At 60.7% G+C, this 86,206-nt stretch carries 66 protein-coding genes (1 of these 66 running past the window's edge); 34 read left to right on the forward strand and 32 right to left on the reverse strand.

Annotated elements, in window-relative coordinates; all coding sequences use genetic code 11:
- The 5 genes from AC0GUR_RS16755 to AC0GUR_RS16775 form a co-directional block, all read right to left on the reverse strand.
- A protein-coding gene (locus tag AC0GUR_RS16755) for an NADP-dependent oxidoreductase (RefSeq protein ID WP_472878643.1) crosses the window boundary here: on the reverse strand, nucleotides 1–771 show its 5' portion. Its footprint begins 264 nt before the window's first position; only the first 771 of its 1,035 coding nucleotides appear in the window; it begins with the start codon at nucleotides 769–771; the stop codon falls past the left edge of the window.
- 26 nt (nucleotides 772–797) lie between these two features.
- Nucleotides 798–1,601: an SDR family oxidoreductase gene (locus AC0GUR_RS16760; protein WP_472878644.1), complete on the reverse strand. Its 804-nt coding sequence runs from the start codon at nucleotides 1,599–1,601 to the stop codon at nucleotides 798–800.
- Nucleotides 1,559–2,947, reverse strand: coding sequence for an efflux transporter outer membrane subunit (locus AC0GUR_RS16765; RefSeq protein WP_472878708.1), 1,389 nt, complete (start codon nucleotides 2,945–2,947; stop codon nucleotides 1,559–1,561). Before AC0GUR_RS16765 ends, AC0GUR_RS16760 begins: the two co-directional genes overlap by 43 nt.
- A 199-nt stretch (nucleotides 2,948–3,146) precedes the next feature.
- Nucleotides 3,147–6,347 carry an efflux RND transporter permease subunit gene (locus AC0GUR_RS16770; protein ID WP_472878645.1) on the reverse strand — a complete coding sequence of 1,067 codons (3,201 nt, stop codon included), beginning with the start codon at nucleotides 6,345–6,347 and terminating at the stop codon, nucleotides 3,147–3,149.
- A gap of 243 nt (nucleotides 6,348–6,590) precedes the next feature.
- Nucleotides 6,591–7,787, reverse strand: a complete 1,197-nt coding sequence (locus AC0GUR_RS16775; protein WP_472878646.1) for an efflux RND transporter periplasmic adaptor subunit — start codon at nucleotides 7,785–7,787, stop codon at nucleotides 6,591–6,593.
- Between the two features lie 146 nt (nucleotides 7,788–7,933).
- On the opposite strand from AC0GUR_RS16775, the gene AC0GUR_RS16780 reads away from it, so the two are divergent.
- Nucleotides 7,934–8,884, forward strand: a complete 951-nt coding sequence (locus AC0GUR_RS16780) for a LysR family transcriptional regulator (RefSeq protein WP_472878647.1) — start codon at nucleotides 7,934–7,936, stop codon at nucleotides 8,882–8,884.
- Between the two features lie 95 nt (nucleotides 8,885–8,979).
- Here AC0GUR_RS16780 and AC0GUR_RS16785 read toward each other — a convergent pair whose 3' ends face one another.
- The gene (locus AC0GUR_RS16785) at nucleotides 8,980–9,777 is read right to left on the reverse strand and encodes an undecaprenyl-diphosphate phosphatase (RefSeq protein WP_472878648.1); all 798 of its coding nucleotides are present in this window, start codon (nucleotides 9,775–9,777) and stop codon (nucleotides 8,980–8,982) included.
- 394 nt (nucleotides 9,778–10,171) lie between these two features.
- Between AC0GUR_RS16785 and glnA the strand changes: the two genes are divergently transcribed.
- The 3 genes from glnA to AC0GUR_RS16800 all read left to right on the forward strand — a co-directional run bounded on the left by glnA (nucleotide 10,172) and on the right by AC0GUR_RS16800 (nucleotide 16,607).
- Entirely contained in the window at nucleotides 10,172–11,587 is a 1,416-nt protein-coding gene (gene glnA / locus AC0GUR_RS16790) for a type I glutamate--ammonia ligase (protein ID WP_472878649.1), read from the forward strand.
- A gap of 559 nt (nucleotides 11,588–12,146) precedes the next feature.
- The gene (locus AC0GUR_RS16795; protein ID WP_472878650.1) at nucleotides 12,147–13,010 is read left to right on the forward strand and encodes a hypothetical protein; all 864 of its coding nucleotides are present in this window, start codon (nucleotides 12,147–12,149) and stop codon (nucleotides 13,008–13,010) included.
- Between the two features lie 504 nt (nucleotides 13,011–13,514).
- Nucleotides 13,515–16,607, forward strand: coding sequence for an autotransporter family protein (locus AC0GUR_RS16800; RefSeq protein WP_472878651.1), 3,093 nt, complete (start codon nucleotides 13,515–13,517; stop codon nucleotides 16,605–16,607).
- Between the two features lie 11 nt (nucleotides 16,608–16,618).
- Here the strand turns inward: AC0GUR_RS16800 and AC0GUR_RS16805 are convergent, their stop codons facing one another.
- Nucleotides 16,619–17,779, reverse strand: coding sequence for a M23 family metallopeptidase (locus AC0GUR_RS16805; RefSeq protein ID WP_472878652.1), 1,161 nt, complete (start codon nucleotides 17,777–17,779; stop codon nucleotides 16,619–16,621).
- Between the two features lie 214 nt (nucleotides 17,780–17,993).
- Here AC0GUR_RS16805 and AC0GUR_RS16810 point away from each other — a divergent pair, with 214 nt between their 5' ends.
- From AC0GUR_RS16810 to AC0GUR_RS16845, 8 genes are all read left to right on the forward strand, one after another.
- Nucleotides 17,994–19,256, forward strand: coding sequence for a ferredoxin reductase family protein (locus AC0GUR_RS16810; protein WP_472878653.1), 1,263 nt, complete (start codon nucleotides 17,994–17,996; stop codon nucleotides 19,254–19,256).
- A 759-nt stretch (nucleotides 19,257–20,015) separates the two neighbouring features.
- Nucleotides 20,016–22,844, forward strand: a complete 2,829-nt coding sequence (locus AC0GUR_RS16815) for a TonB-dependent receptor plug domain-containing protein (RefSeq protein ID WP_472878709.1) — start codon at nucleotides 20,016–20,018, stop codon at nucleotides 22,842–22,844.
- A 238-nt stretch (nucleotides 22,845–23,082) separates the two neighbouring features.
- Nucleotides 23,083–23,325, forward strand: coding sequence for a hypothetical protein (locus AC0GUR_RS16820; protein ID WP_472878654.1), 243 nt, complete (start codon nucleotides 23,083–23,085; stop codon nucleotides 23,323–23,325).
- A complete protein-coding gene (locus tag AC0GUR_RS16825) occupies nucleotides 23,312–23,584 on the forward strand; it encodes a type II toxin-antitoxin system mRNA interferase toxin, RelE/StbE family (RefSeq protein WP_472878655.1) in 273 nt (90 codons plus the stop codon). Before AC0GUR_RS16820 ends, AC0GUR_RS16825 begins: the two co-directional genes overlap by 14 nt.
- Nucleotides 23,585–23,909: 325 nt before the next feature.
- On the forward strand, nucleotides 23,910–24,833 hold the full coding sequence (locus tag AC0GUR_RS16830) for a hypothetical protein (RefSeq protein ID WP_472878656.1): 924 nt from the start codon (nucleotides 23,910–23,912) through the stop codon (nucleotides 24,831–24,833).
- 1,117 nt (nucleotides 24,834–25,950) lie between these two features.
- The gene (locus AC0GUR_RS16835; protein WP_472878657.1) at nucleotides 25,951–28,416 is read left to right on the forward strand and encodes an integrase catalytic domain-containing protein; all 2,466 of its coding nucleotides are present in this window, start codon (nucleotides 25,951–25,953) and stop codon (nucleotides 28,414–28,416) included.
- A gap of 5 nt (nucleotides 28,417–28,421) precedes the next feature.
- Nucleotides 28,422–29,480: an AAA family ATPase gene (locus tag AC0GUR_RS16840; protein ID WP_472878658.1), complete on the forward strand. Its 1,059-nt coding sequence runs from the start codon at nucleotides 28,422–28,424 to the stop codon at nucleotides 29,478–29,480.
- Between the two features lie 101 nt (nucleotides 29,481–29,581).
- Nucleotides 29,582–30,841 carry a TniQ family protein gene (locus AC0GUR_RS16845; RefSeq protein WP_472878710.1) on the forward strand — a complete coding sequence of 420 codons (1,260 nt, stop codon included), beginning with the start codon at nucleotides 29,582–29,584 and terminating at the stop codon, nucleotides 30,839–30,841.
- 153 nt (nucleotides 30,842–30,994) lie between these two features.
- Here the strand turns inward: AC0GUR_RS16845 and AC0GUR_RS16850 are convergent, their stop codons facing one another.
- From AC0GUR_RS16850 to AC0GUR_RS16880, 7 genes are all read right to left on the reverse strand, one after another.
- Nucleotides 30,995–32,659, reverse strand: coding sequence for a DUF262 domain-containing protein (locus AC0GUR_RS16850; protein ID WP_472878659.1), 1,665 nt, complete (start codon nucleotides 32,657–32,659; stop codon nucleotides 30,995–30,997).
- Between the two features lie 146 nt (nucleotides 32,660–32,805).
- Entirely contained in the window at nucleotides 32,806–33,033 is a 228-nt protein-coding gene (locus tag AC0GUR_RS16855) for a hypothetical protein (RefSeq protein WP_472878660.1), read from the reverse strand.
- A gap of 174 nt (nucleotides 33,034–33,207) precedes the next feature.
- Entirely contained in the window at nucleotides 33,208–34,119 is a 912-nt protein-coding gene (locus AC0GUR_RS16860) for a plasmid partitioning protein RepB C-terminal domain-containing protein (protein WP_472878661.1), read from the reverse strand.
- Entirely contained in the window at nucleotides 34,116–35,000 is an 885-nt protein-coding gene (locus AC0GUR_RS16865) for a plasmid partitioning protein RepB C-terminal domain-containing protein (RefSeq protein ID WP_472878662.1), read from the reverse strand. The genes AC0GUR_RS16860 and AC0GUR_RS16865 overlap by 4 nt, the downstream gene beginning before the upstream one ends.
- 13 nt (nucleotides 35,001–35,013) lie before the next feature.
- Nucleotides 35,014–36,597, reverse strand: coding sequence for a recombinase family protein (locus AC0GUR_RS16870; RefSeq protein WP_472878663.1), 1,584 nt, complete (start codon nucleotides 36,595–36,597; stop codon nucleotides 35,014–35,016).
- Nucleotides 36,598–36,688: 91 nt separating this feature from the next.
- Nucleotides 36,689–36,982 (reverse strand): helix-turn-helix domain-containing protein, encoded by a 294-nt coding sequence (locus AC0GUR_RS16875; protein ID WP_472878664.1) that lies wholly within the window; start codon nucleotides 36,980–36,982, stop codon nucleotides 36,689–36,691.
- Nucleotides 36,983–37,072: 90 nt separating this feature from the next.
- Complete coding sequence (locus AC0GUR_RS16880) at nucleotides 37,073–38,182, reverse strand: DNA cytosine methyltransferase (RefSeq protein ID WP_472878665.1); 1,110 nt, start codon at nucleotides 38,180–38,182, stop codon at nucleotides 37,073–37,075.
- A 362-nt stretch (nucleotides 38,183–38,544) separates the two neighbouring features.
- Here AC0GUR_RS16880 and AC0GUR_RS16885 point away from each other — a divergent pair, with 362 nt between their 5' ends.
- The 6 genes from AC0GUR_RS16885 (at nucleotide 38,545) to AC0GUR_RS16910 (ending at nucleotide 45,650) form a co-directional block, all read left to right on the forward strand.
- The gene (locus AC0GUR_RS16885; protein WP_472878666.1) at nucleotides 38,545–39,579 is read left to right on the forward strand and encodes a hypothetical protein; all 1,035 of its coding nucleotides are present in this window, start codon (nucleotides 38,545–38,547) and stop codon (nucleotides 39,577–39,579) included.
- A 177-nt stretch (nucleotides 39,580–39,756) separates the two neighbouring features.
- Entirely contained in the window at nucleotides 39,757–41,868 is a 2,112-nt protein-coding gene (locus AC0GUR_RS16890; protein WP_472878667.1) for an ATP-binding protein, read from the forward strand.
- A gap of 50 nt (nucleotides 41,869–41,918) precedes the next feature.
- Nucleotides 41,919–42,356: a very short patch repair endonuclease gene (locus AC0GUR_RS16895; protein ID WP_472878668.1), complete on the forward strand. Its 438-nt coding sequence runs from the start codon at nucleotides 41,919–41,921 to the stop codon at nucleotides 42,354–42,356.
- Nucleotides 42,357–42,774: 418 nt separating this feature from the next.
- Nucleotides 42,775–43,788 (forward strand): two-component system sensor histidine kinase NtrB, encoded by a 1,014-nt coding sequence (locus AC0GUR_RS16900; RefSeq protein WP_472878669.1) that lies wholly within the window; start codon nucleotides 42,775–42,777, stop codon nucleotides 43,786–43,788.
- Nucleotides 43,781–45,178, forward strand: coding sequence for a nitrogen regulation protein NR(I) (gene ntrC, locus AC0GUR_RS16905; RefSeq protein WP_472878670.1), 1,398 nt, complete (start codon nucleotides 43,781–43,783; stop codon nucleotides 45,176–45,178). Before AC0GUR_RS16900 ends, ntrC begins: the two co-directional genes overlap by 8 nt.
- Before the next feature lie 10 nt (nucleotides 45,179–45,188).
- Nucleotides 45,189–45,650, forward strand: coding sequence for a GNAT family N-acetyltransferase (locus tag AC0GUR_RS16910; protein WP_472878671.1), 462 nt, complete (start codon nucleotides 45,189–45,191; stop codon nucleotides 45,648–45,650).
- Between the two features lie 113 nt (nucleotides 45,651–45,763).
- Here AC0GUR_RS16910 and AC0GUR_RS16915 read toward each other — a convergent pair whose 3' ends face one another.
- Together AC0GUR_RS16915 and AC0GUR_RS16920 are read right to left on the reverse strand one after the other, a co-directional pair.
- The gene (locus AC0GUR_RS16915; protein WP_472878672.1) at nucleotides 45,764–48,277 is read right to left on the reverse strand and encodes a sensor domain-containing protein; all 2,514 of its coding nucleotides are present in this window, start codon (nucleotides 48,275–48,277) and stop codon (nucleotides 45,764–45,766) included.
- 64 nt (nucleotides 48,278–48,341) lie between these two features.
- Nucleotides 48,342–49,469, reverse strand: a complete 1,128-nt coding sequence (locus AC0GUR_RS16920) for a hypothetical protein (protein ID WP_472878673.1) — start codon at nucleotides 49,467–49,469, stop codon at nucleotides 48,342–48,344.
- 117 nt (nucleotides 49,470–49,586) lie between these two features.
- On the opposite strand from AC0GUR_RS16920, the gene AC0GUR_RS16925 reads away from it, so the two are divergent.
- Nucleotides 49,587–50,870, forward strand: coding sequence for an acetyl-CoA C-acetyltransferase (locus AC0GUR_RS16925; protein ID WP_472878674.1), 1,284 nt, complete (start codon nucleotides 49,587–49,589; stop codon nucleotides 50,868–50,870).
- A 63-nt stretch (nucleotides 50,871–50,933) separates the two neighbouring features.
- On the forward strand, nucleotides 50,934–51,458 hold the full coding sequence (locus tag AC0GUR_RS16930; RefSeq protein ID WP_472878675.1) for an energy transducer TonB: 525 nt from the start codon (nucleotides 50,934–50,936) through the stop codon (nucleotides 51,456–51,458).
- Nucleotides 51,459–51,558: 100 nt separating this feature from the next.
- On the opposite strand, the gene AC0GUR_RS16935 is transcribed toward AC0GUR_RS16930, so the two are convergent.
- The 7 genes from AC0GUR_RS16935 to AC0GUR_RS16965 all read right to left on the reverse strand — a co-directional run bounded on the left by AC0GUR_RS16935 (nucleotide 51,559) and on the right by AC0GUR_RS16965 (nucleotide 57,827).
- On the reverse strand, nucleotides 51,559–52,047 hold the full coding sequence (locus tag AC0GUR_RS16935) for a hypothetical protein (protein ID WP_472878676.1): 489 nt from the start codon (nucleotides 52,045–52,047) through the stop codon (nucleotides 51,559–51,561).
- Nucleotides 52,048–52,068: 21 nt separating this feature from the next.
- The gene (locus AC0GUR_RS16940; RefSeq protein WP_472878677.1) at nucleotides 52,069–52,839 is read right to left on the reverse strand and encodes a DUF2092 domain-containing protein; all 771 of its coding nucleotides are present in this window, start codon (nucleotides 52,837–52,839) and stop codon (nucleotides 52,069–52,071) included.
- Nucleotides 52,840–53,080: 241 nt separating this feature from the next.
- Nucleotides 53,081–54,946: a phospholipase D-like domain-containing protein gene (locus tag AC0GUR_RS16945; RefSeq protein ID WP_472878678.1), complete on the reverse strand. Its 1,866-nt coding sequence runs from the start codon at nucleotides 54,944–54,946 to the stop codon at nucleotides 53,081–53,083.
- Between the two features lie 23 nt (nucleotides 54,947–54,969).
- Entirely contained in the window at nucleotides 54,970–55,533 is a 564-nt protein-coding gene (locus AC0GUR_RS16950) for a YceI family protein (protein WP_472878679.1), read from the reverse strand.
- On the reverse strand, nucleotides 55,530–56,003 hold the full coding sequence (locus AC0GUR_RS16955) for a SixA phosphatase family protein (protein WP_472878680.1): 474 nt from the start codon (nucleotides 56,001–56,003) through the stop codon (nucleotides 55,530–55,532). Before AC0GUR_RS16955 ends, AC0GUR_RS16950 begins: the two co-directional genes overlap by 4 nt.
- A gap of 40 nt (nucleotides 56,004–56,043) precedes the next feature.
- A complete protein-coding gene (locus AC0GUR_RS16960) occupies nucleotides 56,044–56,676 on the reverse strand; it encodes a nucleotide-binding protein (protein WP_472878681.1) in 633 nt (210 codons plus the stop codon).
- A gap of 116 nt (nucleotides 56,677–56,792) precedes the next feature.
- Nucleotides 56,793–57,827, reverse strand: coding sequence for a hypothetical protein (locus AC0GUR_RS16965; protein ID WP_472878682.1), 1,035 nt, complete (start codon nucleotides 57,825–57,827; stop codon nucleotides 56,793–56,795).
- A gap of 167 nt (nucleotides 57,828–57,994) precedes the next feature.
- Between AC0GUR_RS16965 and AC0GUR_RS16970 the strand changes: the two genes are divergently transcribed.
- A complete protein-coding gene (locus tag AC0GUR_RS16970; protein ID WP_472878683.1) occupies nucleotides 57,995–58,192 on the forward strand; it encodes an antitermination protein NusB in 198 nt (65 codons plus the stop codon).
- 182 nt (nucleotides 58,193–58,374) lie between these two features.
- Here AC0GUR_RS16970 and speE read toward each other — a convergent pair whose 3' ends face one another.
- Nucleotides 58,375–59,229 carry a polyamine aminopropyltransferase gene (speE, locus tag AC0GUR_RS16975; RefSeq protein ID WP_472878684.1) on the reverse strand — a complete coding sequence of 285 codons (855 nt, stop codon included), beginning with the start codon at nucleotides 59,227–59,229 and terminating at the stop codon, nucleotides 58,375–58,377.
- Nucleotides 59,230–59,498: 269 nt separating this feature from the next.
- Here speE and speA point away from each other — a divergent pair, with 269 nt between their 5' ends.
- From speA to AC0GUR_RS17005, 6 genes are all read left to right on the forward strand, one after another.
- A complete protein-coding gene (speA, locus tag AC0GUR_RS16980) occupies nucleotides 59,499–61,388 on the forward strand; it encodes a biosynthetic arginine decarboxylase (RefSeq protein ID WP_472878685.1) in 1,890 nt (629 codons plus the stop codon).
- 256 nt (nucleotides 61,389–61,644) lie between these two features.
- On the forward strand, nucleotides 61,645–62,430 hold the full coding sequence (locus AC0GUR_RS16985) for a 3-hydroxybutyrate dehydrogenase (protein WP_472878686.1): 786 nt from the start codon (nucleotides 61,645–61,647) through the stop codon (nucleotides 62,428–62,430).
- A 117-nt stretch (nucleotides 62,431–62,547) separates the two neighbouring features.
- Complete coding sequence (locus AC0GUR_RS16990; protein ID WP_472878687.1) at nucleotides 62,548–63,288, forward strand: acetoacetate decarboxylase; 741 nt, start codon at nucleotides 62,548–62,550, stop codon at nucleotides 63,286–63,288.
- A 16-nt stretch (nucleotides 63,289–63,304) separates the two neighbouring features.
- Entirely contained in the window at nucleotides 63,305–64,495 is a 1,191-nt protein-coding gene (locus AC0GUR_RS16995; RefSeq protein WP_472878688.1) for a DUF3734 domain-containing protein, read from the forward strand.
- A gap of 16 nt (nucleotides 64,496–64,511) precedes the next feature.
- Nucleotides 64,512–65,372, forward strand: a complete 861-nt coding sequence (locus AC0GUR_RS17000; protein WP_472878689.1) for an NAD(P)-dependent oxidoreductase — start codon at nucleotides 64,512–64,514, stop codon at nucleotides 65,370–65,372.
- Between the two features lie 705 nt (nucleotides 65,373–66,077).
- Nucleotides 66,078–69,395 (forward strand): autotransporter family protein, encoded by a 3,318-nt coding sequence (locus tag AC0GUR_RS17005; protein ID WP_472878690.1) that lies wholly within the window; start codon nucleotides 66,078–66,080, stop codon nucleotides 69,393–69,395.
- A gap of 132 nt (nucleotides 69,396–69,527) precedes the next feature.
- Here AC0GUR_RS17005 and AC0GUR_RS17010 read toward each other — a convergent pair whose 3' ends face one another.
- The 3 genes from AC0GUR_RS17010 to radC form a co-directional block, all read right to left on the reverse strand.
- A complete protein-coding gene (locus AC0GUR_RS17010) occupies nucleotides 69,528–70,277 on the reverse strand; it encodes an SPOR domain-containing protein (RefSeq protein WP_472878691.1) in 750 nt (249 codons plus the stop codon).
- Complete coding sequence (argS, locus tag AC0GUR_RS17015; RefSeq protein ID WP_472878692.1) at nucleotides 70,278–71,969, reverse strand: arginine--tRNA ligase; 1,692 nt, start codon at nucleotides 71,967–71,969, stop codon at nucleotides 70,278–70,280.
- A gap of 488 nt (nucleotides 71,970–72,457) precedes the next feature.
- The gene (radC, locus tag AC0GUR_RS17020; RefSeq protein ID WP_472878693.1) at nucleotides 72,458–73,129 is read right to left on the reverse strand and encodes a RadC family protein; all 672 of its coding nucleotides are present in this window, start codon (nucleotides 73,127–73,129) and stop codon (nucleotides 72,458–72,460) included.
- A gap of 197 nt (nucleotides 73,130–73,326) precedes the next feature.
- On the opposite strand from radC, the gene coaBC reads away from it, so the two are divergent.
- From coaBC to AC0GUR_RS17035, 3 genes are read left to right on the forward strand one after another with little or no spacing between them, the layout of a single operon-like run.
- Nucleotides 73,327–74,532, forward strand: a complete 1,206-nt coding sequence (gene coaBC / locus AC0GUR_RS17025) for a bifunctional phosphopantothenoylcysteine decarboxylase/phosphopantothenate--cysteine ligase CoaBC (protein WP_472878694.1) — start codon at nucleotides 73,327–73,329, stop codon at nucleotides 74,530–74,532.
- Nucleotides 74,529–74,984, forward strand: coding sequence for a dUTP diphosphatase (dut, locus tag AC0GUR_RS17030; protein WP_472878695.1), 456 nt, complete (start codon nucleotides 74,529–74,531; stop codon nucleotides 74,982–74,984). The genes coaBC and dut overlap by 4 nt, the downstream gene beginning before the upstream one ends.
- Nucleotides 74,985–75,039: 55 nt before the next feature.
- Nucleotides 75,040–77,376 (forward strand): phosphomannomutase/phosphoglucomutase, encoded by a 2,337-nt coding sequence (locus tag AC0GUR_RS17035; RefSeq protein WP_472878696.1) that lies wholly within the window; start codon nucleotides 75,040–75,042, stop codon nucleotides 77,374–77,376.
- A gap of 94 nt (nucleotides 77,377–77,470) precedes the next feature.
- Here the strand turns inward: AC0GUR_RS17035 and AC0GUR_RS17040 are convergent, their stop codons facing one another.
- The 3 genes from AC0GUR_RS17040 to AC0GUR_RS17050 all read right to left on the reverse strand — a co-directional run bounded on the left by AC0GUR_RS17040 (nucleotide 77,471) and on the right by AC0GUR_RS17050 (nucleotide 79,403).
- Entirely contained in the window at nucleotides 77,471–78,124 is a 654-nt protein-coding gene (locus AC0GUR_RS17040; protein WP_472878697.1) for a DUF4124 domain-containing protein, read from the reverse strand.
- Between the two features lie 110 nt (nucleotides 78,125–78,234).
- Complete coding sequence (pyrE, locus tag AC0GUR_RS17045) at nucleotides 78,235–78,882, reverse strand: orotate phosphoribosyltransferase (protein WP_472878698.1); 648 nt, start codon at nucleotides 78,880–78,882, stop codon at nucleotides 78,235–78,237.
- Between the two features lie 23 nt (nucleotides 78,883–78,905).
- Complete coding sequence (locus tag AC0GUR_RS17050; RefSeq protein ID WP_472878699.1) at nucleotides 78,906–79,403, reverse strand: GNAT family N-acetyltransferase; 498 nt, start codon at nucleotides 79,401–79,403, stop codon at nucleotides 78,906–78,908.
- A gap of 34 nt (nucleotides 79,404–79,437) precedes the next feature.
- On the opposite strand from AC0GUR_RS17050, the gene AC0GUR_RS17055 reads away from it, so the two are divergent.
- The 3 genes from AC0GUR_RS17055 to AC0GUR_RS17065 all read left to right on the forward strand — a co-directional run bounded on the left by AC0GUR_RS17055 (nucleotide 79,438) and on the right by AC0GUR_RS17065 (nucleotide 81,911).
- Nucleotides 79,438–80,208 carry an exodeoxyribonuclease III gene (locus tag AC0GUR_RS17055; protein WP_472878700.1) on the forward strand — a complete coding sequence of 257 codons (771 nt, stop codon included), beginning with the start codon at nucleotides 79,438–79,440 and terminating at the stop codon, nucleotides 80,206–80,208.
- Nucleotides 80,198–81,505 (forward strand): AmpG family muropeptide MFS transporter, encoded by a 1,308-nt coding sequence (locus AC0GUR_RS17060; RefSeq protein ID WP_472878701.1) that lies wholly within the window; start codon nucleotides 80,198–80,200, stop codon nucleotides 81,503–81,505. Before AC0GUR_RS17055 ends, AC0GUR_RS17060 begins: the two co-directional genes overlap by 11 nt.
- Before the next feature lie 100 nt (nucleotides 81,506–81,605).
- The gene (locus tag AC0GUR_RS17065) at nucleotides 81,606–81,911 is read left to right on the forward strand and encodes a hypothetical protein (protein ID WP_472878702.1); all 306 of its coding nucleotides are present in this window, start codon (nucleotides 81,606–81,608) and stop codon (nucleotides 81,909–81,911) included.
- A gap of 13 nt (nucleotides 81,912–81,924) precedes the next feature.
- Here the strand turns inward: AC0GUR_RS17065 and AC0GUR_RS17070 are convergent, their stop codons facing one another.
- On the reverse strand, nucleotides 81,925–83,043 hold the full coding sequence (locus AC0GUR_RS17070) for an anhydro-N-acetylmuramic acid kinase (protein ID WP_472878703.1): 1,119 nt from the start codon (nucleotides 83,041–83,043) through the stop codon (nucleotides 81,925–81,927).
- Between the two features lie 5 nt (nucleotides 83,044–83,048).
- Entirely contained in the window at nucleotides 83,049–84,488 is a 1,440-nt protein-coding gene (locus AC0GUR_RS17075; protein WP_472878704.1) for an OapA family protein, read from the reverse strand.
- A gap of 183 nt (nucleotides 84,489–84,671) precedes the next feature.
- Here AC0GUR_RS17075 and tyrS point away from each other — a divergent pair, with 183 nt between their 5' ends.
- Nucleotides 84,672–85,883, forward strand: coding sequence for a tyrosine--tRNA ligase (gene tyrS / locus AC0GUR_RS17080; RefSeq protein WP_472878705.1), 1,212 nt, complete (start codon nucleotides 84,672–84,674; stop codon nucleotides 85,881–85,883).
- Nucleotides 85,884–86,206 lie beyond the last annotated feature (323 nt).

Here is an 86,206-nt window from a genome sequence, read left to right on the forward strand (position 1 = left end):
CGCGTGGTCGTTGTAGTGTGCGATGAAACCGCACACCGGAACGCGCGCGTGGAGATTCAACAGCGGCAGCACGGCATTGAACACCTCGCCACCGACGTTCTCGAAATACACGTCAATACCCGAGGGGCAGGCCGCGGCCAAGTGTGCAGCAAGCTGCGGATCGTAGCGGTCGACGCAGGCATCAAAGCCCAGCGTCTCCACGGCGTGGCGGCACTTGTCCGCGCCGCCGGCGATGCCGACCACGCGGGCGCCCTTGATCTTGGCGATCTGGCCAACCATGGCACCCACCGCACCGGTGGCTGCGGCGACCACCACGGTTTCGCCCGGCTTGGGCTGACCGATATCGAGCAGGCCTACGTACGCCGTGAATGCCGGCATGCCGAGCGCACCCAACGCAAGCGAGGGCTGCGGCATATCGCCAAGCGGGGACAGGTCCTTGCCATCCGAAATGATGTGCTCCTGCCAACCCGCGTTGCCCAGCACCAGATCGCCAGCGCGGAACTGTGGATGATTCGAAGCCGCCACGCGACTCACTGTGCCACCGACAATGGGTTGGCCCACGGGGATGGCCGACGCGTAACTCGTGCCGGCTTCATCCATCAGGTTGCGCATGTAGGGGTCGAGGGAGAGATAGAGCGTGCGCAGCAGCACTTCGCCATCGGCAAGGGCGGGCAGGCTGCTCTCTTCCAGCCGGAAGTCCTGCAGCGCGGGGCGGCCCTTGGGTCGGGCAGCGAGGACGATGCGACGATTGGCGAGTTCATTCGTAGACATAGCGATTCCCTTCAGGAAAGAGGTGATTACCAATCGATACGTACGCGGTCGCGGAAAAAACCGCCAGTGACGGAAGGCTGTGTGGGCAACATGGCTGCCCACACAATACCGGCGGCGCCTTCGGCAACGGGCCGGCCGCCGTGGCCGCCCATGTCGGTGGCGACCCAACCGGGACACACGGCATTCACCAGGATGCCGCTGCCGGCGAGTTCCTCCGCAAGCATGCGCGTGTGGCTGTTGAGTGCCGCCTTGGAGACGCGGTAAGCGGGGCAGCAGGTCCCTTCGCTTTCCTTCGCGCCGCACCCGCTGGAAACATTGACGATGCGGCCGTAACCGTGGCGCTGCATCAGCGGCAGCATGGCCTCGGTAAGTTGCCAGGCGCCGAGCAGATTGGTCTCGAGTGCTTGCCGCACCACATCCAGGTTGGCGGAAGATGCCTGACTGTCGATGTCGAAGTACGCGCCGGCGTTGTTCACCAGAATATCCAGGCGCCCGTACTCGGCTTCGATGCGGGTGGCGAGTTCACGCACGTCGCGCGCTGACGTCACATCCAGCGGCACGGCGATCACCTTGCCGCCCTCGCGACGCAGCTGCCGTGCCGCCTTTTCTCCAGCGAGCACGTTGCGTGCGCCGAGCAGCACCGTGACGCCGCTGGTGGCAAGTTGCCGTGACACCTCAAGACCGAGGCCTCGATTGGCACCGCTCACCAGCGCGACACGTTGTGAGGGCTCCGGCTCAGCCGCCGTCGTGCGACGGCGGGGGGACTTTACCGGTAGCGCCACCGCGTTCATGGCGTCGTGGCCAGTTGATCGCAACGCTCGTTCGCGCATGCCTGCCAACCACCGCCCAGCGCCTTGTACACGGACACGGCGCGCAGGTTGATTGCAGCCTGCGCATCAGCCAGTGCATCTTCGGCTTCCAGCTGGGTGCGTTCGGCATCCAGCAGTTGCAGGAAGTCGGCGGCACCTTCGTTGTAGCGGATGCGTGCCAGATCCGCCGCGCGGCGGCTGTTGGTCACCTGGTCCTGAAGTTTCAGCACGCGATCGCGTTGCAGGTTGTAGCCGACGATGGCGTTGTCGACGTCTTCCACCGCCTGCAGCACCGTGCGCTGATAGTTCGCCAGCGCTGCATCAGCACGGGCTTCACTGGCTTTCACGTTGGAACGCACGCGCTGCACATTGAGGCCGGACCAGGTGATGCTCGGAGCAATGGACCAAGCCCGCGTCTGCGCACCGCCAAAGTCGTTGCTGCGACCCGCGAGGAAACCGATGAAGCCACCCAGCGAAATGTGCGGGTAGTAGTCGGCCTTGGCCACACCGATGCGTGCGTTGGTCGCGGCGTATTCGCGCTCGGCCACGCGAACGTCGGGACGGCGTTGCAGTACGTCGCCTGCATTGCCGATGTCCAACGCCACGTCGATGGGCTTGAAGCCCTGCGGGGACAGGTCGACATCCAGCTCGCCAGGGCGTTCGCCCAACAGCACGGCGAGGCGCGATGTATCGTTCTGCGCCAGCGTCTGCAGCGTGGGCAGCTGGGCTTCAACGAACTTCAGGCGAGCGGTGGCGCTGGCCACGTCCTGTTCCGAGACCGTACCGATGTCGTTACGGGCATGGATAAGGCGCAGCGTTTCGCGTTGGTTTTCGATATCGCGATTGGCCACGTCGATGCGCAGCTGCACGCCACGCAAGTCGAAGTAGTAACGAGCGACTTCGGCAAACAAGGTCACCTGCGCATCCTGCAGAGACGCCTCAGTGGCGCCGGCATCGGCGCGGGCAGCTTCCACCGAACGGCGGATACCGCCGAACAAGTCGATTTCCCAGCTCGCGTCGAAGCCCGCCTGATAAGTGGTGGAGGTCACACGGTGGTCGGTGACACCGGGCACCTGACCCCGGGCGCGCGAATAGTCTGCGATCCCTTCCACGTCCGGAATCTGCTGTGACTTGGCGACGCCAAGCAACGCACGCGATTCACGCAGGCGCGCATAGGCAATCTTCAGGTCCGGGCTGTTCGCGGCCGCGCGCTGGATAAGTGCATCCAGCGTCGGATCGTTGAACTGCTTCCACCATTGCGCCTGGAAGGTCTGCATGGACTCTTGCGCACTGACACCCTGGAGTGCCACGGGCTTTTCCTGCGGGGCGTGGTAGTTCGGGCCGACGCTGACGCAGCCACTAAGCATGATGGCGGCGGCAATGGCGGAGACCTTTTTGGCCGCCGAGCGGCGGGAGACGGAGCGGCAGGCCGAGCCGTTGCTGGCGGCGAGATCCATAAAGCCGACGCCAGTGGAAAGTTCGTCGCCAGAGTGGCCCCTCACCCCGGCCCTCTCCCCGGTGGGGAGAGGGTGAAGTGCGTTACTGAGGTTCTTGAAGAACGACATATCAATGCTCCTCGATGAGGTTGCTGGCCTGCGCGAGGCGCGCGGCCTTGCGGGCGCGGCGGCGTTCGCTCATGCGCTCGCCCCAGCCGCGCACCAACACATAGAACAGCGGCGTAAAGATCAGACCGAAGAAGGTGACGCCCAGCATGCCGGCGAACACCGCCACACCCATCGCGTGACGCATCTCTGCACCCGCGCCGTGTGAGGTCACCAGCGGCACCACGCCCATGATGAAAGCGAACGACGTCATCAGGATCGGGCGCAGTCGCAGGCGGGCCGCTTCGAGCACGGCCTGCGTGCGGTCCATGCCTTCGATGATCTGGGCTTCGCGGGCAAACTCCACGATCAGGATCGCGTTCTTGCACGCCAGGCCCACCAGCACGATCAAACCGATCTGAGTGAAGATGTTGTTGTCACCACCGGAGAGCCACACGCCAGAGATGGCGGACAGCAGCACCATCGGCACGATCAGGATCACCGCCAGCGGCAGCAGCAGGCTTTCGTACAGCGAAGCCAGCACCAGGAACACCAGCAGCACGCACAAGGGGAACACAAGCACGGCGGTGTTGCCGGCGAGGATCTGCTGATAGGTCAGCTCGGTCCATTCGAACGACATGCCGTTCGGCAGGTTGTCCTTGGCAAGCTTCTCAATTGCCGCCTGCGCCTGGCCACTGCTGAAGCCCGGTGCCGGACCGCCGTTGATTTCCGCGGTCGGATAACCGTTGTAGTGCTGCACGCGATCCGGACCCACACCCTGGCGCACGGTAAGGAAGGAGCCCAGTGGCACCATCTCGCCGTTTGCACTGCGCGTTTTCAGCTGCAGGATGTCTTTCGCCTCGTGACGGAAGCCCGGCTCGGCGGACACGTTCACCTGGTAGGTGCGGCCAAAGCGGTTGAAGTCGTTGACGTAGAGCGAGCCGAGGTAGGCGGTCATGGTCTGGTACACATCGGCCAGATCCACGCCTTCCGCCTTCGCCTTCTCGCGATCCACGTCCGCGTCCACCTGCGGCACACTCACCTGATAGCTGGAGAACAGGCCAGCCAGTGCCGGCACCTTGGTGCTGGCGCCAATCAGGTTCTGCGTCTGCTTGTACATCTCCTCGAAACCAGCGTCGGAACGATCCTCGATCTGCAAGCGGAAACCGCCGATGGTGCCCAGGCCCATCACGGGCGGCGGCGGGAACACGGCGATGTACGCATCCTGGATACCGGCAAACTTTTGGTTGAGCGCACCAGTGATGGCGCCGGCCGACAGCGAGGCGTCGCGACGTTCCTCGAACGGCTTGAGCGTCACAAACACGATGCCGGAGTTGGTGCTGTTGGTGAAACCGTTGATCGAAAGACCCGGGAACGCAACGGCGCTTTCTACCCCCGGCTGCTTGAGTGCGATATCGCTCATGCGGCGGATCACATCTTCCGTGCGGTCAAGCGATGCTGCATCCGGCAGCTGCGCAAACGACACCAGGTACTGTTTGTCCTGCGCCGGCACGAAACCGGAGGGTACGTGCACGAAGCCGAACACACCCATCAGCACCAGGCCGCCATAGATGATCAACGCGATACTGCTCGAACGCAGGATGCGCTTTACGCCGCCCACGTAACGATTTGCACTGCTGACAAACAGACGGTTGAACGGGCGGAACAGCCAGCCGAACGCACGATCGATGACGATGCTCAGCTTGTCCTTCGGCGCACCGTGTTCCTGCAGCAGCAGGGCGGCGAGCGCGGGGCTCAAGGTAAGCGAGTTGAACGCGGAGATCACCGTCGAGATGGCGATGGTTAGCGCGAACTGGCGATAGAACTGACCGGTCAGGCCGCTGATGAACGCTGCCGGCACGAACACCGCACACAGCACTAGCGCCGTGGCTACGATGGGGCCAGTTACTTCGTTCATGGCCTTGCGCGTCGCTTCCTTCGGCGACAGGCCGTGCTCGATATGTCGTTCGACGTTTTCCACCACCACGATGGCGTCATCCACCACGATGCCGATGGCGAGCACCAGACCAAACAGCGACAGCGCGTTGAGCGAGAAGCCGGCGAGCAACATCACGGCGAACGTACCGATCAACGACACCGGCACGGCCACCAGCGGGATGATCGAGGCACGCCACGTCTGCAGGAACAGGATCACCACCAGCACCACCAGCAGGATCGCTTCGAACAGCGTATGCACCACAGCCTCGATCGAGCCACGCACGAAGATGGTCGGGTCGTAGACGATCTGGTAATCCACGCCCTGAGGGAAATCCTTCTTCAGGTCCGCCATCAGCGCGCGTACTTCATCCGAAATCTGGATGGCGTTGGAACCAGGGCGCTGGAAGATCGGCAATGCCACCGCCGGCTGATTGTTGAGCAGGCTGCGCAGCGCGTAGTTGTTGGAGCCCAGCTCCACGCGAGCCACGTCACGCAGGTGCGTAACCGCACCAGCCGCGTCCTTGCGCACGATGATGTTGAGGAAGTCTTCCTCGTTGATCAGGCGACCCTGCGTGTTGATGTTGAGCTGGAACGCGGAGTTGTTCGGGCCCGGCGGTGCATTAAGCGCACCGGCGGCCACCGCCACGTTCTGCTCCTGGATCGCATGCACCACATCACCCGTGGTGAGCTGGCGCACGGCAAGGCGCTCCGGGTCGAGCCATACGCGCATGCTGTATTCGCCGGCACCAAAGATCTGAACGTCGCCAACGCCATTGAGGCGGGCGAGCTGATCCTTGATGTGCAGGCGCGCGTAGTTGGACAGGTACAGCATGTCGTAGCGCTGATCCGGCGAGATCAGATGCACCACCATGGTGAGGTCGGGCGAGCTCTTCTGCGTGGTCACGCCGAGTCGCTGCACTTCCTCCGGCAGGCGTGGCAGCGCCTGCGACACGCGGTTCTGCACCTGCACCTGCGCGTTGTCCAGGTCGGTGCCCAGCGCGAAGGTGACGGTGAGCGTCATCGCGCCGTCACTGGTGGACTGCGAGCTGGTGTAGAGCATGCCTTCCACGCCGTTGATCTGTTCTTCCAGCGGCGTAGCGACGGTTTCGGCGATCACCTTGGGGTTGGCGCCGGGGTAGGAAGCGCGCACCACCACGGTGGGCGGCACCACTTCGGGGTATTCGCTGATCGGCAATTTGAACAGCGCAATACTGCCCGCGATCAGGATCAGTACGGAGAGGACGCCGGCCAGAATTGGCCTGTCCACGAAATATTGGGCGAGTTTCATTGCATTCGTCCTGGTTGCTCTTTGGCACCATTCCCGCGCGAGGCGGGGACTTTGGGTGCTCTGTTCGCGTAGTGCGGAGACAAAGCGACCCTGGCCCTCTGCTCAAATGAGAGAGGGCGTCCATGAGTTACTTGTTACCTTCCTAGTGCGTCATCCCTGCGAAAGCAGGGATCCAGCGCCTTTCGCGTGGGGGTGGAAAAGTCACTGGATTCCTGCCTTCGCAGGAATGACGAGCTAAGGTGCTTACTGCTGCTGCGCCGCGTTCTTTCCGCTGTTGCTGCCAGCCATCGCCACCTGCTTATCCGGATCCATGCTGCGCGTCTCCATGGCCACCTTGGTCGGATTCACTTCCACACCCGGACGCACATGCTGGATACCAGCAACGATCACCGTGTCCTTGGCGTTCAGGCCATCGCTCACCACGCGCAAGCCGTCGAGCAGCTGGCCGGTGGTCACGCGGCGGTATTCCACCTTGCGATCCTTGTCGACCACGTACACGAACTTGTTGCCAAGGTCGGTACCGATAGCGCGGTCATCCACCAGTGCACGCGGCTCACGGCTGTCGCTACGAAGCTGGATGCGAACGTAGAGACCCGGCGTGTAACGGGCATCCGCGTTGTCGAACACCGCACGAAGACGGATGGTGCCGCTGCCGGCGCGCAGCTGGTTGTCGACAAAGTCGACGCGACCGGCGTGCGGAAAGCCGTTCTCGTCTGCCAGCGCCATCGAAATCTGCGGCGAGCCGCCGTGCTCGCGACGCTGACGGTCGAACTTCAGGTAGCTGTGTTCGTCCACATCGAAGTAGGCGTAGATCGGGTTCGTACTTACCACGCTGGTCAGCACGTCACTGCTGGTGACCAGGTTGCCCGGCGTCACCAGGGCGTTGCTCACGCGACCGTCGATGGGCGCGCGTATTTCAGTGAAACCCAGGTTGAGTTTGGCGGCATCGAGTGCGGCGGTAGTGGAAGCCACCTGCGCCTTGGCGCTTTGTGCGGCGGTCTGCTGGCGGTCGGCCTCTTCCTTGGCGATGGCGTGCTGCTCAAGCAGTCGCTGGGCGCGTTCGGCGTTGGCCTGTGCCAGGCCCTGTTCCGCCTTGGCCTGACCAAGGTTAGCGTTCAAGCGGTCCACTTCGGCCTGATAAGGGCGCGGGTCGATGCGGAAGAGCAGGTCGCCCTTGCGAACGATCGCCCCTTCCTTGAAGTGGATCGAGTCCACATATCCACTAACGCGGGGGCGCAGTTGAATGGTGTCGACCGCCTGCAGGCGGCCGGTGAATTCGTCGGCGTCGTCCACTGGGCGCACCAGCACCTGGGCAACGGTGACGGTGGGCGCTGGCGGCGGGCCCGCCTGGGCATGGGTGTCGCTGCTATGGCCCAGCAGGGCCCAGCTGCCGCCAACGGCGGCGAGGGCGAGAGTGGTAAGGATCCATCGTTTTTTCATGTCGGCCTCCCAGAATGATCTCGTCGGCGTCGGGGAAGGGCCGGCGAGCAGGGCCGAGAGATTAGGTGTACGATCTAGTTCAATAAATCCCCTTTGATGCAATGCAATAGTGACTGCCAGTCACGAATGAGACGGGAAACCAGCCTATGGAAGACTTTGCAGCAATCTCTGCATTCGTCCGCGTGGTGGAAGCCAAGAGCTTTGCCGCCGCCGCCGCCCAGCTGGGTATGACCCCCTCCGGCGTCAGCCGAGCCGTGTCGCGCCTGGAAGAGAGCCTAGGCGCCCGGCTGCTCTACCGCTCTACGCGTTCGCTGCGATTGACCGATGATGGGGCATCATTCCATGCACGTTGCAAGGAGATACTTGCCGATCTGGCCGATGCCACCGAGGCCCTGGGCTACGCCAGCCGCAAGCCGACCGGCAAGTTGCGCATCGGCGCGCCGGCCGCGGTAGGGCGCACCGTGATCATCCCCAGGTTGGCGGAATTCGAGCAGCGCTATCCGGATATCCGGCTGGAGCTGTCGATGTGCGACTACCCTTACGACCTCAACGAGGAAGGCATCGATTGCGCGGTACGCGTCGGGCCGCTAGAGGATTCCAGCCTGATCGCGCGCAAAATCGGCTATCTGCGCAACGTGATCATCGCCTCACCCGAATATCTGGCCAGGCACGGCGCTCCGCAAAGCATCGACGACCTGAAGAACCACCGCTGCATCAACTACATCCAGCCCAACGGTCGCCCGCGCCAGTGGCAGTTCGACACGCCGAGCGGCCAGGTTTCCGTCGACATCGATGCGCACCTGCTGATCAATGACGCGGAGTCAGTGATTCAGGCAGTGGTTTCGGGGCTGGGCATCACCCAGGCACCGCACGTCATCGCCGCCTGCATGCTGGACTTCGGCAAACTCGAGCTGGTGATGACCGACACCATTTCCGCCGGCAAGCCGGTGTGGATCGTCTACCCGCAGAAGAAGCACCTGTCCGCCCGCGTTCAGGCCTTCATTGAGTGGGTGCGTGAAGTGTTCGAGCAGACCAACGAGCCCGGCAAGCACAAGAAGCCGGTGATGGCGGCGGTGCCGGAGCGGCTCAGCGCCTGAGCACCTTCAATACTTCGTTCGGCTTCTTTATTGCCTCACCGTCATCCCCGCCTTCGCGGGGATGACGGTGAGGTAGCGAAGAGGCTTACGGGCGATCAGGCGCCTGCAGGAATCAGCAGCAGCAACGCCACGCCCAGCGCAATGCGATAAATCGCAAACGGCGTAAAGCGATGACTGCGGATGTAGCCAAGCAGCCACTTCACCGCGACAAAGGCCACGATGGCGGATACCACGAAGCCAACGCCGAGAGCCGTCCAGTCCTCATGGTGCTGGCCGCCTTCCTTCAGCACCTTCAGCAGCTCGTAACCGCTTGCGGCGTACATGGTGGGAATACCCACGAGGAAGGCGAACTCCGTGGCCGCGGCGCGGTTGCTGGTGCCGGCAAGCATGGCGGTGAAGATGGTGGCTGCCGAACGCGAGGTGCCCGGGAAAATGCCGGCCACCATCTGTGCGATGCCAACCAGAATTGCCACGCGCCAGGTTACCTGGGTGCGGTCGGGCTGGCGGGCCGCTAGTCGCTCCGCCGCGATCATCCAGAAACCGCCGATCACCAGCGCCCAGGCCACCGGCGTCACCGCCTCGGGCAGCTTGAAGCCCATCTTCACGGCAATGAAGCCGAGCACGGCGGTGATCAGGAAGGCCACGATCAGCTTGGCGAGATAGTCGCGGTTGGCCGGGTCGCGCCACTGGGTGAACAGCTGCCAGATGCGGTTCCAGTAGATAAAGGTCACCGCGAGGATGGCACCGGCCTGGATGCCGACGTTGAACAGGTCCGAGCGCTGGCCAAGGCCGAACTTCTCCGCGATCAACAGGTGACCTGTGCTGGAAATAGGGAGGAACTCGGTGATGCCCTCGATGATGCCGAGCAGGATGACGTTGATGAGATCGCTCACGGAAACTCCGACGAGTGGAGGGGCACCGGTTCCATACCGGCGTAAAGCGGCATAGCTTAAGGGACTTGGGTGGCGTTTTCGGGGCACGATAGCGAGGCGCTTCATACTTGCCTTACCGTTTACCGAGCCTCACCGTCATTCCGGCGAAAGCCGGAATCCAGTGCCTTTTGGGGTCAGAGCAAAGGCGCTGGATTCCGGCTTTCGCCGGAATGACGGTGAGGAGGTTGGGTATGCACCAATGCAGTGCATACTCCGGTTTCATTTTAGTGCAACAAGTCTGTATCAATCTGGCCGCATCACGCGTAACTCATTGATACGGCAAGAACCAACCGCTTGGCACGCGCCTTGCTCAGAAGCAGTCGTTTCCTCACTTTCTAACCCGTCGAGGTTGTCCATGTCGTCCGCCGTCCAGCAAGTGCTCGATCTGATCCAGGAACACGAAGTCGAATTCGTCGACTTCCGCTTTGCCGACATGCTCGGCAAGCACCATCACGTCACGTTCCCGGCCCATGCCATCGACGAAGGCACCTTCGAGGACGGCAAGATGTTCGACGGTTCGTCGATTGCCGGTTGGAAGGGCATCAACGAGTCGGACATGGTGCTGATGCCGGATCCGGACACCGCCTACATCGACCCGTTCAGCCAGCACACGCAGATGGTGCTGCATTGCGACGTGCTCGAGCCGTCGACCATGCAGGCCTACGGCCGCGACCCGCGCTCCATCGCCAAGCGCGGTGAGGCCTTCCTCAAGTCCACCGGCATTGCCGACACCGCCTTCTTCGGTCCGGAGCCGGAGTTCTTCATTTTCGATTCCGTGCGCTGGCAGAACGACATGGGCCGCGTGTTCTACGAAATCGGCTCCGAAGAAGCCGCGTGGAGCTCGCGCTACAAGTACGAAGACAACAACACCGGCCACCGTCCGGGCGTGAAGGGCGGCTACTTCCCGGTCAGCCCGGTCGACTCGCTGGGCGACCTGCGCGCTGACATGTGCAAGGTGCTGGAGTCGCTGGGCCAGGTGGTGGAAGTGCATCACCACGAAGTGGCCAATGCCGGCCAGTGCGAGATCGGCGTGAAGTTCAACACGCTGGTGAAGAAGGCCGACGAACTGATGACCATGAAGTACGTCATCAAGAACGTCGCCCATCAGAACGGCAAGACCGTCACCTTCATGCCCAAGCCGATCGTCGGCGACAACGGCAGCGGCATGCACGTGCACCAGTCGCTGTCGCGTGACGGCAACAACCTGTTCGCCGGTGATCTGTACGGCGGCCTGTCGCAGACCGCGCTGTGGTACATCGGCGGCATCTTCAAGCACGCTCGCGCCATCAACGCGTTCGCCAACTCCACCACCAACAGCTACAAGCGTCTGGTGCCGGGCTTCGAAGCGCCGGTGATGCTCGCCTACTCGGCCCGCAACCGCTCGGCCAGCTGTCGCATTCCGTTCGTGTCGAGCCCGAAGGGTCGCCGCATCGAAGTGCGCTTCCCCGACCCGATGAACTCCGGCTACCTGGTGTTCACCGCGCTGATGATGGCCGGCCTCGACGGCATCATCAACAAGATCGACCCGGGCGCACCGAGCGACAAGGATCTGTACGACCTGCCGCCGGAAGAAGAGAAGAACATCCCGCAGGTGTGCGCGAGCCTGGACGAAGCGCTGCATGCGCTCGACAAGGACCGCGAGTTCCTCAAGGCAGGCGGCGTGTTCACCGACGACTTCATCGATGCCTACATCGAATTGAAGATGCAGGAAGTGACCCGCTACCGCGCCAGCACGCATCCGCTGGAATTCCAGATGTATTACGCGCTCTGATCGCGAGTCTCTGACAGGGTTGAAAAGGACAACGGGCGCTACGGCGCCCGTTGTTCTTTTTGTGGCTAGAATCCCCTCGGGACAAAGGGGGGCGTGTATGGGGCGGGTGCTCAAGGGATTGGCGTATTTGGTGGTATGCGTACTTGTGGCATTGCTTGCCGCCTTTGCATGGGGGAGGCTACGGCCGCCGACGAGCGAGCAGGCCGCCGCCTTGTCGGCACTGAACGCGAACCTGAAACCCGCTAAAGGCCGTAACGCTTACCCACGGCTCTGGTTCACCGATTTCGACATACCGGCTGACCAGCTCGATACGGCGTACGCCAAAGAGCGGCAGCGCGCGCAAGCGTGGGATGCCTCCCACGGCTTAGCCAGCGCGGATATCAAGCCGATGCCAGACCCGCAAGTGAATTACCCCGCGTTGCCTCGTCCCTCCCCTAGCGACAAAGAAGCGTTGTGCAAACTGCGCGAGTCCGACTGCCTTCGCAAGGCGCGTGCGCATCCTGATGAAATGCGTGCCGTGCTCGCGCGGCACGCGCAGCGGCTGGCGGGCGAGAAGGCCTTGAGCGGCTACGACTATGTTTGGAGCGACATGCCGCCCAGTCCAATCATCCCCATGCCACCGTTTGGCATGGGGTTTGGACTTTGGTCAAGTGACGCAGCACTCACGTTTGCCGACGGTCGACAGACTGAAGCGCTGCAAAGCGTATGCACGCAGGTATCGACCATGCGTCGCTTGCACGCTCACAGCAACACACTAGTGACCACGATGTTGTTCGCAGCGTCATTGCGCGGAAGTGCGCATCTGTTTGTGCAATTGCTGAGCCAGCTGCCGGTGGATTCACCACTGCCTGCGTCCTGTTCCGAAGCTTTCGCTCCTGTGACCATTGATGACATCAACCTGTGCGCAAGCATGCAGACGGAATACGCCTTCCTACTCCATACCATTCAAATCGGCGATGGAGAGCCCTGGTACAAGAACTCGACGTTTTCACCCAAGGGCGCCAGAAGATTGTTTGCTGCCAACGATGGCGTCTTGTGTCAGTCGGCTGTATCCACGCAGCTCCTTGCCGATATGCGGATGACGCTGTCCGAAACGGTACCAAGCGTCGACGTTTTCGACATCGTTTCCAACTCGGCAGGTGCCATCCTGACGCGCATTGCCTTGCCGACTTTCGACAACTACCTGGCAAGCCAACAAGATGCCGCGGCCAGTATCCGTATGGGTGCGCTTGCGATGTGGTTGAGAGAAACACGAGGAAATGGCTTGTCGCTGCAGCAACGCCTGACACAGCGTCCCTCATGGATGCGCTTTGGAGACAAACGTAAGCTACAGCTTGCGGCGAACGGCCAAAGCCTTTCGATGGACTTCTATAACGGCCAGAAGGAATGGCCTACCGAATGGCCACTGCCTGCGGGCCTTTGAGGCAAGCATGAAGGGTCATCGGCGTCGCTGACATCAAAGCGCATATGCACACCTGACCGCTGCCGATCGAGCAACGACGCTGCGTAGTTCTACGGAGCCGATCGTTCAACACATCCATGAATAGCGCCATCGCTCGCCAGCGCCGCGCCTGCCTATCGCGGTGTGAGTATTCCTCGCCGCGCGCAAATCTCCATAGTTCTACGGACCGCTCGTAAGTATTTATGCGGTTGTCGCGGTGCAACGCCGCGTCTGATCATGCGCTCGTAGCCCGCAAGACCCTTTCCCCAAGATCAGCAAGACAGCGTGAATGACGACAAGGCTCGCAACAGACGTGGCTCGGTGCGTCATGCATGTGAGTTGTTTCCAGAGAACGTCAGTGGAGTGGATGGATCAAGTAAACAGGCGTAGCCGAAGGGCAACGCGTTGACTGGTTTTTCCCCGAGGTATCTCGCTACGGCGGGCAGGCACTGGCAGACGTTTGGCCATTACAAAGGAGTGTGTGTCATGACCCGCATCACGCTACGCCGGGCATTGCTTCCTTGCTCCTTGTATCTCGCCATGGCGGCAGTACCGGCATTTGCTGCAACCTACAGTTGGAATGCAGCCACCGGTAACTGGAACGTTGCTGCCAACTGGGCACCCAACGGCATACCCGGCAATACCGATACCATCAACATCAACAATGGCGGGATGGCGCAGATCAGCGGTCAGGCCGCAACTTTCCAGGGTGGGACGCTGGGTTCCAACGCCACACTCACCGTAAGCGGCAGCGGGAGTCTGCTCACTGCAAGTAGCGGCTTTTTGCTGGGCAATGGTTCATCGGGCCAAGGCACCTTCAGTGTCACCCATGGCGGCGTGGCGAAACTGTTCAATATCCAGATCGGCCAGGATGCCGGCACCAAGGGCGTGGTGACGGTAGACGGTCAAGGCACGATGTTGACGCTCGCCAATGCGTTCATTGTGGGTAACTACGGGCAAGGCTCATTGACCGTTTCCGGTGGAGCCACGGTTACCGGCAATCTCATCAGTATTGCCAACAACACGGGTAGCGGCGGAAGCTCAATTAACGTGACCGGTGCAGGCTCAACGCTGAATACCGGCACTCTGGTGGTGGGACAGAGAGATTCGGCGACATTAACCATTGCCAATGGCGGCGTGGTGAACTCCACCGGTGCAACACTAACCCAGGGTGGTGGTGGGAGTCCCAGCGCGAACGTCACCATCACCGGAGCAAACTCCGCGTGGAATGTCACCTCTTCGGCGACTTACCCGTTCTTCCTTCTGCTGGGTAATGCAGGCGCCACCACTGTCACCGTTGCAGATCACGGGGCATTCAATCTCTCAAGCACCACATCGGCCACCCGTACCATCGTGATCGGAAGCGCTGGAGCAGGAACATTGCAGATTGGCAATGGTGGTGCAGCAGGCACTGTCAGCACGGATGCCATCACCAGCTATTCAACCGGCTCGCTGATTTTCGATCATAGTGATCCGTCTTACGTGTTTGCCCCAACCATCACTCGCAACGTCGCGCTGTCGCAAATCGGCAGCGGCACGACCATCCTGACCGCCAACGACACCTATACCGGCGGCACGACCATCAACGCGGGTGTGCTGCAGTTGGGCAACGGTGGCGCTACGGGCAGCATCACCGGCAACGTCACCGATAACGCGGGCGGCATGCTCGCCTTCGCGCGCTCGGATGTGTATGCATTCAATGGCACCATTTCCGGTGCTGGCGGCGTCACTGAACTCGGACCAGGCACCACCGTCTTCGACGTGAGCCAGCCTTATACCGGCCAGACCACGGTGCAGTCAGGCACGCTCGTGGTCGGTTCAAGCGCCGGCTCTGCTGGAAGCCTCGCCGGTGGCGGCGCGGTAAGCATCCATGCGGGTGCCACCCTGGGCGGTTACGGAAGCGTGGCCGGCAGCATAGACAACGCGGGCACGCTGGCGGTGGCCAATGCGTTGCCACTCGCCGCTGGCGGCCCCGTCGGATCGTTTACCGTGCAGGGCGGCCTGACCAACAGCGGCGCCATCAACCTGAGCTCAGGTTCACCATCATCCATCGGCAATGTGTTGAACGTGGGCGGCAACTACGTCGGCAACAACGGCGCACTCACCCTGCAAACCTTACTCAACCATGGCGGTGCGTTGTCTAACCAGACCACGGATCGCTTGTTGATCGAAGGATCGGCATCCGGGCAAACCATCGTCCATGTGGTCGGCTCGGGGGCTGGCGCGTCCACGTCATCGTCGCTTTCGGGCGTGCCCAAAGCGGACGAGGGCATTTCCATCATCCAGGTGGCGGCCGATCCTTCATCCCAGGTATTCAAACTGGGAGGGCCGGGTTACGTCGCCGTTGGCCCGTGGCGCTACGACCTATATGCGTACGCACCGGGCAACTCGGATCCCGCGCAGCGCGTGGTGGGCGGAACCACGCCAGGATTCTGGGACTATCGTCTGCAAAACGCCGTTGCCTGCGAATCCGGCCATTGCGACGACGAAGACGACCACAACGCCAATGGCCCCAACGGCGAAGACACCGGCAACAACGAGCCCGAAGGCGAATCCAGCGATACCGATGACAATGGGCATGAACCCCCGCGCCCCGCGGTGGTGCCTCAAATGGCCGCCTATCTCGTCGCCCCGACCGCGCTGTATTCCTACGGCGCCGCCATGCTCGACAACCTGCATAACCGTTTGGGCGAAGTGCGCCACGATCTGCTGGCGAACGATTTGGAATCGAACCATGGCGAGGTGTTCGCCCGTGTCACCGTGCTGAACCAGAACTATCGCAGCGATGTCGGCTTCAGCAACTTCGGCTATGGCTTTCACGAGCACATGTCGATGCTGCAAGTGGGTGGCAACTGGCTGGGCTTGGATACCCATCGCGGCACGCTGCGCGCGGGCCTGGCCTTCAGCAGCGGCACAGATCGCATCGAGCCGCGTGCGCCCGATGGCAGCAGCCGGCTCAACTACTCCATCAATAATCTCGCCGCCACGTTCACTTACGTCGGCTACAGCGGCTTCTACGCCGATGGCGTCGTCTCGCGCGACATCTATATCGGGCGTGCCTACACGCAGTCCTATAGTGATGCCGTGTCTAGGCCCAGCACGCACGGCTGGTCGGCTTCGATGGAAGGCGGTTACAGCTATCTGGGCTCGCACGAGATTCTGTGGGAGCCGCAGGCGCAGGTGATGTGGCAAACGCTATCGAGCATGCGCTTTACCGATCTCGATGGCGTGGCCATACAAACCAGGAATCCGGATCAGTGGACAGGCCGACTGGGTTTGCGCGTCTCGCGCACCTGGCAGGGCGACAAACCCAACGAAGCCACCACACCCTATCTGCGATTCAATTACTACCTGCATAGCGGTGGGCGCTCCACCGTGGCGGCAGGCAGTGACTTCTCCACTACGCCCGTCGTGTTTCGCAGCGGCGCCGCGGGGCAGGCCTGGGAGCTTCAGCTAGGGGCCTCGCGCACCGTCGCCGACGGCATCTCGGTGTATCTGGACGCTCGCTATCTGCAGCACACGCAGAGTTACGGCTTTCGCGGCTGGGTCGGCGATCTCGGCTTTCGCTGGCGCTTCTGAGCCAGGCTGTTTCAGTGGCCGGATGCGTCATCAAAGTTCACCACGGACAACGGAGCGGGAAATTCGTCCTGGCGAACATCGATTACGGAGAGCGGTTGCCACGGATGGCCTTCTGCAAACGCTTCAATCGAAGCGTAGGCGCCGAGCACGCGAACGTGATCCAGGCCATAGGGCAAACCTTCGGCCGCCAGGGGCGCGTTGGCATCGCTGACATGAAAGTGCAGATGCGGTCCCGTTGACTCACCGGTGAAGCCGAGCTTGCCGATCACGTCGCCGCGCCGTACGCGTGCACCCGCTTTGACGGTGATGCTGCCGGGCTTGAGGTGTTCGTAGAACGCGTACCGGCCATCGCCGAGATCCAGCGCCACGTAATTCCCGGCGGCGTTCTCCAGCGGCACCTTGTGTGCAGCACCATCCGCGAGCGAACCCGGCTCGGCGATACCTTCACCCGTCGAAGCCACCACCGCGTCCGCCACTGCCAGCACATCCGCGCCATAGCCCAACCATTGCGAAGGCAGCTTGCCGTCGCCGCGTGCAAAGCCTCCGTGAGGGCCAACGCGGATCCAGTCGATGGCGAAGCGACCCGGTACATGCACCGCGCCATTCACCGCATACAGCACGCGGCGATGACCACGCTCCCAGCCGGCATCGTAGATGGCTACCCATGGGCCGCCGCGTAGCGGTGGACCGAGCTGTGGCGCGGCGGAGGGCAGCACTATCATTGCCGCGCCATCCACGGTTGAGACGGGTGAGGACTCCACTGCAGTGAATGCAACGCGGTGGGTCAGGTGCAGCGGCTGGACCACTCGGCTCTTGAGCGGTACGGACAGATACACCACAGCATCCACGCCGGGTGCTACCTGCGTGCGATCCCCACCAGCAGGTTTACCCACGCGCCCGATGGCGTGACTCAGTGCTTCGCCGTCAAGATCGCTCAATGCCTGCCCCTGATCGTCCATCACGCTGATGCGCTGTAGCGTCAGGGTTTGTGATGCGAAGTTGGTGAGGTGAAGCTCATACAGCAGGGAGGTCCTGCCATCGACAAACACCGGCTCCGGCGTCCATGGCACGCGCATGTCGAACGACTGTTGCACAGGCCCGCGTTGCGCCATGGCGGCACTGGCGAGCAGCATGCCGAGCACGGCGCACAAGGTTCTGGACGATGAAGACATGACAGCTACTCCGGCCGGTGACGTGCGGAGCTTCAGCTGTCCTGGTAAGCCATACCAATGCCAGATGTCACTCAGGGTGCCCATGCACGGGCGCTGCACGGCAGGCGTAGGACGCTGTGACATGCCATGATGTCGTGCTCGGTCGACTGAAACGTGGCATGACCGTTACTTTCGAATGGAGCGATGGACAGATCGTGGATGCAGGAATAACTGGATGATCAAGAGCTGGCAGGCCGTTACGTTTACCATCGCGCTGAGCGCGGTGCTGGTGGCATTTGATGTGCCATCGAGTACCTGGTGGTCGACAGGTTTCCTCAGTTTCGTCGCCGGCGTGGCAGCGCTTTCCATGATGGGCATCGCGGCGCTGCTGAGCGCGCGGCTGCCATGGGTGGAGTCGCTGTTTGGCGGGCTCGATCGCCTCTACCTCGTGCACAAATGGCTCGCCGTCTGGGCGCTTGGCCTCGCCTCGTTCCATCTGGTGATCCATGCCGGTGTACAGGGTTGGGAGACAGCGCCGATCACCGCGATGCCACGCGGGTTCACGCGCTTCGTCCGGCAATTCTCGTTTGTGGGCGTGATGTTTATCGTGCTGCTGGCTTTGAACCGCAACATTCCCTATCGGGTGTGGCGGCAGTGGCACAAGCTTTCGGGGCCGCTGTTCATCGTGGTCATCCTGCACTGGCTCAGCATCAAGTCGCCGGTACCGTTGACCAGCCCCGCAGGTCTGTGGATGGCGTTGACCGCCGGTGGTGGTGTGCTTGCCGCGTTGTACAAGCTGCTGTTGTATCGCTTCGTTTCCGGACAGGCCGAATACCGTGTCGTGGCGGTATCGCCAGGCAAGGCAGCGATTCATCTGGAACTGGAGCCGGTGAGCAAGCCGATTGCGTTCACGCCGGGACAGTTTGGTTTTCTGCGCATGAAGCACGAGGGCCTGCGCGAACCGCACCCCTTCACCATCGCCAGTGGACAGCGCCCTGATGGGCGGGTGGATTTCGTGATCCGCGCGTTGGGTGACTTCACCAGCCAACTGATTGCCAATGTGCGCGTCGGCATGCTCGCCGATATCTATGCACCCCACGGCCGCTTCATGCGCGACACGCAGGCGCCGCGTGAAGTGTGGATCGGTGGCGGCGTAGGTATCTCGCCTTTCATCGCCTGGCTCAAGGACAACGAGGCCACCGACTTCGATCGTGTCACCCTGTTCTATTTCTACACGCCGGGCCGGGAATTCCCGGAGGTGCCCGTGCTGCAGAGCATGGCTGATGCGCGTGGCGTGACCCTGGTGCCGGTGCCGGATGGCCCCATCAGTCCCGCTTTCCAGCAACGTTTCAGTGCAATCGTGCGTGAAGTCGGCGGCGCTTCAGTGGATGTTTCCTTCTGTGGACCCTCCGGATTGCTGCATGTCATTCGTGCACAGATGCATGCCGATGGCGTGCCCAAGACCCATCTGCATTTCGAGCACTTCAACTTTCGCTGAGGCGAGCGTTGTGTTGTGCCACGCATGGTGACGCCAGATGAGTTTTGCGGCTTCAGGTAGGGAGCTGCCGGTAAGCCTGCTTCAGCGCAGTTCGACGACCGCCAGCCCATTTGGCGGAACGCTGATGCTCATTTGGCCTCGGTTGAGCTTCGCGTCGCTGTTTGTTCTGCACGAGACTTTTGGGAAGGCCGGGCAACCCGTACGGTCGAAAGCCGCGACACCTTCTCCGGCACACCACGGTCCATGCCGATAGGTGCCCCAAAGGCAGTGCACTCTGGCGCTTCTGCACCACCTTGCGTGTCCGCACCGGGTCCCACAGCTCGTCGAATTCGTTGATGCCAAGACCATTGGCTGCTAGGGCATCAGCATGTTCTTGCGACACCAATTGGCCATCTGAGCGGCGCAAATGGTCCTAAAGAATGCGATTTCCCCCTATGGAGACCGCCTTCGATCGATCTAAAACCTGCGTAAGCAGTTGTTTCACATGTAGCTTACACATGTCTGACAAAATTCGTTGACTTATTGTGAAATTGCTGCGTAAGTTTGATGACGGGCGGCAGGGGAATTCGCAATTTCTTGCTTGTTTCAACGGGTTACGGAGCTTTCCTTACGGACAGCGCCGCGGGGACCTGTGCGCCTGAAAAGCCAGGACGACACCTGGCTCCTCACCTTTCAGTCGAACACGTGGTTTAGGGGAGTTAAAACGTGAAGCAATTCGGAAACAGTAAGCTGTCGACGGCCATTCGTCTGGGCCTGGCGATGGGCGCTTTTGCCATCGCGGGTTCGGTGTATGCACAAGATGCCGCTGACACTCAGGCCAATATGGATTCGGCCAAGAAGCTCGAAACGATCACCGTGACCGGTTCGCGCATTCGTAGCGTGGACGTGGAAACCGCTCAGCCCGTCATCACGATGACGCAGGCGGACATCCAGAAGACCGGCCTCACTAACGTCGGTGACATCCTGCAGAACCTGACCATCACCGGCCAGCCCACCTTCAGCAAGGCGGCCGTGCTGACCAGCAACACCGAGGAAGGCGGCCAGTACGTCAACCTCTACAACCTTGGCGAAAACCGCACGCTGGTGCTGGTGAACGGCAAGCGCTGGATGACCAGCCTCAACGGTTACACCGACGTTTCCACCATTCCGGCCGCCCTGATCGACCGTATCGAAGTCCTGAAGGACGGTGCTTCTTCGATCTACGGCTCCGACGCTGTTGCTGGCGTGGTGAACATCATCCTCAAGGACCGTTTCAACGGTGCTGCCGTGAGCGCCAACGTCGGTCAGAACGACCAGAACGACGGCACGCAGCAGGCGTACTCGTTCACGCTTGGCTCAACGACTGACAAGTCTTCGCTGGTGTTCGCCGCGACGTACAACAAGACTGAGGCGGTGTGGGCAAAGGATCGCGACTTCACCAAGTACACCTACGGCGATTTTGATCAGACGGCCGGCTACAGCGGCACGGGTCCCTGGGGCCGCATCACGTACAACGGTAAGAAGTACGTGCTGAACCATACGGGCGATCCGAACAACATTGGCGTGGGCACGGATGCGACCAACTTCGCGAACTACCACGCCGGCGTGCAGCCGAACGACTACTTCAACTCCACCAATCAGATGATGGAGCAGCTGCCGACCGAGCTGAAGTCCATCTTCACTGAAGGCAGCTACAACTTCAGCGACAACGTGACGTTCAAGGCGACCGGCATGTATGCCGAGCGCAACTCGTCGACGCAGGTCGCCGGCTATCCGCTCACCAGCACCAGCCAGCCGAACTTCCCGGTGTATGTGAGCGGCGCCAGCTACTACAACCCGATTCCGGGCACGAACCTGTCGTTCGCGCGCCGCATTGTCGAAATGCCGCGCCAGACCAGCGAAAGCGCCAAGTCGCTGCACTTCGACGCTGGCTTTGAAGGCAACTTCGAGTTCCTCAATCATTCGTGGAACTGGGACGCCGGCTTCAACTACAACAAGTACGACGTGGACACCACGGGCATCGGCAACATCAACCTGCTGAACCTCAAGCAGGCGCTGGGCCCGTCGTTCCTCAACGGCCAGGGTGTCGTGCAGTGCGGTACCGCTGCCAACCCCATCGCGCTGAACCAGTGCGTACCGTTCAACATCCTGGGCGGCCCGACGGCATCGACCCCGCAGGCGCTGAACTACATCGTGGCGCGTGAGCAATCCACGGCGCAGAGCGTGCAGAAGGACTTCACCGCCAACATCACGGGTGGCCTGTTCGAACTGCCGGCCGGTACCTTCAGCTTTGCTGCGGGCATCGAGCATCGCAACAGCAGCGGCTACGACACGCCGGACGAACTGGCCAGCTCTGGCTACACCACCGACCTCGCCGCCGGTCCGACCACGGGTTCGTACACCACCAACGAAGCCTACGTCGAACTCAACGCGCCGATCCTGAAGGACCTGCCGGGCGCCCAGTCGCTGAACGTGGACGTGGCCAGCCGCTACTCGCACTACAGCAACTTCGGCAGCACCACCAACAACAAGTACAGCTTCACCTATTCGCCGTTCCATGACCTGTTGGTTCGCGGCACGTTCGCCAAGGGCTTCCGCGCACCGACGCTGGGCGACCTGTTCGGCGGCGGTTCGCAGACGTTTGACCAGTACACCGATCCCTGCGATGCCAAGTACGGCAGCCTGAGCAACCCGAAGGTGGCCGCCAACTGTGCGGCTGCAGGTCTGCCGGCGAACTTCAGGCAGCTTGATACTGCTGGCGCGCCGGTCAACGGTCCCAACCAGCAGGGCACCACGCCGTTCGTCACCGGCGCCGGCAACCAGTACCTGCAGCCGGAACACAGCACGACCCGTACGCTGGGCCTGGTGTACAGCCCGCACTACGTGGACGGTCTGGACATGACGCTGGACTACTACGACATCAAGATCACCAACGTCATCACGGCGATCGATGCCAACTACGTGCTCGACCAGTGCTACCAGTACTCGGTGCAGGAGTTCTGTTCGGCGTTCCAGCGTGATGCCAATGGTCAGGTGATCAACCTGCACCGCGGCAACGCCAACCTGGGCTGGATTGAAACCTCCGGCTACAACATGGGCGTGAACTATCGCCTGCCTGCGTTCTCGTTCGGCAAGTTCGTGTTCAACATGAACGTGAACTACCTCGACGACTGGAACCAGGCCAGCACCAACAATGGTCCGGTCGTGAACTACGCCGGCCAGTACGGTTACGCGCATTGGCGCGCCAACATGGGCCTGGACTGGAGCCTGGGCAACTGGGGCGCCACCTGGGGCATCCGTTACTACGGCTCGTTCCTGGACCAGTGCTGGAGCGACACCGTTCACTGCAACAAGCCCAACTACACCAGTGTGAACTGGGGCTATGGCACGGGCGCGAACCGCATGGGTGCCGTGGTGTTCAACGACGCGCAGGTCCGCTACCAGTTGCCGTGGAAGGCTCAGATCGCTTTCGGCATGCGTGACATCTTCGACAAGAAGCCGCCGAACACGATCAACGCTTACGTGCTGGGCTACAACTCGTCGGGTTCGATCGATCCGACCCTCGATCTGGGTCGCTACATCTACCTGCAATACAACCAGCAGTTCTAAGCAACGCCTGTAACACCCACCCCGCTGTACCTTGCCGGGGCTCTGCAAAGTGCCCCGGCTTTTTTACGTCCAGAGTGGCGAAGCGATGAGATGCGTCGCTGCAGTGGATGGTGGAGCGCAACGTCCAGCCAAATGACACGTCGCCCAAGGAGTCTTCTTCATGGGGTACATGCTGTCTTGACCCACTTCCACACCCTTGAGGACCCGGAGAACGACCATGGCTAGCCCCGCAATCCAGGTGCGTGTCGACCCCGACATCCGCGCAAAAGCGGAAGAGAACCTCGAAGCCATGATTGGCATGAGGCTAAATGCGGCAATCAAGATCCTGGTGAAGCGCCTCGCGAACGACCCGGAAGCGTCGCTTGATCTCCTTCGCCCCAGCAAGCCCACTCAGAAAGCGCTGCGAGAACTGGAGGAAGGTCGTGGAAAGCGCTTCGCGCACCTCGGCGATTTCATGACCGACCTGCATGCGAACCATTGAAAGCAGCGCGCAGTTCAAAGAGGACTACCGGCGCGAGAAAAGTGGCCCCCATGGGAAGCAAATTGATGCGGATCTCGCCGTCGTTTTCGGCTTCCTGGTGACCGATAAGCCCATGCCAACGCGCTACCCGATCAGGGCTCCACAAGAGCAAATGCCCGATTACCGGGACTGCTATATCTATGAGGACCTGGTCCTGACCTACGGCAAGACCAAGGACGGCGTACTGCGGGTGCTCAGGCTGGTTCGCCAAGGCCTTTAGACCATGTTTCTAGTGGCGAAGTTGGTACGAGTTTGCCACCCAAAGTCCGTACGCCTGAGCCTCAGCGCGGACTGACTTTGCCCAAGGGGTGTGGGCAAAGCTTGGCAGGCCACGGGCAATCAGATACTTAACTTGAGGCTTATGGGTCAGTCTGGAAACGTGATTGGGCAAAGCTTGTACTCAAAATCTGACAGCCGGCCTTCTATCTACGCTTACAACGGAGTCGGCAGCAGAGTCCCAGCAGGACGATGGTGAATAACGAGCGTCGCAACCAAGGAGACGAACTAGTTGTTGAATAAGTCGTGTGCGCGGGAGGGCAACGACCATGGGCCAAGTAACCAACGATCAAGTTCTACACGACCGTCTCCTCGGTGGCCTGTGGGGCCTTCTATTCGGAAGCGCATTTGGCGAAGTTCGGCTGAAGTGGTTCCGTGAGCATCCCAAGTCTGGGAGCATTCGAGACCGCATTGCTGGTGCATCTTGGAGCATAGAGGCAGCTCAAATCCTCTGCCTGCTGTTTGCATTAGGGCAAACCGACGTTCAATTGGAAGGGCTGGCAGAGCGCACCGTCGATTGGGCTCGTCTAGGTGTCTATTTCCCAGACAGTGAGTACCTCTTCGCGCAGTTGGATGGCCCGTTAACAGCTCCAGTGCTGTTCGGAGCGACCCAAACGGCCCTCGAGGACTACCATCGTGATGCCATTGAGCAGAGTGCTCTCCTATTTGTCATTCCGCTCCTTTGGTGCCGTGAGGGTAATGACGCTGCCCTTGCCCGCGAGATGCTGACTCTCGGACGAATGGCGGTGAAGGACGAAGTCGATCGGGCAACGTTGGTCATGACCCTGCTATGGGCGAGTTCTTTGATTGTTGCCCCTTCAAATGCCTGGCAGCAGGCTATTCAACGCGTTCAATCGATAGCGGCAGAATTGCGCCTGACTAGCGCTAGTCTCGAGACCGTCACCAACATACAGCCGGGCGATGGTTCTCATGCAGAAGCGCATCGTATGCTTTATCTGCTGGCCTATCTCCGCGAAGTTTTCGCCTTCACCAAGAGTTTTGATCAGGCTGTTGATTTTGCGATGCCACCTGAGCCGACGCTTCGCATTCCCATGATGCTTACAGGTGCCCTGGCCGGTCTTTACTACGGCATTTCCGATGTGCCTAGCCAATGGATTGCTGGTCTCCGAGGGAGGGAGCTCGTCAGGAGCAGTCTGGCAAAACTTTCGGTCTGTCTTGCGGCCCGAAGGTGATTGGATCCGTCCCCTCTCAGAGTTAGGTCCAGCCAGTCAGCGACTGCCTTAGTGGGATAGGTCTCCTTTGGAGCGCCATCGAACGCGTCAGCTACCAAGTCGCAACTCTTTTTTCCACGGCCGAAGCGCGGTGGGTCACCGGTTGGCACATTTAGGCGGTGATGTGTCCTGACGCGCATTCGGCGCGCCCATTCAGCCAAGGTCGGCAGCCATCAGGCGAATGCCCTGGCGTGAGTAGCTCAGCACAGTTAGATGTCAGCGGGTAAGGCAGTCGTGACGGACATGGCCGTTGCTGCTCTCATCCGAGGGCACACGCGTCTGCAATGTGTGAAAAATCTCCACTCTGACCGCGATTTGGTTATAGGCCTGGTAACGCATTCGCCAAAATTGTCAGCGTGAACGAGAGCTTAGATCACCTCCGGATTATAAGTTCGCGCAACGCATTACGTCGTTTCGCATTATAAGTCTGCGCAACGAAAAACCTCTTAAAAACATGCACTTGCATGATGCCTGGCGTCGGGGTAGGTTCGCCCGATCTGACCTGAAATTTTCTGGCCTGTTCGCGGAGGAAACATGCAGGAATCGCCAACGCTCGTCATGCTGGTGAAGGCACATGGATTGGTCCTTACTGCTGCAACGACGGCAAAGTTCCTGGGCTTTCCCAGCACAGATGCCCTGCGCATGGCACGCCGACGCGGCCGACTTCCCATTGAGATGTTCGCGATTGAAGGGCGACGGGGATGGTTCTCGTCAGCGCGGGATATAGCGCAGTGGCTCGACCACACCACGCCTGAAACACGGAAAGGGCAGCCAGAGAGCCCCAAGAACAAAGCCACCGCTCGCTAGCGGTGGCTTTTTACGTTTCGGCAAAGAGGCGATTGGCGTCTCAGGAGGACTGAAGACAGAAAGCCAAAAACCATGCCAGGAAAATAGAAAGGGCCACAAGAGTTGGCCCTCTTGTAGCCCTTCAAAGTGCAGACACAGACCGCGTCAGCACATCTAGGTTCCTGCGCGCCCTATCCAATGTCAATAGGCCCTTGCTGGGCCTACTAGCACGCTGCGTCTCAGGGTGGCCCGTTCGGGTCCGCCGAAGAGAGGCGCGGCCTGGAGAGATCGCATGGCAAACACAGCATCAAGAATTGAACTACCTATCGTTGACGAAGAGCGACTTGGCGGACTGGCCGAAGCTAGGCGGAAGCAAATCTACGCCAACGGCGGATACACGAAACATCAGATCGCGCACTACGAAGCCATGATCGCGGCAAGCGGTCAGCGCGATGTCGGCAAAGGGGCTCTGCAGAATCTAGTGACCCATTTCGTATCGCTCAAGAACAACGGCGCATTGAGGGTGGTGGAAAGTCACACGTGCGAGCGAATGTTTGCCTACCTGTGCGAACTGGACCCAACCGTAGAGGGTTACTACGTGCAGGTTCCGTGCCGCGGCATTGTTCGCATGATGGAGGGTGATAGGAAGCACGTATCTCATGCCACGCTCGACTTCCTGGTGTTTCGCAGCAACGGTCTCGAACTTGTCGAATGCAAGGACGAAAGCTGGCTTCAAGGTGAGAAAGACGGCGGCGAATGGGAGTGCAATGCCGAGGGCTGGACGTGCCATCCCTATAAGCAATGGGCCGAGGAACGTGGTCTGACATTCCGAGTGTTTGCTCTCGGTGCTCCGTTTGCCAATCAACTTCGCATCTTGGAGGCGATGTACGCCACGCTGGATCTTCCTCTGACCCCGGAAGAAACGCGAATCGCTGAACGATCGCTGGCGTTGCTGGCCAAGAAGCCCTTCTCGATCGAAGGGATGGAAGAAACGCTCCCGGGATTCAATGAGCGCATTGCTTTGGCAATGCTTGCGCGTCAGCAGTGCTATGGCCTTGTGACCAGCACGCCGATCAGCCTTCCGCAGCACTTCTACTTATATTCCGATAAGGACCAAGCGCGACGGGCTGATGAATACGCGTTTGCCTCGCGCAACGAGACAATCAACCAACCGGCGGATCTCGACGCCTTGGCACTAGCCAGCACTACGGATTTTCAGGCCGCACTAGCCCGCCTCGCCCGCGTCCAGCGCATGCAGGTGGGCCAGGAAAAAAGCACGGTTCGCATGCGCCAACTTGCAGCAAAGATTCGAGAGGCCGAGGCGCAGGGTAAGCCAGCTCTATCTGCCTGCCTTACCCAGTACGGGAAATCCGGTAATCGCCAAACGCGCCTCGATCCCATCCAGCAGGAACTTTTGTTCTGGGCCATACGAGCGCTGTGGAACACGGGCAAGGCACGGACGCGAAAGAACCTATGGTTCGCACTGGAAAAGGAATGTCAGCGCTATCAGGTCGCCACGCCATCCATTGAAACGCTTCGGCACCATGTGCGACAAGAAGAGGCAGTGAAACGGGCGCTGGCCACGGGAGGCATGCGAGCCTACCAAGCCGCCAGGCCTATCTCAGACCCAACAGTACGGTCCGGTAAAGCACTGGCCTTTGGGCACACTCTCCATATTGACTCTTCGCAACTTGACAGCCGCTGCATGCGACTTGTTGCGCAAGCGCTCTTCGGAAACAAGCCTTGGTTCTACGTGGGCATCGACGAGGCAACGGACTATCCGATGGCTAGTTCGATGTACTTCGGCCACGCCTGCACCAATGGTGTCGCACTTCTGATTCGAGACTTCGTAAGGCGGCATGGCTTCTTACCATTCGTGATCGTTCTGGACCGTGGCTCTGAGAACGACTCGAAGTGGCTCAAGGCCTTCTGCTTGGAGAAGGGAATCACACTGATCCATACGCCCACGGGCGGAAGTCGTTACAACAGTCAGGCGGAGATAGCGATCCGCCGCATCAACATCAACGTGGCTCACGACCTACCTGGTTCCACGGAACCGGACCAAAAAGGCCGCAAGGTCGATGGCAAGTACAAAAGCGTGAAGACGGCGCGTTTGATGTTCACGGCGGTCCACGGCGCGTTCGTAGAATATTTCCACGAAGACCTTCCTAACACACCAAATGACGACAATCGCACTCCGATGGAGCGCAAAGACGAATTGATTGCCCGCTTTGGCGTGATGGGGCGTCCGCAGACGATGGACGACGATCTTCTGATCAAGACCTCCATTGATATCGAATTCCAAGGTAAAGCCACCGAGAAGCGCGGCATCAAGCTTCCCTGCGGCATCTTCACCAGTGACCGTCTGAGCAAGCTCTTGCGTACTTCGCGTCCAGATGAAGTGCGGCAAGATTGTGAGAACAGGGCCCAGGTTGTGGTCAAGATCGCCCAACAGTGGGTCAAGGCGTTCCTGAGCACCATACTGACTGAGGCCGCAAAGACGCCCGAAGAAAGGCTCTTCGACTTATTGGCAGCACCGTTTGCTAGGCGCGGATCGCGCAACCGCAAGCGCGATGTAGACCGCGCGGTGTATGAGCGCAACCAGGCCGCCGCGGCATCGCCTTCAGCACAATCCGACGAGCCGGAGTCATCTCGCGAGTTGCCCGTTGAGCCGAATGCCGAGGCGACGGAACCGGTCGCAGAGCACGACGACCTTGAGGAGCTGTGGGACAAGCTCGAACCTTTGGCTGCGGAGTAACGATCATGACCATGATCTATCCACATTCGAACTTTGCCGACTCTCGTGATGAGCTCATGCTCGCCCTTAGTAACCCGGAGTTGGGGCGATTCATCTTCGTTATCGGCCCGTCGGGCGTAGGCAAGACCACGCTACGCCGAATGCTCGTGAGAGCCATATGCGGAAACCCCGCCAACTGGGGCGCCGGACGCATTCCATATATCGAGTTGTTCGCGCTCCTCGACCAGAACGCCTACTTCAATTCGAAATCGTTCGTTGATTCCTGGCTGCACCAACTAATGAATCCGAACGTGAAGTGGTTGCGAGATGCCGATGATCTGCACAACCCAACATACTTGGAAGTTGAGGCCGCGGTGAGGAGGGCTTGTGCTGAACTTCGCAATGCACCTTCGCCGAACAGTTCGGAGCCAAAGCTGTGGGGTCTGATCCGGAAACTAGGGGAGGAGAGAGATCTTTGGCTGGCCGCAATTGATCAAGCACATGCGATGTGCACGAATCATCGCGACAAGAGCCCTGCAGACCACATCCTGAATTTGTTGTCCATTGTTGAGGAGGACCGGATGAATATTCTTCTTTCAGGTGTTCATAGCGCGGCCAACCTTTGGATAGATCGTCCGGAAGTGCGAATTCGTTCGACAGTGATATGGATGCCTCCCTACAGTCACGATCGCAAGCAGGATCGCGACCCATTTCTTCATCTGCTTCGCACACTCGGCGATGGCTACACATTCTCGAAGCCAAGACTCCTTTTGGCGATGGCCCCCGAACTGATGGCAGCGTCGGGAGGAATCTTCGGCGTTCTGAAAAAGATACTGTTTGAAGCCAAGAGCCGCGCCGACCTGGCGGGACGTCACGCCATCACCAAAGCGGACATCACTAACTCGTACTACGGCGAAAGGGACTTCAAGAAGATGTGGGACGATGTCACGTTCTTCGAGGAGGTCATGCAGTCCGCAAATACCAAGGACATCCGTGTAGCTGTATCCAAAAGTTGGGATTTTGATAAAAAGACGAAGGCTGAAAAGCCCTCTACACCCAAAGATCCAACCGCAAAGGAGGCCTGATCATGGAACAGTGCGCCTTTGCTTGGACCGCTCTTCCCCCCTTGCCCATGCGCGGGTTGGGCACCGAATTCGTTGAGCCACTCGACTACTATGCTTTGCGGATGTCATGGACCACAGGATGGTCCGTTGGTCAGCTATCCGCGCTCCTGGAGGCGGAAAACTCCGGAAGTGCATTACGCCCAAGTTACTACCTCTTCGGCGAACGCAGAGAAGCGAACATCTCAGCGCTGGAACGCCTGACGGGCAACCCGGACCTACGATATGGAACATTGTGGATCCTCAAGGAGGTTCTCAATACCAAAGGGTTGTATCGCCAACGGGGGGCGGCGCGCCGTTGGTGCCCCCTTTGCTACAAGCATTGGGATCCGGCGGCGAGCTGGGAGCCACTGATCTGGTCCATACCGTATGTCAGCCGATGTCCGGTTCATCGATGCGATTTGATCGAGGAGTGTTCCTCGTGCGGTGCCACGCAACGCCGGGATACACCCATAGATTTGCGACATCGCTGTCGATCATGCGGGGCTTCTTTAGCGAGTGATGGGGCGGTAACGGATCACCCGAAGTTCTACGATTGGGTAGACAACGAGATATGCAAGCTTGTTGCCTTTTGTGCGACGCCTGGCCGAGAACAAGTACCCAGTGACACTCTTTCCCAAATCGCCAATGGTTTCGAGTCGTATGCAAGAAACAGGCGTGAGCTTCAAAGGATAAGAAGATGTCTCGCGCTACAACGTAGTGATTCCCTCAACAGCCGCCTGTCACTCACTGGTCTGATCAATCTGAGCGCTTTGCTCGCCACATCTGTTGTCGATGTTCTAACGCGACCCAATGAGGCGATGAGTTCGCCCTTGTTGGAGATCTGGAGTGGATTTCACTGGTTGTGTGACCCATTCGCAAAGAAGGATGACCGCATACGGGCAGCGCGTTGGTTGGTAAGGAAGGTACTAAAGACATGCGGTGCGTGGTATCTCCCATCCATGCGCGTTCTCGTGAAGGATTGTGGTGTTTCGGCCTCGCGGCTTAAAGAGTTCGACCCGGAGACCTACCAGTCGTATTTGGACGCCTACGCAAAGCAATCCGGGCCTTCCGTTCGATACACAAGAGGGATCGCGTTTGCAGCGGCACGAGTACATCTTCGAGGTTCACATCCAAACAGCTGGAATCATCACAGGATGTGGCGTCTCCCTCGCGATGTCGAGAAACAAGCTCGCGTCAGATTTGAAGATGCTTACTACGCCACCTGTGGCGCTCTTTTCTATTCCCGACTTCTTGCAAAGACGACAAGCCACACCGAAGGTGCTATAGCAGTCAGGGATGACGATCGGTGGATGGAGTCTGCTCCAAAGAGTGCATGCGCATAAATGTTGAAGCGGCCCGAAAGGTGCCGGCGCACCGGCATCTTTCGGGCATGCGATTCTTCCGGCAATTGGGATTGCAACGGCAGCTGGGGGCGTATACCCACCGTGCTACCGCCTTCAAGAAAATCCTACGACCTTACAAAGCTACAACCTTGCCTATAGCGCCCACTCTTGCCGGACGAAATCCAAAATATCACTGGACCTAGCCTTAACCTTCTGGAGCGTCCAGTTATTTTCACGAATAGTCTTAGCGACCTCTCTCGTGCATCGAATCCCCGAAGACTCGTAGGCTTCCACCTTCTCAGCCGGAACTTTGTCCTTAAGAGACGAGTTCACCCCAGGCGGAAGCATAGTCAGGTTCCCTAAGTGGTGAACGTAATCCACGCCACTACTTTGAGGCTTAATGTGCTCTATGGACTTTGACGGCTCGTGCATCCAAATCTTGTTCCACTCGCCCGCATTTATCTTCTGACCACTCTTTCGAGAAAGATGTTCTTCGTAGCGAAACAAAATGTAACGAAGCGGCTCTTCCCACCCATTATATGAGTCTGACCAGTCTGCTTTATCAACCGCTTTATCAACACGCATTTCCGCATCAGGAATAGCACGCAATCTCTGACATATCACGTCTGCGTCGAGATCTTTCTTGATAATGTCGAAACCCAATTTGGTGTAGTCACCAACCTTGCGCCGCTTATCGAGACCGTTGAGTACGTAGGTCAGAAATGTGACCTTTTCCCAAACACCCATCGCTTTAAGGAGGTCTTCCTTTGAAAAGCCGCGCATTGTCAGGCAAACCGCCACGAAGCGGGCCTGCATGACACTCATGACAGCCTTGATTCTGTGATCTTTGTCGAGCTGATCTATTGTTTTAACAACGGTCTCTAGATAACGCGCGACCTTTATGATGGATGACACTTCCGTGCCCGCTGCGCGCGCCATCTCAGCAGAAGCATCACCTTGAGATAGAACTTTTCCCGGCGCCTTATCAAGATGAAGTGTGCCTGCAAACCTCATAGCTTCATCAGCGAGAGCGCTTCGCAACCCCACAACCCCATAAATGCGTCGCCAAATTTCACGCATCTCGTTAAGAGCGTCATTCAGCGCACCTTTCTCTGCATGCGCGAAGAGCAGTCCCATCAGCTGACTTTTAAGCTTATCAACCCATTTGACGTCCAATCCTCGGCTATTGAGGACCTCAAACACACGATACACAGAAGCCTCATCAACCAACTCATGATAGATCATGGAGAGGCGATTCTTAAGAATGGCTACTAATTCGATGAGGCCCCTATCCTCACGCCAACTCGCCACAAATTTTTGGCATTCCATGCATGCGTCAACGAGATTCTTTTCGGCCTCAGTCGCACCTGGATGTGGAGCGCAGCTGCCGTCACGAAGATAGTCCGCGAAGACATTGCTACTATCGTGATTTGTCTGCAGCAAAAGCAACGAGTAATCGTCCGTCTTTATAAGCAGATCCTTTATTTCCTCTTTAATTCGGAACTGTGATTTATCCGAGTCATTCAGGGATAGCTCAATTGCTTTTAGCAAGATGATCAATGTAGTAAGGCGCTGTTGACCATCAACCAAATCGACTGAAACGTATTCATCCGCCACGATGACACGTTTATCTTTGGCCAGAGCGACAACAGTTGCCATGAAATGATCTTGTTTCGTCTCATAGACCTGGTTGATGTCGAAGAAGAGCTCATCTCGCTGCTTCTTGCCCCATGCATATGGTCGCTGATAGTCGGGAATTCGAAACAATCTTCCCTGGAGAAGCTGCCCCAACGTGTAGTGCTTCGGGTCTAAACGCATTCGTGCCCCCAATTTTTAATTAGAACGACGCCGCCCTCAGGCTTATGCCGTGATCAAGAGTCCGGCGACCGCTTTCAGCTACCGATGAAGGAGCTGATCGCAGCCGGACTATCCAAATTTCGACTTACTTAGAGGTCGACCGCCGCCTAATTTAATCGCTCGTCCACCAGCTCACGAATGCCAGGCGTTAGATTGATCACTGCGAGTTCTGCACCCAGAAAACCCATCTTCTTCTCGAACAGATTCGCCAGTCGCTCATCCGCAGTCGCAAAGAAGATTTGACGGGTTCCTTTTTCGGCGATGTCCGTCAGATAGTCAAGGAAGGCTAGTGCCTTCAAATCGTCGATGTGCGCGACCGGATCGTCAATCAGCATGATAGGTGGCCCAGCCTGCAGCGACAGGTTGACGAACTGTCCGACCCAAGCTCTTTATAGACCAGCGCAGGCTGGCGTTGGTGTGCAGTTGGTGTGACGCCGCTGTGCGATTGGCAGGTGTTTTTCCAGTTGTGCTCCCACCTGAACTTCCCAGCCTAATGTTGAACGGCGAGCCTAGTTAGCAGGCGGAGGGTTGGCGGAGGAGGTCAGCGACGTCATTTCGGCTACTTCCTGAAATTCAGCCAGATATTCGGGTTGGTTCTCTTCCAGCCATCGCATAATGCTTGGTCTCTTAAGCCACTTGGATAGGTAGGCTTTGGCGATGGTCAGCTCCAGGACGTCCTCGCCATAGCTTTCCTCTATGTACTTGGTCCGTTTCTGTGCCGCCGATAGTTCGCGTTCGAGGCGAGCGATCTGCTCGCGCGAGATGTCCTGAGGCCGGTCTTTTGCTCGTTTGATTACAAGTTGATCATCTGGTGTGGCAGCCAGAATGGTCTTGATGAAGCTGGATGAATAGTTCTTCTGCCCGATCATGAGTTCGGTGGCCTCGATCTGGCGCATCGGCTTCATTCGCTTCAGTACTTCGAACACGTTCTTCGGGCACGGGCCATCAGCGAGAAGCTCGGCTACTTCGTCACATATGCCGTCCAGCATTCGAAAGCGGCGCCGTACGGTTGAAACGTCCAACCGTAGCGCACGTGCAAGCCGGTCTTCGTGAGCTCCTTTCTCAATGGCGCGTACGACCATCTTGTGTTCCTGGACAGCGGAGAGGCGACTTATGCGTTTGTTATAGGTATAGGCTTCATCGTCGGTCGCGACTAGGCACTCCACCTCCGTCCAACCAAGCTCCCTAGCTATTTCGATGCGAAGAAGCCCATCGAGCAGGTAGTACGTGTCTTCTTTTTGTGGGTTTGGCACCACAACAGGGCACTCGACCATGCCTATCTCGTGGATGGACGCAGCGATCTGGGTGTACTTGTGACTCTGTTTGAGGGCAGCTCGTAGCGGCTTGAGAGGGACGATCGCGTTGAGCGGGATAACACGCGTCTGGTTCTCAAAGCCTGGCGGCGGCATTTTGTTCGTCATGGCGTGCCTCCCTTTGCCATTCTGCGCTCCAGTGGACTTGGGATGCTATCGAGCCCCTCCTTTCGGAGAATGGCCACGAAGGAGGCCTCTTGGCGAAGATGTTTGAGAGCCTGCACGACGAAGAAAAGACGCTTCTGAGTGAAATCCGCTGTTCGCGCCAGGAGCTGCTGTTTGCCCACCTCCCGCTCAAAGATCCGCCGGAGATTCTCTGCGGTCAGCTTTCTGCTTCCCTTGCGGTTGACTCCGGATGAATGGCGCTCGTTCTTCCCACGTAATGAGCGCTGATCCAAGAGCTTTCGCAGCAAGGCGAGTTTCTTACCTTTGACGACACCGTGCGTATAGGCGTCGGCTAGTGCTTCCTGTATCCCGGCATCATCGCTTCTAGCAATGGTCACCGCGAGACTCACGGGGACAATACCTTTCTCCACGGCAGCGAGGAGTCGTTCTTCGCCTCGTTCCAGCAAGCCGAGGATCATATTGACCCAGGAAGCGGTTACGCCGAGCTTGTCGGCAACCTCGGTGTCGTTGTAGCCGCGCTGATGCAGGCTCTCGATTTCCCGCATGAGTTCCACGGCCTGATGTTGGCGTCGTGCGATATTCTCGACGAGGCTCATGATCATGCAATCCTCTTCATCGGCGGTGATCACGATGCAGGGGATGCGGTCCATTCCAATGATTTGGTATGCCTCAAGGCGACCCTGTCCACAGACCAGGTCGAACGCTTCCTTTCCATCGCCGTTTGCACGCCTGGTGACTGTAATCGGACGTTTGAGACCGATCTTCTCTATGTTCTCTACAATAGCCCGGTACTGACGCTGATTGCGGGCTCTTGGGTTGAGCACATGGATTTGAGATACAGGTACAAGCTCAATGGTTCGCATACCAGTCCTCCATTCAAGCGGCTCTGGCGAAGGCTGATCTCCTTGTCAGAGCGATCAACGGCTCAAGGGAATCGAAGCGATAGGCATCCAAAGTGACCGCGTTGTTGTCTTCCGACAGACGCAGCGGGTGAATTGGCAGATCAATGCGGGGAAAGAAGTAATAGTCGAGGATGGTGCGCTGATCAGCCGCAAGGCGGGCGACCAAGGTGATGTCCGGGGCGAGGCTGGTATCGAAGCGGATTCGCCAACGGAAGGTCCCGCTAGGAAGCTGAAGGCAGCGCGTGAGGACCACTGACAGAGTGAATTCGTCATTGATCCACATGACGTTCGATTGGGTGGGATCGGCGGCGACGCTACCGCAAACCTCCTTGAGGTCGGTCACAATGCTGTCGACGACGTCCGGAAGCATTTGCCGCAGGGATCGATTGATCTCGATGTATCGGTAATCCCGTTGGGCACGAAAGCCAATCAACGAGTACGCCCGAACGAGTCCGCCAAAGCGACTGGCGTAGGAGTGACTTGAGGGCATGCCTTCCTGCTCGTCGATGAGCAGGCCTGATAGGGTGCCTGTTCTCTCGTAGAGGCCTCGAAGCATCGCGAGCATCGTGTCGCTGTCCAGATGCTCGGATCGCGCGGCGACAATGGTCTGAACCCGCTCAAACAGTTCCGGCGCGATGATGGAGTCGAACGCACCGTTGTGCCGAATCCACATGTCTTCGGCGTTCCGCACCCGCTTCTGCTTCAGCTTGAAGGAGGTGCGGTTATAGACGTTGTTGCCGATGTATTTCTCGTTGGTCAGGATCTGGTGGATCGTGCCGCGGGTCCATGGGCGGCCCTGGTCGCTTGTCAGTCCCAAGGAGTTCAGCTCATCGGCGATGGCCCGCTCGTTCTTCTTCGCGTTTAGGAAGGAGTGGTAGATCTCACGGATGACCGCGATCTCTTCGTCAGGACCCGGCACAAGTACCACCCGATCGGTCTGGAGGCTCTTTTGCTCTCCGCGGCCAAGTTGCCCTTTGGGCAGGCGCTGTTCGTCGAGAAGCATCCTGCGAAGGCCGTAACCAGGCGCGCCGCCCTGCCGGAAGCCGAGCTCAATGAGACGGCATTGGCCTTGAAATACCTTGTTGGAAAGCTCCCGGCTGTACTCCCCGGCCATGGCGCGCTTGACGCTCTTCATGATGGTCGCCATGGGGCTGCCATCGTTCTCGAAGGGTTCCGTGCAGTAGAAGACCTTTATTCCTGAGCGTCGGCACAAGTATTCGTAGTAGGCGCTTTCGTCCGCGTCCTGAAACCGGCCCCACCGGCTGATGTCGTAAACAAGAACAGCCCCGAAATCCGGGGATCCAGACTGGACATCGTGGATCAGCCGCTTAAGGGCGTCTCTGCCTTCAAGACGTAGACCGCTCTTGCCCTCGTCCGCATACGTACGAACGATGTCCATCCCGTGCTGGGAGGCGTACTTCGCAATGGCGGCCTGTTGATTCTCAGTGGAGTAGCGCTGGTGGTCGGTGGACATGCGCACGTACTGGGCGGCCCTGATAGGCAGCCCAAGACCACCGTCCGACGGCGCTTCCGCCTTCCAGCCCACTGCCGCACCCATCCCCACGGCCCTGAGGCTTGGGATAATTAGGCAAAATATTGGAGTTTGTCAAGAAAATCCAACATTTGCGACTTTGGCTATCGGGGCTTAACTAGGGACCCGCAGTCGGCTCAACGATGGCGTCCATCAGCCGCAAAAGGGCACTTTGCTGGCCACGAGAAAGAGCCTGATACCGCTCAATCAGGAGAATTTCCTCGGCCAAAGGCGGGCGTGGGAGATTGGACGCTACTAGTTCCCAAGGATGGCATTTCAGCGGTTCTGCCAGTCGCAGGAGCCAATCGACCGTTAGGCGGCGCTTTCCGGTTTCCAGGAGGCTAACTTGCTGATTTGTGGTGCCTGCCTCGGAGGCAAGAGCCTCAAGTGATATCCCTCGAGCTTCACGCATGACCCTGATCCGATTTTCCACGGAGCTATTAGCCTTTGATGGCGAGGTTGCCCTTAGTTTGTATATCAGTCCGGTGCTTAGGGCTACGCACTAACCAGTGCTGGCTAGTGCGAGGGTTTCCTGAGTACTCGTGTGCAGATGGCGAGAGGTACATTCGACCCAAGACGAGTCGGAAATAAGTGCTGTACCCATAACTCTCGCAAGTATGGGACTAACCGCATTCGCGATCTGCAGTCTCTGGCTCGTTATCCCGGCCCTGAAGTGAAAGGTATCGGGAAAGCCCTGAAGTCTCGCGCCTTCACGCGCAGTAAGTCCTCTGTTCTGGAACGGATGGATACATCGAGTTCCGCTCGGCTTGCCCATGTTCTGCGTCACCGCAACAGCAGGCGACGCGCTGTGCAGCCGGGAGTAGCTGTTGTGAAATCCGCTGCTTGGCTGATATCTGTCTGGAATATGCTGCCTATTTCCACCATCCGGGATGAAGGAAATCGCCTTGACGAGATGTGCTGGATGAGCACTGGCAACGTGCCCCTGAAGTATCTTTGATCCTCTTCTCATCTCGCGCTGGAACTTGGTGCGAGGAGCACTTGTGTACACGTCAGCGCCTTCGCCCGGAAGAAGCGAGGGCAGATCCCCAATGGCATCCCAAACGGATGTGAAGCTGTTTGCGTTGGTCGGTTCGGGCCTCGTGAATTCCAGGCCTTCGATGTTGCCAACGAAAAAGATTCGATGGCGTAGCTGAGGCACCCCGTAGTCCGCAGACCTAACCACAAGTGACGTAACGGTATAGCCAAGCTTGGAAAATAGTTTGGAGACCTCAGAAACAAAGTCCATGTCCCTCAGGCCGACGACATTCTCGACCAGAAAGCCCCTAGGGCGAAGAATGCTGACGATCCGCGCGAAATCCCGCACGAGCCGATTACGGGGATCGTCACGCTCGCGCTTGCCAACGGTACTAAACCCTTGGCACGGAGGGCCGCCAACCACCCAATCTGGCGAATTAGATAGGACGTCTCGCAGTGAGCGCTCGGTTACGTTCTTGATGTCCTGAAGAACAACCGGATGATCTGGGAAGTTGGTGCTGTAGGTTTCAACTGCGTCTTTCCAGTTATCTATGGCTAGCAGTGGCCTCCAGCCTGCCTGCGACAGGCCCAGCGAAAGCCCACCCGCACCACTAAACAGCTCAACAAAGCTTGTCATTTCTTTCGCTGCTTTTGTTCTTTCGAAAATTCAAGGTAGAGCTCGCCAGCTCGTTTTAGCTGTGAGCGGACGCTCATTGTCATCGCGGCATAAGCTCTGCTTCGAATCAACAGAGCCGCCAAGTCTGTTGCATCTCCTGCGGCTTCAAAGTTCACCGTTGAGCAGAGGCGGCGCAGGCGAGAGCAGGTATTGCTGACGACCCGAGACGTGAAGCTGTGCTTATGTGCAAGCCACTCGCGAAACTCCGGCTCCCTCTCCAGTTCAGATTTTGCTTGAGGCATAAGAAGGCGACCATATAGTCTCGGCGGTGGCAGCCTAACAATTCACATGGATGACGTCAATAAATTGACGTCAGGATCAGGATGAGTACTACATCGCACGGGCTCCTCGGCGAGCTACACAAGCAGTTCAAAGGTCGCAAGTTTTCGGCCGGCCTGTTAGTCGCTTTGATCGACTTCCTCGGGGCATTGGCTGTGTTCGACGACTCGGCCGTTAATACGTATGAGCAGTTGCTGGCGAAGTACGAGCGACAAACCTCCATAAAAGGAGGGCGTCCTGCAAATACTCTGATTTTGAATGTTGGCGAGGGGCAGTCTCTTAGCTTGAGATGGTTCTATGACCGGGTGGAGACTTTCTTTCGGAGTGACCAGAAGCGGTTCGACTATCCGAGTTGCGCGCCACATGCCACGCAAGCATGGCCAGATTACGTTGCTTGGATAGATGCACTGTGTGGCCTGTCTGCTGAAGATGCCAGCCGTCTGCGAGCCGAGGTTGTTGATTTCGTGCTGGCTGAATTGCCAAATCAGGCGTTCGTTCCGGGTTCGGTTGTGCGCGAGCCGCCGCTATTTAGGATCCTTCTTCAGGAATTTGATTTCGAGAAGCAGCACAAGGGAGAGCTGACCGGCGCCGCCTATCAGGGATTTGTGTTCGGTTTCATTCGTGCCGATAACCCTCACCTGCAAGTAGAGATCGATAAAGTTAGGACTGGGAGCAAGCGTCTTCAGCGCATCGGGGACATCGATGCATGGGAAGGCGAGAGACTGGCTGTGTCTGCTGAGGTCAAGCAATTCGTCGTCGGAACCGAGGACCTTCCGCAGTTGGCTGCGTTTGAGAATGCGACGGATCAGCGAGGGGCTATCGGCATAGTCGCAGCGCTTAGGTTCACCTCCGAGGCGCAAGAGCGGCTGGCCGAGGGAGGGCTTAATGCCATGTCGAAAGCCGACTTGCTTCGAATAGTGCGCCTATGGGACCCGATGAAGCAGCGGACTGCTTTGGCCTCCCTCCTTTACTATGTGAAGCACGTCGAGAAGAGTTCTGCGCTAGGCAAGCGACTCGATGTTCACATCGAGCAGATCCGTAGCTTGTTTGATCGACCTGGTAATGGAAGCGACGACTGATTGGTGCTGCTGATTAGAGCGTTAGTGTTTCCACCGGGACTCGGCTCAGCGCGGTCCTATCAGATCATTGACGTGACGAGCCGGCTCGCTTGGGGATATCGTTCAAACACACTCGGGAAGAGGTGGTGAGTCGATAATTGAATCGACGTTGCCGACACGAAACGGGGGAGGGATTACGTGAATCAACCAGCTTCCAGCGCACAACAATTGACTCTCAGGTTTGCGCACAACGTCATTGAACATTTGGGTCTAAAGCTATACCAGAACAAGCCAACGAACGTGTTGGCGGAGCTCGTGTCCAACTCTTGGGATGCGATGGCTACTAACGTATTTGTAGATCTCGGCACGTCCGATCAAGGTGTGCCCACGGCCATCAACGTGTTCGATGATGGTCGTGGGATGAGCAAAAATGACCTGGTTACCAGCTATCTCGTGGTAGGTCAGCCAAAGCCCAGGCCATCGATGGCGGCCAAGAATCCCAATGACCGATATCCCATGGGTAGAAAGGGGATTGGCAAGCTCGCCCCATTTGGGATCGCGCGCATTGTCCATGTGGTGACGGTTCAGGGCGGCGTTGCAATGTGGTTGCGATTTGACTATTCGGCGATGCTGGCGGCCGAAACTCAAGATGCTTCAGCCACGGCGATATATGCGCCGCAAGTTCTCGCCGACGAAGTTCCCATTGAAGAACTCTCCGCCAACGCTGAGTCTGAAATGCAGGAAGCACTGAATAAGTTCCGCACCGCGATTGCGGAATCAGGTTCGGGGACGCTTATTCATGCCACTGCACTTACTATCAGAAAGCCAATATCAACGATCCGGCTGCGCGAATCCCTGGGTAGAAGGTTTACGGTCACACTGGCCAGGCCCGATTTCAAGGTACATGTCAACGGCGCCGCTCTTGCCGAAACAGATGTTTTCCCAGAGTGGGAGCTGCGCATTCCATCAAAGGGCGTTACAGAGCACGTACTGAATACATCGGTTGGCAATAGGTCGGTCAAATTCTGGGTTGGATTCGTGAAGTCTGCGAGTTGGTCTCAAGAGGAGGCCGGTGTTGGTGTCTATGCGCATGGGAAAATCGCTCAGGACCGGCCGTTCTTCTTTGGAGTGAAAGGGCGCGAGATATTCTCTCGGTATATGTACGCCGTGGTCGAAGCAGATTGGATTGACGAGCTGCATCAGGACACGATCTCTACTGATCGTACGAGCGTCAATTGGGAAGACCCCGATCTGGAGTCGCTGCACAGTTGGGGAGCCCAATCAGTCGTTTCGTGGATCAACGCCTACGAACAGCGAAGAAAGGAAGTTGCTAAGGCTGAGGACACAGCGTTGGTTGACGGATTCCTGAATCAATCATCAGATATCAAGCTAAGAGACTCGGAGAAAAACCACCTGGTCGAACTCATCACGGATGTCACGCCTCGCCTTGGTAAAGATCAAGATGCGAAAATTCGTCTTGTAGAAGCGGCCGCGAAGGCATGGGTTCATGAGCCTGCCCGAAAGCTAATCAAACAACTGTGGTCTCAAGTGACAACCTTTGAACCCTCGGCGTTTGTGACGTCCGTGAATAGGTTGAACGACGAACTGGTGCCAGAGAGCTTGTCGCTGGCTGTGGCATTCTCCCTCCGCGTTTTTGCGTTGACCCAGCTTCATGGGCACATCCTTAAAGGACAAGAAACGCAGCTGCAGCAGCTCATTGAGAACTTCCCTTGGATCCTGCACACAAAATATGAGCGGTTTGTCTATCGCAAATCACTGGCCAACATCGTCAAGGATGAGGCCGCACTGATAGAGAAACGGAATCCATTTCCTCCGATACCGGCCGATCGGACGCTACCTGACTTCGTGTTCTTTGGTACGGCAGAAGACCGGGAAATACTGGTGGTCGAACTCAAGGGGCCGGGCGATGTCGCGGAGCTTGAGGAATACCAGCAATTAAACGCTTATGTAATGTACTTGGCTTCGCGCTTCCAGAGCGCAAAAGTATCGGGTTTGCTGGTGTCTGGAGGCCACGCCTCATATCTCTCGAGTCACCGTTCACTAGCGATCGAGTTTGAGACCTGGGACGCTGTGTTACTTCGGTCTAGGCGGGGCCACATGGATCTTCTAACGGCGCTCCTGGTTGGAACCGATCCGGTCGGTGACGACGCTCGTGTACAACAGGTTTGCGAATTGGGCGGCCAGGCTGTGCAAGATTTCCTCACGCAGATGAGCGCCAAGGAACCGCTACTTCGAGATTTGGTGAACAGATTGAAGCCAGTTCCCGGATCACCGATACCCAACCCTTAAACGGTTTTCCAAGCTATCGGGCGAATCATTCGAGGCATAGATCGCTGATCATGTCCAATAGGCCCAAAAAAGACGACCACTACGCAAATGTGGAGTCCGCCACTCGCCACCGGATGCGAGCGGTGCGTCGGTACAATACAGCACCCGAAATGCTAGTACGGTGCTTGTTGCATTCCATGGGCTACCGATTTCGCCTGCATCGGAGAGACTTGCCCGGCTCGCCCGATGTCGTGCTCCCGCGACATCGCAAGGTCATTTTGGTCCATGGTTGTTTTTGGCATGGCCATGAGGGGTGCGAAAGGGCTGGCCTGCCAAACAACAATAGAGACACTTGGCGGGCCAAGATAAAAAGTAATCAATCTCGTGATCAAAGAAACATCAAAGCACTTCACGAGCTTGGATGGGACGTGATTGTGATCTGGGAGTGTGAGCTTCGAGAGTCTGAGCGCGTAGCTTGCCGCCTACGGGAATTCATTTCCAACGGCTAACCCATACGGTCGACGACATCACTTGCCTAGGCACTTTGCGGCTGCCAGCTGGCAGGCGACAGCCGGCTCATTGACTTCACATGCTCAGAATACGCGATCCTCCGACAGCCAGGTCGCCGACGAAGTCCTGAGCGTGGGCCGACCGCTCAGTCGCATAGATTCCCTAGGGCGCGGATTTCTTGGCACAGCAAGGGGCTGGTGGCCCGTTTTTGGCCCCAAATCCACGCAGGATGACGGCAATTAACAGATTTTCATGTATTTCAGGCAACAAGCGAACGGCATAGTTTGTCCAAGGGTCAAACGCCAAAGTTTGTGCACCCAGCACAAGGTATGCCCTTGGGAACAACCACGTACCCGTTCTACGGGATCGACCAGAAAATCAATTGCACCACGGCGGCGCATTGTCCATGATGGTGCAATGAGCGAAACGGCAGGCCGTGCGTGGGCTGAGCCTCTGGCGACCGGTGTGGCGCTGGCGGATGCGCAGCTGCGTCTGTTGTGGGTCAATCCGGCCTTGGCGGAGTTGCTGGATATCGGGCCGCGCAGCGCAGTGGGTCAATCGCTGGCGGTATTGCTGCACCAGCCGGCGTGGATGGCCTTGGCGGAACGTGCATTGCGGGAACCATCGCCGCTGCAGTTGCGCGGCGTGGAGATACCGTCCGCCCGTGGCGAGACCGCGCATATGGACGTGTCGATGCAAGGCCTGCCCAGCGGTGAGCTGCTGGTGGAAGTGCACGCATTGGCACCCGCTGTTGCAGCGGAGACGCCGCTCTCGGCGACCCTGCGTGGCTTTGCCCACGAAGTGAAGAACCCGCTGGCTGGTCTGCGCGGTGCGGCGCAGCTGCTGCACCGGCGCGTGGAAAATGAGCAGTTGCGTGCGTTGGCGGGGCTGGTGATCGCCGAAGCGGATCGACTCACCACCTTGGCCAATCGTCTGTTGCGTCAGGACGGCGCGGCGCCAAAGCTCGGCCCGGTGAATATCCACGAGCGCCTGGAACGACTGGGCGACCTGCTGCTGGCGGAAGCAACGCCGCCATCGTTGCGCCACGACTACGACCCCAGTCTTCCCGACGTGTTTGGCGATGCAGATCGTTTACTCCAACTGTTGCTCAATCTCGCACGCAATGCCATCGAAGCCGGTGCGCGCACACTGACTTTTCGCACCAGGGCAGAACCCGGCGTGCGGCTGGGTGATGGCATGGCACGCATGGCCTTGCGCGTTGACGTAATGGACGACGGCCCCGGTGTGCCTGCCCATCTGCGCGACACCTTGTTTGAACCGTTGGTATCGGGTCGCGCCGACGGCAGTGGGTTGGGGTTGGCGTTGGCGCGCGAGATCGCGCGCGAGCATGGCGGTGAACTGCGCCACGCGAGCCGACCGGGCGAAACCGTGTTCTCCCTCTATCTGCCAATGGGGCACGCCCATGACTGAGCAAGACTCTGCGATCTGGATCGCCGACGACGACCGCGGCGTGCGTTTCGTACTGGCGGAAGCACTGCGCGATGCCGGCCTCGACGTGCGCGAGTTCAGCGATGCCGAGGAAGTGCGCGCAGCTCTGGGTAAAGCATCTCCCGCGCTGCTGCTCACCGATGTGCGCATGCCCGGCGAAGGCGGGCTGGCGCTGGTGGCGGCATTGAAAGCGCAGGGCATTGGGCCGGTGATCGTGATGAGTGCGTTTACCGACGTCGCCACCACGGCGGCTGCCTATCGAGCAGGTGCAGTGGACTACCTGGCCAAGCCGTTTGATCTCGACCAGGCCGTGGCCGCCGTGCAGCGGGCACTTGCCGATGTGCCGTCGGCTGCTGCGGCACCGACACCGCAGCCTGCACCCACGCATGCGCTGTTGGGCGAGAGCCCGGCAATGCGCGAAGTGTTTCGCCTGATCGGTCGCGTCGCAGCCAGTGATCTCAATGTGCTGATCACTGGCGAAACCGGCACCGGCAAGGAGCTGGTGGCGCGTGCGCTGCACGAGGAAAGCAGCCGCCGCGACAAGCCGTTTGTGGCGCTCAACACCGCCGCCATTCCCAGCGAATTGCTGGAAAGTGAGCTGTTCGGCCACGAAGCGGGTGCCTTCACCGGTGCCACGCGCCGTCATGCAGGGCGCTTTGAGCAGGCGGAAGGCGGCACGCTGTTTCTCGATGAAATCGGCGACATGCCGCTCGCCTTGCAAACGCGATTGCTGCGCGTGCTGGCGGGTGGCGAGTTTTATCGCGTGGGTGGGCGCCAGCTCATTCGCGGCGACGTGCGCATCATCGCGGCCACCCATCAGGATCTGGATACACGCGTCGCCGCCGGACAATTCCGTGCCGACCTCAAGCATCGTCTCGACGTCGTGCGCATCGACCTGCCGCCGCTGCGGCAGCGCCGCACCGACATACCGTTGCTGGCGCAGCATTTCCTCGCCGCTGCCGCGCAGGAGTTGAAGGTACCTCCCAAGCGCTTTTCCAAGGCCGCGTTGAAGGCCATCGCGCAGCGCGAATTTTCGGGCAATGTGCGCGAACTGGAAAACCTCTGTCGACGCCTGGCAGTGATCGCACCAGGTGTGGAAATCTTGCCGGCCGATCTCGGCGCATTCACTGCCAGCAGCAGCGCCGGGGGCTGGACCGAGGCGCTGCGCGAGTGGGCTACGCAGGCGTTGGCGGATGGCGAGCTCGACATTCATACGCGCGCTCGCAATGCGCTGGACCAGACCTTGCTGCAGGTATCGCTCGAAGCGCACGAAGGCCACCGCCAGCATGCAGCGGCGGCACTTGGCGTAGGCCGCAATACTCTGACCCGCAAGCTTGGCGCGTCGCGCACGCGTCGACCTTCCAAACCCTGAGCAACGCATCATGACGATCACCGTCCGCATCGCCACCCGCGCCGACATGGCCAATATCGCGCAATGGAACAGCGCCATGGCCTGGGAAACGGAACGAAAGGAGCTTGATTCAGCGACCATCGAACGTGGCGTAGCCGCCGTCTTCGACGAACCTCGGCGCGGCTTCTATCTCGTTGCCGAACGTGACGGTACGCCCTGCGGTTGCCTGCTGGTGACCTACGAATGGAGTGATTGGCGCGCTGGTGATTTCTGGTGGATCCAGAGCGTGTACGTGGTGGAGGCCATGCGGCGCGAAGGTGTATTTCGCCGTCTTTACGAAGATGTGCAGCAGCGCGCGAAGGATGCTGGCGCCGTGGGCCTGCGCCTGTATGTGGAGACGGAGAACGAACGCGCCCAACGCACCTATGCCGGGCTGGGCATGGAGCGTTGCCACTATTTCATGTACGAGACGGAGTTTGCTGCTGAGGCGTGAAGGTCCGCCGTGCTCGTTGTAGGAGCGCACTTGTGCGCGACCGGGGCGTCAAGGAGCGCACGCGCTGTCGGTTTGTCGCGCACCAGTGCGCTCCTACAGAAAGCGGCTATCGCTCACGCCGGCAACAATCGCCGGCTGAATTCCTCCGGCGGCTGCGCCGTGCCGTACAGAAAGCCTTGCAGTAGCGAGCATCCGGCGCGACGCAGGTGCTCGGCCTGCGCCTGCGTTTCCACACCCTCGGCCACCACGGTCATGTCCAATCCGTGCGCCATCGCGATGATCGCGTCGGTGATGGCGGCGTTGTCGGCATCGGTGGCGATGTCGCGCACGAAAGTGCGGTCGATCTTCAACGCATCAATGGGGAAGTACTTCAGGTACGACAAGCTGCAATAGCCCGTACCGAAGTCGTCCAGCGCCAGGCTGACGCCAAGCGCCTTGATGTGCTGCATCAGTGCACGGCTCTGGTCGCCAGCGGACATCACCATGCGTTCGGTAAGTTCCAGCTCGATCAGTGAAGGCGGCAACTGGGCCTCCTGCAGTGCAGATTCCAGTACGGCGTGGAAATTCGGATGCTGGAACTGCGGCGCTGCCACATTCACTGCTACCACGATGGCCCGCCCCGCGCGATACCACTCACCCGCCTGTCGACAGGCCTCCCGGATCACCCACTCGCCGATGGGCACGATCAGGCCGCTTTCCTCGGCGACGGGAATGAACTGGTCGGGCTGGTACACATCATGTCCGTCGACCTGCCAGCGCAACAGCGCTTCGGCACCCACGATGAGCCCGGTGCGAGCGTCGACCTTGGGTTGGTAGTGCAGGTGCAGGTCACCCCGGCGCAGCGCCTTGCGCAGATCCTGCTCGATGCGCAGACGTGCCGTGGAGCGCTCGCTCATCGATGGCGTAAAGAAGCGGTACTCATTGCGTCCCTGCATCTTCACCTCGTACGTGGCGATGTCGGCGTTGCGCAGCATGGACTCGGCATCGTGCGCGTCATCCGGGTACATGCTGATGCCCACGCTGAACGTGACGACGAAATCTCCGATGCGGCTGGCGCTGGAAATCGACCACACGCGCATCAGCTTCTCGCACAGCTGGCTGGCGCTGATGCGCCCATCCACTCGCGATAGCAGCACCACGAACTCATCACCGCCCACCCGGCTCACGGTGTCTTCATTGCGCAGATTGAGACGCAGGTATTCGGCAAAGGCGCGCAGCAGCCCGTCACCGACCGCGTGGCCCAGCGATTCGTTGATCTGCTTGAACTGATCCAGATCGATGTGCAGCAGGGCAGCCTGGTCGTGACGGCGCGCCGCAGCGCTCACCACCTGCTCCAGGCGCGACTGCAACAGGCTGCGATTGGGCAGGCCGGTAAGTGTGTCGTGCTGGGCGAGGTGGGCCATCTTTAGTGCCAGCGCACGCGTTTCGCTGACATCATGGAACACCAGCACGCCGCCGATCACGCTGCCGGCGTGGTCGTGAATGGACGCGGCAGAATCTTCGATAGGCGTTTCGAAACCATTGCGATGGAGCAGCACGGCGTCACCCTTCAGCTCCACGATGGCATCGCGCGCGATGGCGTCAAGCAGCGGGTTGTGCAGTGGGGCGCGAGTCCGGCTGTCGATCAGCTTGAACACCTCGTTCATTGGCTTGCCGACCGCTTCGGCATGACCCCAGCCGGTCATCGCCTCGGCGATGGGGTTGAGCGAGGTCACGCGATGCTGCAGGTCGGTGGTGATCACCGCATCACCGATGGAGCGCAAGGTCACTTCGGCCAGCTCGCGTTCGCGGAACAGGGCTTCCTCGTATGCCTTGCGCTGGCTGATATCCATGATCTGCGCCACCGCGTGATACGGCTGGCCGTCTGTGCCACGCACGACCGACACGCTGAGCAGCACGTGCACCGGATGGCCATCGCGATGGATGTAGCGTTTCTCCAGCTGATACGTCTCGTGGCTGCCTTCCCTGAGTGCGCGGGAGAGTTCAAGCGAAGCAGGCAAGTCGTCGACATGGGTCATCTCGGGCAGCGAGCGCGCCAGGAGTTCCTGTTCGGTGTAACCCAGCATCTGGCACAGCGCGTCGTTGACCCGCAGCATCTGCCCTGTGGTGGTCACCAGCGCCATGCCGATCGGTGCGTGCTGGAATGCGCCGTAGAAGCGCTGTTCGCTTTCGCGAAGCTGAGTTTCCAGCACGTGTCGTGCGGTGATGTCGATGAACACGGTGAACACACCGCGCACGCGGCCCTCTTCATCGAAGTCGGGCTGGAAGTTGCCATGCACGTAGCAACGCGCAGTGCCGGTGAAGAGGTCGCCCTCGTAGACCGCCGGTTCGCCGGCCAACGCCTGGTCCAGGCACGCGCCCGCTTGCTGCAGGCTCCACGCATCCATCACCTCATCTACCGTGCGGCCCACCATCCGCTGAGGGTCGGCGCCGATCCACGCCTGATGGGTTCCGTTGACGAAGCGAAAGCGACGGTTGACGTCGATGTAGGTGATGAGTGCGGGTGCGCCCTGCAACACGTGGGCGGGCCATTGCGCCTGGCCGCCGGCAGGTACGAACTCGTTGTCGGATGGATGCATCTGGGTTACGGCCCGCTGGCGCACCATCCGCGCCCATCGGCGCATCATGCGCCAAGTGGGCGCCGCTGTGCAGATGGGCGGTGCGTGTTGGCCGAACCCGTGTTGCTACCGTTTAGTGCAGCGGTTCGGCCGGTGCGCCCAGTTGGCCGTCCGAATCCAGCAGGATGCGGCCTAGAGCATGCAGGTCGGGCGTGATGCCATAGTGCTCGGCCAGCGACGCCACCAGCGGTCCCAGCGCTTTCGGGTGCAAGGGATAACCATGCGCCAGTACGCGGGCGCGGCCACCTTCGCCACGCTGAGCCAAGGTTACCGCCACCACGCCGAGGCCGGGGGCTTCATGGGCGTACAGCGCAGGTGCGTCGTAGCGGTGATCCGTCGAGGCCAAAGTCTCCAACAGATAGCCGGTGGTCGGCGCGCTATTGGCCAATACCAGCGGCAGGTGATGGGCATCGAGCAGGGCGGCGTACTGGCGCATTTCAAACACCACGCCCGCGAAATCGTGCGCGCGTTGGTTTGCGTCGCCAGCGTGGCCGCCCAACCAGGCGGCAGGCGACTGCGCTTCCACCTTGCCCTCGTGATAGCGCAGCGCGAGGCCGCGGGCGCTCAGGGTGGTTTCGTCGCGATAAGGGGTGAGCAGCGCCGCTTCCAGCAAGGTCCACAACGGGGCCAGGTTCACGTGCTCGTACTGCACGCAGGTCAGCGCCAGCAGGTCGTTGCGGCTCAGATAGCGGGCATGCTCCAGGTGCACGCCCAGGGTGCGCATCAGCCAGTCGGCGGTGCGGGCGCCGGCTTCGCCGCGGCCCACCAGTTCCACTTCCAGCTTTTCGGAGAGGCTTTCAGCCAGTGTTTCGGGCGCCAGCAGGGACATCGGCAGCAGACGCATCGGGCCGTCGCCGAAGGTGGCCTCAGGCTCCAACGGCTGGGCCGGCATATGGCCTTCATGGGTGCCAAAGGCCACCACGTTCTCGATCTGACCACGCGGGACGCGCCGAGCCAGTTCGTCCAGCGTGCCCCACACGGGGAAGCCAGGGCGCAGTAGTTCCACCGCGTCGAACAGCGCGCCGGCGAGCGCCAGGCGGGCTTCGTCCACCTGCGGCACCAGGGTGTGCAGGTCGGCAGCGATCAAGACGGCCAATTCGGCCGCTTCGTCGCGGCTCAGCGTGCGACGCGATGGGGTGTCGCCTGGGGACAGTTCCAGTGCGAGAACCACGGGCAGGGCGACTAGCGTTTGTGCTTCCACAGATGACAAACCCGAACAGTGAAGAACTGGATTCTAACATTGGGGGGTTTTTGGGCTTCCGTGGCGTGGCGGCGCGGGTTAGCCTTGTCAACTCGGTTTTTTCGGACTGTTTTGGCCATGGAAAACACGCTCAAGCGCGTCGGTGTGATCGGCGGCGTACGTATCCCGTTCTGCCGCAATAACACCGCCTACGCCGATGTCGGCAATTTCGGCATGTCGGTGAAGGTGCTTGGGTCGTTGGTCGAGCGCTATGGCCTGCATGGCCAGGAGCTGGGCGAAGTGGCCATGGGCGCGGTGATCAAGCACTCGTCCGAGTGGAACCTGGCCCGCGAGGCCGTGCTGTCCTCGGGCTTGGCGCCCACCACCCCGGCCATCACCACGGCCCGCGCCTGCGGTACGTCGCTGGATAACGCCATCATCATCGCCAACAAGATCGCCACCGGGCAGATCGAGGCTGGCATTGCCGGTGGCTCGGACACCACCAGTGATGTGCCGATTGTGCTGGGCGAGCGCCTGCGTAAGCGGCTGCTGGCGGTCAACCGCGCCAAGGGCTGGCAGGACAAGTTGCGCGCCGCCAGCCTTGGTTTCTCCTTCAAAGAGTTCAAACCTGCGTTCCCGGGTGTGGCCGAGCCGCGCACCGGCATGTCCATGGGCGACCACTGCGAGAAGATGGCCAAGGAATGGCACATCGCACGGCAGGCGCAGGATCAGCTGGCGCTGGACAGCCATCACAAGCTGGCCGCTGCCTATGAGGCCGGTTTCTTCGACGATCTGGTGGTGCCGTTCCGCGGCCTGAAGCGCGACGGTTTCCTGCGCCCCGACTCCACCATGGAAAAGCTGGGGTCGCTCAAGCCGGCCTTCGACAAGAGTTCCGGCCACGGCACGCTCACCGCAGGCAACTCAACAGGCCTTTCCGATGGCGCGGCAGCCGTGCTGCTGGGCACGGAAGAGTGGGCAGCCAAGCGCGGCCTGAAAGTACAAGCCTGGTTCCGTGATGCCGAAGTGGCCGGCGTGGATTTCGTGCATGGCGAAGGCCTGCTGATGGCGCCGACCGTGGCCGTGCCGCGCATGCTGGCACGTCATGGGCTCACCCTGCAGGATTTCGATTTCTACGAGATCCATGAGGCGTTTGCCGCCCAGGTTCTATGTACCTTGCGGGCCTGGGAAAGCGCGGAATACTGCAAACAGCGCCTGGGCCTCGACCAGCCGCTGGGCTCCATCGACCCGGCCAAGCTCAACGTGCATGGCTCGAGCCTCGCGGCGGGCCACCCGTTTGCGGCTACCGGTGCGCGCATCATCGCCACCCTGGCCAAGATGCTGGAACAAAAGGGTTCGGGCCGTGGCCTGATTTCCATTTGCACGGCCGGCGGCATGGGCGTCACCGCCATTCTCGAACGTTGATCGCCTGCGCCCGCCGTCGTTTTCCTGCATATGTTGCGATTGCGAACGACGGTGGGATTGAGCGTGCTTGCGTTGGCCATCGGCATTGCAGGCACCGCTTGGTTGAGTTCGCTCACCGGCGACTGGCGCGGCCCGCCGGCGGCCACCGGCACCCATGCGGACACAGTGCGCACCGTGTTACGTCGGCGCGTACGCCCTTCGCCGCAGCGGTCACACGAGCCTGCCCCCTCACTGGCGACGGCGCGCACGGCACCTGCTCCTCGCGCTGACCCCACGCCTCAGGAGCTACCCAGCCTGACACCCATTGATATGCCATCGACTCCTGCGCCATGGTTTGGCCGGGTCGAGCCGCTGTATGGGCGCGTCGTGCTGCGATTGACTGTCGATGGTGGTGGCCAGGTGGCGCATGCCGCCGTGGCCCAATCCAGCGGGGATGTGCGTCTTGATGAGCGCGCTGTCAACACCGTCACGCGCTGGCGTTTCGCCGTGCCGCCCGGTCATCCGGATGGGACGGTTGGCTCACTGGTGATGCGCTACGACGAAACGGCGAAACCCAGCGCGAACGGCATCGATCCTCGCATCCCTTAATCAGAAGAAGGGCTTGCGGAATCCGACAAGCCCTTTGCCCATCATGGTGAATCGCCCTGAAGCGCTTCACTACACCTCACGCCTCATGTGTTCACAGCGTTCAATGAGGCGGATTAACCACCACATATTGAACAGTGGTGCCGGCGTACTGGGGTTGATACCAGGTTGAGCCGCATTGCTGATACGTCATGCCATTGACCACCACGCCCGAGCAACTGGGCGGAACACTGTGCACGATGGATCCTACAACCGCTGCCGTTGTTACCGCGGCAGCGGTCACTGCGGTCGCGGTAGCAACGGGGTGATCGTTGTACCAGTTATTGTTGCAACTGCCGCAACCGCCGTTGACGTTGACATTGACGTTACGGTTGTTCCAGTTGTTGACAGTGTTCTGTCGGTTGGAAACGTTCGATTGCACTGTGCTTTGCCGATTGGACTGGCGGTCCGTCATATTGGATTGCCGGCTTTCTTCCCGCTGCGTCACGTTGCTTTGGCGGGTAGCCTGGCGGCCCTGAAAATTGACAGCACCGGCGGTTTGGACCAGCGCGATCATGGCCAACACGGCGCCCAGCAGAACTTTCTTGTTCATGGTTGCATCCCTTTCACTACGTTATTGGGCCGAAGCGGTCGCGGTGCGCTGGATGGAAATTTGGCGCGCGTTGGCGGGCGCAACAAACTCAAAGCTCTTGTCCGTGACGGCGGGTGACAGCTGCCAGTCATACGTTTCGGTATGTTGCGGTCGCGCCTTGTCGGTCAGCGATACGATGTTCACCTTGCACGGCACGGGCGTATTGCCCTGCTGAATCCACAGCTGCCATTCGACCTTCTGTCCACCGAAGGCATAGTGCGCGCAGGTCTTGCCGTTGATATTTTCGTCGCCAACGTAAGTCGCCGAGAGAATCATCTTCTCGTCAGCCTGGTGGTTGCCCCAGTCGAACAAGGCGGCGAGAGGCACGTCGATGCCGTATTCCTTGGTCAGCTGAGCTCTCAGCCCTTCCAGGGTGGAGGGAGCATCGATCACGGTGTAGTAATTCCCCGTTTCGCTGAAGAGCGTGAACGTCTTGCCGTTGTAGTAGGCGTGCTTGCTCTGCCCGACGCCGGATCCGGTGATATCGGCTTGGAGACCATCAGGGCGCCGCACCAGCATGCGTGTCACATGCGAAAACTGCAGCAATTTCAGTTGCCCGCTGTTGTCGATCATCTGATCGGTATAGGCGTTAACTACCACTTCGAATTGCTTCAGCCCGTGCAGGTATTGCGCCATTTTGTCCAGCGCCTCAACTACTTTTGAGTCCTTTGGCGGTGTTTCTGCTGCAAGGGCAGCTACGGGGGTAAGGCACAGTGCGCTTATGGAAAGGCCAAGGGCGCGAAGTCGGTCCATCGTCGTTTCTCCATGTGAAGCAATGCCTACCGAGGTGAGAGGAATCGCCGCGGTACATCGCCTGTATGTTTTGAACTGAAGGGCGCAAATCGGAGGGAGTTGCCGCTCGATTAGAGGGCAAAACGCGGAGCGTCGCTGTCGGCGAACTCCGCTTCTTTCTGTTCGTCTTGCCCCGTCAAGCATTCCGCTTTTGCGACTGCTTGGTTGAACCGAGGCCTGTTTGGGCGGCCGATGGACCGGCCTACAGCACGCCTTGCGCGCCGGCACCAAACGCAGTGATCAAACGCGTGTAGATCAGCTTCGGCGACACATCGACATCCGGGAAGTCGCCCACCGGGATGTAGCAGCTGAAGAAGGCGGGGTCGCTGGGGCGCATGGGCGTGCAACCCGCCTTGAGGTCATAGCTGGTGGCGTAGCGATACGGCCACAGATCGAATACCGGCAAGCTGGCGGATACGTCGCCGATAGCCATGCTTACGCCGCTCTGCTGACGAGGTGCCACCACCCAGGCGTTTTCCGGCTGCGTATCGCGAAGAATGCTCTCGCGCAGTGCGCTGGCGAACCGCGCGTCATACACGATGACCCCTGCCTCGGTGTTGTAGTGGTCGGAGCGCGGGTCAAAGTTATGCGAACCGACCATGGCGAAGTCGTCATCCACCACGATGGACTTGGCATGCAGGGCAAAGCGCCGCCCAGGCGTGGTGAGTGGCGCCGGACGGTTGCGCCGGGCTGAGCCGTGACTGCCCAACAGGCCGCGCTCCGTGCCGACGCGGTGCCGTGTTGTTTTGTTGCCTGCCAAGGGTGGCATCGGGCCTTCGTCGGTGGCGGCCTGCGCATTGTCTTCGGCAGGGCCTACGGCATGTGGCTTCAGTTCGTGGATTTCGAAACCGTCGTCCTTGAGGTAGCGCTTGCGATGCTTGTACGACAGCGCATACACCGCGAACGCATCGGTGGAGGCGAGTGAGTTGGTCGATACGATGATGCGCGGCGGCGCCTCGCGTTGGCGTAGCTGCGCAAAGATCTGCTGCGCGCGGTCGCTCAACACCAGATAGGGCGTCTGAAGTACCACTTCATGCTGGGCCGAACTCACCAGATGCATCAGGCGTGTGGTGAATTCGCGGGCGTCGCGTTTGTCCGGTTGCTTGGTCTTGGCCGGCAGGTCACTGAAGTACTCCACGCGGTTGGTGCGCAGGGTTTCCGACACCAGGGCATCGTCGAGCCAGTCGTCGTCCTCGGCCTCTTCCTGCACTCGTGCGACACGCTGTGGGTGCGCGTAGTGGGGCTCGGGCCAAGGGGGAGGCGCGTCGCGATTGAGCAGGCCGCGATTGATATCGCGTAGATGCGTCAGCGGCTTGGATCGCTTGTGGTTCCAGAACGTTTCGAAGCTGGCGGCCATCTCGCGTGCCGCGGGGCCGCCCACCATCACATCGCGGTCGACGTAGTCAAAGTCGTCATCCCAGTCGAAGTAGCGGTCCTGATAATTGCGTCCACCCGTGATGCCGATGGTGTCGTCCACCAGTAGCAACTTGTTGTGCATGCGCTGGTTGAACTTCCTGAAGCAGCACACGATGCTGGCGCTGAACTCCATCACCGAGGTTTGTGCCTCGTGGAAGGTCGGGTTGTACAGGCGCACCTCCAGGTTCTGGTGCGCGGTGGCAAGCCGTTCGAGCAGCGCCACATCGCCAAACGAGAACAGCTGATCAGCGAGGATGCGCACCTTTACGCCGCGCTGGGCCGCCTTCAGCAATTCGTTGAGCACCAGCTGGCCGGCGTCGTCCTGATCCCAGATATAGGTCTGTACGTCGATGGAGCGCTGTGCGGCGCGGATCAGGTTGATGCGCGCCACCATCGCCGCTTCGCTGTCGTTGAGCAGGGTGACCACATGCACCGGCTGAGCGTCGGTGGAGTCGCTCATGGCCTGCTGCGCGGCGGCCAGCAGTGGGGAATCGATGGCGCAGTGGTCCGGCTGATCGCAGTCGAGCTGCCGTTGCGTGCCAGCTGCCACCACTTCGTCAGCGCGATGGATGCGCGCAGGCGACACGCTGCATCCCGACGAAAGCAGGATCGCTGCAAGCAGCATGGAAAGGGCGATCCAGCGTTGGCGCATCCGCCGATGATACGGGGAGTTGTTTAACGCCTGGCGTAATCCAGGCTGATCATCATGCCCAGCTCAACGCGGTCAGACAGGGCGGTGCGGTGCCCGTTCATGCCGAATTCGCTGCGCTGGATGGTGCCTTTCACGGCGATCACGCACTCCTGCGGCTCAGCAAGAGGACAACGGGAGGGCATCAGTTCGAAATGGGCCGGGCGGGTCACGCCGCGCACGGTCAGCGTGCCGTCGAGGTCGCCACCTTTTTCCAGCATGGTCAGCGAAATGGGCTCGGACACGAAGTGGATCGAAGGATAGTGCGATACGTCGAAGAACTCCGGCGCCAGCACCCAACGGCGGATGCGGTCCGAGCTCATGTGAATGCTGTCCACGGTGATGTGGGCGTCGACAATGGCCGTGTCATGCAGGGAGCTGAGCGTGACGTCGCCGTCGATTTCCTCGAAGCGGCCGGCGATCTGGCTTAGCCACAACAGCCGAACGCCGAAGTCTGCATGCGAGCGCGTGGGGTCAATGCGATAGTCCGCCGCGTGTGCCGGCAACGAAGCCAGCAACAACACGGCCAGACAGCTAATGAGCCACGTCATGGAGACCAGAAAGCGTCCAGTCGGGCATTGCCCGGCTCAAGCGCACCGTTGAGGTGCAATACGGCAAGGCCACCGGGCGGCATGCCGCGGAATTCATCGGAACGGCCTTCCACCAGCAAGGCCACCAGCCGTTCGATGCCCGGGTTGTGGCCGACCAGCATCACCGTGCCGACGTCGCCGTGCTGATCCAGCAGGGCCAGCAGCTCGCCTGGGGTGGCTTCGTAAATATCGTCGGCAAATTCAGGGGCGGGCGCGTGCTTCATGGCTTCCAGCGCCAGTACCGCGGTACTGCGGGTGCGCTCGGAAGGGGAACACAGCACGCGATCGGGTTTTACCCCGTGGGACGCCAGCCATTTGCCGGCGGCCCGCGCCTCCTGTTCGCCGTGTCCGCTCAGGCGCCGGGCCTGGTCGCTGCCTCCCGACGGGGCGGGCTGGGCTTCGGCGTGACGCAACAGGATGAGTTCGTGCATGGTTTGGCTCCAAGGTCGTGCTGCTCAGGTAGCACGTGATTCAGTGCTGGCGCTTGATCCAGCGCAGGAGGTGTTTCCAGTCCTCCTGGTGGCTCCGGACGTTTTCCGAAGCGTAGTCAAAGATGCCCTTGCCAAGTGCGGTCAGCAGCACATAGGCCTGGCTGTCCCGCAATTGCGCCACGACGGGAAATGGCGCGCCCTCGGCTAATTGCGTCATGGCGTCCTGGCTGGCGTTGGTCCACGGCTTGAGCCGATTGCCGACGAGCCCCACCGGTAGTTTTCCTCGCTTGATGCGGTTGATCTGCTTGAGATGCTCAAGGAAGTCGAACGTGGCATCGAGGTCGAAGGTTGACGGCAGCACGGGTACCAGCAGTACATCCGCTTTTTCCAGAAACGGTTCAAGGTCGCGTTCCTGGGAGCCGGCGGGGGTGTCGATCAGCACCCGCTGCGTGTCGGGGGGAAGTTTTTCCAGTGCTCGACGGTGGCCATCCAGCGCCAGCACGCCCGGCACATTGTCTGGGCGCCGTGTGGCCCATCGGAAACCGGACTGCTGCCGGTCGGCATCCACAATGGCCGTGTGCTTGCCATCCTGTGCCCAGTGCGAGGCCAGCTGGGTGACCAGCGTGCTCTTGCCACAACCGCCTTTGCTGCTTGCTACCAGTACCGTCAGCATGATGCCGCCCCAGTGTTCAAGCCTGAACCAAGCCTAGGGCAGGGAGTGGGGAATAGGGAATAGGGAGTTGATGAAGCGCGGCGATCCGCCTCCTGCCAACTCCCTGCTCCGCTCGGTCAGCCAGCTTTGCCCGTTTCAAAATCGGCCGGTGCATCAACCGGAATCTCAAAGTCGTGCAGCGCGGTGAGCATGAGGCTCATCTGGTTGCCGCCCGAACGGGCCAGCTGCACCAGATGCTGCGCGACGGCGGTATCGCCCTGGGCGCGCGCCGACAGCTGCGAGAAGCTCTGTACCTGCCACACCAGATTGCGGCGGGCGCGGCGGGCGTCTTCCTGCTGTGCCGGGTCGTCCGCCAACACTTCGCGCAGGTGCAGCCCAAGCGAGCGGGCCAGCGGGCTGGAACCCCACTCCAGAATCTTGCCGAGCTTGAGGCAGTCTGCCTTGATGGAGGCGTCGCTGGCGCCCTCCTCACACAGCCGCGCGGTCGCCTGCAAACCCGGTTGCGGCTGGGTCTCGGCCAGGCCGAACACCATGGTCATTTGCACCCCGGTGGCGCCAGTGGCCGAAAGCGGGTTGATCACCGCCGGGGGCGGCGGCAGCATGGCGACCGTGGTGGCCAGCGCCTTGAGGCTGGCGCCGGTGTAATCGTCATAGACCTTGGCCGAGGCGGCCTTGGCCAGATCCTCGCGAGCGGCGTCTGCCTTGGTGTCGCGAGTGTCCTGCCCCAGCTTGAGCAGCCACACGGCGGCGTTGTCCGGTGCCTGCTGCACCAGCTTGGCCATGGCGTCGCTGTTCGGGCAGTCGTCTGCCTTGGGATCACAATCGCTCAGGCGAACCCAGTTGATCTCCGGGCCGGCGTCCGACGCCTGCGCCGCGCGGTTGATCAGGGCATGGAAAGTGTTGAAGTCGGGAAGATTGGTCAGCGGGCGTGCCAGCAAGGCACCGCCCAGCAGCGGGATGGCGTCGCCCTGGGGCGCAATGACGCTCACCAGGTCCTTCTGGAAAGCCAGCAGCGCCTGGTTGCGTGCGACCTGTTGCTTGTCGGCGGAAGCAGCCGGCTTGGCAGCGGGCGCTGGAGACTTTGCGGCCAAGGCCGGGCCAGCGGATACAGCCAGCAGCAGGGCAAGCGCGAGGGGGTGCCGTCCAAGCATCGGATCATCCTTCCAGAAAACGAAGCGGCCAGCATACCCGCAGAGGATTAAGCTCGCCTGATCCAGCGAACCGGGCAGGCGGGAGAATGCCGCCAGCCTTGCTAGCATGGCCGCTTCGCGACGCCCCGGGATGCCACGCCATCCTGCGCAGCACAGGAGAGAATCGAGTGAACAATATTTACCATCTGGCCGACGGCCCGGCCCCCTGGTTTGCGGGCTTGGGCACGCTGGCCTTGATCAACGCGGGGCTGGCCCAGGGCAAAAATCGCAGCGGCATGCTTTGGTTTCTGGTATCGCTGCTGCTTGGCCCGATTGCCACGCTGATCATTGTGCTGTTGCCCAAGGCCCGCCAGACGATGTTCTGAGTCAGGATCAGTCGCTGGTTTGTAGGAGCGCGCTTGCGCGCGACAGACCTACGGGTATTCGAGGAAACGCAGGCTGGGGGAGGCCGCAAAGGTGCGGTCGCGCACAAGTGCGCTCCTACAGAGAAGGGCATAAAAAAAACCCGGTGTGGAGGCCACACCGGGTCTTCGGATCGAACCTGGGGTTACTCGCCCAGCGCTTCGCGCATGAATTCCGGCTGGGCCAGCGCCGCCTTGTGCATATCGGCGTTGTAGTAGCGGGTAGCGAAGTTCTTGCTCAGCGCGCCACGCTCGCGGAAGCCGGTGAGGTCGCCGCCCTTGCGGACCATGGTGCAACTCCACCAGCCGGTGGGGTAGCACGGCTGCGGGAACGGCAGCGTCTTCACCGCGCTGAAGCCGGCGGTGCGCATGGCCGAACGCATGGACTTGATCAGCTCAAGGTGCGCAATCGGCGACTCGGACTGCTGCACCAGGATGCCGCCATGGCGCAGGGCCTTGTAGCAGCTGGCGTAGAAGGCGGCGTTGAACAGACCTTCGGCCGGGCCAACCGGGTCGGTCGAGTCCACGATGATCAGGTCCAGCGACTCCGGCTCCGCTTCGGCCATGTACTTGATGCCGTCGATGAACAGCAGCTCCGCGCGAGGGTCGTTGTTGGATTCGCACAGCTCGGGGAAGTACTGCTCGGCCAGGCGCGTCACGCGCTCGTCGATCTCCACCTGCACGGCGTGCTCGACTTCTTCATGCTTGAGCACTTCGCGCAGGGTGCCACAGTCGCCGCCGCCGATGATCACCACGCGCTTGGCGCGTGCGTGGGTGAACAGCGCCGGGTGCGTCATCATCTCGTGATAGAGGAAGTTGTCGCGGCTGGTCAGCATCACGCAGCCGTCGATCACCATCAGGTTGCCCCAGTCGGTGGTCTGGTAAATCTCGATGGTCTGGAACGGGGTTTTCTCGGCGTGCAGCAGCTTCTCCACGCGGTAACCGATGGAGGAGCCGGAGGCCTGGTGGGCTTCGGTGAACCAGCTGGGGTGCTGCGACATGGGGATGTTCCTGACGATCGATGGGTTCAAAGAACGGGAATTGTAGCCGAACCGGGGGTGGCGTCCGGGCCCGCCCATCGGCACATTGTCACAAGACGCCGTTACAATAGCCGCCCGGACCGCCGCCCCAAGCCGTTTGCGGTCCCCAAGTCAGTCCGGCCCCGCGGCGTGCGAGGCTTCCGGCCGACTGACTTTGCTTTCGTCAAGGCACCGCCGCTGCGACGACATGCCCAGGGTGTTACACGCCCGCTTGTATCAAGGAGCCCTCCATGTCGAAGCACTGGAATATTGACGCTGCCCGCCATACCTACGCCGTCCCGCACTGGAGCGATGGCTATGTGGACGTCGATGCCGCCGGCCATATCGTGATGCGCCCGCACGGCGCCAAGGGACCGGCATTGTCGTTGCCTGCCATCGTCGATCGTGCACGTGCCGAAGGCCTGCGCCTACCGCTGCTCGTGCGATTTCCTGACATCCTCGCCGACCGTTTGAAGCGTTTGCAGGATGCCTTCGCCAAGGCCATTGGCGAGTGGAGCTATGGCGGCGGCTATACGGCCGTCTATCCGATCAAGGTGAACCAGCAGCGCGGCGTGGCCGGCGAGCTGGTGGCGGCGGGCGAGCATGGCTTCGGTCTCGAGGCCGGCTCCAAGCCCGAGCTGATGGCGGTGCTGGCCATGGCACGTCCTGGCAGCGTGGTGATCTGCAACGGCTATAAGGATCGCGAATACATCCGTCTGGCGCTGATCGGCCGCAAGCTCGGACTGCGTGTGCATATCGTGATCGAGAAGCTCTCCGAGCTCGATCACGTGTTCACCGAAGCCAAGGCGCTGAACGTCGAGCCGCTGCTCGGCGTGCGCGTGCGCCTGGCTTCCATCGGCGCCGGCAAGTGGCAGAACACCGGTGGCGACAAGGGCAAGTTCGGCCTCTCGCCGAGCCAGGTGCTCACCCTGGTGGAGCGCCTGGAGCAGGCTGGCCTCAAGCACACGCTGAAGCTGCAGCACTTCCATATGGGCTCGCAGATCTCCAACGTGCGCGACATCGCCAATGGCATGCGCGAGGCCACGCGCTACTTCGTGGAACTGAAGCGCATGGGCGTGCCGCTGGATATCGTCGATGTGGGCGGTGGCCTGGGCGTGGACTACGAAGGCTCGCGCTCGCGTAGCCACAACTCCATCAACTATTCGATCGAGCAGTACGCCTCGACCATCGTGCAGTCGCTGGCGGAGGCCGTCGCCGAGGCGAACCTTTCGGCGCCGCACATCATCACCGAGGCGGGTCGCGCCATGACCGCGCATCACGCGGTGATGGTGGTCAATGTCACCGAAGTGGAGCCGGTACCCGACGGCAACATTCCGCCGGTGCACGAGCACGAGCCCGCCGTGCTGCGCCGCTTGCGCGAAACCTGGGAAGAGCTCGACCAGCGTCCCGCACTGGAACTGTTTCACGAAGCGCAACATCACCTGGCGGAAGGCCAGACGCTGTACGCACTGGGCCAGCTCCACCTGGAGGACCGCGCGCGCCTCGACGACATGTATTACGCCATCGCCAACGAAGTGCGCAAACGGCTGCTGCCGGCCGAGCGCTCGCATCGCCAGGCGCTGGATGAGCTGGATGAGAAGCTGGTCGACAAGTACTTCGTCAACTTCTCCGTGTTTGAATCGGTGCCCGATATCTGGGCGATCGACCAGATCTTCCCGATTGCACCGATTGCCAGATTGAATGAAGAGCCGACTCGTCGCGGCGTAATCGTCGACCTTACCTGCGATTCCGATGGCCGCATCGACGACTACGTCGACGCCGAGGGCGTCGACGTCAGCCTGCCGTTGCATGCGCTGAAGGAAGACGAAAGCTATCGCCTCGGCATCTTCATGGTGGGCGCGTATCAGGAAACGCTGGGCGACATCCACAACCTGTTCGGCGACACCGACGCGGTGAACGTGCGTGTCGATGGCGATTCGTATGTTTTCGCGCACAAGCGCCGCGGTGATACCACGGACCTGATGCTCGACTACGTCGGTTACGACCTGGAGGCACTGCGTCGCAGCTATCGCGAGCGTATCGCCGCGGTCGGCGTCGAAGGCGAGGCGGCTGAGCAGTTGTTTGTCACATTGAATGAAGGTTTGACCGGCTATACCTACCTTTCTGAGGGTGCGCACTAAGCCCGTTATGTGCTGCATGGCTCCCTAGCTCGTCATTCCGGCGCAGGCCGGAATCCAGTCACCGCCGTAGCCGGCTTTCACGAGAGCGCTCGTCAGTGCTTCCGCGAAAGCCGAGCGATATCGCTACTGGATTCCGGCCTGCGCCGGAATGACGAAGTAGGAAGGTGTGTCGCGAAGTGTTCTTCGGTCACACGAATGTGCGCCCCCCATCCGATTTCGTTTCTGCTTTCCCCGTTCCCCATCGACAGGAGTGGTTATGGCAAGTCTCGACGGCAAGGTGGCACTCATCACTGGCGCAGCCAGCGGCCTGGGCAAGGCAATTGCCGAGCTATACGCGAAGAACGGCGCGGCAGTAGCCATCGCCGATATCAATCAGCAAGCAGCCGACGCGACTGCTGCTGAAATCACGGCTGCCGGGGGCAAGGCCATTGGCATCGCCATGGATGTCACCGACGAAGCTGCCGTCAACGCCGGCACTGACAAGGTCGTCGCGCAGTTCGGTCACCTGGATATCCTGATTTCCAACGCGGGCATCCAGATCATCAATCCGATCGATCAGTTCGCCTACGCCGACTGGAAGAAGATGCTCGCGATCCATCTGGACGGCGGCTTCCTCACCACCAAGGCCGCCCTCAAGCACATGTACCAGGATGATCGCGGCGGCATCGTGATCTACATGGGTTCTGTGCACTCGCACGAAGCGTCCAAGCTCAAGTCCGCCTACGTCGCTGCCAAGCACGGCCTGCTGGGCCTTGCGCGCACGCTGGCAAAAGAGGGCGCGGCGCACAACGTGCGTTCGCACGTGATCTGCCCCGGTTTTGTGCGTACGCCGCTGGTGGAGAAGCAGATACCCGAGCAGGCCAAGGAGCTGGGCATCAGCGAGGCCGACGTGATCAAGAACGTGATGCTCAAGGACACGGTGGACGGCGTGTTCACCACCGTCGACGACATTGCGCAGACGGCGCTTTATCTGGCCACCTTCCCGTCCGCGGCACTCACCGGTCAGTCGATCGTGGTGAGCCACGGTTGGTACATGCAGTAGTCGCTTTACCTCGTCCCGGCTGTGCCGGGGCGGGGTTCGACCAGCTCAATCCCATCGATGCCGGCCCGCACGGGCCGATATGCGCCGTGCGGGCCGGTTGCCAGGAGCGCTACCGCCATGAAGATTGCTGACGTGAAGGCCAATGCCTTCGCCATGCCTTTGACCAGCCCGGCCTTTCCGCCCGGGCCTTACCGCTTTGTTGATCGCGAATTTCTGGTCATCACCTATCGCACCGACCCCGATGCTCTGCGCGAGGTCGTGCCCGAACCGCTGGAAGTGACCGAACCACTGGTCAAGTACGAATTCATCCGCATGCCTGATTCCACCGGCTTCGGCGATTACACGGAATCCGGCCAGGTGATCCCGGTCAGCTTCCAGGGCCAACACGGCAGCTATGTGCATTCGATGTATCTGAATGACCATCCGCCGATTGCTGGCGGTCGGGAGCTGTGGGGTTTCCCGAAGAAACTGGCGACTCCCATACTGGAAACTGAGATCGACACGTTGGTGGGTACGCTGGATTACGGCAAGGTACGCGTGGCGAAGGGCACCATGGGTTTCAAGCACCGCCAGGCCGATCACCAGGCCGTGCTTGCTTCCCTGGCCGCCCCCAACTTCCTGCTCAAGATCATTCCGCACGTGGATGGCTCGCCACGCATCTGCGAGCTGGTTCGCTACTACACAACCAACGTCACGCTCAAAGGTGCCTGGACCGGCCCAGCGGCGCTGGAGTTGCACGCCCATGCATTGGCGCCGGTGGCGGATCTGCCGGTGCTGAAGGTCGAGTCGGCGTTGCATTTCATCACCGACCTGACCCTCGACCTGGGCACCGTGGTGTACGACTATCTGGCTGATTGAGCCGAGGCTTATGCGTATGGACGTCCGAAAGAACTCGCCGGATTCAAAGCTGTCCGACCAGGACCGGTTGCGACAGCTCCACAAGCAATACCAAACCACCGCCCTCGTGCTGCAGGGCGGTGGAGCGCTGGGCGCTTACCAGGCCGGCGTGTATGAAGCGTTGGACGAAGTGGGTATTCACCCGAACTGGGTGGCCGGCATCTCCATCGGTGCACTCAATGCGGCCATCATTGCAGGTAATGCACCGGAGCATCGCGTCGATCGCTTGCGCGAGTTCTGGCAGACCATCTGCCGCCCCGCGCTGGTGCCGGGATGGGCTACAGCACCACTGGATCCTGGCGCATGGGAACTGCCCTGGCAGAACGGCATGAGCGGCTGGGCTGCGTTGCGTGCCTTGGTCGAAGGGCAGCCGGGCTTCTTCAGTCCGCGCCCGTTTCCGCTGGTGCCTTGGCGCGCGTCGCCGACGACGGCGAGCTGGTATGACACCTCGCCTTTAAGGGCCACGCTGGAGCGCCTAGTGGATTTCGATCGCATCAATCACAAGCGCGCATTACGCGTCTCGGTGGGGGCGGTCAACATTCGCACGGGTAACTTCGTCTATTTCGACAACACCCAGGGCGAGCTTCGTGTTGAACACTTCATGGCGTCCGGTGCGCTGCCACCGGGGTTCCCTGCGATCGAAGTGGATGGCGAGTTCTACTGGGATGGCGGCATGGTGTCCAACACGCCGCTATACAAAGTGTTATCCGACCCTTCCTGTCGCGACACCCTGATTTTCCAGGTCGACCTTTGGAGCTCACGTGGCGAGCTGCCGTGCGATCTGGCCGAGGTCACGTCGCGCGCCAAGGACATTCAGTATTCCAGCCGCACCCGCCTCATTACCGAATACATGGGGCTTCGGCAGCGCCAGCAGCGCATACTTCACGATCTGATGGCGCTGGTGCCGGAAGCCCAGCGGCACCAGTCCGCTTATCGCCAGGCGGAGCTCCATGCCAGTGGTGCATTGGTTAACCTATTCCACCTCATTTACCGTAACAAACCGTACGAGGGGCACTACAAGGACTACGAGTTCAGCTTTGACAGCATGCGCCAGCACTGGAGCAGCGGCCTGGAAGATTTGCGCTGCACCTTCGCGGAGCCAAGCTGGTTCGAGTTGCCCAGCACCGAACATCCTTTCGTGACACACGACGTACATTGTGAAGATTGATCCACCGGGAATTCTCATGAGTCTCAAAGCTGCATTTATTGGACTGGGTGCGATGGGCACCCCCATGGCCGGTCACCTCAAGGCACACGGTCTGCTTCACGCGGTGTCGAGCCGCACGCAAGCCAACGCCGACGCCGTGGCCAAAGAGCTTGGTGTCGGTGCGCCATCGCTGGCTGAAATCGCGGCACAGTGCGATGTGATTGCGCTGTGCGTCACGGCCGATGCCGACGTGCTCGGTTTGGTCGATGTACTTGCGCCGCATTTGAAGAAAGGCGCGATCGTCGTCGATCACTCCACGGTGGCGCCTGACACGGCCAAGCAAGCCGCTGCCAAGCTCACTGCCGTGGGCGCTCATTTCCTCGATGCGCCGGTGTCAGGCGGCGTCGAAGGCGCCAAGAACGGCAAGCTCTCAGTGATGGTAGGTGGCGATGCCGACGTGCTCGAACGGGCACGCCCGGTGCTGGAAGCTTACGCGCTTCGTGTCACGCACCTCGGTGATGTTGGTGCAGGTCAGGCAACCAAGGCAGTCAACCAAATACTCGTTGCCGGCATCGCGCAAGGTGTATGCGAAGGCCTCGCACTCGCCGAAGCGCTGGGCCTCGACCCCGAACGCCTGCTTCCCACACTGGGTGCCGGTGCGGCAGGCAACTGGTTCCTTGAAAAGCGTGGCTCCACGATGTTGCGCAACGAGTTCAGCGTGGGCTTCAAGCTTGGACTGTTGCACAAGGATCTTGGCATCGTCCGTCGCATCGCCGAAAGCGCTGGCACCAACCGCAGCGTGATTGAGCGCTCGCTCGCCGACTATGCAGAGCTGATGAGCCAGGGTTACGGCGATGACGACATCTCCGGTTTGATCAGGTTGAAGCGCAAAGCTTGATCGGTTAGTGAACAGAACCACGCCGTTGGCTGGGCCTTTTGCGGCCCAGCCCGGCCGGTGGTCACCGACACGCCGTTCGTGTCATTGAATGCTTTGATCGCCGATCGGCGAACTTCTGGGTGTGGCGAATCACCGTGTGACCGATAGGCCACGGGGCGGTCGTCTGGAACGTTGAACCATCACCCATGACTCGCGCCGGGCACCTCGACAAGTCGTCGAGGCCTGCGCAGAAGTTCCGCTTGCCAGTTGCATTCTGCCGCCGAGTGAGCGGGAGCTTGCACGCGACTCCTGAGAGAAAAGGTTCGGCCTCATCCTGGGCCGACAACGCAACGTGCCCGTTTCTTCCACGTCCTTTTGTAGCGCCAATCCGCGCGCTATTCAGCGCGACGTCCGCATGGTTGTTCGGCGTGGTTTTCAGATTCTTCTGATATCAGCCAAGCGCGCTAGTCACTAACGTTCCCGTTCGGATCTACGTCCGCCGACGGCTTGTTGCTGCGAGAAGGCGGCGAGCCACTCAGGCACTTCTATAGCACTGGGTCGCCATGTCGAGATCGGTAGCGCTGGTCTTCGTTCAGAACACGATCAAGCAGTACCAACTGGACGTAGCGTTTTGCAGCCATGCGCACATAGCTGCACGGATTGTTCTCACAAATAGGGCTTACAGCGATGACATCGACGCATGGATGCAACGGACTGACCCGTCGCATGTTGGTAACCGCCGTTTCCGCGGCATTCCTTGTGCCGCTGACGGCGCACGCGACCAGCGGCCCACAGATCGCCAACGGCATCCGTTTGGTGCTTGCACCCGATACTTATGTGGCGAATGGCACGCCCGCGCTATCTGTACTCAATGGTGGCAGCATCACCGCAGGCGGTGGCGTTCTGGTGAACACCTCGGGCTCCTACGCCTGGGGGGCAAGGGTCAATGGCGTTGGCAGCTCGCTGATGTTCAGCGGCGGTAGCATCAACACCACGGGTTCCTATAGTTATGGCGTTCTTACGCAAGCCGGTGGTTCCGCTGCTATTGGCCGTGACTCCCTCGGCAACGGCACCATCATCACTACGTCGGCGTTGGAAGGCTACGGCCTGTATGGCATGGATGCCGGTACCGTCATCGGTGCCGTGGGTACCACCATCAATACGTCAGGAGTTGGGGCGAACGGCGCGAGGATCATCGGTGCCCAGCTGTTCATGAGCGATAGCAGCATCAACACCGCGAATGCCTACGGCATTTTTGCGGATGCGACTGTTACAGGGACCGCATCGCGCGGACAGGTGACGCTTAACAACGTCTCGGTCACGACGCGTGGTACCAGTTCGCATGCGGTGTATCTCGACGGCTCGCGAGCCGGAGTCTTTGCCAGTATCACCGGTGGTTTGTTCACCACATCGGGAAATCAATCGGCGAGCATCTTTCTGACGCAGGGCGCTCAAGCCGTCGTGACTGGCGCCGGTGTGCAGACGTCGGGCGACGGCGCGTATGGCATCAGCATGAACCAGAAAGGTTCGGCGATTGCGTTGTATGACGTTTCGATCTCCACCACCGGTTATCGCTCGGATGCTGTGTGGGCGCCGAGCGAAACGACAATTACGGCAGACCATGTCGACATTCATACGACGGGAAACAACTCGCATGGCATTGACAATCGAGCATCCACCATCAGCTTTGCCAATAGCCGCATCACGACCGAGGGTACCAGCGCTTACCCGTTGTACGCATCGACAGAATTCCCCAGCGACCCAACGGTCAATGCAACTATCGATGGTTCAAACCTGGTGATTCGTACATCTGGGGTCAAGGGCGTTGGGGCTCTGGCGCGACAGGGTGGCCTCATATCGCTGACTGGGAGTGACATTGCCACCCAGGGCGATACCGGTATTGGCGTCTGGTCGGATGCTAAAAGCAAGATTGTATTGGATGGCACCACCATCGAAACCAGCGGCAACGGCGCCTTCGGTGGCTATGTGGTTGGCGCGATGAGCATGAACAAGGGTTACATTCATACCGGCGGCAAAAGCGCCTACGGTTTGCTGGTGCAAAACGGAGGACAGGCTGACCTGAGCGACGTTGATGTACTAGCTAACGGCACCGACGCCTATGGCGCAGCGATTGGCGGCACCAGTGGCACCTTGACCATGAATGGTGGCTCGATCTCCAGCACGCAATCTCACGCCTTGGTAGCGGCTGGCAAAGCCACCATCCAGCTCGCGCATGGTCTGCAAGCGATGGGTGGAAGCGGCGTGCTGTTGGACGTCGTCGATTCGGCTGCACAGGTCGCATTGACCATGGACGACCATGTCAATGCACAGGGTGACATCATATTCGATGCATCGCTCTTGCAAGGTCAGCCAGTGCCTGCGGCCAACACCATCGTGTCGCTAAGCAACGGATCGCAATGGACAGGTGCGACGCAACATGTCGTGAGCAACCTGTCGCTGGATAGTGGCAGTCAGTGGATGATGACTGGCGACTCTTCGGTCGGCATGTTGACCCTGGAAAACGCCACTATCCAATTTGCACCGCCGGCTGGAGGCCACAAAACGCTTGTGGTCAGCCATGACCTGGTGGGTAACGGCGGCACCATAGTGCTGAACACACAGCTCAATGAAGGCGGCCCGCTGTCCAATCAGTTCACCGACCGCGTACTGGTGGAAGGCAACGCTGGCGGCACGACCTATCTAAAGGTGACTGGTTCGGGTAGCGGTGCTTCCACCGACACCAATAACAACGGTGTCATGGAAGCGAATGAAGGCATATCACTGGCGCAGGTGGCGGGGCAATCGTCCGCATCGACCTTTGCGCTTGCGGGTAGTTATGTCGCGGTGGGTCCTTGGCGCTATGACCTGGTCGCCTACCAGCCGGGCTCGTCAAACGCGTCGCAGCGCGTCGTTGCAGGTTCTGGCAACGGGTATTGGGATTACCGCCTGCAGAATGCCACCGTGCCTGATCCGACGCCCACTCCCGATCCGACACCCACGCCAACGCCAACTCCAGATCCAACACCAACGCCGGACCCGACACCGATGCCGGCGCCCACACCGCGACGAGAAGTTGTGCCGCAGGTGCCGTCGTACCTCAGCGCATCCAGCGCGATGCTGTCGTACGGCCTGCGCAACCTTGGCACGCTGCACGATCGCCTTGGCGAGATCCATCAGGACGATGTATCGGTGGCTGGCAATACGGACGAGTTCTATGCACGTGTGTTGGGCGGTAACTACCAATACAGCAGCGACCGTAGTTTCCGCCAGTTTGGTTATGGCTTCAGCCAGAACGACCGAGGCATCCAGATTGGCGGTACTTGGCTGAAGACAGGAGATGATGCGTCCACGTTCCGTCTGGGCATGTACGGCAGCATCGGTACGTCACACATCACGCCGCAGGCCGTGGATGGCAGCAGCGCCATGCGCATGAATGCACACAGCATTGCCGCCACGGGTACTTATGTTGCCGGCAACGGCCTCTATGTCGATGGTGTAGTAGCCCGCAACTACTACGACACGCGGGTTGATACTGCTCTGCGTGGCTACGACATGGCCCGCTTCAAGACGCACGGCTGGTCGTACTCGCTGGAAAGTGGCTATCCGTTCGTATTCGCCAACGGGTTACGTCTCGAACCGCAGGCACAGGTGGTCTATCAGACGCTGCATACCAACCGCTTCACCGACAGCGATGACCTGAGTGTGACCCTGCAGAACAGCGGTGCGTGGATCGGGCGCGTGGGTGCCAACCTGGGAAAGACGCTTGATACGTCTGGAGGGCAGCGTTGGACGCCATGGGCGCGCTTGAACTACCTCTGGAGCGCCAACAGTCGAAGCGCGGTCACGATGTCGAGCGATGCCTGGGGCATCACCGGCAGCCTTGCCTCCGGCAGCTGGGGGCAGGCATGGCAGTTGGGTGCGGGTGTGACGGGCTCGCTGAGCAAGACGCTCTCCGTCTACGGCAGTGCCGACTACCAGACGGCCGTAGGCAGTGCCGGCGAACAGGGCTGGTCGGCCAACATGGGGCTGCGCTGGCAGTTCTGATCTTGGAGGCGGCCAGCAATGATGCGGCTTGCCATTCCTCGTCATCGTGTCGCCGGGTATATCGGCTACCGCAAAGAAAAAAGGCCGCGTCTTAGACGCGGCCTTTTTATGTTGTGACCCACATCGCTTCGCTTACTTGCCTTCCTTCAAAGCAATCGCATTGATGCCTGCGGAAGCCAGACGTTGCTTGGTCGATTCCAGCTCGGTGGCCGAGTGGAACGGGCCGAGACGTACGCGGTTGTAGGTCTGGCCGTTGACGCTGACCGAGGCTACGTTGGCGACAAAGCCCTGCATGGCCAGCTTGGCTTTCAGCGTCTCGGCATCGGAGGCGCTCGGGAAGGCGCCCACCTGTAGCAGGTAGCCATTGCCACCGGAGCTGGCCGTTGCTGCGGCAGGTGCCGATGCGTGCACAGCGGATTCCGGAGCTGGGGTGACTGCTTCAGATACCGCAGCGGGGCCAGGCGCTGGTTTCTGCGCAGCAGCCTGCTGCTGGGCAGCGGCCTGCGCTGCCTGCTGGGCGGCCTGTTGTTTCTGCTGCTGTTCGGCCTTGGCCTGTGCGCTGATCACCGCATCGGGAATACGCACTTCCTTTTCGGACAGCACGGAATAGAAGTCATATTGCGGCTTCTTCGGTGCAGGGGTGTTGTCGGTGGCCGAGGTCGACTCGTTGCCGGCGGCGCCGGCGTCGCTGCCGCGCTGTGCCGTGGCTTGCGCATTGGGCTGCGGGCCTTCGTTGGGCTGTGGCGCCATCGGCAGGTGGCCGCGCATGGCGAACATCAGCACGGCGCCGATGAGTATGCCGATAACGGCCCAACCCCAGCCGGGCACGCCACCGCTACTGTTGCGGACGGCCTGCCGACCTTTGCCCTTGCGTGCTGCCATTTACATCTTCTCCGGGGCACTGAGTCCCAGCAAAACCAAACCGTTGCGGATGACCTGGCGCGTGGCGAGCACCAGCGTGATGCGCGCGTTGCGCACCTCGGCGTCGTCCACGATCCATTTGTGCTCGTGATAGTAACTGTGAAGTGCGCCAGCGAGCTCGCGCAGATATTGCGCGATCAGGTGAGGTTCCAGATTGGCCGCGGCGGCTTCCACCACTTCCGGGTAGCGGGACAGCTCGGTGAACAGTGCCTGTTCGTGCTCGGTATCCAGACGCGACAGCTGCCCGATGCCAGCCTGGGTGTCGACCGCAGGCAGGCCACGTTCGGCCAGTTCCTCAAGCACGCGGCAGACGCGGGCGTGGGCGTACTGGATGTAGTAGACCGGGTTGTCGTTGCTCTGCGAGCGGGCCAGGTCGATGTCGAACACCAGCTGCGAATCGGCCTTGCGGGCGATCAGGAAGTAGCGGGTGGCGTCGCGGCCGGCTTCTTCGATGAGGTCGCGCAGGGTCAGGTAGCTACCGGCGCGCTTGGAGAGTTTTACCTCTTCGCCGCCGCGCATCACCGTCACCATCTGGTACAGCACGTAGTTCGGATAGCCTTTCGGAATGCCTTCGTCCAGCGCCTGCAGACCGGCCTTCACGCGGGCCAGCGAGCCGTGGTGGTCAGAACCAAGCACGGTCACGGCGTTGACGTAGCCGCGCTGCCACTTGGTCATGTGGTAGGCGACGTCCGGCACGAAGTACGTATAGCTGCCGTCGGACTTGCGCATCACGCGGTCCTTGTCGTCACCGTAGTCGGTCGAGCGCAGCCACAGCGCGCCGCCTTCCTCGTAGGTGTGGCCATGGGCGACCAGCTTGCTGACGGTCTCTTCGACCTTGTGCTCGGTGTAGAGCGAGGACTCAAGGTAGTACACGTCGAAGCCGACGCCGAAGGCGGCCAGGTCGAGGTTCTGCTCGCGGCGCAGGTAGGCCACCGCGAAATGGCGGATGGCTTCCAGATCGTCGACGTTCTTGGCGCCGGTGACGACGTGGCCTTCCACTTCGACGCTGTCGCCATTCAAGTAGGCCTGCGCCACGTCGGCGATGTAGTCGCCGCGGTAGCCGTCTTCCGGCCAGCCGGCGTCGTTCGGCGTGATGCCGCGCGCACGGGCCTGGGTGGAGATGGCCAGGTTGTGGATCTGCACGCCAGCGTCGTTGTAGTAGAACTCGCGCTTCACGTTCCAGCCGGCAGCGTCTAGCACGCGGGCGATGCAGTCGCCCAGCACGGCGTTGCGGCCGTGGCCGACGTGAAGCGGGCCGGTTGGGTTGGCAGAAACGAATTCCACGCCTGCCGTCACGCCCTTGCCGGTGGTGCTGCGACCGTAGGTGCTGCCTTCGGTCAGCGCCCGATCCACTTCGGCGTGATAGGCACCGGGGGCGAGGAAGAAATTGATGAAGCCGGGGCCGGCGATCTCGACCTTGCCCACCAGCCCATTGGCGGACAGGGCGGCGACCAGCTTCTCGGCCAGCTCGCGCGGCTTGGCGCGGGCTGGCTTGGCCAGCAGCATCGCGGCGTTAGCGGCGAAGTCGCCGTGCTCCCGGCTGCGCGTACGCTCGATCACGAAGTTGGGCACTTCGAGGTCCGCGGGCAGGGTGGAGTCATTCTGCAGGGTGCGAATGGCCTGCAGCAGCAGTTCGCGCAGCTGTTCTTTCACGGTATGGGTCGGGCGACGATGGAATCGGCAATCCTATCAGACCAGCGCCGTCGAGGCCGGTTTGTGCTGCCTGGTCAGCGTGTTGCGCTGCGGAGGAAAAGTCTGTGGATAAGTCTGTGAGGAATCACCTGCGGCTGAGCGCTTGTCTCGTGCTAATCCCGGCAGAAATCATCATGTCATGAAAAAAAGCACATAAAATCATAATCTTGCTTGCTACACGTGATGTGGCTGAGAGCAAGTGACCGGAAAGTGCCGTCGCACACCGAATGTGCATAAGTCGAGAACACGAGGGGGAAGCCTGACAGTACGGGTCTTGACTGCCCCCGCGTCACGCCCCTGTCATGCGGCACTGCCACACTGTTCTCCGTCCCCCGGCACCTCCCCGCTGGCTGGGACAAAGGAGGCTGCCGTTACTCCTTCTCTCCCCACAAAACGGCCGAACGGCGCGGATCTCCCCCCGCGCCGTTGTTTTTTGGGCTTCGGGTTGACTACAGCAGGCCGAGTGCGGCCATCGACACCGGGGCGCCGCTGCCGATCACCAGGTGATCCAGCACCCGAACCCCGATCGCGTCCAAGGTGGACCGCAATTCATGGGTGATGGCCCGGTCCGCCGCGCTGGGTTCGGCGACGCCGGAGGGGTGGTTGTGGGCAAAGATGACGGCGGCCGCGTTGTGGCGCAGGCACGCCCGCACCACCTCGCGAGGATGCACGTTGGCACCGTCCACCGTGCCGCGGAACAACTCCTCAAATGCGAGAACTCGGTGTCGATTGTCGAGGAACAGGCAGCTAAATACCTCATAGGGGAGGTGGCGCAACTGGGCGCGCAGGTACTCGCCGCTATCGCTGGGGTTGTTCAGGGTGGGGCGCTCGGCCAGTTGCTCCGCCAATGAACGGCGGGCCAGCTCCAGGGCGGCGATCAGGCGGGATCGTTTGGCCGGCCCGATGCCGCGCAACTGGGCGGCGTCGCCGGGGTTGGCCAGCAAGGCGCTCAGTCCACCGCTTATATGGAGAAGTTCGCGCCCCAGTGCGATGGCGTCTTTTCCGGGTACCCCACTGCCAAGCAAGACGGCAATCAGCTCGCTGTCGGACAGGGACGCGCAGCCGCGCGCCAATAGTTTTTCGCGGGGGCGTTCCAGCTCAGGCCATTCTCGGATACTCATCGCTCCAGCGTGCCGGCCTGCCGTGGGGAAACCCATCAGCGGACTACCGGGCGTCGAGTCGGGGTGGCAATGGAGAGTGCGTAGGTCAGGACGACGATCGCGCCGTCCCTTGTCGGAACCTTTGCGCCGTTGATTGCCGAGCCCATCGAATGATTCCGGTAAGCTACGAGGCCAAACACGTTTGTCAGGCCTACATCATGAGTCTTGCCCAACGCCGCATTCTGCTTGGCGTGTCTGGTGGCATTGCCGCCTACAAGTCTTGCGAGCTCGTTCGTCGCCTGCGTGACCTCGATGCCGAGGTCCGGGTGGTGATGACCGAAGGCGCCACCCATTTCGTCAGCGCCACGACCTTTCAGGCGCTGTCGGGCCAGCCGGTGCGTATGAGCCTGTGGGATGCCGAGGCCGAAGCGGCCATGGGACATATTGAACTGGCACGTTGGGCAGAGCGCATTCTGATTGCGCCGGCTAGCGCGGACCTGATTGCGCGCCTCGCTCACGGCATGGCCAATGATCTGCTGACCACCGTATGCCTCGCCAGCGCGGCGCCGGTTTACCTGGCGCCAGCCATGAACCAGCAAATGTGGGCGCATCCCGCCGTGCAGGCCAACATCGATACGCTGCGCCAGCGCGGCGTGCATCTGCTCGGCCCGGCGTCTGGCGATCAGGCCTGTGGCGATATCGGTTCCGGGCGAATGCTGGAGCCGTTGGAGCTGCGCGAGGCCATGGTTGCCTCGTTCGGCAAGTCCGTGTTGCGGGGGCTGAAGATGGTGGTGAGCGCCGGCCCTACGTATGAAGACATCGATCCCGTGCGGTTTATCGGTAATCGCAGCTCCGGCCGCATGGGCTTCGCCGTGGCGGAAGCCGCTGCGCAGGCGGGTGCGGAGGTGACTTTGGTCGCCGGCCCGGTCAGCCTGGCGACGCCTCCCGGCATTCTTCGCCGCATCGACGTGCGCAGTGCGGCGCAGATGCGCGATGCCGTCGTGGCTGCGGCTTCTGGCGCAGACATCTATATTGGTGCGGCTGCCGTGGGTGATTACCGGCCTGCGGCAGTGGCCGACCATAAACTCAAGAAGCACGACGGCGCGCCGCTCGAACTGCATCTGGCCGAAAACCCGGACATCCTCGCCACCTTGGCTGCGCAAACCGTGCGCCCCTTCTTGGTCGGATTCGCCGCAGAAACGCATGATGTGGAGAAGTACGCCCGCGACAAACTCAAGCGCAAGGGATTGGACATGATTGCCGCCAACCAGGTGGGTGATGGCCTCGGCTTCGAGGCCGCCGACAACGCACTCACTCTTTATGGCCCAGAAGGGGCTATCGAACTGCCGCGTGCATCCAAGACCGAACTGGCGCATCAGCTGGTGGCGAAGGTGGCTGAGCGTTACCGGGCGGTGCGTGGATGATCGATGTCGAACTGAAAGTTCTCGACCCGCGCCTGGGTGACACCATTCCGCTGCCGGAACCGGCAACCAGCGGCAGTGCCGGCATGGATCTGCGCGCCGCGGTGGAATCGGCGATCACCCTGCAGCCTGGCGAGAGCACGCTGGTGCCCAGCGGCATGGCCATACATATTGGCGACCCGGGCTGGTGTGCGCTCATCGTGCCGCGCTCCGGCCTGGGTCATAAACATGGTCTGGTCATGGGCAACCTGGTCGGTGTCATCGATGCCGACTACCAGGGTCCGTTGATGATTTCTTGCTGGAACCGTGGCTCGCAGCCTTACACCATCGCGGTGGGCGATCGTATCGCCCAGCTGCTGCTGGTGCCGGTGGCGCAGGCGCGGCTGAATGTGGTCAAGGAGTTCGCGCCATCGCAGAGGGGCGAGGGCGGGTTTGGATCAACCGGAGTCAACTAGGCGAGCGATTCGGGTGCGTTTGCGCCCGTCCACCTAGCCTGTGTGGGGACAGGGCATGGCGAAAAGTATGAGCCTCGGCGGGCGACCGCTGCTTGGACCAATCGACTGGAATCGCTTGCTGCCTTTGGTGGCGGGCACCTTGCTGCTGCTCGGCGGCTTATTCTGCCTCTGGCAAACGTGGCTGATCGCCGACGAAGCCAGCGCCATCGAGCGCGTGCATGTCGCGCAGAAGCAGGCTGCGGAAGCATTGGCAGCGGAAATCGCCAGCGAACGTGGCCATATTGACGCTGCCATCCATGCCATGGATCCGGCGGCGCTCGCCGCCGACCCGGAGCAGGCGGCGACTACCTTGCGCCAGGAGCTTCCCCAGGCGCTGGCATTGAATGTGTACAGCGGCAGTCTTGATGAGGTGCTGCACGCCAACTATCGGGCATTTGGTTATGGCAAGGCCGCCCAGTTGATGGCGGCGCAATCGGCCGAAGGCAAACCCTTGGCGCAAACCGTGCCCAGCCTCAAGGGCGGTCGTGCGCTCAGTCTGGTGGTTCCTGCCGGGCGACCCGAGCATCCGAAAGCCTGGGTGTGGGTGGCATTGCCGTTTGACCCTGTGCAGGAACGTTTCGAGTCCATTTCGCCCGCCGGTGGTCGACTGGAGCTTCGCCAGGGCGATGATCGCGGCGATTTGCGCCTGCTGGCGCGAGGCAGTGCTTCCGCCGAGCGTGAGTCGAATGCCGGCGAACCAGTGGCCGGCAGTACGCTCAGCGTGGTGGCAGCTGTGCCGGTGGCCTACGTCGTCTTCCCGCACAGCTGGCTGCTGACGGCGGTGCTTGGCGTACTGGGTCTGGGTGGCGGTCTCTATCTGTTGTGGCTACGTAGCCATCCACGTGGAGCACGTGATCAGGTGTCGGACGAGCCGGTCTTCTCCGATCTTATCGAAGCGAATCCCGAACCGCCCAAGCCGGCTGCTACCGCCCGTCTCGAAGCGATCAAACGGGCATCGGCCTCCGCACCCGTCACCGTGGATCCCACGATCTTCCGCGCTTATGACGTGCGCGGCGTGGTCGGTAAGTCGTTGACCAAGGACGTTGCCCGCCTGCTGGGTCAGGCGATCGGCACCCTGATGCGCGAGCGCGGGCTGTTAGAGATGGTGGTGGGCAGGGACGGTCGTCTGTCCGGCCCTGAGCTTGCAGGATCCCTCGCCGATGGCTTGCGCGAGGCCGGCATCGATGTGATCGACGTAGGTGCAGTGCCGACACCGGTGGTCTATTTCGCAGCCTTCCGTTTCAACACCGGCTGTGGCGTGGCGGTGACCGGCAGCCATAACCCGCCGGAATACAACGGCTTCAAGATTGTGGTGGGCGGTGAGACCTTGTCCGAAGGCGCCATCCAGGACTTGTATCAGCGCATCGCCGGCAACCGCCTGGAGCGCGGTGGCAAGGGCAAGTTGCGCCTGGTGGATGTGCTGCCCGATTACGTGGAGCGCATTGCCTCCGACGTGCAGGCCGAGCGCCGCTTGAAGGTGGTGGTGGACTGCGGTAACGGCATCGCGGGTGCCGTGGCGCCGCAGGTGCTGGAAGGCATCGGCTGTGAGGTGGTGCCCCTGTACTGCGATGTCGACGGCACCTTCCCCAACCACCACCCCGACCCGTCCGATCCGCACAACCTGGAAGACCTGATCTTCGCCGTGAAACAGACCGGCGCGGATCTTGGCATCGCCTTCGATGGCGATGGCGACCGCCTTGGCGTCGTGACGAAGGAGGGTGAAATCATCTTCCCCGATCGCACGCTCATGCTGTTTGCCCGTGATGTGCTGTCCCGCCAGCCGGGCGCCACGGTCATTTATGACGTGAAGTGCACTGGGCACCTTAAGGGTGAGATCCTCGATGCCGGTGGCAGTCCGCTGATGTGGCGCACCGGCCACTCGCTGATGAAAGCCAAGATGCGCGAGACCGGTGCAGAGCTGGCCGGTGAGATGAGCGGCCACTTCTTCTTCAAGGAGCGCTGGTACGGCTTTGACGATGGTATCTACGCGGGCGCGCGGTTGATGGAGATCCTCGCCGGTGATCTGGAAGAGCGCACGCCGGAAGAGATCTTTGCTTCCTGTCCCAAGGGCGTGTCCACGCCAGAGCTCAAGGTCGAGATGGCCGAGGGCGAGCATTACCGCTTCATGGAACAGTTCCGCCAGAAGGCAAGCTTCGGCGATGCCACGCTCACGACGATCGACGGCGTGCGCGCCGACTGGTCGGATGGCTGGGGTCTGGTGCGGCCTTCGAACACCACGCCGGTTCTGGTGCTGCGTTTTGATGCAGACAGCGAGGCTGCGCTAGCCCGCATCCAAAGGGTGTTCCGCCAACAGCTGCTGGCGGTGGATCCCGCGCTCAAGCTGCCGTTCTGAAAGCAGAAGGCCCCGGCGTTGCCGGGGCCTTCTTAGAGATCCAGATGCCGCGCTCTCCAGCCGCTGAAAGGCTGCTTGTGCCGGACATCGACAACTACGCGCCCTGACGTTCCTTTGCCTGCGCTGCCTTCAGGTCACGGTAGTGCTGCAGGTCCTTCGCGTTCTTCTGCTCCGCGGCCTCGCGCTCATTCAGCTGGCGCTCCAGCAGGTCGCGCTGATGAGCCACGATATCGCGCTGTTTGGCGATGTTGTCGTTGAGGAACTTGGGCACCGGCTGCTTGGCGCGCTCCAGGTCGCCCGCACGGGTCAGCAGATCGGTCAGCGCCTTTTCCTGACTGCGCAGGTTGGCGCGCGTGGTGCCGACCTGCTGATCAATGTTGTCCAGAGCTTGTTGCTGCGATGCCTTGTACGCATCTTCAGAAGGGTAAGCATTCAGCAGCTGCGCGTCGTTGCGCGCACGCTGTTGGGCGGCACGCTCCTCGGCAGCCTTCTGATCGGCCACCTTCTGCGCGGCGACCTGTTCATCGGGCGTCAGCTCGCGGTCGACATGCTTCACCACGATACCGCGATCACTGACCAGGTCGTAGCCGTATTTAAGCGCGTCCGGGGTAAGGCTGTCGCTGTAGTGGGGCAGGCCGGACGCGTCCTTCCAACGATAACGGTAACTGCTGGCGCTGCTCTTGCTCGCCTGAGCATGCACGCCGGTGGTCAGCGCGAGCATCGCGATGACGAGAACTGTTTTACGCATGGCTTTCCCCCTTTGTCGGCGGAAGTATAGCGGGCGACATCGCGGCACCATGACATGGCCGAGCTGCTGCAATCGGTGATGTGACCTGCGTCGCCAAGGCCATCCGCTGCTCAGGCGTTCACGCCATAGCGTTCGCGATAAGCCATCAGCCGCGCGTGCTCAGCGGCCAGTTCCGGGCGCTCACCCGCATAGGCCAGCACATCGCCAAGGCTGGTGATGGCGATCACTGGAATGCCGAATTCCGCAGTGACTTCCTGTGCCGCCGAAAGCGCACCCTGGCCACGCTCCTGGCGATCGAGCGCAATCAGCACACCTGCCGGCGTAGCGCCCTGCGCGTGGATCAGCGCCAGCGATTCGCGTACGGCCGTGCCTGCGGTCATCACGTCATCGACGATGAGCACGCGACCCTTCAGCGGTGCGCCGACCAGTACGCCACCTTCGCCATGGTCTTTGGCTTCCTTGCGGTTGTACGCCCACGGCAGGTCGCGGCCATGCTGGTCAGCCAGCGAAATGGCGGTCGCCGCGGCCAGGGCGATGCCCTTGTAGGCCGGGCCAAACAGCATGTCGACCTGAATGCCCGAGTTCACCACGGCGGCGGCATAGGCGCGTCCCAGCTTAGCCAGCGCGGCGCCGGAGTCGATACGACCCATGTTGAAGAAATACGGGCTCTGGCGACCGGACTTGAGGGTGAATTCGCCAAAGCGCAGCACTTCGCGCTGCAGGGTCAATTCGATGAAGTCGCGCTGGTAATCGTGCACGGCGGCTGTCTCTTAATGAAAGGTCAAACGGGCAGGGCGCGCAACATGAGGTGCTGCGGGCCAGAAGGCCCACCATGGTACAGCCCCTCGCTCTCCAGGAAGCCGTGCCGGCGATATAGCGCCATGCCGGCCGTGTTGCGCACATTCACGGTGAGGGCGATATCCCGCGCCGCCGGGTGCCGGCGCGCCAGATCCTCCAAAATCGCCGACAGTGCCCGCGAGCCTAACCCGTGTCCTTGCCATCGGTGATCGATAAAAAAGGAGCGCAGGCCCAGCGTAGGGCGAGGAAAGTCCTGTCCCGTCAGGCAGCGCGCTATGGTTTCGATGCGATAGAAGCCAATGGGCGCGCCGTTCCGCAGGATCGCCATGGGTTCGCAACCGATGCAGCTTTCAGCGTCAGCCAGAAGATCGGTGATTGCACCGACGAAGGGCCGCTGTGCTTCGTGCACACACAACTGTAAAAGTGCGGGTTTGAGCGCGTCGTCGACAGGCACCACCCGGATATCAGGATGATCAGGCATGGTTGCTATGATGGGCCATCTCAAGGAGTGACGCATGCGCATCATCAGTCTCAATGCCAACGGCATCCGCTCGGCCGGCACTAAAGGTGTGTTCGAATGGCTGCGCCAGCAGAAAGCCGACGTGGTCTGTCTGCAGGAAACCAAGGCGCAGGAAGACCAGCTCACTGACGCCATGTTCCGCCCCGACGGGCACCACTGCTTCTACCGCGACGCCACCAGCAAAAAGGGCTATAGCGGCGTGGCCATCTACGCCAAGCGCGAGCCGGATGACGTGCTTACCGAGCTGGGCTGGGATGCGTTCGACAACGAAGGCCGCTATATCGAAGCGCGCTTCGGCAATCTCAGCGTGATCTCGATGTACGTGCCGTCGGGCTCGTCGGGTGAGGAGCGGCAGCAGTTCAAGTTCGAGGTGATGGATTGGCTGTCGCCGATTTTCGCCAAGTGGCTGAAGAGCGGGCGCGACTATGTGCTGTGTGGCGACTGGAACATCGTGCGTAGCGAGCTGGACATCAAGAACTGGAAATCCAACCAGAAGAACTCCGGCTGCCTGCCCGAAGAGCGCACCTGGCTCAACGACCTCATCGACAAGCACGGCTGGGTGGACAGCTATCGGTCGCTCAAGCCCAAGGGCGAGGACTACACCTGGTGGTCCAATCGCGGTAATGCGCGAGCCAACGACGTGGGTTGGCGTATCGACTACCAGATCGTGACCCCATCGCTGCGTGATCGACTGAAGCACTGCGCCATCTACCGCGACGAGCGCTTCTCCGACCATGCGCCGTTTACGGTCGACTATGCCGACTGAGGCGGTGCCGGCAAAGCAAAAGCCGTCGGTCTGGCGTTCGTTTACGGAGCCGGCGGCGTGGACCATGTGTCTGCTGGGGTTTTCCTCTGGACTGCCATTCTTGCTGGTGTCCGTCACGCTGTCGCTGTGGCTGAAGGAAAACGGCATCGCTCTGAAGAGCGTCACGATGATTGCCAGCGCGGGCATGAGCTACGCGCTCAAGTTTCTTTGGGCACCACTGCTCGATCACTGGCGACTGCCGCTGTTCACCCGATTGGGATTGCGTCGCGGCTGGTTGCTGTTTGCACAGTTGGGCGTGCTCTGCGGTCTGTTGCTGATGGCGTCGTTCACGCCCCATCGCCTGCAGCCCTTTGTGCTGGCCACCTTACTGGTGGCCTTCATGGGGGCCACCCAGGACATCGCCATTGATGCCTATCGCATCGAAATTGCGCCACCTTCCGCTCAGGGCGCGCTGGTGGCGACTTACGCGCTGGGCTATCGGCTAGGCCTGCTGCTCGCCGGTGCGGTCGCGCTGATTTTGGCAGACCACATTGCCTGGTCGTGGATCTATGTGGCCATGGCGGCGGCGATGGTGGTGCCGATCGTCACCACGTTCATCATGCGAGAACCCGCGGTAGCGCGCCCGAGGCCGCCCAGCTGGCGCATGGCGATGCGCGAGAGCGTGATCGATCCGTTCGCCGATTTCTTTCGCCGATACAGCTGGCCCATTGCGGGGCTCACGCTGTTGTTTATCTTGGTGTTCAAGCTGCCAGAACAGTCCATCGGTACCATCTTCAATCCGTTCATGCGTGACATGGGCTTCAGCAAGACCGAGATCGGCGCGGTGACGAAGATTTATGGCGTCTGGATCGGTATCGCAGGTGCGTTCGTAGGCGGTGCGGCTGTAGCGCGCTGGGGCGCCTGGCGAACCCTGGGCGTGGCTATCGTGTTGGGGGGCTGCAGCAATCTGCTCTATCTGACGCTGCTCGGAAACCAAGGGAATCTCGCGATATTGACGCTGGCAATTTCCGGGCAGAACTTTGCCGAAGGTCTGCTCGGACCACCGACCGTGGCCTTCCTCTCCTTGTTGGTGAACCGACAGCACACGGCCACACAATATGCGCTGCTGAGCTCGCTGGTGAACCTTCCGGGCAAGGTGCTGGGGTTCTTTGCGGGTGGCCTCGTCGCCGTCATGGGCTATGGCGGATATTTCGCCATCACCGTGATTTCGATACTTCCTGCGATGTTGCTGTTCGCTGTCCTGTGGCCACGATTTGGCCGCGACCGCCCGGATACGGACGGCGCCCCGGCCGAATGAGTCCGGCGTGAGAATCAGCCAGTCGGCCGATTCTCTTCTAGCGTGACCCTGTGCCAAGATGGTCCACACAGGGGGCTTATGACTGCAGGAGGGAGTGTCCGTGCCGGACCTCGTCATACGCCATATCGACAACCTTATGGCCGAGCGCATCAAAGCGCTGGCCAAGGAACGGCAGTGGTCGATCAATGACGTAGTGCTCCATGCACTGCGTCACGGCCTCGGCATGGCTTCAACCAACCTGTTTGCCGAGACGATGCTCGATCCCGGCGACCTGACCACCTTGGGCGGTCAGTGGGATGCCAGCGAAAAGGCCGCCTTTCAGGAAGCGGTGCAGGCACTTTCGCGCGCACCGGCCTCGGCGCTGGCGCAGCGCGGCCGCACGCTCGGCGATGATGACAGCCTGTAAGTCGCGGAAGGATTCAGTGCGGCGCGGGATACACCGCGCCCAGCACGCGCAGACCGCGCGCACCGGTCACCGCTGGTAGGTTGCCCGGCAAACCAAGCAGGCGCTGGCGGGCCAACCAGGCAAATGCCGTGGCTTCCAGATAATCCGGGTCGACGCCGTGCGTAGCGGTACTAGTCAGCGTGCGCGAACCCAGCAGTTCGCCCAGGCGCTGCATGAGCAGGTGGTTGTGGACGCCGCCACCGCAAGCAAGCACGTCGATAGCCGAGGCAGCGTGGTGCTCGATCGCATTCACCACGCTGCGCACCGAGAGCTCCAGCAACGTGGCCTGCACATCCGCCGGAGCCAGCGCCATGACGCGCGCATGGGACTCCAGCCACGCCAGGTGGAAATGTTCGCGGCCCGTGCTCTTGGGCGGGGGCAGGGCGAAGTAAGGGTCAGCCAACAGCTCGGTCAGCAGCGTTTCGTCGACTTGGCCAGATGCCGCAAACGCGCCGCCGGCATCGTAGGCCGTGCCGCGATGGCGCAGGTTCCACGCATCCATCAAACCATTGGCTGGACCCGTATCGAAACCAAACACTTCGCCTGCGCTGCCAAGCACCGTGATGTTGGCAATGCCGCCAAGGTTCAACACCACGCGTGTGTGGTCTGGCTGCGCGAGCAGCATGGCGTGGACCGCGGGCAGCAAGGGCGCGCCCTGGCCACCGGCAGCCACGTCGGCGCGGCGAAAATCGGCGACGACATCGATGCCGCAGCGTTCCGCGATCACCGAGGCGTCGCCGACCTGCAAGGTAAACGGAAACTCCCCGGCGGGCCGATGCCGCAGGGTCTGCCCATGCGAGCCGATGGCGCGCACGTTCGGAATCAGTGAAGGGTTTCGCGACAAAAGGTTCTGCGCCGCGTCGGCGAAACACTGGCCGATCGCCACATCCAGCCGACCGTAGGCGTCGAGATCCAGCCGCGTTTCATCCTGCGCCACAGCCAGGATGCGAGCACGCAAGGGTTCTGGCCATGGATGCGTCAACGCATCGACCAGCTGCGGTGTGTTCTGCTCAAAGCGCACCAGTGCGGCATCGATGCCGTCGGCGCTGGTGCCTGAGATCAGGCCAAGATAAAGCGCCGAGGCGTCGTTCACTGCGATCAGTCGTCGTTGCGTTTGGTGCCGCTGGCGCGGGCCAGCTTCATATTGGAATCCAGGGTCTTCAGACGTGCCAGCTGCGGCTGCACCACCTGCGACCTGAACTTGGCCAGTTGCGCGGCCGGCAGCGGCTCGGGCTTGGGCAGGGTGACCTTTTGCGGGTCACGCTGCACGTCGTTGACGCGGAATTCGTAGTGAAGATGCGGACCGGTGGCAAGGCCGGTCATGCCGACGTAGCCGATCACCGCGCCCTGGCTCACACGCTGGCCCACTTTCTCATTGCCGAACTTCGACATGTGGCCATACGCGGTGCTGATGGAGCCGTTGTGCTGGACGATGACGAAATTGCCGTAACCGTTCATCCAGCCCTTGAACTTGATGATGCCATCACCGGCGGCATGGATTGGCGTGCCGGTAGGCGCCGCATAGTCCACGCCCTTGTGTGCGCGCATGGTTCCCAGCACCGGATGCATGCGCGCCGCGCTGAACTGCGAAGAGATGCGGGTGAAATCCACCGGAATACGCAGGAAGGATTTCTGGATGGGGCGACCATCCTCACTGAACCAGCCGTAGCTGCCGTCTTCTTTCTTAAAGCGGTAGGCGGTGTAGCGATCGCCCTGATTGACAAACTCGGCCGCGACGATCTCGCCCTCATGCAGGTAAGCGCCATCGCGGTACACGTCGTCGTAAATCACCGTAAAGCTGTCGCCTTCGCGCAGGTCCTGCACAAAGTCGATGTCGTATTTGAAGAGCTCGGCCAGCTTGAGCACCATCGCATTGCTCATGCCAGCCTTGGAGCCCGCGGCAAACAGCGAGCTGTCGATGATGCCGTGGGCCACGTGCTCGCGATGCTCAACCTCGCGCGACTCTGCCGTCACCGTCGCCTTGCTGCCATCGAAGCGCATGGTGGTGCGGTTGGATTCGTCTTTGTCGAAGCGGATGCCCTTGAGGCTGCCGTCGCTGTCGAGCAGGAAGTCGAACTCCTGGCCCGGACTAATGTGGTGCAACGCCTTGGCGTCGCTCGACTGATCCACCACATGCTGCACGTCGGTAAGGCTGAGGCCCTGGCTCTGGAACAGATCAGAGAGTGTCTGGCCCGGCTGCACCTGCACGATGTGCCAGTCTTCCACTGTCGGTAAGTTGGTTACTTCAGGGGCCACCTTGGGCAGCGCCAACGGCAGCACAGCGTGCGCGGTGGAAATCGTATCCGGGCGCATCGCACTGGCCCATGCAGGGATCAGAAAGCCGGAAACGGCGGTAATCAGTAGCGCCGTGCCCGCAAGCATCCAGCGCTCGCGGTGCCAGCGAATCGGCTCCACGTCACCGTGGCAGCCAAAGGACCAATGGGCACAACGCTCATAAAAGTGAGAGTGACGACGCTGCGCCTTTCGGCGCATGGCCAATTTACGCGCTGAGCGCGCGGTCTCGTTTCTCTCACCCATGCCCGGCGTTCCCCAGGTACCAATATTCTAATTGGCGCGTACCATAGCGGCCTTGTGCAAAGGGCGTCAACGCCTTTTCCATCAATGGGTTGCGCGATCTTTCGGGTTAACACACAATTAACGGGAGGGCCTCAGAAGCTATGATTTCAGGGGCCATCCAGACAACGAAAATTTGAGGAATACATGAACGAGCTTGAGCAGGCGCTGGCCACCATCGCGCGCGGCGCCGACGAAATCATCAAGCAGGAGGATCTGGCCGCACGCCTGAAGCTGGGTCGTCCGCTGCGCATCAAGGCGGGCTTTGACCCCACCGCGCCCGACCTCCACCTGGGTCACACGGTGCTGCTCAATAAGATGCGGCAGTTCCAGGACCTGGGGCACCAGGTCATTTTCCTTATCGGCGACTTCACCGGCATGATCGGCGACCCCACCGGTAAAAACGTCACCCGCAAACCGCTGTCGCGCGAAGACGTGCTGGCCAACGCCGAGACCTACGCCGAGCAGGTCTATAAGGTGTTGGACAAGGAACGCACCGAGCTGCGCTTCAACTCCGAGTGGTTCGGCCAGATGTCGGCGGCCGACATGATCAAGCTTGCCGCCCAGCACACTGTGGCGCGCATGCTTGAGCGCGACGACTTCTCCAAGCGCTTCGCCGGCCAGCAGCCCATCGCCATCCACGAATTCCTCTATCCGCTGGTGCAGGGCTATGACTCGGTGGCGCTCAAGTGCGACGTCGAGCTCGGTGGCACTGACCAGAAGTTCAACCTCCTGATGGGCCGTGCCCTGCAGGAGCACCACGGCCAGCCGCCGCAGATTGTGCTCACCATGCCGCTGCTCGAGGGCCTGGATGGTGTCAACAAGATGTCCAAGTCCCTGGGCAACTACATTGGTATCAATGAGCCGGCCATCGACATCGTCACCAAGACGCTGAAGATCGGCGACGACCTCATGTGGCGCTGGTTCGAGCTGCTCAGCTTCGAAACCTCGATGGACGATATCGCTCGCATGAAGCAGGAAGTGGCGAGCGGCGCGCTCAATCCCCGCGACGCCAAGCTCAAGTTGGCGCGTGAACTGGCCACGCGCTTCCATGATGCGGCTGCAGCGGAGCAGGCGATTGCAGGCTGGCACGCTGTGGTGCGAGGTGAGGGCGACACCAGCTTGCTTCCACTCACCGAAATCAATGTGCCCGCGGAAGGTCTGCGTCTTCCTGCACTACTTACTGCAGCGGGACTCACGCCGAGCAATGCGGAAGCGAACCGGAAGCTCAAAGAACGTGCAGTACGCATCGATGCAGAAGTCGTTGAAGACGCACAGCGCGTGTTTACCCCCGGTTTTGAGGGTGTTTTGCAGATCGGCAAGCGCAACTTCGCCCGTGTGTTGTTGACTCAGGCGTGAGTTCATCGCGACGACGCAACGTCGTCGCGATAAAAAGAAAGAAAAGAGTTTCGCGTGAGAACAATGTCTTACGCGAAACATGAAAAATAATTTCAAAAATTGCTTGTCAAAGGTGGGGGGCGTGCCTATTATTCGCCTCCCGCCGCTGGCATCGCCCTCCGGACGGCAACAACGAAAGCAAAAATTCTTTGCAAACGGTGTTGACGGACAGGAAAAACGATGTAAGATGAGCGGCTCACTCGGAACGAAATGTTCCAACGCTGAAACGGAAACGGTCAGCAAGTGATTAAGATCTTTGACAGTGTGCGCAGGTGACTTGTGTG

It is taken from the genome of Dyella sp. PARNA 12/25 (genome assembly GCF_055702865.1).

Excerpts from the sequence above, each read along its gene's own strand:
- AC0GUR_RS16885 (WP_472878666.1), top strand. The coding sequence starts at position 38,545 with ATGAGTACTACATCGCACGGGCTCCTCGGCGAGCTACACAAGCAGTTC.
- AC0GUR_RS16780 (WP_472878647.1), top strand. The coding sequence starts at position 7,934 with ATGGAAGACTTTGCAGCAATCTCTGCATTCGTCCGCGTGGTGGAAGCC.
- AC0GUR_RS16925 (WP_472878674.1), top strand. The coding sequence starts at position 49,587 with ATGGAAAACACGCTCAAGCGCGTCGGTGTGATCGGCGGCGTACGTATC.
- AC0GUR_RS16990 (WP_472878687.1), top strand. The coding sequence starts at position 62,548 with ATGAAGATTGCTGACGTGAAGGCCAATGCCTTCGCCATGCCTTTGACC.
- AC0GUR_RS17010 (WP_472878691.1), bottom strand. The coding sequence starts at position 70,277 with ATGGCAGCACGCAAGGGCAAAGGTCGGCAGGCCGTCCGCAACAGTAGC.
- AC0GUR_RS16775 (WP_472878646.1), bottom strand. The coding sequence starts at position 7,787 with ATGAAAAAACGATGGATCCTTACCACTCTCGCCCTCGCCGCCGTTGGC.
- AC0GUR_RS16815 (WP_472878709.1), top strand. The coding sequence starts at position 20,016 with ATGGGCGCTTTTGCCATCGCGGGTTCGGTGTATGCACAAGATGCCGCT.
- AC0GUR_RS17040 (WP_472878697.1), bottom strand. The coding sequence starts at position 78,124 with ATGCGTAAAACAGTTCTCGTCATCGCGATGCTCGCGCTGACCACCGGC.
- AC0GUR_RS16870 (WP_472878663.1), bottom strand. The coding sequence starts at position 36,597 with ATGGGTGCGGCAGTGGGCTGGAAGGCGGAAGCGCCGTCGGACGGTGGT.
- dut (WP_472878695.1), top strand. The coding sequence starts at position 74,529 with ATGATCGATGTCGAACTGAAAGTTCTCGACCCGCGCCTGGGTGACACC.
- AC0GUR_RS16940 (WP_472878677.1), bottom strand. The coding sequence starts at position 52,839 with ATGGACCGACTTCGCGCCCTTGGCCTTTCCATAAGCGCACTGTGCCTT.
- AC0GUR_RS17055 (WP_472878700.1), top strand. The coding sequence starts at position 79,438 with ATGCGCATCATCAGTCTCAATGCCAACGGCATCCGCTCGGCCGGCACT.
- AC0GUR_RS16910 (WP_472878671.1), top strand. The coding sequence starts at position 45,189 with ATGACGATCACCGTCCGCATCGCCACCCGCGCCGACATGGCCAATATC.
- AC0GUR_RS16955 (WP_472878680.1), bottom strand. The coding sequence starts at position 56,003 with ATGCACGAACTCATCCTGTTGCGTCACGCCGAAGCCCAGCCCGCCCCG.
- AC0GUR_RS17005 (WP_472878690.1), top strand. The coding sequence starts at position 66,078 with ATGTTGGTAACCGCCGTTTCCGCGGCATTCCTTGTGCCGCTGACGGCG.
- AC0GUR_RS16855 (WP_472878660.1), bottom strand. The coding sequence starts at position 33,033 with ATGCTGATTGACGATCCGGTCGCGCACATCGACGATTTGAAGGCACTA.
- AC0GUR_RS17000 (WP_472878689.1), top strand. The coding sequence starts at position 64,512 with ATGAGTCTCAAAGCTGCATTTATTGGACTGGGTGCGATGGGCACCCCC.
- AC0GUR_RS16765 (WP_472878708.1), bottom strand. The coding sequence starts at position 2,947 with ATGCTTAGTGGCTGCGTCAGCGTCGGCCCGAACTACCACGCCCCGCAG.
- AC0GUR_RS16805 (WP_472878652.1), bottom strand. The coding sequence starts at position 17,779 with ATGTCTTCATCGTCCAGAACCTTGTGCGCCGTGCTCGGCATGCTGCTC.
- AC0GUR_RS16950 (WP_472878679.1), bottom strand. The coding sequence starts at position 55,533 with ATGACGTGGCTCATTAGCTGTCTGGCCGTGTTGTTGCTGGCTTCGTTG.
- AC0GUR_RS16770 (WP_472878645.1), bottom strand. The coding sequence starts at position 6,347 with ATGAAACTCGCCCAATATTTCGTGGACAGGCCAATTCTGGCCGGCGTC.
- AC0GUR_RS16965 (WP_472878682.1), bottom strand. The coding sequence starts at position 57,827 with ATGCTTGGACGGCACCCCCTCGCGCTTGCCCTGCTGCTGGCTGTATCC.
- ntrC (WP_472878670.1), top strand. The coding sequence starts at position 43,781 with ATGACTGAGCAAGACTCTGCGATCTGGATCGCCGACGACGACCGCGGC.
- speA (WP_472878685.1), top strand. The coding sequence starts at position 59,499 with ATGTCGAAGCACTGGAATATTGACGCTGCCCGCCATACCTACGCCGTC.
- AC0GUR_RS16995 (WP_472878688.1), top strand. The coding sequence starts at position 63,305 with ATGGACGTCCGAAAGAACTCGCCGGATTCAAAGCTGTCCGACCAGGAC.
- glnA (WP_472878649.1), top strand. The coding sequence starts at position 10,172 with ATGTCGTCCGCCGTCCAGCAAGTGCTCGATCTGATCCAGGAACACGAA.
- AC0GUR_RS16895 (WP_472878668.1), top strand. The coding sequence starts at position 41,919 with ATGTCCAATAGGCCCAAAAAAGACGACCACTACGCAAATGTGGAGTCC.
- AC0GUR_RS17060 (WP_472878701.1), top strand. The coding sequence starts at position 80,198 with ATGCCGACTGAGGCGGTGCCGGCAAAGCAAAAGCCGTCGGTCTGGCGT.
- tyrS (WP_472878705.1), top strand. The coding sequence starts at position 84,672 with ATGAACGAGCTTGAGCAGGCGCTGGCCACCATCGCGCGCGGCGCCGAC.
- AC0GUR_RS16945 (WP_472878678.1), bottom strand. The coding sequence starts at position 54,946 with ATGCGCCAACGCTGGATCGCCCTTTCCATGCTGCTTGCAGCGATCCTG.
- AC0GUR_RS16865 (WP_472878662.1), bottom strand. The coding sequence starts at position 35,000 with ATGCGAACCATTGAGCTTGTACCTGTATCTCAAATCCATGTGCTCAAC.
- AC0GUR_RS16875 (WP_472878664.1), bottom strand. The coding sequence starts at position 36,982 with ATGCGTGAAGCTCGAGGGATATCACTTGAGGCTCTTGCCTCCGAGGCA.
- AC0GUR_RS16845 (WP_472878710.1), top strand. The coding sequence starts at position 29,582 with ATGTCATGGACCACAGGATGGTCCGTTGGTCAGCTATCCGCGCTCCTG.
- AC0GUR_RS16860 (WP_472878661.1), bottom strand. The coding sequence starts at position 34,119 with ATGACGAACAAAATGCCGCCGCCAGGCTTTGAGAACCAGACGCGTGTT.
- AC0GUR_RS16825 (WP_472878655.1), top strand. The coding sequence starts at position 23,312 with ATGCGAACCATTGAAAGCAGCGCGCAGTTCAAAGAGGACTACCGGCGC.
- AC0GUR_RS16850 (WP_472878659.1), bottom strand. The coding sequence starts at position 32,659 with ATGCGTTTAGACCCGAAGCACTACACGTTGGGGCAGCTTCTCCAGGGA.
- AC0GUR_RS16915 (WP_472878672.1), bottom strand. The coding sequence starts at position 48,277 with ATGATGCGCCGATGGGCGCGGATGGTGCGCCAGCGGGCCGTAACCCAG.
- speE (WP_472878684.1), bottom strand. The coding sequence starts at position 59,229 with ATGTCGCAGCACCCCAGCTGGTTCACCGAAGCCCACCAGGCCTCCGGC.
- AC0GUR_RS16810 (WP_472878653.1), top strand. The coding sequence starts at position 17,994 with ATGATCAAGAGCTGGCAGGCCGTTACGTTTACCATCGCGCTGAGCGCG.
- AC0GUR_RS16900 (WP_472878669.1), top strand. The coding sequence starts at position 42,775 with ATGAGCGAAACGGCAGGCCGTGCGTGGGCTGAGCCTCTGGCGACCGGT.
- coaBC (WP_472878694.1), top strand. The coding sequence starts at position 73,327 with ATGAGTCTTGCCCAACGCCGCATTCTGCTTGGCGTGTCTGGTGGCATT.
- AC0GUR_RS16760 (WP_472878644.1), bottom strand. The coding sequence starts at position 1,601 with ATGCGCGAACGAGCGTTGCGATCAACTGGCCACGACGCCATGAACGCG.
- AC0GUR_RS16830 (WP_472878656.1), top strand. The coding sequence starts at position 23,910 with ATGGGCCAAGTAACCAACGATCAAGTTCTACACGACCGTCTCCTCGGT.
- radC (WP_472878693.1), bottom strand. The coding sequence starts at position 73,129 with ATGAGTATCCGAGAATGGCCTGAGCTGGAACGCCCCCGCGAAAAACTA.
- AC0GUR_RS16880 (WP_472878665.1), bottom strand. The coding sequence starts at position 38,182 with ATGACAAGCTTTGTTGAGCTGTTTAGTGGTGCGGGTGGGCTTTCGCTG.
- AC0GUR_RS17035 (WP_472878696.1), top strand. The coding sequence starts at position 75,040 with ATGGCGAAAAGTATGAGCCTCGGCGGGCGACCGCTGCTTGGACCAATC.
- AC0GUR_RS16800 (WP_472878651.1), top strand. The coding sequence starts at position 13,515 with ATGACCCGCATCACGCTACGCCGGGCATTGCTTCCTTGCTCCTTGTAT.
- AC0GUR_RS16835 (WP_472878657.1), top strand. The coding sequence starts at position 25,951 with ATGGCAAACACAGCATCAAGAATTGAACTACCTATCGTTGACGAAGAG.
- AC0GUR_RS16985 (WP_472878686.1), top strand. The coding sequence starts at position 61,645 with ATGGCAAGTCTCGACGGCAAGGTGGCACTCATCACTGGCGCAGCCAGC.
- AC0GUR_RS16960 (WP_472878681.1), bottom strand. The coding sequence starts at position 56,676 with ATGCTGACGGTACTGGTAGCAAGCAGCAAAGGCGGTTGTGGCAAGAGC.
- AC0GUR_RS17075 (WP_472878704.1), bottom strand. The coding sequence starts at position 84,488 with ATGGGTGAGAGAAACGAGACCGCGCGCTCAGCGCGTAAATTGGCCATG.
- AC0GUR_RS17050 (WP_472878699.1), bottom strand. The coding sequence starts at position 79,403 with ATGCCTGATCATCCTGATATCCGGGTGGTGCCTGTCGACGACGCGCTC.
- AC0GUR_RS16840 (WP_472878658.1), top strand. The coding sequence starts at position 28,422 with ATGACCATGATCTATCCACATTCGAACTTTGCCGACTCTCGTGATGAG.
- AC0GUR_RS16935 (WP_472878676.1), bottom strand. The coding sequence starts at position 52,047 with ATGAACAAGAAAGTTCTGCTGGGCGCCGTGTTGGCCATGATCGCGCTG.